The following is a 109,154-nucleotide window of genomic DNA, read 5'->3' as shown; positions in this document are numbered from 1 at the left end:
ATGTTGTGTCCACAACGCACAGACGATCATGCGGTGGCCGTCCTCGTTCCCGCGGGACCCGAGGTCACCTCACGAATGGCGGCTGCCGTACTAGCAACGGTCAACGCCCCCGTTTACCCCCCGAAAACCCCTGCCAAAGGTCGACTATCAGTGACAGGTACTGATTGGTTGACGGTTGCGCCTGTGCAGGTCAGCGATGAATTTCGACGATCAATGACAAGATCAGGACTGTGGCGTTTGGTAAGCGTAGGTCGACGGTTCGATTCCGTCAGGCGGCTCCATGAAATGCCCAGGTCAGCGACCTGGGCATTTTTCATTGGCGGCGACCGGCGGCCAGCGGCGCGAGGGCCGGCGACAGCAGGATCGACAGGATCAGCAGTACGCCGACGGCCAGCAGTCCCCGGCTCACGGTCACGTGGTCGCCGAGGAAACCGATCAGCGGCGGCCCGCCGAGGAACGCGACGTAGCCGATCGACGCGACCACGCTGACCCGGGGCGCGGCTTTGGCCGGGTCGTCGGCGGCCGCGCTCATCCCGACGGGGAAGCCGAGTGAGGCGCCGACGCCCCAGAGCAGTGCGCCGGTGAAGGCCACGGCCGGGTGGGAGCCGAACGAGAAGAGCAGCAGCCCGCCGAGACCGATCACGGCGAGGGCGCGGACGACCGGGACTCGGCCGTGCCGGTCGAGCAGGCCGGGGCCGTACCAGCGTCCGATGGTCATCGCGGCCAGGAAGACGGCGAAGGCGAGGGTGCCGAGCGACGCCGAGGTGCCGTAGTCGTCGATCAGCGCGATGTTGATCCAGTCGATGCCGGCGCCTTCGGTGAACGCGAAGGCCAGCACGAACACGCCGATCAGCAGGGTGCGTGGCTCCCGCCAGAAGCGGATGAAGCCGGGTTCGTCGTCAGAGGAAGCCTCGGTCTCGTCCGGGCCGAACTTCTGCACGGCAAAGGCGACGATCACCGCCGACGCCCCGATCATGATCACCATGTGCACGGTGACCGAGATCCCCACGGCTACCGCTCCGGCGCCGATCAGTGCCCCGGCCACGGTCCCCACGCTGTACCCGGCGTGGAACCGCGGCATGATCGCCCGTCCGAGCCGCTGTTCCACGACGGCACCCTGCACGTTCATCGCCACGTCCCAGGCGCCGGTCGCGAAGCCGTAGACGTAGAGGCCGACGACGACGGGCAGCACCCCGTACTGGTAGCCGATCCCGACCGCGCTCATCGCCGCCCCGAGGACCAGCGCCGTCACGGTGACCGTCCGCCGGGAGCCGAATCGTCCGACTATGTGCCCGGCCAGCGGCAGCGAGGTGATCGAGCCGACCGCCGTGGCCAGCAGGACCAGCCCCAGCTTCGACGGGCTGAGCCCGAGCGAGTCGCGGATCTGCGGGATCCGGGCGGCGAAGCTGGCCATGGCCACGCCCAGGAAGATGAAGGCGAGATAGACCGCACGGGTGGTAGCACGCAGGTCGCCGTCGGTACTGGTGATCACTGACAGGAGGCTACCGGGGGGCGTGTCTAGACTTCAGCCCGTGCTGGTGGAACCGGAGTGGGACGTCGCGGTGATCGGGGCGGGTCCCGCCGGGCTCGCGGCCGCGCATGCCGCCGCGTCGGAGGGCGCGCGGGTCGTGGTGCTGGAGCGGGCCGAGCATCCGCGCTACAAGACGTGCGGCGGTGGCCTGCTCGGCAGTTCGCTGCGCCTGAGTGCGGAACGCCTGGCCGCGGTGCCGGTGCGGGACACGATCACGAGCCTGACCTTCACGCTGGACGGGCGCCGGGAGTTCACCCGGAGCTCAGCGGAGCCGCTGCTGTCTCTGGTCCGGCGCGACGACTTCGACCACGCCTGGTGCGACGCGGCGGAGAAGGCCGGCGCCGTCGTGCGGCCGAACACGCAGGTCCGTGCGCTGTCGCAGGACGAGGACGGGGTCACGATCACGCCGGCGAGCGGTGCGACGGTGACCGCGAGGGTGGCGATCGGCGCGGACGGTTCGGCCGGCATCACCAGTCGCCACGTCGGCGTCGTCTTCGAGCAGCAGGACCTCGGCCTGGAGGTCGAGCTGGAGGCCACGCCGGGAGATCAGGAGCACTGGCGGGGGCGGGTGCTGCTGGACTGGGGACCGGTCCCGGGGTCGTACGGCTGGCTCTTCCCGAAGGACGACGAACTGACCGTCGGCGTGATCATGGAGAAGGGTCGCGGCGCCGACACCAAGCGTTACCTGCGCGATTTCGTCGAGCGCCTGGGCCTGTCCGATCGCACGGTGCTCCGCGACTCCGGGCATCTGACCCGCTGCCGCGCCGCCACGTCACCGGTGCGCAAGGGGCGGGTGCTGGTCGCCGGCGACGCCGCGGGCCTGCTGGAGCCGTGGACCCGTGAGGGCATCAGCTATGCGATCCGGTCCGGGTCGTGGGCGGGCGAGGTCGCGGCCAAGGATCAAGAGCTTGGCGCGTACGACGTGAAGATCGCCGCCGAGCTCCAGCCCGAGATGGTTGCCGGCCGTCACCTGCTCGGCGTTTTCGCCCGGCACCCGTCGATCGTGCACACCGCGATCTCCACCGGCCTGGGCTGGCGCGCGTTCAGCGGCTTCTGCCGGGGTGACTTCTCGATGGCCGGTGCACTGGGCCGCCCCACGGTGAAGGCGGCGCTGCGCCTGCTGGGTAACCGCCCGCCGCAGGTCCAGCCCGCGGCCGGTTGAGAATCGCCGCCGGCCGACCGCACATCCGGTCAGGCCGCGGGGCGAGAATCGGCAGCCGACCGGCACTGGGCCGGCCGGCTGCCGCCCGACCGACGGGTCAGGCTCGCACCTGCCAGGGACCCCACTGCACCGGGGCGGCGAATCCGCCCCGCCGTGCCTCGCGGGCCCCGGCCGGTGAGAGGGGGCCTTCCTGATCGGCCCGCACGTCGGCGCCGATCAGTCTGGCCTCGAACCACGACCCGTTCAGGCCCCGCCGCACCCGTTCCCACAGTCCGCCTTCGACGAGCGCGGACGTGTGGCAGCGCAGTTGCGCGGTGAGGTGTTCAGGCCTCGTGTCGCAGGTGTCGCACCCGCACAGCGGCAGGTTCTCCCTCCACCACCGGCCGAAGTGCAGTTGCAGGCCGGTGTCGGTGAAGCGGATCCCCAGCGGCGCGGCCGCGAGGGTGCGGGGGATGAGCCGGACGGTCCGCGCGAGCGCCTCGTCGAGCCCGGGCGGCTCTTTGCTTTCCCGGCGCTCCACCTGGTAGCGCCCGGTCAGCTCGTCCAGCAGGGTGTCGGCCGCCTCGTGCAGCTCGGTGAAGCGGTCCGTTTCGGTGGCGTGCTGGTTGCCGTCCACCAGAGCAGTATGCCGCGCTCGGCCCGCGGCTCCCAGGCGCTCCGGTGGTGCCGGTTTCACGCGTTGCTGAATTCGTCGGCCTTGACTCCGGTGAGGAAGGCTTCCCACGCGGCCCGGTCGAAGTTCAGCGGAGTGTCCGCGGGATTCTTGGAGTCCCGCATCAGGAACCACTCGCCGTTCCTCGCGACCTCGACGCACGCCCCGCTGGAGCACCGTTTGCTCCGCCGCCAGTTTGATTCGCCGGTCGTTTTGATCATGTCTGTGCACCTCCGTGACGGTTCGTTTTCTACCGTAAGTGATGGTGAACGACACGGAAGGTCACCGGCATGAGTGAAAAAGAAAGCACGCCGCTTATCTCACTAATTGTGAGCTATGCGACGTGGATTAGTATTGAAATATGTAATTTGTGAGTACTTTTGACGGACCCGCTCCAACCGGAGCGGGCCGCTCAGAAGTCTTCAGAAACGGAACTCGCCCGCGCTGACGCCCTCGACGAACGCATCCCATTCGGCCTTCGTGAAGGACAGGGCAGCGGCCTCGGGGTTCTTGGAGTCGCGGATCAGGTAGGTGTCGTCGATCTTCGCGACCTCGACGCAGGTCGACGTGCCGCAGCGGCTGCTCTTCCGCCATGCGGGCGCGTTCATGTTCTCCATCTGGGGACTCTCCACGGTATTCTCGCCGGGCCCGTCGGTGGGCCGGCTCAATGGTTGTCTATGGACCCGAGGCGGCCGGTTGTGGCTTCCGTGTTCTCGGGCCGCTAGCTGCTGCCGGATGAAGATCATGTCTTTTTCGTCAGCGGCTTCGTGCCAGACCGCATTGACACGCGCGCGATGTTTCGCGATGGCTTCTCGGTCTTGATTCATTCCGTCACCGAGACGGGTCTCCCGGCACAGCGTCGCCCTCTCGCCAGTGGCGGGAGGGCCGGAACGGGTTTTGCTGGTGACTGTCACGCCATGATTGGACGAGACGATTCGGATCTCCGTGACCGGGCCGCCGGCCAACGATGTGTCCCGGAACGACGTGTGAACGGCTCGGACTCGCGCTCCGCGGAACGCGAACCGGCCGCGACGACGCGCGACGGTGGGTGTGTCACCCTCAGTCATGAGACCTTCATCGTTGAAGTGGTCGAACCGAGTCTGCCGTGGAGCCTAGTCACTTTGCTACCTCGCTGAATGCGAGTTGGCAATCAGCGAGGTCGCGGACATCCTAGTACCGTCTTATCAGAACGAGACGTGGCGGGTGGGGTTTTGGTTCGATTCCCCGGTGTCACCCGTTAGGAAAATGCCATCCGTACAGGTCAGGCCGCAGCCAATCCGTAACCCCAAGGGGTACGGCGACCGTCCTCCATGGCTCGTCGCAACGCCCGGCCGACCTGGTTGAAGACGCGGACGTCGGCGGAGGAGTAGAGGACGACGGCGGAACCCTGGTACTGGGCGTGGAGTTCCCAGCGTCGTGGCTCGCGCCAGAAGTAGGCGAGGACCGGACCGGCGATGGTCAAAAAGGCGATCACGTAGAGTGTCGGATGGGCCAGCAGGGTCCACCCGGCGGCGACCGAGAGCAGCACTCCGGCAGCGAGATGGGGAGCGTAGGGACGAGTCCGCGCCGGTGTCTGCACCAGCCCGACGTGACGGAGCTCGGCGACGGCGAAGCTCACGGACTCCGGAGACGTGTGCCAGGTGAAGAGCGCTTCGGTGACCTCGGCGTCGGACCCGAGATAGTAGGTGCGTGGGCCGCGTGTGCTCATGGCGCACTCCTTCTCGCGTTGCCTTGCGAGGTGGAGAAGACCGGGTCCACCATTGGCCCAAGAGCCAACCCCGCCTCGCTCGTGCTGCACTGGGACGGTCGCTGATGGAACGTCTGGCAGTGCGAAGTGTTGGAGAGAGAGGCAACGGCACCCGTTTGCCGCCGGGTGCCGTTGTTTTGTCTCTCCCTCCAACTCCGCCCTTGTTGCTCTACGCTCAGTGAAGCACGCCACGTATCGGTCCGCCACAGGGCTAACTGCCATGTTGCAGATTACGGAGAACCCGGCGACGGATGATGCGTGTGGCGCTCGGCATCCTCGATGGAGTTTCATCACTCGAAGTACCGGGCAAGCCAACCGATGAAGCCGCGACAATCCTGCATTTCCGCAGGTAGGAAGGGCGAATCCGGATGGAGAGCCGATTGAGTGTCGCGGGGCAGACGGTGCAACCCGTGCTGATCATGTTCCCGCTGGGCCTGTTCGCGATGGCCGTTTTGTTCGATCTCGCCGATTTGCTCGGCGGTCCTAACATTCTTGGCGCGCTGGCCTACTGGAACATTGCCGCGGGTCTGGTCGTCGGCGTGCTGGTCGCCGTGGCCGGTGCGGTCGACGTGATGTTCCTGCGCCGTCCACAGGCCCGCCGGCTGGGGGCGTTGCGCACGCTGATCAACATCGGGGTGCTGGTCGCGTTCGCCGTGATCATGATGGTCCGGGTCCGGGCGGCCGACCGGGTCGCCGGCGGTGGCCTGTTCTTGATCGAGGTGCTCGCCCTCGGCCTGGCCGTCTTCGGGGCCTGGTTCGCCGGTCAGCTGGCCAACGGCCACACCCCGGCGTTCGCCCGCGCGGCGGCCGGAGCCCGCGAGTACTGACAGTGCCGGGCGCACCGACCAGCCCTGGAGCGACTGGCGGCGGGGATCGTCGGAGGCGACGGCTCAGCCGGCATTCTCCAGAACGCTGATCTGGTTGTCGATGAAGGCGAGCGTGGTCGCTTCGTCGGCCACCTCCTCCCACACCCGGGCATACCGCGCGCGGTGCTTGTCGGTGGCGTCCCGGTCCTCCAGCATCTCGTCGCCGAGCCCGGTCTCCCGGTAGAGGACCTCACCCTCGCCGAGGGTCAGTAGGTCGAAGCTGGCGTTGTTGGTGACCGCGGCGTCCAGCGAGAACGGCACCATGCGCACGGTGATCGTGCCCTTGGCGATCAACTCCCGCAGCTCGCGCAACTGGGCCGCGAAGATCGTCGGACCGCCGATGGTGCGCCGCAGCACCGACTCGTCCACCATCACGAAGATGCTCACCTCGCCGGACTCGGCCCGGCTGAGCAGCGCCTCGCGACGCAGTCTGCGGGCCTCGATGCGGCGGCTGATCTGGTCGGGGGTCAACTCCTCCTCGAACCGGGTCATCAGCGCTTTCGCATAGTCCGGGGTCTGCAGCGGGCCGGGAACGTAGTAGATCGCGTACGACTTGATGCGCGACGCCTCGTGCTCATACTCGACCAGTTTGCGGGTCGCGTCGGTCAGGTTCTCCCGGAACTCGGGCGTCTGGAACCAGGCCTGGCGCTGCCGGGTGCGGGCGATGCGCGCGTCCGCCACCAGGGCGGCCACGGCCGTCCTGTCCTTGATGCCGAGGTACGACAGGAGGCTCTTCAGATCGTTCGGCGAGATCGACACGTCGCCGTTCTCGATCCGGATGACCTTGGAGAGCGACCACTCCATCTCCTCGGCGACCTGCGCCTGGGTGAGATCGGCCTGCTCGCGCGCCACGCGGAGCGCGAGCCGGACGCGCCGGCGTGCGACGGTGGGTGAATCGCCCTCAGGCATGTGTCCTTCAACGTGGTGATCGGCGGGCGGCGCCCGCGGGGGTTCAACTCCTAATTACTGTCCTATCAGAACAGCTGGCGCAAGCGCACGGTAGTGACAACCGCACGCCGGGTGCGGTTTGCCGGCCGCACCCGGACTCGGCCCGACCGGAGAAGCTCCGGAAATGGAAGCGGCACCCGGTTGCCGCCGGGTGCCGAACTGCTCCCCACTACGCATCCGCCCGCGTAGCTCTGTGAAATAAGTCAAGCACGCCATCCGGCTGTTCGCCAGCAGACAGAGTGCCATGCTGCAGGTTGCGTGTCGGCTGATCCCGGGTCGAGGCGGCCACCTCCCCACAGATCCGGACGAAAGCCGCGACCGCGGGGGAGCGGCTCTCCTGCGGCCAGGCCACCATCAAGGTGCTCGGCGGCAGGTCACGCACCGGCCGGTAGGCGATCGTCGGCCGTTGATGCCGGCGTGCCACCGAGACCGGCGTGAACAGCACCATGCTGCCGATCTCGATCAAGTTGAAGATCTGCGCCAGGTCCAGCTGCCGCGCCGGAACGGTGTCCCCGGTGTCCGGGCGGTCGGCCGGTGCGCCGCTCGGCAGGGTCCTCCCGGCGAAGTCGGCCAGGCACAGCTCGGTGTGCGCGGCGAGCGGGTCGCCGGCCGGCAGCGCGGCCACCCGCGGCTCGGTCAGCAGCGGCTCGGTGTCCAGTCCACGGTCGTCGAACGGGGCCGGCATCAGCGCCACGTCGGCCCGCCCGTCGCGCAACGCGGCCACCTGGTCGCCACGGCCGCCGAGCAGCACCTCGGCCGGGAGCGCGGCCGGGTCCCGCCGGAACTCGTCGAGGATCCGGGGCAGCATGCCGGCGTCGTAGTCGGCCTTGAGGGCCACGCGCAGCGCCGGTTGAGGGCGGCCGAGGTTGCGGGCACGGCGAGCGGCGGCCTCGACGGCGTCGAGCGCGAAGCGGGCGTCGTGGAGCAAAGACTGGCCGGCCGGGGTGAGGGCGACCTGGCGGGTCGTGCGCTCCAGCAACGAGACGCCGAGCTGCCGCTCCAGCTCCTTGATCGCCCGGGAGAGCGGGGGCTGGGCCATGCCCAGGCGCGCGGCGGCCCGGCCGAAATGCAGCTCCTCGGCGACGGCGACGAAGTAGCGCAGCTGGCGGACCTCCACGTCACTCATACCGCCACGGTATCAATGGCGTCCGGATCGGTCCTTCACCGTCGTCGCGCTCAGCGGTTGACTGATCGGCAAGTCACCCGTACCGGGAAATTGGGGTTGATCGTCATGATTGTCGTCACTGCACCCACCAGCAACATCGGCTCCCAGCTCCTCGACCGCCTGGTCGACGCCGACGCCGAGGTACGCGTGATCGCCCGCGACCCGAGCCGGATCCGGCCCGAGGTGCGTGAACGCGTCGAGGTGGTGGTCGGCTCGCACGGCGACGCCGACGTGGTGGACGCCGCGTTCGACGGCGCGGAGGCGGTGTTCTGGCTGGCCCCGCCGAATGACCAGGCGGACGACCTGCGCAGCGTCTACCTGGACTTTCTGGAGCCGGCACTGGCCGCCTGGGACAAGCGTGGGGTGGCCCGGGTGGTCGGCGTCTCCGCCCTCGGGCGCGGCACGCCGATGGCGGCCCGTGCCGGGCACGTCACGTACTCGCTGGAGATGGACGACCGGATCGCGGCGAGCGGGGTGGCCTACCGCGCGCTGACCATGCCGTCCTTCATGGACAACCTGCTCGGTCAGGCGGGCGCGCTGCGCAACGGGATGTTCTTCTCGCCGCTGCCCGGTGACCTGAAGGTGCCGACGTGCGCCACCCGGGACATCGCCGCGGTGGCCGCGCGCGAACTGCTCGACGACGGCTGGACCGGGTTCGAGGAGGTGCCGGTGCTCGGGCCGGAGGATCTGTCCAACTTCGATCAGGCGCGCATTCTCACCGACGTGCTCGGGCGGCCGATCCGATTCCAGCATGTGCCGGCCGACGCGTTCCGGGAGAACTTGATCACGAACGCCGGGATGTCCGAGGCCGTCGCTCAAGGGATGGTCGACATGATGACGGCCAAGGGGGCCGGCCTGGACAACGCCGAGCCGCGGACGCCCCGGGCCACGACGCCGACGACGTTCCGCACGTGGTGCGAGGAAGTGCTGCGGCCGGCTCTGGGCTGAGCTCCTGCGAGAGGCGCCGGGCCCACCGTGGGCCCGGCGCCTCCTCGTCGCAGTACGACGTCAGCGGTGCCACGTGCGGGCCCAGTCGTATTCGGTGGCGAGGTTCCCGACGGGAACCCCATCGGCCCGCCACTCGCACCGGTTGCACGCCGGACCGGTCACTGGCCGATACGCCGAGCAGACTGCGCCGGGTCGGAAGGATTGCCCTATTCCTGATGATCAATCGAGTCGAGGGGCTTATCCGGCGGATGCCGCGCGGGCCTCGGCCGAGGCGGCCCACTCGGCGTCGGCGGCCTGCTTGAGGGCGAGCCCGTGCTCGCCGTCGTAGCGGACGAACTTGGGCAGCGCCGCGGCCAGCGCGAGACTGCCGGCCACGCAGAGCGCGCCGCCGACCCAGATCGACCCGCCGACGCCCAGCGACGTGCGGGCCATCAGACCCGATCGCAGCTGACCCAGCAGGGGACCGGTGGTGTAGGACAGCATCTCGATCCCGGCGAGGCGGCCACGCAGGTGGTCGGGGATCGTCTGGTTCCAGATGATCATGCGGAACAGGCCCGAGACCATGTCGGCCGCACCGGCGAAGGCCAGGCAGAACAGGGTCAGCCAGAGCATGTGGGACAGGCCGACGCCGACGATCCCGACGCCCCAGAACGCGGCCGCGATGATCACCATGAGGCCGTGCCGGTGCACCCGCTCGGTCCAGCCGGACCCGACCGTGGCCAGCATCGACCCGACCGCCGGGGCGGCGTAGAGCAGGCCCAGCACTTCGGGGCCGCCGAGCCGGTCGGCCAGGAACGGATAGAGCGCGGACGGCATGCCGAAGAACATCGCGTTGATGTCGACCAGGTACGTGCCGAGCAGCTCGGGACGGGACTTGGCGTACTTGAGGCCGGTGACCACGCTGCTCAGCGACGGACGGTCGGCCGCCGGGGGCGGTGGCACGGCCTTGACCAGCGTCAGCAGCAGCAGCGAGACCGCGAACGTGAGCAGGTCGAACGTGTAGACCCAGGCCAGGTCGACGGTGGCGATCAGGATGCCGGCCAGGGACGGGCCGATCAGCTGGGAGAACTGCATGCTCAGCGACTTGAGCGCCATCGCGGCCGGGAGTTCCTCGGGCTTCACCAGCCGGGGCAGCATCGCGCCCATCGCGGGTTGTTGCAGGCCGGCGAAGGTGGCGGTGAGGAACGCGCAGACGTAGAGCAGCCACAGGTGCGGCTCGGCGGAGAGCGAGTTGATCAGCAGCAGCCCGCAGATCAGTGCGAGTGCGGCCTCACTTCCCCGGACCAGCAGGCGCCGGTCCACGAAGTCGGCGAGCGCACCACCGACGAACGCCATGATCAGGATCGGGGCGAGCTCGCACACGCCGATCAGGCCGACCATCAGCGGGTCGTCGGTCAGCTTCGCCACCTGGTACGGAATGGTGACGTAACTGATGAACGACCCGAAACTGGTCACCGCGCCGCTGAGGAAGACGAGCCGGAAATCCCGGGAGGTGCGTAACGGGGTGAGATCCACGCTCAGTCGGCGTTTGCGGTCAGCCATGATGGGCCATCCTGCCGAACCGGCTTACTTCATCACCAGGCGATTAGTTGTGTTGAAGATCTCCAGGTCGGCCAGCGCCTCGTCGAGCACGAACGACTTCGGGCCGGGCAGCGCGTCCAGAGCGAACCAGCCGGCGTCCACGCTCTCGTCGGTCTGCCGGAGCAGCTCGCCCTCCCAGCTGTGCACCACGAACGACATCAGGACCTGCTGGTACGTGTGGCCGTAGTCGTTGGTGTAGGTGTAGGCGGTGTAGAACGCGTACGGCGTCAGCGAGGTCGCCTTCAGCCCGGTCTCCTCCCAGAGCTCGCGGACCGCGCACTCCTCCATGCTCTCGCCCAGCTCCATCGCCCCGGCCGGGATCGCCCAGCGGTGATTGTCCGAGCGCTGGATCAGCAGCAGCCGGCCCTGCTCGTCGAGCACCACGGTGCGCGCGCCGACGAAGAAGATCGTGTCGGTGTCGCCGACACTCGCGCGCACCTTGCCCAGGTACGACTCAGCCCACGTCAATGCCACTGAGACACCCCGCCGGGGAAAGCCCGAAGAAAACCCATGGAGGAAGACTAACTACGCGGACTTCTTCGCGGCCTTGGTCGCGCGTGGTGTGGCGGCCTTCGCGGCCTTTTTCGCGGGTGTGGCCTTCTTCACGGCCTTCTTGGCCGGTTTTGCCGCGGGTTTCTCCTCGGGCGCCTCGCCGCGTGCCTTCTTGGCCCGCTCGACCGACGCCTTCAGCGCCGCCATCAGGTCGATCGCGGCCGGTGCGGCCTCCTCGGCCTCCTCCGGCTGGACCACCTCGCGGCCCTCCACCTTGGCGTCGATCACCTCCTGCAGCGCCGCCCGGTAGTTGTCGGTGAACTCGTCCGGCTGGAAGTCGGCGGCCATCGAGTCGATCAGCGAGCTCGCCATCGCCAGCTCGGCCGGCCGGGTCTCGATGTCGTCGTCGAGGAAACCGAACTCCGGCGTGCGCACCTCGTCGGGCCAGAGCATGGTGTTGAGCACGAGCACGTCCTCACGGACGCGCAGGGTGGCGAGCTGTTCCCGCTGCCGGAGCGCGATCTTGACGATCGCCACCCGGTCGGCGTCCCGCAGGGCGTCACGGAGCAGCACGTACGGCTTGGCGGCCTGCCCGTCCGGCTCGAGGTAATACGCCTTGGCGAACAGGATCGGGTCGATCTGCTCGGCCGGAACGAATTCCAGCACGTCAATGGCGCGTGACGTGCTCAACGGAAGATCAGCGAAATCCTCGTCGGTCAGGATCACCATTTCCCCGCCGCCGATGTCGTAACCCTTGGCGATGTCGTCGAAACTGACCACCTCGCCGTCGACCGAGCAGGTCCGCTGGTATTTGATTCGGCCCCCGTCGGTGCGATGGACCTGGTGGAAGCGGATGTCCTTCTCCTCGGTCGCGGAGAACAGGCGTACCGCGATCGACACCAGACCGAACGAGACCGCGCCCTTCCAGATCGCTCGCATGATCAACTCCAAATCCCCGCTCTACGGCACTCGATCAGGATGGCATTACTGAGACGCCTGCGTAAGGTGAATGCTTTTGCCTATGGTGATCGGGTGACGGGATCGCCGCTGTCCCCGATGCTCGCGACCGCGGGCGACCTCCCCATGGGCGCGGACTGGAGTTACGAGTTCAAGTGGGACGGGGTTCGCGTTCTCGCACTGTTCAGCGGCGGTCCGCCGCAGTTGTTCGCCCGGTCCGGGGCGGTGGTGACCGCGGCGTACCCGGAGATCGCCGACCTACACCTGCCCGAGGGGACACTGCTCGACGGCGAGATGGTCTGCTTCGACGCGGCCGGGCGGCCCTCGTTCACCGCCCTGGCGGAACGCATGCACGTGCGGGACAAGAACCGCGCCGCCCGGCTCGCCGCGACCCTGCCGGCCACCTACCTGATCTTCGACCTGCTCTATCTCGACGGCATCGACTACACCGGCCTGCCCTACCTGGCCCGGCGTGAGCGCCTGGAGGAACTGGACCTGGCCGGGTCGCGCTGGATGGTGCCACCCTCGTTCGGGGACGGTGCGGCGACGGCGGCGGCCGCCCGGGAGAACCGTCTCGAGGGCGTGATGGCCAAGCGCTCCGACTCGGTCTACCTGCCCGGGCATCGCTCGCCCGACTGGGTCAAGGTCAAGTTCGACCGGACCGGTGACTACGTGATCGGCGGCTGGCGGCCCGGTGCCCGCAAACTGGGCGGCATGCTGATCGGCGTGCCGACTCCGGACGGTCTCGCCTTTCGCGGGCGGGTCGGCGGCGGCATCGGCGCGGCCGCCGAGAAGGAACTGCTCTCGCGCCTGGGCCCGCTCGCCGCCACGGATTCGCCATTTGCCCCCGGCGCGGTGCCCCGAGAGGATGCCAAAGGCGCCAATTGGGTACGACCTGAGCTCGTGGCCGAGATTCGATACGGCAACCAGACGCCCGACCGCCGGCTCCGCTTCCCGCGGTTCCTCCGGTTACGCGACGACAAGCTGCCGGAAGAGTGTTCCGACGATGCCTGACCGGATCGTGGTGCGCCTCGCCGACCGGGACCTGGAGCTGTCCAACCTGGACAAGGTGATGTTCCCGGCGGCCGGGTTCACCAAGGGCGAAGTGATCGACTACTACACCCGGATCTCCCCGGTCCTGCTGCCGCACCTGCGGAACCGGCCGGTGACCCGCATCCGCTACCCCAACGGCGTCGACGGCGTGCATTTCTTCGAGAAGAACAAACCAGCCGGTACGCCGGACTGGGTGCGTCTGGAGACCCTGCCGGTGCCGGGCTCCACGAAGAGCCGGGAGACGATCGACTTCGTCGTCGTGGACGAGTTGCCGACCCTGGTCTGGCTGGCCAACCTCGCCGCGATCGAACTGCACACCCCGCAGTGGCGGATCGGGGCCCACCCGGACATGCTCGTCGTCGACCTCGACCCGGGCGCGCCGGCCGGGTTGCGTGAGTGCGGAGCGGTGGCGGTGCTGATGCGGGATCGGCTCGCCGAGGACGGGATCGCGGCGTACCCGAAGACGTCGGGGAAGAAGGGGATGCAACTCTGCTGCCCGATCGCGGGTACGCAGGACGCGGTGGTGGTCTCCGGCTACGCCAAGCGGGTCGCCGAGGAACTGGCGAAACTCGTGCCCGGGTCGATCACCGCGAAGATGGCCAAGCAATTGCGCCCCGGCAAGATCTTCATCGACTGGAGTCAGAACAACGCGGCGAAGACGACGGTGACGCCGTATTCGCTGCGGGCCGGTGCGTCACCGACCGCGTCGACGCCGCTGACCTGGGAAGAGACCGAGGCGATGGCGACCGGGGAGACGGAGGCGCGGCAGTTCAGCGGGGCCGAGGCCCTGGAGCGCGCCGAGGAGTTCGGTGACCTCCTGGCCGACCTGCGCCATCCCGGTCCGGCCGTGCCGACTTCGTGATCGTCTTTTCACCCGCCGCGCATCGACAGCAACGGGTCGGGGCCGTATCGTCCTCACGTTGATCTTTCCCTGGGGGATGCGGCGTTGAAGAAGCTTCGCGCGACCGCGGTCGCGGCACTGTCCAGTTCCTTGATCCTGACCGCGGGTTCGCCGGCCCTCGCCGACACCCCGGCCGACACCACCGATCCGGTGATCGGCAGCATCGGCCTGACCGACGGCCAGGTCTACAACCGGACGACCTCGGCGTTCACGCCGACGGTGAGTGACGACACCGGCGTCGTCATGCTGGAGACATTGGTCGACGGCGCTCACAGCCGGAAGTTCTCGGTCGCGAAAACCGGCATGCGCGTCTCGGCGGACCTGGTGAGCGTGCCGGACGGCACGGAGGTGGAGATCACGCTCCGGGCCTACGACGCGGCCGGGAACGTCGCCGCGAAGACCGTCCGGGTGATCGCCGACCTGCACGCGCCGACCGCGACGATCTCTCCGGCGCCTCTCACGGTGATGCACAGCGGACCACTCACGATCACGGTGCGCGACCTGCCGGACGACATTGCCAAGGTCGCCCTGTACGACTCCGCGACCGGCAACGACCTGGACGTCCGCACCGCGGCGCCGTGGACCTTCGACGTCACGGCCGTGCCCGGGAGGAAGTTCATCAGCGTGCGGTTGACCGATCTCCGCGGCAACGTCGGATACGCCGGGGCCACCTACGACATCGACGACACGCCGCCGGTGATCTCCGACCTCGCCTACAGCCGGGAACGCGTCGTGAGCTGGGCTCCGATCAACGTCAAGGTCACCACGGCGGGCGCCACCATCGCTCCGGCCGGCACGCTGACGGTGTCGGTCACCGATCCGACGCTGCGCAAGACCGAGTGGTACGTGGACGGCGAGCTGAAATCGACCGGCTCCACGCTGAACTGGGACGACCGGGCGTCGACGCGGACGTCCGCGACCATCGAGATCCGAGCCACCGACGCGCTCGACCAGACCACCAGCAAGGTGTTCCCGGTGGCGATCGACCGGACCGGCCCGGTGGTCACCGCGCTCACCCCGGCACAGAACGCGCTGGTCCGCGGCTCGTACTTCGTCACCGACAGCGAGGTCAGGGACCCCTCCGAGTTGGTCGACGCGGAACTCGTCGGGCTGCCGAGCATCGCCAACGCGCCCGGCGGTCTCGCGATCTACCCGAAGAAGGACGGTCCCTTCACCTTCACCTGGCGTTACGTCGACAAGCTGGGCAACGAGACCTTCGCGTCGCGGACCGTGAACGTGGACAACACGCGGCCGGGGCTGAAGCTGACCAAGGCGCCGAAGAACCTGGCGAAGGTCAAGGGCAAGGTGGCCGTCACCGCCACGGCCGGCGACAAGAACGGCGTCGCCAAGGTTCAGCTGCTGATCAACGGCAAGCTCGTCGCCACCGACTACCGCGCCGGTTACGCCTTCTCGATCAATACCGCGAAGTACGGCAAGACCTTCAAGATGCAGCTTCGCGCGTACGACCGGGCGGGCAACTACGTCTCCACGACCAGCCGCACCTACCGTCGCGGCTGAACCGCTGAACCGCTGAACCGCTGAACCGCTGAACCGCTGAACCGCTGAACCGCTGAACCGCTGAACCGCCCCGGGCCGCGTGCCCGGGGCGGTTTGTTGCCGGGGCGCTCACCCGTCGTACGCCAATCGAATCTTGATTCTTCTTCTACCTTGCGTCGCAAGGTACTCTGTGAGGCATGGCAGAGGGAGCGCAGTTGGCCTCCGGGCTCCGTCGTGGAACGTTGGAGTTCTGCGTGCTCGCGATGGTGGAGTTCGAGGATCGGTATGGCACGGAGATTGTTCGGCGCCTCGCCGAGGAGCAGACACTCGCCGCGACCGAGGGCACGATCTATCCGCTGCTCTCGCGGTTGCGCCGCGGCGGCCTGCTGGACAGCAAATGGTCCGAGTCGCCCAGCGGTCCGCCCCGGCGCTACTACAGCCTCACCCCGTCCGGGCGGTCCGCGCTCACGCACTTCCGCACCGAGTGGGTGTCGTTCCGTCAGACCGTCGACCGTCTCGTGGGAACCGGTGAGATCGCATGAAACCCAACCAGACCGACCTGGTCGGTGAGTACCTGCACGAGGTTGACCTGCGGCTGAGCGGCCTGCCGCTGCTCCAGCGCCGGGAGTTGCTGGCCGATCTGGCCGCGCACATCGCGACCGAGCGCACCGATCGGAACGTTCAGAGCGAAGGGGAGCTGATCGAGATCTTGGAGCGGCTCGGCAGCCCCGAGGTGGTGGCCGCGGCGGCCTACGAGGAAGCGGGCACGCCGCGGACGGCCGCGAGCGCGTCGCCTCCGCCGTTCACGTCCGCGTCGCCTCCGCCGCCGTTCGTCTCCGCGCCGCCACAGTTCGCGCCCATTCCACCGGATGCTCCGAAGCGGCCGGGCCCGCCGAAGTGGATCTTCGCGGCGCTGGCGGTCGTGGGTGTGGTGATCGTGCTGTGCCTCGGGGCGGCCCTCGTGACGAACCGGAGCGGCGAGGGGCCCGCGGCGCCGGCCGAGGCGACGGTGGCACCGGCCGCGCCGACAACTCCGGCGACTCCGCCGACGCCGTGATCCGTCACCGTCGACTCCGGAAACTCGGGGCCGACGGTGACGGGCCGGTCAGTCGACCTGGGGGAGCGGCGGGCCGAGCACGTCGTCCGCGTCCACGATCTTGTAGGCGTAACCCTGCTCGGCCAGGAAGCGCTGGCGATGCGCCGCATACTCCGTGTCGATGGTGTCGCGGGACACCACCGTGTAGAAGTGCGCCTGCCGCCCGTCGCCCTTGGGTCGCAGCACCCGGCCGAGCCGCTGCGCCTCCTCCTGCCGGGAGCCGAACGTGCCCGAGACCTGGATCGCCACCGCCGCCTCGGGCAGGTCGATGGAGAAATTCCCGACCTTCGACAGTACGAGCGTGCGCAGCTCACCGGAACGGAACGCGTCGAACAGCCGCTCCCGCTCCTTGTTCGTCGTCGCCCCCTCGACGATCGGCGCGTCCAGATAATCCCCCAGCGTGTGCAACTGATCGAGGAAACCGCCGATGACCAGCACCTGCTCGTCGGGGTGCTTGTCGACGAGAGCCTTCACCACCGGCAGCTTGGTGCGGGCGGTGGCGGCCGCCTTGTAACGCTCCTCGGCGTCGGTCACCGCATACGCCATCCGCTCGGCCTCGGTCAGCGTGACCCGCACCTCGACACACTCGGCCGGGGCGATCCAGCCCTGCGCCTCGATGTCCTTCCACGGGGCGTCGTAGCGCTTCGGGCCGATCAGCGAGAAGACGTCGCCCTCACGGCCGTCCTCCCGGACCAGGGTCGCGGTCAGCCCCAGCCGGCGGCGGGCCTGCAGATCCGCGGTGAAACGGAAGATCGGCGCCGGCAGCAGGTGCACCTCGTCGTAGATGACCAGCCCCCAGTCCCGCGCGCCGAACAGGTCCAGGTGGGTGAACGCCCCGCCGCGGCGGGACGTCAGCACCTGGTACGTCGCGATGGTGACCGGGCGGATCTCCTTGCGCTCGCCGCTGTACTCCCCGATCTCGTCCTCGGTCAGCGACGTGCGCGCGATCAGCTCCCGCTTCCACTGCCGGCCGGCGACCGTGTTGGTCACCAGGATCAGCGTGGTCGCCTTCGCCGTGGCCATCGCGGCCGCGCCGACCAGGGTCTTGCCCGCGCCACAGGGCAGCACGACCACGCCGGAACCACCGGCCCAGAAGCCGTCGACGGCCTCCTGCTGATACGACCGGAGGGTCCACCCGTCCTGCGCCAGCTCGATCGCGTGCGCCTCGCCGTCGACATAACCGGCCAGGTCCTCGGCCGGCCAGCCGAGCTTGAGCAGCGCCTGCTTGAGCCGGCCGCGCTCGGAGCCGTGCACCGCGATCGTCTCGTCGTCGAGGCGCGCGCCGAGCATGCCGGCCAGCTTCTTCGACTTCGACACCTCGAGCAGGACGATCTTGTCGAGCCCGCGCAGGACGAGCCCGTGCACCGGGTCGTTGAGCAGTTGCAACCGCCCGTAGCGGTCCATCGTCTCGGCGACGTCGACCAGCAGCGCGTGCGGCACCGGGTAGCGCGAGAACTTGATCAGGGCGTCGACGACGCTTTCCGCATCGTGGCCGGCGGCCCGCGAATTCCACAGCCCCAGCGGGGTCAACCGGTACGTGTGGACGTGTTCCGGCGAGCGCTCCAGCTCGGCGAACGGGGCGATCGCCATCCGGCAGGCCTGCGCGTCCGGGTGGTCGACTTCGAGGAGCAGGGTCTTGTCCGACTGCACGATCAGTGGTCCGTTGGTCACGCGTCTGTCCTTCACCGAACGGAAAAGCCAACCATTCAGTGTGCCACGGAAACGGGGTGCAACATTTCCGCACGCCGGCGCGTGTACCGAAGTGTGGGGTGGATTCCGGCCGGCCTCGCACTCGGCCGGAATCCACGCCATGCCCGGCCGGGTCGTGGCGCGACGGGGGCGTTCACGGCCCGGCAGAATCCACCCGCATGAGCGTGCTGGACTCACTCGACGGCGCCCGCGTGCACGACATCATCGTGCCCGGCTATCTCGACACGGGCCGCGGGCATCCGCAGTTCGCGCAGCTCGGCGGGGCTGTCTACCTGGAGCTGGAACTCGATCGCCGCTTCCTGCTGATCGACGGGTCCCCGGCGCAGGGCTCTCTGACGCTGGAGATCGTCGACCGGATCGCCGCGACGCGGTGGCTCGACGACGAGGACGAGGAGTTCGCCACCGCGTACATCGGGGGCCTGTTCTTCGATCGCGGGAGCGCGCCGCGGATCACCCGGATCCGGTATGCGGTCAACGGCGAATCCGAGCTCGATCGGGGCGTGCTCCGGTGCGCCGAGTTCCGTCTCGGCTCCACCACCCACCTGTTCTTCGACCCGATGACCTTCGAACGGCTTCAGCTCGGCGTGAGCGGCGGCTACGAGGACTGGCAGCGGGAGTCCCGCGACCGCGAACGGACGATCTTCGGCTACACCGAGGAGCACGTCTGGGAGCCGGCCACGCCTCCGGGGGAGCGGCTCAGTCCTCGGTGACCGCGGCCGTTATGCGGTGCAGGGCGAACGTGTGCAGGTTCTCCCCGCGCTCGTCCTCGGCCCGCAGGTAACCGGCGCTCAGCGACACCGGCCGGACCAGCCGGGACAGCGTCGCGCCGTGCGAGTCCACATACCCCACCCAGACCCTCGCCCGATCGCGCACCGCCTGCTGCAGCACCGCCATCGCCTGGCTGTGCTGCTGCACCGCGGTCAGCCCGGGCACCGCCTGCCCCTGCGCGGCCCGCACGGTCACCGGCGCCCGCCGGGCCGCCCGGGTCGCGACGTCGCCCTTGCGGAGTTGCTCGACGACCCCGGCCAGGCGCGGCCCGACCAGGGTCGGCGGGCCGGTCGGCTCGACGACCCGCGGGCTGCGGGACGGCGCGCGACGGGCTTTCGGCCTGGTCAGCACCGCGGCGCCGCCCGCGTCCTCGGCGACCGGGGCGAAGCCGGCCTCGCGCAGCGCGCCGAGCAGCCGGGCCACCGGGCGCGGGCTGACCAGCACGGTCGGCGCGATCCGGCGCAGGTCGAGGCCGAACAGCTTCTTCTCGCTGAGCACCTCGGCGATCAGGGCCTCGTCGTCGCTGCGCAGGTAGGACCCGGCGGATCCGCTGCGCAGACCGCCGTGCTTACGGGCGGCGTCGTCGATCAGGTACTCCAGCGTCTGCGGCACCGGGGTTCGGGACCGCCGGCGGAACACCGCGTGCAGGTCGGTGGCGGTGTAACCGACGTCCAGCGCCCGGCGGACGCTGGCCGGGGTGACCCGGAAGACGCTGGCCCCGCCGACCGACTCGGGCTCGGCGATCACGTCCAGTTCGCCGGCCAGTTCCGGCTCGGGTGGGCCGGGCACGACCACGGTCAGGTCGGCCTGGACCAGCACGTGGTCGACCGGGGCGGGCAGGAGCACGTCCAACGCCCGTACGGCGTCGGCCGGGGTTTCCTCCGGGTGCACGCCGAGCGGATCGCTCTCGGTCACCTCCGGATCGGTGAGCAACAGCCGCGCGTACGACGTGACGGCCCCGAGCCCGGTGACCCCGAGAAGCGCGGCCCCCGTGTACCCGTCGCGGTGCCCGAGCTCGCGTCCCCGGGCCCGCCGCGGCGCCTGCCAGGCCAGCAGGGCCAGCAGGTCGTCGACCGCGGGCGCCGAGCCGGGTTCCAGGTCGGCGAGCGCGTCGAGCGCTTCGCGCCGGGCCTGCGGGGCGCCCGCTCGTTCGGCGTCGGGGGCGAGCGCGTTGATCGGCCGGTCCCGCTCGTCCCGCTTGCCGACCAGGCCGGGCTGGCGGGTCATGGTCAGCCAGGCGCGGGCCAGGACGGACCAGCGGTGGGCCATGCCGGTGGCGCGCCACAGGTCGTACGTCCCGGTGGGCAGGAAGATGTCCTGCACCGCGCCCGGGGCCCGGTGTACCGGGGTCTCCGACTCGCCGAGCAGCCCGGCCGCATACGTCACCTCGACCAGCAGCGCCGCGCCGGCTTCGTCGACACCGGCCGCCCGGGCCAGCCGTTTCAGGTCGCGCACGCCCAGCCCGCCGGTCTTGAGGATCGGGGCGGGCTCGGCGGCGAGCGCCTCCAGCACCGCCTCGGCGGCCCGGACCGCCTCCATGGTCTGCCCGGCCCCGGCCGAGTCGACCGCTTTCAGGTCGCGGACGGTCGCCTCCGGGATCGGCGGGAACGGCCGCAGCGCGCCCAGCGGCCCGGTGTCGCGCCGCAGCAGCAGCCCCACCTCGCGGGGCAGCTCGACCAACTCGCCGTCCGGGCGCGGCGCACGGCCGGCCTCCGAGATCGGGACCAGGACGTGCTGTTCCACCAGCCACTGAATGGGTTCGGCGACATCACCACGGCTGAGTGAGCCGACCGGCGGGCCGGCGGCGAGCCGGTCGAGCACGGCGCGGGCGCCCGGCGGCGCGGCCAGCACCGTGCGGCGCAGGCGGGCGCGGTCGGCGACCAGGGCGGCGGCGTGCGGGTCGAGGTAGTCGGCGGGGCGGCCCAGGCCGGCCGGGTACGGCGAGGTCACCTCGTCGACCGCGCTCACCACCTGCAACGCCTCCGGCGGGCCGTGCAGCAGGAAACGCGCCCGCAGGCGGTCGACCGCGACGCGTACGTCGTCCTCGGCCACCCCGGTGGCCAGTTCCAGAATGGCGTCCACGGAGGTCAGGGCGGTGTCGGCCGCGCGGGTGACCCGGGCGGCGTCGAGGATCGTGAGGGTGAACTCGTCCAGCCCGTCCAGACAGCGGGCGACCGATCCGCGCGACTGCGCGCGGACGGCCAGCGCCGAGATGTCGGCGGGCACCGGGACGACGAGGTCAGGGCGCAGCTGAAGGAGCGCGCCCAACGCCTCGTCGGGCAGCGACCGGAGTTGATCCGCAAATGTGGTGGCCATCGTCTTCAACGCTAACGTTCATGGGACGATGGTGACGGGTCCGGGCGTGGCCGGGCCCCGATCAGAGGAGGACCGAACGTGGCGTCGAAGGCCAAGAATCCCGAGAGCCCGGCTCTGAAGGGGCACCTTCAGGTTTCCGAGCTGGTCTCCGACCGGGCCGCCGCCCCGTCGCCGTTCGGCGACGACCAGACTTTCCCACTGCCGATCGAGCAGCTGCGGCGTCTGCCGGAGTCGCAGACCCATTGAGTCCCAGGTCGGAAACCGCCGGGGCGGAGCGGACCTCGCCGGTCCCGGCGGTCGGTTTCGATCTGGACATGACCTTGATCGACTCGCGGCCGGGCATCCGGGCGGCCTACCGGGCGCTGACCGAGCGGACCGGTGTCTTCGTCGACGCCGATCTGGCGGTGACGCGGCTCGGCCCACCGTTGCGGACCGAGTTGGGTCACTGGTTCCCGGCCGAGGCGGTCGAGGAGGCGGTCACCATCTACCGCGGGCTGTACCCGGAGTTCGCGATCACGCCGTCGGTCCCGACCGCGGGAGCCGTCGAGGCGCTCGCCGCGGTCCGTTCGGCCGGGCTGCGGGTCGTCGTGGTGACCTCGAAACTGGGCCGGCTGGCGCAGTTGCACCTCGATCATCTGGGTATGCGGTCCGACGAGCTCGCCGGTGACCTGTTCGCCGAGGGCAAGGCATCCGCGCTGGTGGAGCACGGGGTGCGGTGGTATGTCGGCGATCACGTGGCCGACATGGTCGCCGCTCGCACGGCCGGCGTGCCCGGGATCGGTGTAACGACCGGTCCGTGCTCGGCAACTGACCTCGAAAACGCGGGCGCCACGTACGTACTGTCCGACTTGACCGCATTCCCGGCCCTACTGGATGAGATTGCAGTTGGGTCCGGGCCTGGAGCTGGATAGGCTCCCCGTGAGCAGTTGTGTCCATTGAGTGAAGTTGAGGTCAGCGGTGCCCACGGGTCGAGTGAAGTGGTACGACGCGACGAAGGGATTCGGATTCGTCACCAGTGATGAGGGCGGCGACGTGTTCCTGCCCAAGGGTGCGCTGCCGGCGGGGGTCATCGACCTGAAAACGGGACAGCGGATCGAGTTCGGCGTGGTGGACAGCCGCAAGGGCGCCCAGGCGCTCGGCGTGAAACTCCTGGACGCACCGCCGTCGCTGGCAGCGCGGGATGCCGAGGCGCGCCGCCGTCCGGCTGAGGAGACGGCCAGCATGATCGAGGACATGATCAAGGTGCTGGAGACGTCCGTGCAGCCCACGCTGCAGCGCGGCCGTTATCCGGACAAGAAGGCCGCCGCGAAGATCGCGCAGCTGCTGCACGCGATCGCCGACGAGTTCGACCGGGCTGGTTGATCGGCTCCGCTTCGCTCCGCGGCGATTGCCTGCTGACCGGTGAGACGGCAGGCGTTTTCACCGTCGGCGAACCCCGCGGCCGCCGGAAGACCAGGTGCCATCTCACCGGCGGTGATCGCAGGTCTCGGACTTAGCGAAGTGGGGGCACGGCAGGCGTCAGACCCGCCGCCGCCGCACGCCCGAGCAGGGCGTCGGCGGCGGCGAGTCCGTCCTGGCCCAGGTTCAGCGTGAACTCGTTGACGTAGAGCCCGATGTGCTGCGTCACCACGGCCGGCTCCATCTCCTGCGCGTTGGTGAGAATGAAGTCCTGGCTGGCGGCCGGGTCGAGCCAGCCCTTGCGCAGCGACTCGCGGATCCACTCGGCGGCCTGCTCCGGGTCGACCGTGCCCTTCTTGGCCAGGATCGCGCCGAGCGGAATCGGCAGGCCGGTGTCCGCTTCCCACCACTCGCCGAGGTCGGCCAGCGCGGTCAGCCCGTAGCGCTGGTACGTGAAGCGGGCCTCGTGGATGACCAGGCCGGCGTCGAACGTCCCGTCGGCCACCCCGGGCATGATCTGGTGGAACGGCACCACTTCGATCTTCGCCGGCGGGTTCTTCGCCGACCAGAGGCGCATCAGCAGGTACGCCGTGGTCCGGTCCCCGGGCACCGCCACGGTCGCGCCGGACAGGTCGGTGCGCTGATCGCGGGTGAGCACCAGCGGACCGCAACCCCGGCCTAGGGCGCCGCCGCAGGGCAGCAGATCGTACTGGTCGAGCAGCCACGGCAGCGCCGCGTAACTGACCTTGACCAGGTCGAACTCGCCCCGCTCGGCGGCCGTGTTGGTCACGTCGACGTCCGCGAAGGTCAGGTCGACGGCGGGCGCGCCGGGGACCAGCCCGTGGATCAGAGCGTGGAAGACGAACGTGTCATTGGGGCATGGGGAGACCGCGAGGGAGAGCGCCACGTGACCACGCTATCCCCGCTGCGGCCGGGTGCTCGAAGGGGTCGCCCGTAAAAATATTCACATTCACCTCTGGTTTAACAGCGGTGTGATTTTCTACACTCCTTTTGTCGGATCATTTGATCTACCAAGGGGGTGCCTCGTGGGTCGTAAGCTGCTCGCGGTCGTCCTGGTGCTTGGCCTCGTCGGTGGGCTGTCCGCGCCCGCCGAAGCCGCCGAGACCTGGATGCCGGCCACCGGCCTGGAGGGCGCGTGCGTCACCCTCCAGGCGTACAACGGATCCACCTCGCTCGGTTACGTGTTCAAGGACTCCGTCGGCTACGGCTTCACCGGCACGGCGTCGAAGGCCGAACCGTTCCGCTTCGAGGCCACCCAGCTCGGCCGTTACCTGCTGCGCGACCACACCGGCGCCCCGCCGTACCAGAGCACGCTCGGCTGGGTGTGGGCCGGCGACTCCTACGGTGATCGCGCCGACTGGACCGTGAGCAGTGGATCCGCCGGCTCGTACAAGTTCGTCTCGACGTCGACCGGTCAGCAGCTGGGGTCGTACCTCGGTGGGCTCGGCGCCGGAAGCGCGACCATGAAGCTCACCGCAACCACCGGATGCGCGGCGATCCCGGACATCGCCACCGGCGTGAGCGGCACCCCCGCCCCGGCCGTCGACGCCAACGGCAAACTCGTCGGCTGGATCGACGCGCACGCGCACATCACCGCCGGCGAGGCGTTCGGCGGCTCGATGCACTGCGGCGACGCGTGGGCCTCCGGCGGCGCGCCGGTCGCGCTGGCCGGCTGCGCCTCGCACGCGACCCTGGGCTGGGGCGCGCTGCTCGAGGCGATCATCGCCGGCACCGACCCGATCAACTCGTCCGAGCAGGGGTGGCCGTCGTTCACCGACTGGCCGCAGACCGACACGATGCTGCACGAGGCGTCCTACTTCCGCAGCCTGGAACGGGCCTGGCAGTCCGGTCAGCGCGTGCTCAACGTGCTGCTGGTGGCGAACCGGGTGATCTGCGACCTGACCGTCCGGCACACCTCGTGCGACGAGATGGACCAGATCCGCGCGCAGTCCACCTACCTGCACAAGATGCAGGATTACATCGACGCTCGCAGCGGAGGTCCAGGTCGCGGGTGGTTCCGCTTGGCGACGACCCCTGCCGAGGTACGGGCGATAGCCGCCCAGGGCAAACTCGCCGTCACCATCGGTGTGGAGAACTCGGAGATCTTCGGCTGCCGCGAGATCAAGGACGTCGCGCAGTGCACGACCGCCGACATCGACAAAGGGCTCGACGAGCTGCAGGCCATGGGCGTCAGCGGCCTCTACCCGGTGCACAAGTTCGACAACGCGTTCGGCGGCACCCGCTTCGACGAGGGTGTCACCGGCGCCGCGATCAACGTCGGTCAGCTGCTCTCCAGTGGCCACTGGTGGCAGGCGACGAGCTGCACCGGCCCCTCCGACAACGAGCAGCCGATCGTCAGTGACGACTTCGCCAAACTGCTGTCGCTCGGCGTGGACCTGCCGGCCGGGACGATCCTGCCGGTCTACCCCAGCGGCAAGATCTGCAACGTCCGCGGGCTCACCACGCTCGGCACGTACCTGGTCCAGAAGATGATGGACCGGGGCATGATCGTCCACATCGACCACATGAGCGTGAAGACCGCCTCGGCGGTGCTCGACCTGGCCGAGCAGCGGCATTACGCCGGGGTCGCCTCGGTGCACACGTGGGCCGACCGGACCCTGGTCAACCGGGTGCTCGGGCTCGGTGGGTTCGTCGCCTCGTACGCCTTCGCCGCCACCGACGACGGCTCCGGCACGCCGACCTTCCTCGACGAGTGGCGGGCCAACCGGGCTCTCGCCAACGGCTCCAAGATCACCGGGTACGGCGTCGGCACCGACGTCAACGGGCTGGGCACGCAGGCCGAGCCCCGCCTGAACGCCGGGTCGAGCCCGCTCACCTACCCGTTCACGGCGCTGAACGGGACGACCGTCGCCAAGCAGGTCTGGGGGACCCGCACGTTCGACCTGAACACCGACGGGGTCGCCCAGTACGGCCTCTACGCCGACTGGATCACCGACCTCACGAACCAGGCCGGATCGGACAAGGCGCTGCTCACCCGGCAACTGATGAGCGGGGCCGAGGCGTACGTGACGATGTGGGAGAAAGCACGCTCATGACGGTGGTCGAGGCGCCGGTGCGTACGCGCTGGATGGCCGCCTACTCGCTGGCCATGATCGGGGTCGCGGCCGGCTGGTTCGGCCCGATCCAGATCCTGCTCCCGGAGCAGGCCGCGCGGCTGGCCGGCGCCGACGGCAAGGAGTCGCTGCTCGCCCTGGTCACCGCGATCGGGGCGGCGGCCTCCCTGGTGGCCAACCCGCTGTGGGGCGCGCTGTCGGACCGGCTCGGTTCGCGCCGGCCGATCTTCATCGCCGGAACCGTGATCGGCGTCGCCGGCCTGGTCGTCCTGTCGGCCGCCGACGCCCGCGCGCCGATGATCGGCGGCTGGGTGCTGGTCCAGATCGGACTGAACGGGCCGCTCGCCGCCCTCGCCGCCCTGATCGGGGACCGGGTGCCGGAACGCCAGCGCGGGACGGTCGGTTCGCTGTTCGGGGTGGCGCAGATCGTCGGAGTGGTGCTCGGCACCGCCCTGGCGGTCGCGGTGGGCCAGGGTGCGCCCGGGTACATCGCGGTGGCCGTGGCGGTGCCCGCGCTCGGGGCGGCGCTGCTCGTGATCCATCGGGAACCAGTCCGCATCTCCGAGAAGCCGGGCATCTCATTGCGCTGGCCGGGCTCGCAGTTCGCCTGGGCCTGGCTGATCCGGTTCCTGCTCAACCTGGTCAACGCGCTGGTCCTGGTCTACCTCTTCTACTACCTGTCGGACGAGGTCGGCGTCACCGACGCGGCGACCTGGGTGCTGGTGCTGACCGTGGTCAACGTGCTCTTCGCCGGGATCTTCGGCTTCGCCGGCGGGGTGCTCTCCGACCGCTGGGAACGTCGCAAGATCTTCGTCGCGGTCGCCGCGGTGGTGCTCGCCGCCGGGACCGCGCTGCTCGCCCTGGTACCCGTCGTGGCCGTTGCGATCGTGGCGTCGGTGCTGGTCGGGGCCGGTTGGGGAGCGTACGTCGCGGTCGACATGGCGGTGATCACGCAGGTGCTTCCGGACGCCGAGACCCGCGCCACCATGCTCGGCGTCGCCAACATCGCCGGCACGCTGCCGCAGCTGCTCGCCCCGGTGATCGCCGCGCCGATCGTCACCCGGCTCGGCGGTTACCCCGCGCTCTACCTGCTCACGGCAGCGTTCGCGATCCTCGCGCTCGTCTGCCTGCCCCGCCTCAAGGCACTGTCCTGAAAGGATTGCTCATGCGATTCCCACCCGGCTTCCGGTTCGGCATGGCGACGTCGGCCTACCAGATCGAGGGCGCCTGGGACGCCGACGGCAAGGGCCCGAGCATCTGGGACACGTTCACGGCCCGCCCCGGGACGGTCCGGCACGGCGAGGACGCCAAGGTCGCCATCGATCATTATCACCGGTACGCCGAGGACGTCACGCACATCGCCGAGGCCGGGGTGCGCGACTACCGGTTCTCGATCTCCTGGCCGCGGGCGCTGGCCTCGCTCGACTTCTACGACCGGCTGGTCGACGAGCTGCTCGCGAAAGGCGTCCGCCCGGTGCCCACGCTCTACCACTGGGACCTGCCGCAGGATCTGGAGGACAAGGGCGGCTGGCTGAACCGGGACACCGCGCACCGGCTCGCCGACTACGCCAGTGCGGTGGTGCTGCGTCTCGGCGACCGCGTCCGGGACTGGATCACCATGAACGAGATGAACGTCCAGACCCTTTACGGGTACGCGTTGACGGATCACGCCCCGGCCCGCGGTCTCGGGCTCGAGGCGCTGCCGGTCGCGCATCACCAGCTGCTCGCGCACGGACTCGCGGTGCAGGTGCTGCGCACGCACGACGCCGGCGCGATCGGCATCGCCAACCAGCACTTCCCGGTCTACCCGGCCAGTGAGGACCCGGCCGACGCGTTCGCCGCCGAGCTGTTCCGCGGGCTGACCAACTGGACGTTCTCCGACCCGATCCTGCTCGGCGACTACCCCGACGAGATGATCCGCGCCGGGGTCGGCACCTCCGGCGCGCAACTCGACCGGGATCTGGAGCTGATCGGGGCGCGGCTCGACTTCTACGGCGTCAACTTCTACGAACCGACCGCGGTCGAGGCGCCCCGCGAGGGCAAGGACTACTCCGGGGTGCTGGAGGTCGACATCCCCGACGGAATGCCGTTCTCCCCCGTGCCGGTCAAGAGCGACGAACGCACCGACTTCGGCTGGGCGATCGTGCCGTCGGCGCTCACCGAAATCCTCGTCACGCTGCACGAACGCTATCCGTCGCTGCCGCCCGTCATCGTCACCGAGAACGGCGCCTCGTTCCACGACACGGCCCCCGGCGAAGACGGTCACGTTCACGACCCGCGACGGATCGCCTATCTGGAGGCGCACCTGCGAGCAGTGCAGGAGGCAATCAATTCGGGGGTACGCGTCGACGGCTTCTACGTCTGGTCGGCGTTCGACAACTTCGAATGGGCGGCCGGTTACGACGAGCGCTTCGGTCTCGTCCACGTCGACAAGGAGACCCTCGCCCGTACGCGCAAGGATTCCTGGTTCTGGTACCGCGACCTGATCGCGGCTAACTCCTGAGCTGATCGACGAAGTTGCCGGCGAGGCGGGTCAGGCGTTCCGCCCGGCCCTCCTCGGCCCAGCCGTCCACCAAGCTCAGCAGGGAGCTGCCCTCGACCAGGATGATGAAGTCGTCGATCACCGCTTCGTCCGCCACGCCCGCGCGGAGCTCGTGCAACTCCCGGGCCTCCCGCAGGCACGTGCGCAGATGCACCCGGATCGCCCGGTGCGACTCCCGCCGCGACTCGGCCAGCAGCGGATGCGACAGCGCGGCCCCGGCAAAAGCCACGTTCACGTGCGCGTCCGCGGCCCGTTCCTCATCGATCGGCAGCACCGCGTCCAGCGCCGCCCGCAGCGCCGCCAGCCCGTAGAGGCTGCCGCCGATCCGGAAAGCCCGCTCCACGATCCGGTCGTAGACCGCCCTCTGCGCCGCGACCAGAATGTCGTCCTTACCGCCGAGAAAATGCGCGAGGACGCTCAGCGAACAGCCCGCCTCGTCCGCGATCGCCCTTGTGGTCGTCCCCTCGACACCGCGGGACCGGACCACCCGCCAGGTGGCCGCGAGGAGCTCCGCCCGTCGCGCGTCATGGTCGACCAGCCTGGGCACGTCCGAAGCCTATCCGGCGTGTTCTGCCCAGGCTTTTCCGGCCTTTTCCGAGCTTTCAGGTGGCGGGGCGCGGGGCGGGCTCGGCGACCGTCAGGTGGGTCAGGCGGCGAGCGATCGGGAGGGTGAGGATCACGCCGACAACCGGGATGAGGAACGCGATCCGTAGACCGATCGGGTCGGAAAGCGCCCCGAGCAGGACCGCGCCGAGCAGCGCGCCGCCGTAGTTGAAGAGGTTCACCCGGGCGATCACCTCGTCGCTGCTCTCCTGCGCGGCCGCACCGGCCGCGCTGAACGCCAGCGGAACCAGCACGCCGACACCGATGCCGGCGATCGCGAAACCGGTGATCGCGGCGGCCTCCGTCGGCAGCAGTACGACCAGGGCGCACCCGGCGCCGGAGACCACGAGCGAACCCAGAGCCATCGTGAGCCGCCCCGCGCGAGGCACCACATGGTCCGCGATCAGGCGGCTGACCAGCACCGTCGCCTGGTAGGCGGCGTAGCCCAGCGGGGCGACCGAGGCAGCCGCGTGCAGCGTGTCCTTCAGGTAGACCGAGCTCCACGTGCTGACCGCGGAGTCCACCAGGAACGCCGTGAAGATCAGCATGCCGCAGACCCAGATCACCCGGCGGACCGCGCGGCTGCCGGTCTCGTGCACCACGTGAGAGCGTTCCGTGCGGCCCGGCTCGAACCCGCGCCAGCCGGCCAGCCCGACCAGCACCGCGAAGGCGGCCGCCGTGCCGACCGCGATGGCAGCGCCGCCGCCGCTCGCCAGCGAACCCGACATGAGCAGGGCCGCGACGATCGCGGCAGCGGTGTAAGCGGCGAACAGCCGGCTCATCACGCTGCGGCCCAGGCGGGCCTGGACCAGCACGCCCTGCATGCTGAGTGAGGCGTCCACGGTGCCGAGGCCGATGCCGTAGAGCAGCAGAATCGTCACGAAGGCGACGTTCGGGGTGCCGACGGTCGTGCCGGCCAGACCGGCGCCGACCAGGAAGAGGCCCGCGGCCAGTGCGTACCGGCTGCCCCAGCGCGCGGCGACCTGGTCAGCGACGACCGAACCGCCGGCCGCGGCCACACACACCAGCAGCAGGATCGCGGAGACGAACGCGTCACTCAGGCCCTGACGTTCCTTGAACGCGGGCAGCGCGGTGACGACCGCGGCATACCCCAGCCCCTGGGCCGCGTAGCCGGCACCGATCAGGCGGGCCCGGGCCCCGGCGCTCATGTCCTTCATCGTGCCTCGCTCAGGGTCCCGGTGGCCGTCATCGGTTCACCTTCGCGGCTGTTCGGGCGGTGCCGCTCGGTCCGCGCCTGGTGATGCCTACAGCGACGAAAGTCACATGTTGTTCAGCGCAGCATGCCGGGCGCGATCATCAACAGCAACAGATTCCTGTAAAAGAATTCACCTTCTTGAGCGGCGTGGTGTTTCTCCGTCGTGAAGCCGTCCCGAGTGCGGTTCGCTGAAGGCGGGCAATCCGGAACAGCCACACCAATCGCCGCGGCAGCGCAGCCCCAGCCGCGTCGCCGCGCCGCCGTGCCGTGTCGCCGTGCCGTGCCGCCATGCCGTGCCCTGCCGCGATGCCGTGCCGCGATGCCGTGCCGCGTCGCCGTGCCGCGTCGGCGTGCCGTGCCGCCATGCCGTGCCCTGCCGCGTCGCCGTGCCGCGTCGCCGTGCCGCGTCGCCGTGCCGCGATGCCGTGCTTTCGAGCGGGCTCGGGGCGCTGAAGGAAGCGACTGCAGCGCGGGACGCGGCGGATCAGGGGAGCGACTGCAGTGCGGGGGCCGCGGCGCGCAGGGCGGCGAACGCGTCGGCCAGGCGCCAGGCGGCCCGATCGCGGGGCCCGATCGGATTGGAGATGCTGCGGAGTTCCGCGAACGGCACGCCGGCCCCGGCAGCGGCGATCGCCACGCCGTAGCCCTCCATCGCCTCGGCGACCGCGTCCGGGAAGCGGGTCGTCAGGCGGGCGGTCGTCCCGGCCGTGCCGGTGACCGTGCTCAAGGTCAGGATGTCACCGGTGATCGCGTGCGGAAGGGCCGCCTGAAGAGCCTTCAGCAGGGCGGCGTCGGTTTCCAGGACGCTGCTGCCGAAGCCCAGCTCCTCGATCGGCAGGAAGCCGTCGGGGGACTCGGCGCCCAGGTCGGCGGCGATCGTCCGGGTGGCGAGGGCGGTGCCGGCCACGTCGGCACGGCCGGGGAAGCCGCCGGCGATGCCGACGCTGACGACCGCTCGGTAGTCGGACCGCGCGAGCAGGCGGGCGGTGCCCGCGGCAGCGGCGGCCGGGCCGACACCGACCGCCTCGACGACGACCAGCGCCGGATCCAGCACCGGGCGCAGGGCGTCGGCCTCGGCGGCGACCGCGGTCACGGCCAGCACAGGATGCAGAGTCATTCGTCCTCCACGGGGTGCCTCGTCACGCGTAGCGGGGGTCGTGCGTCCTCCACAGGGTGCCTCGTCATGTGTTGCGGGGGTCGTGCGCTCTCCACGGGGTGCCTCGTCATGTGTTGCGGGGGTCGTGCGCCGGCGCCGATGGGCGGCATCACACGTCCTCGCCGGAGTCAGCGTCGCCGTTCCGCGTGGCGGACGTGGGGCGGTAGACGTGATAGCCGGGCGGGGCCGCCGAACGATCCGCCTCCGCCCGGGCGCGGGACGAGTCCCCCGACCCGTTGACGGCCGGGGCCTCGGTGCCGAACTGACGGGTGGGCGCGTCGGCGCTGCGCGTGGACGCGGCGGGCTTCCGGGCCTTGCGGCGGCCCCACCAGCCGCGACCGCTGGACTCGTCGACGAGGGTCGGATCGGTGTCGCGAGCACTCGAGTCGCCGGATCGTCGCTGGTGGGGCGGGTTGCTGCCGGGCCGATCGGGAACCGTCGGGGCATCCGGCCACGGGTCCGCCGCCTCGTACAACAGGTCCTCGTCGTCGGGACGTGAGGAACCCGAAGCCCGGGCGGAGTCCGGCGGGCCGGGATCGGGGTGGGCTGACGACGTACGGGAAGAGGCGTCGCGGCCGTGATCGGAATCGGCCGTGCCGGCATCGCCCACGTCTCCCGCGGATTCTCCCGGACGCCCGGCCAGCCGTTCGTTGCGCAGGCGTGCCGCCGACCAGCTCGCGCGCGCTGCGGCAAGCAACGCGAGCAGCGCGGTCAGTGCGACCCCGAGCCGCCCGGCCAGCGGGATCAGCCCGATGCCGCCGCCGGCGACCCAGGCCAGCATCAGCACCGTCTCCGAGTGGGCGAAAGCGGTCGCGCGGAGCCGCTCGGGGACACGTTCCTGGATACTGGCGTCGACGGCCAGTTTCGCGATGCCGCTGAAGATGGCGGTGAGCAGGGACAGCAGGGCGATCGTGGCCAGGTTGCAGAAGATCGTGGCGAAGACCGCCACCCCGGCGGTGATCACCAGGCCGCTGGACTGCAGCGCGAGCGGGCGGCGGATGCGCAGGCCGGTGCCGGCGGCGGTGGAGAGGAACGTGCCGAGCGCCAGCGCGCCGCCGACCAGGCCGACCGCGGTGCCCTTGCCGAGTTCCCAGCCGAGGATCGTGGTGTCGACGTCCCCCGCCATGATCGCGAAGGTCATGAACAGCAGCAGGAAGCCGTAGAGCAGGCGCAACGACGCGCTGCCGAAGAGCGTGGCCAGCACCAGCCGGCCGGAGAGCGGGCGGTCGGAGCCGCGGTTGAGGCCGAGCACGGTGCGCCAGGCGCGCGGCATGGCCTCGGGCGGGTCGGAGTCGGCGCGGGGCGGCAGGCGCAGCGAGACGACCATGCCGACGATGAAGATGATCGTTGCCACCCGCAGCGGCCACTGTGGCCCGAACTTGAAGGCGAGCAGGCCGATCGGGGCCACGACCGCGCCGGCGAACGTGCCGTAGACGCTGGCCCGCGCGCCCACCTGGGACAGTCCGACCCCGTCGGGCAGCAGGCGCGGCACGGCAGCCGAGCGGGCCACCCCGTAGGCCCGGGAGAGCGCGAGCACGCCGAACGCCGCCGGATAGAGGCCCCAGCCGAGCAGGTTGTCGGACATCACATAAGCCAGGAAGGCTCGGCCCAGCATGGTGACCGCCAGCGCGTAGCGCCGGCCGTGACGGAAGTGGTCGAGCAGCGGACCCACCACCGGGGCCAGCAGCGCGAACGGAACCATCGTGATCAGCAGGTAGAGCAGCACCTTGCTGCGGGCCTCGCCGAGCGGGACGCTGAAGATCGTGCCGGCCAGCCCGATCGCGATCAGCGCGTCGCCGGCGCAGGAGACCGCGTGCAGGTCGAAGAGCCTGATCATGCCGATCTCGTTGGCGGCGCCGCGGGCCCGGACGGTGCCGACGCGCCGGGTCGCCCAGGCGCCGCCGCGCACGGATCCACGCACCACCAGGCGCACGGCTTTGACGCCGGAGCCGACGGTGCGGCCGAGGGTGGGGAGCAGCGGCATGTCAACCATCCTGACTGATCGGGGCGACCGATGCGTGGCTCTCCATCCGGCCGCCCCACCTGCCACCCGGAAAACGGAATGAAAGCTTCTCCCCTTTGGTATCTGGGGAGTCGTTGCGAGCCGTGGGGTTCGGTAGGCAACAATGGGCGGGTGACCTCCAGGACCACCTCTCGCGCCGCCCGACTCGACCAGGTCTGTGCCGATGCCGTCGGGGTTGCCCGTGGCGCGATCACCGATGTGGACCCCGATGACATCGGTGAGCACCTGGAAGCGGTCGCCGAGGGCGACCGTGTCGTGACTCACTTCTTCGAGTCCCACCTGGCCGGTTATCGGGGCTGGCGCTGGGCCGTCACGGTGACCCGCGTCCCGCGCAGCCGGCACGTGACGATCTGCGAGACCGTCCTGCTGCCCGGCCCCGACGCGCTGCTCGCCCCCGGCTGGGTGCCGTGGAACGAGCGGGTGCAGCCCGGCGACCTGGGCGTCGGCGACCTGATGCCGACCGCGCCCGACGACGACCGGCTCACCCCGGGCTATGTGCTCAGTGATGACGCCGCGGTCGAGGAGGTCTCCTGGGAGCTGGGCCTCGGCCGGTCCCGGGTGATGTCCAAGGACGGGCGGATCGAGACCGCCCAGAGGTGGTATGACGGCGACGCCGGCCCGGAGGCGCCGATCTCGACCGCCGCGCCGCGCAACGCTCGCTGTGGCACCTGTGGTTTCTACCTGCCGCTGGCCGGTTCGCTGCGGCAGATGTTCGGCGTCTGCGGCAACCTCTACGCGCCCGACGACGGTCGTGCGGTGAGCGCCGACCACGGCTGCGGCGCGCACTCCGAGGCGCTGCTGGCCACGGTCGAGCCGCCGGTCGACGAGCTGCCCACGATCTACGACGACAGCGAGGTCGAGGCCATGGCGGTCAGCCGCGGTCACGGCTCGGTCGAGTCGAGCGAGCCGGCCGAGGATTACGGCCACAGCTAGGACGCTGTGAACTCCCCGTGGGAGAGTGCCCGGCGGCGCTTCCGGTTCCGGTCGTGCACGATCATCGTGATCAGGCCGGGGATGCCCACGAGGAATCCGCCCACGCTGGTGTCGAGCCAGTCGTCGGGTGCACCGGCCAGCCAGCAGACGAGTGCGGCCACGGCGAACGCGGCCAGGCCGGCGACCGCGAACGGGACCATCGGCGGGTCGAGCGGCTCGACACGCGGTTTGGTGCCGGTCACGACGGTCAAGCCGGTCGGGGTCGGGCCGGTCGGCGGATCGTCAGCCCGGGTCGCGGGAGACAGGTCACTCACTCCGACAGGGTAAGGCCATTACGGAACGTCTCGGCGCAGGACGTGAGAGTTGTAACATCACAGCGCTTTTGACGAGGTCATTGCGTCTGAAAGCATGCGCGCGTCGTTCAATGTGCCACCCGGAAGGGCCAGCATGTCAACAGCTACGGAGACCGCCGCGCCGCGGAATGGTTTCGACCGCTTCTTCGAGATAACCAAGCGCGGCTCAACGCTGAGCCGTGAGATCCGTGGCGGCTTCGTCACATTCTTCACGATGGCCTACATCGTCGTCCTCAACCCGCTGATCCTGGCCGGTGGCGCCGACCAGAAGGGCGCGCATCTGCCGCTGGCCGCCCTGGCCGCCGGTACGGCGCTGGTCGCCGGCGTGATGACCATCCTGATGGGCGTCGTGGCCCGCTTCCCCCTCGCGCTGGCCGCCGGCCTCGGCGTGAACGCGCTGGTCGCGTACGAGATCGCGCCGCAGATGACCTGGGCCGACGCGATGGGCCTGGTCGTGATCGAGGGCCTGCTGATCGGTCTGCTCGTGCTGACCGGTCTGCGTACCGCGGTCTTCAAGGCCGTCCCCACCCAGCTGAAGACCGCCATCGGTGTCGGCATCGGCCTGTTCCTGATGATCATCGGTCTGGTCGACTCGGGCTTCGTGCACCGCGTGCCGGACGCCTCCAACACCACCGTCCCGGTCGAGCTCGGCCTCGGCGGCAAGCTGCTGACCTGGCCGACTCTGGTCTTCGCGATCGGTCTGCTGTTCACGCTGGTGCTCTTCGTCCGCAAGGTCAAGGGCGCGATTCTGATCGGCATCCTGGGCACCACGGTGCTGGCCATCGTGGTGGAGGCGATCACCGGCGTCGGCTCGGTCGTCACCAACCCGCACGGCTGGTCGCTGAACGTGCCGAAGCTTCCGGAAAAGGTCGTCGACACCCCCGACCTGTCGCTGCTGGGCCACTTCAACGTGCTGGGCTCGTGGCAGCACGCCGGGTGGCTGGTCGCGCTGATGTTCGTCTTCACGCTGCTGGTGGCGGACTTCTTCGACACCATGGGCACGATGGTCGCGGTCGGCCAGGAGGGCGAGATGCTCGACGAGGAGGGCATGCCACCGCGTACGCGGGAAATTCTCTTGGTCGACTCCATTGCGGCGGCCGCGGGTGGTGCGGCGAGCGTCTCCAGCAACACCTCGTTCGTGGAGAGCGCCTCCGGCGTCGGTGAGGGCGCTCGCACCGGTGTCGCGAACCTGGTCACCGGCGGTCTGTTCCTGCTGGCGATGTTCTTCGCGCCGCTCGTGCAGGTGGTTCCGTTCGAGGCGGCGTCGACCGCGCTCGTGGTCGTCGGCTTCCTGATGATGACGTCGGTGCGGCAGATCGACTGGACCGACTGGACGCTCGCGGTGCCGGCGTTCCTGACGATCACGATCATGCCGTTCACCTACTCGATCTCGAACGGGATCGGGGCGGGGGTCGTCTCCTATGTCGTCCTGAAGGCCTCGACCGGCAAGGCGCGGGAGATTCACCCGATCCTGTACGGCGTCGCTGTCCTGTTCGTCCTCTACTTCGCCCGGGGTCCGCTCGAGTCCTGGCTGCTCTGATTCGGTAGCCGTCACCGGGTGCGCTAGCGTGCCCGGTGACGGCTGTTACACGGTCGAAAACATGTCGTTAGCCATGCTCATTAGCTAGGCTAAGTATCGTGACGGAGCGGGTGATGACGACGGAGCGCACAGCGGAATCGCTCGCCAAGACGCTGCGGGAAGCGATCATCCGGTTCAGCCGGCGGGTCCGGCAGGCACGGCCGGTCGGCGATCTGACGTTCAGTCAGCTCTCCGCGCTGACCAGCCTCCAGCTGCACGGCGCGCTGACTCCACGTGAGCTCGCCGATGTGGAACGGGTCCAGCCCCCGACGATGACCAAGATCGTCGGCAAGTTGGAGGAGCGCGGCCTCGTCGGCCGGACCCCGCACCCCACCGACGGGCGCCAGGTGATCCTGGCCGCCACCGATGAGGGGCGCGCGGTCTACGCGGTGCACGAGGACGCTCGCAATGAGTGGCTCGCCGTGCAACTCGACCAGCTCACCCCCGAGGAACGGGACACCCTGGCCCGCGCTGCGGAAATTCTGCAACGCGTCGCCCGCGCCTGACTCCTGCTGGTCGTTCCGCTTCGTCACGTGACTTTGACGCGTACGACCGAGGCGAGGAGGCACACCGCATGCGGGCAGTGCTGGACACGACATTCCGATCCCTGAGAGTCCGGAACTATCGCCTCTTCGCCGTCGGGCAGCTGATCAAGCTGATCGGCGTGTGGACGATGTTCACCGCCCAGGACTGGCTGGTCCTGGACCTGTCGCACAACTCACCCGGCGCGCTCGGGGTGGTCACCGCCCTGCAGTTCGTCCCGGTGATGCTGCTCACCCTCTACAGCGGGCGGCTGGCTGACCGTTACGACAAGCGCAAACTGCTCGTCATCGCCAACGCGGTCTTCGCCGTCACCGCCATCGCGTTCGCCATCGTCGTGGCGTCCGGGATCGTCCAGCTCTGGCACGTGTTCCTGTTCGCCCTGCTCTTCGGCATCGCCAACTCGGTCGAGACCCCGGTCCGGCAGGCGTTCGTCTCCGAGCTCGTCGAGCTGCCGCTGCTGCCGAACGCGCTGGCGCTCTCCGCGGCCACCTTCAACACCGCCCGGATCGGCGGCCCGGCGCTGGCCGGCGTGCTGCTCTCGGTGCTCTCCATCCGCGTGGTGTTCCTGATCGCGACCGTGCTGGCAATCGCGCCGATCTTCACTTACACCCGGATGAACGTCGTCGAGCTCTTCGGTCTCGCCCGCAAGGACCGCGGGAACGCCAAGGTCCTCGACGGCCTCAAGTATGTCGGCAAGCGCGCCGACCTGGTCCTCCCGATCACGCTGATGGCCGTGGTCGGCATGATCGGTTTCAACTTCCCGGTCACCCTGGCCGCCCTCGCGAAGATCAACTTTCACGCCGGCGCCTCCTCGTTCGGCCTGCTCACCACGGCCCTCGCCGTCGGTGCGCTCGGCGGTGCGCTGGCCGGCAGCGGACGGCGGTCGCGGCCCGGGGCGTACCGGGTGATCGGCGCCGCCCTCGCCTTCGGCGTCCTGGAATTCGCGGTCGGCTTCGCGCCGAACTTCATCGCCGCCATGGTGCTGCTGGTGCCGACCGGGTTCTTCTCGATCTACCTGGCGCAGGCCGCCAATCATCGGGTCCAGATGGGCGTCGACGCCGAGTACCGGGGGCGGGTGATGGCGCTCTACGTGCTGGTCTTCCTCGGGACGACGCCGATCGGGGCGTCGCTTGCCGGCTGGTGGGGGGAGCAGTTCGGGGTGCCGTCCAGCATCTGGGTCGCCGGGCTGGTGTCGTTCGTCGCCGCCGTTGCGACGCTGATCTGGCAGTTGCGGGTCAGCGGGGACCGGCTGCGGGTGCGGTTGCTGCCGCGCCCGGCACTCCACCTGATCAGCGCCGCCCCGGCCGCTGACCCGGCACCCGCCGCTGCGTCCGCCTCCGCGCCGGGCTCTGCACTCGCCTCCGGAGCTGTCTCGGCCCCCGTTCACGCCGAGCCCTCTGTGCCGGGCTCTGCACTCGCCTCCGGAGCTGTCTCGGCCCCCGTTCACGCCGAGCCCTCTGTCGGCCCGGCGCCCGCGTTGAGTGATGTCGCGTCCGAGGTCGCCGTCCGCGTCCGCCTCGAGCCCTCGGCCCGCGCCCCGGAGCCCGCCACCCGGCACTGATCCCGTAGACCCACGCCGCGTCCGACGCCGGCCCCGTAGATCCGTGTCACCCCTTCGTGAGTGGTGCGGATTTACGCATTTCGCCCACCAGGTCGGTAACAAGGCGTGGATCGTGCCCGCTGGCGCTCAGGAACGTGGCATTCAGGCAGTTGGCAGATGGGTCCGCCGAACGGGTGTTCCGGCCCACCGGCTCCCGGCATAACGTCAAGACGTGGCGATGGCACAACTGGTCGTGATGTCGGCGGCGTGGATAACGCTGCTGGTCCTGCCGTGTGCCCGGGTCCTGCTCCGCCGTCCGGCCCCGCGCCGGCCGGCCACCCCGGGCCACCTGCCCCAGCGAGGCACGACGTTTCGCCGGGTGCCTGCCCCGAGCCGCCAGCCCCGCAAAGGCTCGGCCCAGGCCGATCGGGCCCGCCGCCCCGGCCCGCCCAGTCGTGATCTCCGCCGGCTCGACCGTGACCTGGCCGGCCTCGACCTCGCGGCCCGGATGGAGGCGCTGCCCCCGGTCCCGATCGAGCAGCTGGCCTACGACCTGCGGCGCCTCGACCGGCAGCGTCGCAACGGGCCGCTGCGTTCCTCCGAGGTCTGCATGGCCGCGCTGCTGGAAGCCTACGACGCCCGGTTGCGGCTCGCCTGCCGGTGCCTCGGCGTCGCGGAACATCTGGAGCCGCTGACCGGCGTCGACCGCGAGATCGAACGCCTCCGCCTCGAAGCCCGCCTCGAGGCCGCCGGCCTGGCCCTCCGAGGCTGATCACTTACGGTCGCCGTAGCCCGTTCACCCGAAGATCAAATTCAAGATCCTCATGTCCCATCTCCGCTGTGGTCCTTCACCGCCGCTCCCGCGGGGACCCTTCCGGGCCGAGCAGGGCGCAGGGCGCCCAGAACGCTCAGCCCTCCAGGGCGACGTCCGTGGCCGGGCGCGGTCACCCCAGAACCCGACGTCCCCACTATCCCACCCGTCGACCTCACCCGCCCCGCCCGGCCCGTCCACCTCACTGCGACAGCTGCGACCGGCTCGCCGCGTCGTTTCAGCCGCACGATGCACCGCTGGTGCCAGCCGCGGCGGCTCGGACGGCGCTGAGAGGTGTTCGGGGTGGCTCGCCGCGCTACTGAGGTCCAGCCGAGGGTGATGGGCTGGGGGTGGGCGTTGTTCGGGGTGGCTCGCCACGCCGCCGAGGTCCAGCCGAGGGTGGTGGGCTGGGGGTGGGCGTTGTTCGGGGTGGCTCGCCACGCCGCTGAGGTCCCGCCGAGGACGGTGGGCTAGGTGTGGGCGCCGTTCCCGGTGGTGGGATGCACCGCTGGGGCCCGGCCGGGTCGGTGAGGTGACGGAGTGGGCTGAGGGAGGGACCACTCGTGAAGGGTGTGGTAGTTGCCGAGGAGGCTTTCCACCAGGGCGAAGCTCGTCACGGTCCACGGCGGGCCGGTGTAGGACTCCAGGGCGTCGAGCACCTCCGGCGCCATGCGGTAGGAGACCGTCAGGTGTGGGCGGAACGGGCGGGCGTCGATGGTGAAGCCGGCATTGTCCAGGGCGAGCCGGACCGACTCCCGCAACGAGGTCAGCGCTTGCCGGTTCCCGGCCAGCCCGGCCCACACGACCGATCCGAATCGGCCACCGCCGGACATCCGCAGCGAGAAGGCCGGAGGTGCGGGGACGTCGGCCAGGGCGGCCGCCACCTCGTCCGTACTGCGGGAAAGCTCTCCGAGGAAGGCCAGCGTGACATGCCATTTGGCGGGACGGGTCAACCGCGCCCTGGACGGCAGGCGGCACAGCAGATCCTCGCGGGCCGCCGCCGGAGGGCTGACGGCCACGAAGAATCGGCTCAGGAGGACTCCCGCGCGGCCGGGCCGCCGCCGAACAGCACGTCGTCCCAGCTGGGGAGGCGCTTACGGGGCTTGCTCTCCTCACCCTCGTTGCTGGCCTGCGCGTTCTGCCCGACCGTGCGCCGCGGGCGGAGGACGGCCAGCGACGGGACGGCCGGCACCTCCTTGGGCAGGTCGGAGTCGTCGTCGAAGGCCGAGCCGGAGCCACCGCCGAGCAGCGCCGCGGCGCCACCGGCGACCGGGCGGCGGCCGGCCGGGGAGACCGGCTCGAGGCTGCGGCCGGACTGGCCTTCGAGGGGCCGGTCGAGCGAGGCGAGCAGCGCGTCGCGGCCGGCCCGGATCGGGTCGCGGGTCGGACGGGCCGGCGAGTCGGACGCGGGCAGGCCGTGACCGCCGCGGGTCGGCTCGGAGCTGCGGGCCGGGCCGGGCAGGCCGTGGCCGCCACGCTCGGCGGCCGGCTCCTGGCCGAGGATCTGGGTGGGCCGCTCGGCGCACAGATACTGCGCCATGTCGTCGTGCGGGGAGACCACCTGGCGGCCCTTGTCCAGATCCCAGATCGCCTGGGCGGTGGCCTTGCCGGACGGCCAGGTCGCGACGATCCGCCAGGTGCCGTCGTCCTTGCGGAACGCGTCCCAGGAGATCTTGTCGGTGTCGATGCCGTGCTGTGCCAGGCGGCTGTCGACCACCTCGGCCAGCGGCTGACCGGAATCGGACGTCTTCAGCCGGGTGCGCCGGGCGTGCTGGGCCAGCATGGCCCGTTCCTGCAGGACCGGGCCGGCGTAGCGCAGGACCCGGTCGACGGGGACGCCGGCGATGCGCGCGACATCCTCCGCGGACTCGCCCTGGCGGATCCGGGCCTGGATGTCTCGCGGGGACAGGGAGGGCGGGGCGTCGGGCGCGGCGATGACCGCGACCGCGGTGCCCGGCGCCGCGGGACCCTCGGTGAGGACCCCCGCCACCCTGTCGTCCAGGGGAAGCGCGAGTAGCCGGCCCACCTCATCGGCGAGCACCAGGGCCTGTCCGTCCTCGGAGAGGGCGACGAAGCGTACCGGCCGCATGCGTTGCCTCCGTCTCGTCGCGTTGGCCTGTGCTCCCGAGAGTCAGCCACCCGGGCGCGTTTCGGAACACGGTACGCGCCCGGGTCACTCAATGGGGGTAAGCCACGCCGTGAAAGTGTCTGACCAGCGAAGATGATCTTCGGTCTCCGGCCGGCCCTTTTCTTTGGTACGGACTATGTCTTACCCACCGCAATGAGCCAGGTCACCAAGTCGTATCAGAGACGCTCGACGACATGGTCGATGCAGCTCGTCAGCGCCGCGACGTCGGTCGGGTCGACCGTCGGGTAGAGCGCCACCCGCAACTGGTTGCGTCCCAGCTTCCGGTACGGCTCGGTGTCCACGATGTCGTTGGCCCGGAGCACCTTGGCGATCGCCGCGGCGTCGATGCCCTCGGCGAAGTCGATGGTGGCCACGGCCGAGGACCGCAGGGCCGGGTCGGTCACGAACGGCTCGGCGAACGACGAGCGGTCGGCCCAGCCGTAGATCGCGGCGGCGCTCTCCGAGCTGCGCTTGACCGCCCAGGCGAGGCCGCCCTGCGCGTTCATCCAGTCGAGCTGCTCGGCCGCGAGGAAGACCGTGGCCAGCGCCGGCGTGTTGTACGTCTGCTCCAGCCGGGACTGCTCGATCGCGGTCACCAGGTCGAAGAACTGCGGGATGTAGCGCTTGGTCGCCTTGACCTCATACGCCCGCTCGATCGCGGCCGGGGACATCAGGGCCAGCCAGATCCCGCCGTCCGACCCGAGCGCCTTCTGCGGGGCGAGGTAGTAGACGTCGGTCTCGCTGATGTCGACGTCGAGGCTGCCGCCGCCCGAGGTCGCGTCGGTGAGCAGCAGGGCGCCCGGGTCGGCACCGGCCACCCGGCGCACCGGCACCGACACGCCGGTCGAGGTCTCGTTCTGCACCGAGGCGTAGACGTCGACACCGGCCTCGGCGGTCAGGAACGCGGCCTGCCCGGCCGGGGCCTTGTGCACGGTGGGCTGGGCCAGGAACGGCGCGTCGGTGACGGCCTGCACGAACTTGGCGCCGAACTCGCCGAACTCGGCGAACTGGGCCTTCTCCCGGATCAGGCCGAACGTGGCGACCTCCCAGAACGCGCTGGTGCCGCCGTTGGCCAGAATCACCTCGTACCCCTCGGGGATGGAGAAGAATTCGGCGAGACCCTTCCGAAGCCGGGCGACCTGCTCCTTCACCGTTTTCTGGCGGTGCGAGGTGCCCATGAAGGTACGGGAGACCGCGGACAACGCCTCGACGCCTTCCGGCCGGACCTTGCTCGGCCCGGAGCCGAAACGGCCGTCGACGGGTTTGATCGCGTCAGGGATCCGAATTTCACTCACGATTTTGCCTCGGTTTCCGCCGCGGGGTTGGCTCGGCCACGGTCACACATTATGCGTGAGCTGACCCCAGCCCTCGACGTCCGAGGGCTTGCGCGGGGGCGGACCCACGTACCGCAAGCTGGGGCGCAGGATCCGGTTCAGCCGTTTCTGCTCGAGGATGTGCGCGCTCCACCCGGCGACCCGGGCGCAGGTGAACATCGAGGTGAACATGTGGGCCGGCACCTCGGCGAAGTCGAGCACGACGGCAGCCCAGAAGTCCACGTTCGTCCACAGCTCGCCGTCGGGTTTGCGCTCCCGCAGCTCGGCCATCGCGGCTTTCTCCAGCGCCGCGGCCACCTCGAAGCGCGGGGCGCCCAGATCCTTGGCGATCCGGCGCAGCACGCGGGCCCGCGGATCCTCGGCGCGGTAGACCCGGTGACCGAAACCCATCAGCCGCTCGCCGCGGTCGAGCACGTCCTTCACGTAGCCCTCGGCGTCGCCGCTGCGCTCGACCGCCTCCAGCATGTGCAGCACCCGGGTGGGTGCGCCGCCGTGCAGCGGGCCGGACAGCGCGCCGATCCCGGAGGAGATGCAGGCGGCCACGTCGGCGCCGGTGGAGGCGACGATGCGGGTGGTGAAGGTGGACGCGTTCAGCCCGTGCTCGGCGGCCGAGATGAAGTACGCGTCGACGGCCTTGACGTGCCTCGGGTCGGGCTCACCGCGCCACCGGCGCATGAACCGTTCCACGATGGTCTCCGCCTTGTCGATGTCCTTCTGCGGGACGGCCGGCAGCCCCAGCCCGCGGGCCGCCTGGGCGACGAAGGAGAGCGCGGTCACCGAGACCCGGGCCAAGTCCTTGCGGGCCTGCTCGTCGGTGATGTCGAGGAGCTGGTCCAGCCCCCAGTACGGCGCGAGCATCGCGACCGCCGACTGCACGTCGACCCGGATGTCGCCGGAGTGCACCGGCACCGGGAACGGCTCGGCCGGTGGCAGCCCGGGCCCGAACTTCCCGTCGACCAGCAGGCCCCAGACGTTGCCGAAGGAGACCTGGCCGATCAGATCCTCGATGTCGACGCCCCGGTACCGCAACGCGCCACCGTCCCGGTCGGGCTCGGCGATCTCGGTCTCGAACGCGATGACGCCCTCGAGCCCCGGCTTGAAGTCGGACACGGCACTCCCTGGGAGACGTGAGCTGCGGTGAGTGATTCATCCTGCCTTCCGGGTAACTGTGCGGTCGACCCGTGGGCGTTGTGCTCTCGATGACACCCATCCTGGTTCACCTGACATCGGGCAGTTGCGGACTTAACGTGCTTGCAGCCGAAAGGAAGTACCCCCGATGTCATCCGATCTGCCGTCCCCCGCCGGGATGCGCCGTGACTACACCGAGCACGGGCCGCTGCTGGAGAGTTCGCTGGCGAAGGAGTGGACCGCCCAGTTCGCGGCGTGGTTCGCCGAGGCGACGGCGTTCGGTCTGCCCGAGCCGAACGCGATGATCGTGTCGACCGCGGGCGCCGACGGCCGCCCGTCGTCGCGGACAGTGCTGCTCAAGGGGTACGACCCGACGGGTTTCGTCTTTTTCACCAACTACGAGTCGCGCAAGGGGATCGAGGCGGCGGAGAACCCGTACGCAAGTCTGGTCTTTCCCTGGTTCCCGATGCAGCGCCAGGTGATCGTTTCCGGTCGGGTGGAACGCGTGTCCCGCGCCGAGACCGAGGAGTACTTCGCGTCGCGCCCGCGCGGGTCGCAGCTCGGCGCGTGGGCGAGCCCGCAGTCGCGGGTGCTGCCCGATCGGGACGCGGTGGAGGCCGGGCTGACGGCGGCGGTCGAGCGGTTCGGCGCCGGGCCGGTGCCGGCCCCGCCGCACTGGGGTGGCCTGCGGGTGGTCCCGGAGACGGTGGAGTTCTGGCAGGGCCGCAGCAACCGGCTGCACGACCGTTTGAGGTATCGCGGCGCCGACCGGGGCTGGATCGTGGAGAGGCTGGCCCCGTGAGCGTGGCCGACGAGAAAAACCGAAAATCCTGGATGATCGACACCGCCCCGTTGCGGGTGACCACTTTCCGCCGGATGTGGATCGGCAACGGCGCGTCGTTCTTCGGCTTCCAGTTCACCGCGGTGGCCGTCCCGGTGCAGATGTTCGCGATCACCCACTCGTCGTTCTGGGTCGGCCTGCTGGGCGTCGCCGGCCTGGTGCCGCTGCTGATCTTCGGGCTCTGGGGCGGCGCGGTCGCTGACGTCGTCGACCGGCGTCGTCTGCTGCTCACCAGCTCGGCGCTCACCTGGGTGGTCACTCTGGGCCTGCTGGCGCAGGCAATTGCGGGGGTACGAAGCCCGCACCTGCTCCTGGCACTGACCGCGGTCCAGTCGATCGGCTTCGCGATCAGCTCACCGGCGCGTCAGTCGATCATCCCGCGGATCGTGCCTACGGAGATGGTCCCGTCGGCGAACACGCTCAACTACACGACGACGACGGCCGGTGGCGTGCTCGGGCCACTCGTGGCCGGCCTGATCATGGGGATCTGGTCGACCGGGACGGGCGTCGCGGCGGCGTACGCGGTCGATGCCCTGCTTTTCACCGTGACCTTCTGGGCCACCTGGCGCTTGCCGGCGATCCCGCCGATCGAGCCGGACGACTCGGGCGAGAAGCCCACGGCAGGCCTGCGCGGGATCCTGGTCGGCCTGCGGTTCCTGGTCACCCAGCCGGTGCTGCTGCTCTCCTTCGTCGTCGACCTGATCGCGATGGTGTTCGCCATGCCGCGGGCACTGTTCCCGGCGGTCGCCGAGGACCGGTTCGGCGGCGTCTCGGCGGCCGGCTGGCTGTTCAGCGCGATCGCGATCGGCTCGGTGCTGGCCGGTTTCACCTCGGGCTGGATCGGCCGGGTGCGCCGGCAGGGTCTCGCGCTGACCGCCGCGGTGGTCGGCTGGGGTGTGGCGATCGCCCTCGCCGGCCTGGCCCACCAGCTCTGGCTGGCGGTGGTGCTGCTGGCCGTGGCCGGCGCGGCCGACCTGGTCAGCGCGGTCTACCGGCAGACGATCATGCAGACGTTCGCACCGGACCGGCTGCGCGGGCGGCTGCAGGGCGTGTTCACCGTGGTGGTGGCCGGTGGGCCCCGTCTGGGTGACCTGCGGGCCGGCGCGACCGCCCAGTTCACCGGCGTGACCACCTCGTGGGTGGCCGGCGGGGTGCTGGCCGCGGTGCTGGCGGTGGTCCTCGCGCTCGCTGTCCCGGCGCTGATCCGTTACCGGCCCGTCCCGGAACTTGCGGAGAGCGCCGAACGATAGTGTCGCGGGTATGACAGAGAGAGCCGCGAAATCCGGGGTCCAGTGGACGATCGAGGCGGAGGGCCGTCGCGCCGTCCTGGCCGAGGTCGGAGGCACGCTCCGCAGTTTCTCGTCCGGTGGCAACGAGCTGCTCGACGGCTTCGGCCCGGACGAGATCTCCCCGGGTTCCGCCGGCCAGATCCTGGCACCGTGGCCGAATCGGATCCGCGACGGGCGCTACACGTTCCAGGAGCAGACGTACCAGCTGGCGCTCTCCGAGCCGGCCCGGCACAACGCCATCCACGGCCTGGTCAACTGGTCCCGCTGGCACGCGACCGAGCAGACCGGGTCCTCGGTGACGCTGGAGTTCGACCTGCCGCCGCAGGTGGGCTACCCGTGGGGGCTGACCCTGCGGACCCACTGGTCGGTCTCGGCCGACGGGCTGCGCAGCGTGCAGGAGGTCGTGAACACCAGCGAGTCGGACGCGCCGTGGGGTTACTCGGTCCACCCTTACCTGCGTCTTCCCGGCGTCTCGGTGGACGACACCGTGCTCCGGGTGCCGGCCAAGACCCGGCTGCTGGCCGACAACCGGCTGCTCCCGCTCGGTGCGGTCAAGGTCGCCGGGTCGGAGTTCGACTACGCCGAGCCGCGCAGGATCGGCACCGCGGTGCTCGACACCACGTTCGGTGACATCGACTTCGGGCCGGACGGGATCACCGAGGTCGTCCTGGCCGACCCGGACTCGGACGCGAAGATCACCGTCTGGGCCGACGACAAGTTCAAGTACTGGCAGGTCTTCTCCGGCGACACCCTGCACGGCGAGCGGCACCGCCGGTCCGTCGCGGTCGAGCCGATGACCTGCCCGCCGGACGCGTTCCGTTCCGGCCGGGACCTGATCGTGCTGGCGCCGGGCGAGACCTGGACCACCTCGTGGGGGATCCGCGCCTGATGGAGTTCGACGAGGTGGTCCACCGTCGCCGGATGATTCGTGAGTACGACCCGGAGCGCCCGGTTCCGGCCGAGCTGATCGACAAGATCGTCCGGCACGGGCTGCGCGCGCCGTCGGCCGGCTTCTCCCAGGGCTGGAGCTTCCTGGTCCTCTCGGAGCCCGCGGACCGCGGACTCTACTGGTCGGTCACGGCCTCGCCCGAGTTCGAGGCGGGCGGGTGGCTGGAACGCATGCGGACCGCCCCGCTGCTCGTGGTCGCGCTCTCCAACAAGTCCGTCTACCTGGATCGCTACGCCGAGAAGGACAAGGGCTGGACGGATCGGGACGAGTCCCGGTGGCCGGTGCCGTACTGGGACGTCGACACCGGCTTCGCCGCGCTGCTGATGCACCTGACCGCGGTGAACGAGGGGCTCGGCTCGTGCTTCTTCGGCATCCCGCCGGTGCGGATCCCGGATTTCCGGGCCGCTTTCGGGGTACCGGCGGAGTTCAATCCGGTCGGCGTGCTGAGCGTGGGCTATCGGAGAGACGACAAGTTGTCTCCGTCACTCAAGCGCGGCCACCGTCCGGTGGACGAGGTGGTGCATCATGGCCGGTGGGCTGCGGCTGCGGAGGCTTGATTCGCATCGCGGCTAGGCTGGACATCTTACGAAGACGTTTGCAGGGAAAGGGGCAGCCGCCGTGATCTTCAAAGCGGTCCGGGACGGCGCCCCGTACCCTGATCACCACACCACGCTCAAGGCGTGGGCGGAGATCCCGCCGCGGCCGATCCGGCTGGCCGAGCTGATCACCACCAAGCGTGAGCTGGCGCTCGACAAGCTGCTCGCCGAGGATTCGACCTTCTACGGTGATCTTTTCCCGCACGTCGTGGAGTATCGGGGCGCCCTCTATCTCGAGGACGGTTTGCACCGTGCATTACGCGCCGCACTCCAGCAGCGCAATCAGATTCATGCCCGTGTATTGGTCGTAGAGGGCTGAAGTCTCCGTTAATTTGAAATGCATGGTTGTTCGACCGCTTGACCTGCTGGATCTTGACGACCTGCTGAGTGACGAGGAGCGCGCCGCGCGCGCTCTGGCCCGCCGGGTAGCGGGCGATCATATTCGCCCGGGCATCGCCGAGTGGTATGAGAACGGCAATCCACCAATTCGCGATCTTGCCCTGGAATTGGGCAAGGCCGGCCTGTTCGGCATGCATCTGACCGGGTACGGATGTGCCGGCGTCTCCACCGTTTCCTACGGCCTGGCCTGCATGGAACTGGAAGCCGCCGACTCCGGGATCCGATCACTGGTGTCGGTGCAGGGATCCCTGGTGATGTACGCGATCTGGCGCTACGGCTCCGACGAGCAGAAGGATCACTGGCTGCCCGCGCTGGCGGCCGGCCGATCGATCGGCTGCTTCGGCCTGGCCGAACCCGATCACGGCTCCGACCCGACCGGGATGTCCACCCGGGCCCGGCGCGACGGCGACGACTGGGTGCTGGACGGGGTGAAGACCTGGATCCTCAACGCACCGATCGCGGACGTAGCGGTGATCTGGGCGAAAGCCGAGAAGGGTGTGGTCGGGTTCGTCGTGCCGACCGGCACCCCCGGGCTCACCGCCCGTGAGTTCCGGCACACCATGTCGCTGCGCGCGTCCAGCGTCGGCGAACTGGTGCTGGACGGGCTGCGGCTGCCCGACAGCGCCCGGCTGCCCGCCGCGCGCAGCCTGATGGCGCCGCTCTCCTGCCTGACCGAGGCCCGGCTGAGCATCATCTTCGGGGTGCTCGGCGCGGCCCGGGACTGTCTGGACGTGACCCTCGACTACGCCGCCGGGCGGGAGCAGTTCGGGCAGCCGATCAGCGGCTTCCAGCTGACCCAGGCGAAACTCGCCGACATGTCGCTGGAGCTGCAGAAAGGATTCCTGCTCGCGCTGCACCTGTGCCGGCTGCGGGACTCCGTCGGGAAGCCGCTGCGGCCCGAGCAGGTCAGCGTGGGGAAGCTCAACAACGTACGGGAGTCGATAGAGATCGCTCGGCAGTGCCGGACCATCCTCGGCGGCAACGGGATCCGCGGGGAGCTCCCGGTGATGCGGCACGCCAGCAACCTGGAGAGTGTCCTGACCTACGAGGGCACCTCGGAGATCCACCAGCTGTCGATCGGGCAGAAGTTGACCGGATTGAACGCTTTTTCACGCTAGACGCGGGCGGTAGGGGTCTCGAAATGCGAACTGTCGTACCCCCTCCGTACCGTTGAGACATGGCCCACTCACCGGATGTCGAAGAGCCGACGGCGGAGTATTCGGCCGTGCCCGAGGAGGCCGAGCCGGTTGCTCCGGCCGCCCCGCCCGAGCACAAGCCGAGCTTCTTCGCGCGGTTGCTGATCTTCGTCGGCTTCGTCTTCGCCTTGATCGTCGCATCCTGTTTCGGGCTGCGCGCGATGAACGTGCTGCCCTCCTTCGACAACCCGTTCTCCGACCGGACCGTCGACCGCAGCCAGCCCGTGCTGCTGGAGTCGATGCGCGACCTGCATCGTTACGTGGCGGCCGACGGCACCTTCCAGGTGATCGTCGACCTCCAGTCGAACAAGGACAACATTCCGGACTTCCTGGTGAACCGACGGATCCTCTTCGTCGGGTCCGGCACCGTGGAGACCTACATCGACTTCAGCGCCCTCAGTGGCGATGCGCTCAAGGTCGACAACGAGAAGAAGACGGTCGAGCTGACCCTGCCGCCGCCGCAGCAGTCCCAGGCGGCGCTCGACATGACGAAAAGTTACGTCGTCGAGGAGGATCGCGGGCTGCTGACCAGCATCGGTGACGCGTTCCAGAGCGACACCGACAAACAGCAGCGGGTGTACGCGATGGCGCAGCAGAAGATCACCGAGGCGGCCAAGTCGAGTGGGCTTGATCAGCGGGCGCAGCAGAACACGCAGCTGATGCTGGAGAGCTTGTTCGCGCGGCTGGGCTACACCTCGGTAAAGGTGGCCTTTACGAATCCCTGACGGGCGTGAGTTGCCGCTGATCCGCTCCGGCGGTTCAGCGGTTGCCCTGCGGCGCGCGATGGTTGCTCCGCGGCGCGCGATGGTTGCCTTGCGGCGCGCGATGGTTGCCGCGCGGGCAAAACGGCTGCGGCTGGCCTGCGCGGACTTCTCCGGTGCGCCGACCGTGCTGGCTCAGTGGTGGCGGGTGAGCGCGGGGTCGGGGCAGGAGGCGGTCCGGCGGGCGAGCACGGGGTCGGGGCGCGAAGCGGGCGGCGGGCGTGTGCGGTCGGGGCGAAGCGGGCGGCGGGCGTGTGCGGCCGGGGCGCGAAGCGGCGGCGGGTGAGCGCGTGGCCGGCAAGGAGCGGGGCCGGCGTGTGATCGACGGGGAACCGGCCGGGAAGCGCGGGCCGGCGGCGCGGGTCCGGGGCTCGGCTGGACTGAGGACTGGTCGCCGAGATCAGAGACAGTCGGGAGCGCGGGCCGGGGAAAATGACGCCGCCGCCCTCGGGGGTCAGGGCGGCGGCGCCGGGAACCGCATCCCGGTGGTGGCCGGGTCGCGATTCACGTTCTTGTGGATCGGCGTGGGCCGATCATTTGGTCCCGGCCGGGATTGCCAGCCCGGCTTCCGCCCGGCCGGGAGTTCTCGGGCGGCCGCAGTGTCCGATGGGTCATTCGTCCTGCGGTCTGGTGCCGCTTATCGGATATGTACCCGAGCAGCCGGCAGTCTACTCATCACTATCGATGATGATCGCCGGTTGAGTCACTCGCTGGGCACCAGCGCCCAGAGGATCAGGTAGGCGATGAACTGCGGGCCGGGGAGCAGGCACGACAGGACGAAGGCCAAGCGGACCACGCCGGTGGAGAGACCGAAGCGACGGGCCAGGCCAGCGCAGACGCCACCGATCATGCGGTTGTGGCGCGGGCGAGTCAGCGTGTGGGTGAGGGGCCGGGTCACGTGAATCCACTCCTTCAGTGGTGGCCGGGGCGTTCTGCCCTGGACCACTTCGACGGTAGGTACGGGAGTGCGGCTGTCCCTCATTCCCGAGGTGGAGAGCGGCGACCGCGTTCCCGTAGGGGAAACCCGTACCCGAATGTCCGGTGTCGTTAACCCGAGTCCTGGCTGCCGCCGGACCATCGGAGCAAATGTCGCTTTTTGCTGGGAACGTGCACAGAACGCACCCCTAAGGCCGATCTCCGTAATCGATTGATCACTATCTGCGAATGGCACGTTCGCCCGATGGCAAAGCATCGAAGGCACTCGCAAAGTCATTACCCGATTGCCGACCGTCGTGGGATCGGAATCACAGTCGATCGGGGAGGTTGACGGTGTCCACCGTCGCGCTCAAGGACGTCACCAAGATTTGGCCGGACGGCACGCTCGCCGTCGATCATGTGTCGCTCGACGTCCAGGACGGCGAGTTCATGGTCCTGCTCGGCCCCTCGGGCTGCGGGAAGTCGACCGTGCTCCGCATGATCGCCGGCCTGGAGGACCCCAGCGGCGGGGACATCCTGCTGAACGGCGAGCCGGTGCTCGACGTGCCCCCACGCGACCGCAGCATCGCCATGGTGTTTCAGGACTTTGCGCTCTATCCGCACATGACCGTCGCCGACAACATCGGGTTCCCGCTGAAGCTCTCCGGCGTCGAGCCGGGCCCGCGATCGGACCGGATCGGCACGGTGGCCGGCGCGCTGGGCATCGGCGAGGTGCTCGGCCGCCGCCCCAGCCAGCTCTCCGGCGGGCAGCGCCAGCGCGTCGCGATGGGCCGGGCGATGGTCCGCCGTCCCGGCATCTTCCTGATGGACGAGCCGCTCTCCAACCTCGACAGCGGGCTGCGCGCCGAACTGCGTGCGGAAATCAGCAGCATGACCCGTGAGCTGGGCGTGACCACGATGTACGTGACGCACGACCAGGCCGAGGCGCTGACCATGGCCGACCGGGTGGCGATCATGCGCCGGGGGGTGCTGCAGGATCTGGGCACGCCGACCGAGGTGTACCGGCGCCCGGCCACCCTCTACGTCGCGGCGTTCCTGGGCTCGCCGCGGATGAACCTGCTGGAGGCCCAGGTCTACGTCCACCTGGACCGGTACGTCGCGCTGAACTTCGGTGAGCAGAACCTCTACCTGGCCTGGTCCGACCCGCGGTCCCGGGCGGTGGCGCGCTATCACGGGGAGCGGATCGTGGTCGGGGTGCGGGCCGAGGCGCTGACCCCGGTCACGCCCGACACGCCCGGGACCGTTCTGCACGGCCGGATCCGCTACCTGGAGCACCACGGGCACGAATCGCTGGCCTACCTGGACGTCGGCGCGACCGCGATCGTGGTCGACGAGATCGGCGGCACCCCTCCCGGGCGGGTCTCCTCCGGGGGCGCGCTGAAGCGGCTCGGCGGGGCGTTGCAGCGGCTCACCAAGAGTGGCCCGGCCGGGGTGCCGGAGAGCAACGGCGCGCCGGTCAGCGTGCTGAACGACCCCGGCCGTCACCACCGGAAACCGGCCGAGCTGTCGGTGCGGCTGGCGCCGTACCCGGCGGTCAACCCGGGGCACCCGCTGACCGTGTCGGTGCAGATGGACGCGGTGCACTTCTTCGACGAACGCGGGGACCGCATCGACGTGGGGTGGCGGTGACCGGCGGGTGCGGAGCTTGACGGGCGGGCGCTGACGAAGGCGTACGGGAAAATCGGGGTGGGGAAAACGAGGATGCGAGAGAGATCCGTGAATGGGGAACGCCACTTCCGGGCAGGATCGCGGATGCCTCCTGCCACCGGGCGGCCACAGCGCGTAGGCTGCACGACGGTGGAGGACAGGATCGGCCAGACCGTGCGTTCGGCTCCCGACGGTGAGCCGAGGATCGATGCCGCCCGGCCCCGCCCGGCCTCCCCGGTGCTGATGGATCGCGCCTTCTCCGACGGTGACATCACTGTTCTGCGGCACGAGGTCACGCGTCTGCTGCCGACCGTCGGGGTGACCGGTGACCGTCTCGCCGGCTATGTGCTGGCGGTCAACGAGGTGATCACCAACGTGGTCCTGCACGCCGGCGGTCACGGCCGGATCGTGCTGCGGGTCGAGTCGGGCGCGGTCTGGTGCGTGGTGACCGACTCCGGTCCGGGCATCCCGGAGGGGTGTCCGGACGGCGATCTGCTCCCCGGCACTGACGAGATCGGGGGACGTGGGCTGTGGCTGGCGCACCAGTTGTGCGACGAGGTGACCACCGCAACCGGCCCGATCGGTACGTCGATCGGGTTGAGAATGGATCTTGCAGCGTCGGGCTGAGAGCTGAAACCGCAGCTTGACCGACTTATGAAACACCCGTGAAATGTGAAGGAGCCCTTCGCCTCTCGTCCCTGAGCCGGTGCGACTACATTGGGCGCGTGCTCGGACTTCCTTCCCAGGTGACCGCTTGCCTTTTCGATCTTGACGGGGTGCTGACGGACACCGCCCTTGTGCACAGTGCCGCGTGGAAACAAACGTTCGACATGTTTCTCCAGTCGTGGGCTGAGCGGCATGATCAACCGTTCGTGCCGTTCGATTCCGGAGTCGACTATCACCGATATGTCGACGGCCGTCAGCGGGCCGACGGTGTCCGCACGTTCCTCGCCTCCCGGGGCATCACCCTGCCCGAGGGCACTCCCGACGACGATCCCGACCAGGACACCGTCAACGGTGTCGGCAACCGCAAGAACATCCTCGTGCTCCAGAAGATCAAGGAAGGCGCCGTCCAGGTCTACCCCGGCTCGGTGGAGTACCTGAAGGCCGCCAAGGCCGCGGGCCTCCGCCGCGCGGTCGTGTCGGCCAGCGCCAACTGCAAGGACGTGCTCGAGGCGGCCGGCATCGCCGACCTCCTGGAGGCCCGGGTGGACGGGCTTGTCGCCCGCGAGCTGGGCCTGCCCGGCAAGCCCAAGCCGGACACGTTCCTGCACGGGGCGAAACTGCTCGGCCTCCCGCCGGAGAGCTGCGCGGTCTTCGAGGACGCCCAGGCGGGCGTGGCGGCCGGCCGGGCCGGCGGTTTTGGCATCGTGATCGGCGTGGACCGGGTCGGTCAGGCCGACGCCTTGCGTGAGAACGGCGCCGACGTCGTAGTCACCGATCTTTCCGAACTGCTCTGAATTTCACTCCTAGAAGAGGCACGACCGTGATCCGTGAACGGGCCTACCCCGTCGACCCCTGGCACATCCGGGAGACCCGGCTGGACCTGGACCTGCTGGCCCAGTCCGAGTCGGTGTTCGCGCTCTCGAACGGCCACATCGGGATACGGGGAAACCTGGACGAGGGCGAGCCGCACGGCCTGCCGGGGACGTACCTGAACTCGTTCTACGAGCTGCGGCCGCTGCCGCACGCCGAGGGTGGTTACGGCTTCCCCGAGTCCGGCCAGACCATGGTCAACGTGACCAACGCCAAGCTGATGCGGCTGCTGGTCGACGACGAGCCGTTCGACGTGCGCTACGGCGAGCTCCGCTCCCACGAGCGTGTCCTGGACATGCGGGCCGGCACCCTGGAACGGACCGTGGAGTGGGTCTCCCCGTCCGGCAAGGGCATCCGGGTGAAGACCACCCGGCTGGTCTCCTTCACCCAGCGCGCCGTGGTCGCCTTCCTCTACGAGGTGGAGCCGCTCGACGAGACCGCCCGGCTGATCCTGCAGTCCGAGCTGGTGGCGAACGAGCAGCTGCCGCCGAGCAGCAAGGACCCGCGGGTGGCGGCCGTCCTGGAGAAGCCGCTGCAGGCCGAGGAGATGCTGGAGCAGCGCTCCGGCGGCCTGCTGGTGCACCGGACCAAGGCCAGTGACCTGCGGATGGCCGCAGCCATGGAGCACCTGGTGGAGACGCCGGGGCGGCACGCGATCACCACCGAGGGGCACGGCGACTGGTTGCGTACGACCGTGGCCTGCCGCCTGGAGCCGGGGCAGAAACTGCGTGTGGTGAAGCTGGCGGCGTACGGCTGGTCGAGCGTCCGTTCCCTGCCGGCCCTGCGCGACCAGGTCGGCGCGGCCCTGGCCAGTGCCCGCCTGGACGGCTGGGAGGGTCTGGTCCAGCAGCAGCGCGAGTACCTGGACGCGTTCTGGGACCACTCCGACGTGCGCGTCGAGGGCGACCCGGAGGTGCAGCAGGCGGTCCGCTTCGGGCTGTTCCACACGCTGCAGGCCGGCGCCCGCGCCGAGCAGCGCCCGATCGGCTCGAAGGGCCTGACCGGCCCGGGTTACGACGGCCACACGTTCTGGGACTCCGAGACGTTCGTGCTGCCGGCGCTCACCTACACCCAGCCCTCGGCCGCGGCGGACGTGCTGCGCTGGCGGCACTCGACGCTGGACCTGGCCCGGGAGCGGGCGCAGACGCTCGGCCTGCAGGGCGCCGCGTTCCCGTGGCGGACCATCCGCGGCCAGGAATGCTCCGGGTACTGGCCGGCCGGCACCGCGGGCTTCCACATCGGCGCGGACATCGCCGACGCGGTCCGGCGCTACGTGCAGGCCACCGGCGACTACGACTTCGAGCGTGAGGTCGGTCTGGAGCTGCTGGTCGAGACCGCGCGGCTGTGGCGTTCGCTGGGTCACCACGACCGGCACGGGCGGTTCCACATCGACGGTGTGACCGGGCCGGACGAGTACACGGCCGTGGTGAACGACAACATCTACACGAACCTGATGGCGCAGCAGAACCTGATGACCGCGGTGGAGGCCTGCAAGCGCCACCCCGATCTGGCCCGCCGCTTCGGGGTCGACGACGAGGAGGCCGCCTCCTGGCGGGACGCGGCGGCCGCCGTGCACATCCCGTACGACAAGGAGCTCGGCGTCCACCAGCAGTGCGAGGGCTTCACCCGGCTGGAGGAGTGGGACTTCGAGAACACTCCGCCGGAGGGTTACCCGCTGCTGCTGAACTACCCGTACTTCGACCTCTACCGCAAGCAGGTCGTCAAGCAGGCCGACATGGTGATGGCCATGTACATCCGGGGCGACGCGTTCACCCCGGAGGAGAAGACCCGCAACTTCGCGTACTACGACGCGCGGACCGTCCGGGACTCCTCGCTGTCGGCGTGCATCCAGGCGGTGATGGCGGCCGAGACCGGTCACCTGGAGCTGGCCCACGACTATCTGGGCGAGGCCGCCCTGATGGACCTGCACGACCTGCACCAGAACGCGCGGGACGGCGTGCACGTGGCGTCGCTGGCCGGTTCGTGGATCGCGCTGGTCGCGGGCCTGGGCGGCATGCGTGACTTCAACGGTCAGCTGGCGTTCGCGCCGCGGCTGCCCAGCCGGATCAACAACCTGGACTTCTCGCTGCTCTGGCGGGGCCTGCGCCTGCGGGTCAACGTCACCGCCGACGAGGTCACCTACTCCCTGCGCAACGGCGGTGGCTCGGCTCGCCTGACGCTGCTGCACCACGGCAAGGAGATCGAGGTGACCCAGGTGCGCCCGGTGACCATGCCGATCCCGTCGGCCGGGCCGGTCGGTCCCGCGCCGACGCAGCCCGCGGGCCGCGCTCCGGTTCGCCGGGCCACCCCGCATCCCTGATCCACGGTCACGATCAAGAGCCCGATTTCCCCGTACGAACGAGAAAGCCCCCGGTCCGCGAAGGACCGGGGGCTTTTCCGTGCGGCGGGGAGCGCTACAACAACGACACGTGCACGTGGTCGGTGTGGTCGCTCGGGCCGTGATAGGCATGCCAGTTGTTCGTCGCCGGGAACCAGATCTGCTTGTACCAGATCACGTAGTAGATCCCGAGCTTGTCGGCATTACGCACCAGGAACGCGGTGAGGTCGTTCCCGTACCTCATCATGTCGTCGTTGTGCGCGACCGAGAAGCCACTGTTCTGCAGTGACCAGTCGCAGGCCCGGCCTTTCGGATGCTCGAACGGACCGCCGTCACGATGGCATCCGACGAAGCGGTTGAAGCCGGCCTTCTTCACCTCCTGATAGAGGTGCAGCGTCCGCTTGGTGATGCAGCCGTCGGTCGTCGGGTCGTCCTGGTTGCAGGACTCCGGCGAGAAACCGCCGTCGGAGTTGCGCGGTGCCGGGGCGGCAACCTTGGAGGTCGCGTCGACGAAACCGTTGGTGATCGTCTTGTTGATGCCGGTGCCACCGCCGAGCAGCTCGAGCTGGTCCTCCGCCGAGTCGTGCTGCTTCTGCTGGATGGTCAGCTGCGTCTTCTGGTTCTTCACCTCGGCAGCGATCTTGGTGACGCTGTCGGTGATCGTCGCCAACGCGCTGTTCAGCTCGTTCAGCTTCGCGTCGTGGAGCTTGTTGATCTCCTCGAGCGAGACGGCCTTCTTGATGAAGTCGGACGAGTCGTCGGCCTGCAGCAGGAAGCTCAGCGTGCTGAGGTTGCCGTACTCATACTGCTGGCGGGCGATCGCGTTGACCTCGGGGATCAGCGCGTCGCGGCGCTTCTCGGCGTCCGCCTTCTGAGTGTTGAGCGTCTTCAGGTTCTTGGCCGAGGTCTCGTAGGCCGCCTTGGCGTTCACGAACCGTCGGTTGGTCGCTTCGAGTTGTGCGGAGAGATCGTCGTCATCGTCACCCTCCGCGGGGGTCGACGAGCCGCCGCTGGGCGCGGCGAGTGCCGGCGTGACGGGTGCCACAAATATCGTGGTCGCCACGAGCGGCGCCAGGGCAAGCATCAGCCACCGGCGGGGACGTGCGGTCATCAACAATCCTTCCTAGTCACCGCCGACCGAGTTAGCTGACGGGTTCGGGACGGAAGCTATCCCTACCGCGCAAAGCGGATTCACCCCAACTACCTGGTTCCCCGGCTCGCCTTTCGGCGATTGGGCGGCGGCCTGCCGGCAACTCGGGGGCGGTGCCGTCCTGGCAGGACCGGCGGCCAGTTTACCTGAGATATCACTCGGCATCAGGGTCAGAGAAACCGTCAAAGCCGTTACCTTGCAACGACTTTCTGTAATGGGCGTCACCCCTCGTGACCGAGGCATAGCAATAAGTACGAGAACTGTCGATTCCTCGATCGAGTGGGTATGGTCGGTCCCGGTTCCCGCCCGGGAACCGCCGCCTAATCGCAACAACGAGCGAGCCGGGGATCCACATTTCTTCCGGGGTGAATCCGCGCCAGCGGTAGGGATTTCCTTCGTCCCGAACCCGTCAGCTAACCCGACCGGCGGCCGACGGAAGGAAACAGCCAGTGCAGCATGTGACTGTGCGGCGACGATGGGTGGCCGTTCTCGCGCTGCTGGTCGCCGCATGCGGGATAGCCGGTGCCGGCACACCGGCGCTCGCGGCCCCCCGGCCCCTCGCCGCGCCCGGGGAGTCCGGCGACGACGGTGAGGGCGGCTCCAAGTCCCTGCTCGACAAGCTCGACGAGGCCTCCAAGGGCTACGTCACCGCCAAGACCAAGTTGCAGACGTCCAAGACGCAGCAGACGAAGCTGGCCACCACGCTCAAGGAGCTGGACGCCCAGATCGCCCCCCAGCAGGCGTCGCTGGACAAGTACGCCGCGCAGGCGTACACGATGGGCCGGCTCGGCCCGTTGAGCGCGCTGCTCAGCGCGGACACGTCCGACGGCTTCCTGGACCGCGCCCAGTTGCTGACCACCGTGGCCGAGCGGCAGAACCAGGCGATCTCCGACCTGCGGACCACCCGGGACAACCAGGTCAAGGCGAAGGCGGCGATCGACGCGACCGTCCTCGACCAGCAGCGCCAGCTCAACGTGATGGCCAAGAAGAAGACCCAGGCGGAGCAGGCGCTCAAGGAAGCCAACCAGGGCGGCGACACCGGTGACGACGACTCGGGCAGCTCCGGTGGCAGCGGCTCGGACGCCGACAAACCGTCCGGCAGCCTCGCCGGTGGCTGCACCGTGGACGATCCGACCACCACGGGCTGCATCACCCCGCGGTTGCTCTACGCGATGAAGCAGGCGCAGAAAGCCGGCTTCACCCGCTACGTCGCCTGCTTCCGGCACCAGAACAGCGGGGAGCATCCGAAGGGCCGGGCCTGCGACTTCGCCGCCGACAAGGACGGGTTCGGCGGGGTGGCGACGGGCGCCAGCAAGACGTACGGCACGAACCTGGCCAACTACTTCATCCACAACTCGGACACGCTCGGTGTGCTCTACGTGATCTGGTTCAAACGGATCTGGCTGCCGAGCAGCGGGTGGAAGTCGTACAGCGGTGCCGGCGGCACACCGTCGACCGACCATACGAACCACGTGCATCTCTCGGTCACCTGACCACGAAAGAAGCGCCCGGGCCGACGGCCCGGGCGCTTCTTTCGTGCAACGGCTACTTCTTCATGTAGCTCTCGTACTCCTTGAGCACGGCCTCGGTCTCGCCGTCGGCCCGGATCTCGCCGGACTCCAGCCAGATCACCCGCTCGCAGGTGTCCCGGATCGACTGCTCACTGTGGCTGACCAGGAACACCGTGCCGGCGTCCTTGCGCAGCTCGCGGACCCGGGCCTCGCTGCGGCGGCGGAACTTCGCGTCACCGGTGGCCAGCGCCTCGTCGATCAGCAGCACGTCGTGCTTCTTGGCCGCGGCGATCGAGAAGCGCAACCGGGCGCCCATGCCGGACGAGTACGTCCGCATCGGCAGCGAGGCGAAGTCACCGCGCTCGTTGATCCCGGAGAAGTCGATGATCGACTGCTTCTTCTCCTTCACCTCTTCCGGCGTCATGCCCATGGCCAGGCAGCCCAGCTCGACGTTGCGCTCACCGGAGAGGTCGTTCATCAGGGCGGCGTTGACGCCCAGCAGCGACGGCTGACCGGCCGCGTAGATCGCACCCTTGGCCACCGGCAGCAGGCCGGCGACCGCGCGCAGCAGGGTCGACTTGCCCGAGCCGTTGCTGCCGATCAGGCCGATCGCCTCGCCCTTGTAGGCCACGAAGCTGACGCCCTTGACCGCGTGCACCTCGCGCACGTTGGTCGAGTTGGTCTTGGTGACGATCCGCTTGAGGGCGGAGAGCGGGCTGGTCTGGTTCGCCCCGATCGCACCGACGATCCGGTAGACGATGTGTGCGTCGTCGGCGACGACGGTGGGGATCTTCTCGCTGTCAGCCACGACCGTAGCCCTTCTCTCCGCGCCAGAAGTAGAGGAAGCCGCCGACGCTCGCGAACAGGGACCAGATCACCGCTTCGGTCCAGAGCAGTCGCGGGCTGCCGGCCAGCGTCACGTTCTCCATCAGCGAATGCCGGTAGAGCTCGATGAAGACCAGCATCGGGTTCGCCTCGATCAGGTGCAGCTTCCACCCGTGCAGGTGCTCGGTGAACCGGGTGACCGGGTAGAGCACGGCCGACGCGTACATCCAGAAACGCATGATGAACGGGATGAGCTGCTTGATGTCGCGCAACTTGGAACCGAGCCGGGCGAAGAAGAGCACCAGGCCGGTGTTGAACAGCGACTGGAGCAGCAGCGCCGGGACGATCAGCAGCCACTCGAGGTTGGGTCGCTCACCGGTGAACAGCACGATGATGACCAGCACACCGAGCGCGGTGATGAAGTTGCGGATCTCCACCAGGACGGTCGACAGGGGGAGGCTGCCGCGGGGGAAGTGCAGCGCCCGGATCAGGCCCAGGTTCCCGGTGATCGCGTTGGCGCCCTGGCCCACCACCGTCTGGGAGAACCCGAAGACGAAGACCCCGATACACAGGTACGCGATGAAGTTCGTGCTGTTCGCCCCGGTGCCGATGATGACGCCGAAGATGATGTAGTACACGAACGCGTTCAACGCGGGGGTCAGGACCTGCCACAGCGTCCCGAGGTGCGTGGTGCCCAGCGCGGAGACGGTTTTCGCCTTGGCGTGGGCGGTGATGAAATGCCGGTAACCCCAGAGCTGGCTGAGGTACTCGAACGGTCCGACCAGCCGTCCGGAAGAGCTGAGGCCGTGCCGCCGCGCGAGTTCCTTGAGGGGAACCGCGGGAGCGGTATCGGCAACCGCTGTCTCTGGCATGGAGTGGTGCTCCGATCTCGTCTGCCGGTACGAGGCGGCGGACTCCGGTGTTTCGCCTACAGGCACAGCTAGAAGCATGACAGGCGTCCGCCGACGCCGATGGTACGGGTTCGTATCGACGTCGAGGGAACGGTATCCGAGGACGCGGCGGAACGCAACCGTTACGTCGTAGCGCTATAGTTACCCGGTGGCGACAGTGAAGCGCGCACCGGCCGGAGCGGCGGTGCTCCGAAATGACATCACCGTGGCGATTCGTAACGCGGTCATGAGCGAGTTGGCAGAGGTCGGCTACGGCCGTCTCTCCATCGAAGCCGTGGCCCGCCGAGCCGGCGTCGGCAAGACCGCGATCTACCGACGCTGGAGCAACAAGCTTGAAATGGTACTGGAGATCATCACGGATGTCGCCGGGAGAAAGGTGCCAGTCCCCGACACCGGCAGCTTCGCCAGTGACCTCGATCTCCTGATGATGATCGTCAGCCGCGCGCTGCAGCATCGGGTCGCCTCGCAGATCATCCCCGACCTGATGGCCGAGGCCGCGCGGAACCCGCAGATCGCCGAGACCCTCCAGCGGGTGCTCCGCATCCACCAGCAGTCGGTGGGGGAGAAGCTGGTCGGGCAGGCCATCGCCCGCGGTGAGCTGCCTGAGGGCACCGACCCGGACATCGCGGTCGACCTGATCCTCGGCCCGCTCTACTGGCGGCTCGCGGTCTCCCGGCAGCCGGTCAGCGACGACTACCTGGAGAAGATGGCGGCCGCCGTGCTCGGCTCGCTCAAGGGCGGCGGGGCAACCTAGAAACAACTCAGGGATCTCTGCCGGTGGCCGACGTGCGGGCCGAACGAGAGGGTCATGCACTCCAACTCCCCGCACGTCGACACCCCGATCCTGGACGCCGCCGCGATGCTGGCCATCGCCATGGGCCGCACCACCGAGGACGGCCTCGGCGTGGTCCCGGAACGCCCCCGGGTGATCACCGGGGCCGCGGTGGTCGGCGCGTGGCGCAGCTTTGACGGGACCGTCAAACTGCAGATCAAGACCGATGGGACGTACGCCGGGGAAGTCGCCGGCCGGCGCAGCCGCCCCCACGGCACGTACCGGATCGACGGTGACGCGGTCGTGCTGCAGGACGACACGTCCGGGCTGAACACGCCGGTCACGCTGATCCACGACGGCGAACTGGAGATGGCCGGGCACCGCCTGCTCCCCGAATAGTCACCGCCTCGGCGATGCTGTCCCCGTGATCGATTGGTTGAACAGCACCGCACTGACCGCCTTCGGGGTGGCCACGACCTGGGCCGAGGTGCTCGGCTTCGGCACCGGCCTGCTCAACGTCGGGCTGCTGGTCCGGCAACACATCCTGAACTGGCCGCTCGGCATCCTCAACGTCCTGCTGCTGATGGTGGTGTTCGGCGCGGCCGGGCTCTACGCCGACATGGGACTGCAGGTCGTCTACGTGATCCTCGGGTGCTACGGCTGGTGGGCCTGGCTGCACGGAGGTGCGGACCGGGCGAGCCTCGCGGTGCGGGCCACCACCGGTGCCGAATGGCTCGCGCTGGCGGCGGCCGGGGTGCTGCTGACCGGTGGACTGTGGCTGTTCCTGGACCGGCTGACCGGGTCGACCGTGCCGCTGGCGGACGCGCTGACGACCGCACTCTCGCTGCTGGCGACGTACGGGCAGACGCGGAAACTGCTGGAGAACTGGTGGCTGCGGATCGCCGCTGATGTGATCTACATCCCGCTGTACGGTTACAAGGGTCTCTGGCTGACCGCGATTTTGTATGTGGCCTTCCTCACTCTGTGCGTGCTGGGGCTCCGGGCGTGGCGCCGGGCGGTGCTCGCGTGACGTTCCGTCATGGTCTGATCGTCGGCAAGTTCTACCCGCCGCACGCCGGTCACCACGCCCTCATCGACGCCGCCGCGCGGGCTTGCGAGCGGGTGACCGTGGTGGTCGCGCCCTCGTCCCGGGAGAGCATCCCGCTGGAACTGCGCCTGGAGTGGCTGCGCGAGGCCCACGAGCCGCACGTCCGGTTCGCCGGGGTCCACGACGACCACCCGATCGACTACGCCGACCCGGCCGTCTGGGACCTGCACATGGCGGTCTTCCGGGACGCGGCCGGGCCGGAGCCGGTGGACGCGGTGTTCTCCTCCGAGGCGTACGGCGCGGAGCTGGCCCGCCGGTTCGGCGCCGAGCCCGTCCTGGTCGACCTCGGACGCGAGCGGATTCCGGTCTCCGGCACCGCGATCCGGGCCGACCCGATCGCCCACTGGCGGCATCTCGGCCCGGGCGTCCGGGCCTGGCTGACCCGCCGGGTGATCGTGGTCGGCGCCGAGTCGACCGGCACCACGACCATGGCCCGGGCGCTGGCCCGGCACTACCGGACCCGGGGCGGAGTGTGGTCGTCGACCGGTTGGGTGCCGGAGTTCGGCCGTGAACTGACCGAACGCAAACTCGCCGAACTACGCCGCGCCCGGCCCGGCGCGACCGTTTTCGACGTCACCTGGGACCGCGACGACTTCGTGACGGTCGCCGTCGAACAGGCCGCGGCCGAGGACGTCCTGGCCCGGGCCGGTTCACCGGTGCTGTTCGGCGACACCGACGCGTTCGCCACCACGATCTGGGAGGAGCGTTACCTGGGCAGCACCTCGGCCAAGGTCCGCGAACTGGTCCGTGACCCTGGCCTGTACCTGCTCACCGGCGACGCCGGGGTGCCGTTCGAGGACGACGGGCTGCGCGACGGCGAACACCTGCGGCAGTGGATGACCGGGCGCTTCCGGGCCGAACTGGCGACCCGCGGGGTGCCGTGGATCGAGTTGACCGGCGGTTACCGGGAGCGGCTGACCGGGGCGATCCGGGCGGTCGACCGGTTGCTGGCCGACGGGTGGCGGTTCACCCCACCGCTAAGTCATCGTGGGTGATCCGCCGAACCGTTAGGTGTGCGGCACCTCAGAATGTTGATCGCAGTGGCGGCGCTCGGACTGGTGACCGCCGGGTGTGGCGGCGGCAAGCAGGTGAGCACCGCGGCGACACCCACCCCGGGGAGCACCTGGCAGCTGCTCGTCACGGGCAGCGCGGTGCCCACCCCGACCCCGTCACCGTTCGGCTCCCGGCCGCGGATGGGCGTCGCCACGCTCTCCGGGTCGCCCGACCCGAGCTGCTCCAAGACGTTCACGCGAACCGAGGACGTGCTGATCCCGGTCGAGGTGACGCCGATCTCGGGCGGCTTCAAGGTCGAATGGCCCCGGCAGTACGACTCGAACTACCGGGTCACCGCCGTGTCGCAGAAACTGGTCAGCGGCCCGCAGCCGGAGCCGACCTGGACGAACGTCCCGGCCGGCACCGGCTGCACGGTCAGCGCGACGATCACCGGGCTGACCTCGGGCGCGGCCTACATCGTCTGGCTGGACGCGCCCAACACCGGGTACGAGGCGGACGGCACCCGGCACCTTTACAGCGGGCGGTCAGGCGTCGTCTACCCCAAGTGATCGTCTTCCGGCTTGCCCTGGCGGGGCATCAGGAACGTCAGCCCGAACGCGGCGAGCAGGAGCAGCAGCGACACGCCCGAGGTGCGGATCGTGGTGTCCTCGAACCCGGCCCGGACCTGCTCACTGACGTAACCGGACAGGTCGGGGCCACCGCTCGGCAGCCCCTGGCAGGACGGCGGGGTCACGTCCGGGTTCTCCTCGGCCACCCGGTCGGTCAGGCAGGCGCGCAGCCCGGCGACCGCGGCCGGAGGCATCCCCTGCAGCTGGCCGGCCGACGTGTCCACGTGATGCCCGACCGCGCCCGGCAGCAGCGCGAAGAAGATCGTCCCGAGCACGGCGATGCCGAACGCCCCACCGAGTTGCTGCACCGAGGTGATCGCGCCGGAGGCCGACCCGCTCTCCTCGTCGTCGACGCCGGCCAGCACGATGCCGAAGAACGGCGCCATCGCCAGGCCCATGCCGATGCCGAGCAGCAGCAGCGCCGGGATCAGGTGCCACGGCGTGATGCCGGCCCCGGCCAGGTGCACGGTGGCGGCGAAAGCCACCGTCCCGAGGACCATCACCAGCGTGCCGATCTGGAGCAGCTTGCGGCCCAGTTTCTCGGCCAGGCCGGCGCCGGCCACGATGAAGCCGGCCACCATGCCCAGCGCCTGCGGCAGCGTGGTCAGACCGGCCTTGAGCGGCGTGTACCCGAGGCCGATCTGCAGGTAGAACGTGAAGATCAGACCGGTGCCGATCAGTGACGCGAAGAACATCAGGCCCAGCGCCAGACCACCGGTGAACGCCCGCTTGCGGAACAGGCTCGGGGTGACCAGCGGGTCGAGCCCGCGCTTGTCACGACCGGCCTCATACGCCCCGAACAGGCCGAACGCGACCACGCCGAGGGCCAGCATGGCGAACGTCCACACCGGCCAGTCCAACTCCCGGCCCTGCACCAGCGGGTAGAGCAGCAGGAAAGCGCCACCAGCGGCGAAGAGCACGCCGAGCCAGTCCAGCCGGGGTGCCCGCTCCAAGCGGGACTCGGGCAGGAACTTCAGCGCGCCGATCACCGCGAAGACCCCCAGCGGCAGGTTGATGAAGAAGATCATCCGCCAGCCGGCGCCGAAGTAGTCCGCGTCGACCAGCCAGCCGGCCAGGATCGGGCCGCCGACCGAGGAGAGGCCCATCACCGGGCCGAACGCGCCGAACGCCTTGGCCCGCTCGGCCGGGGCGAACATCTCGCGCAACATGCCCAGGCCCTGCGGCAGCATCAGCGCGCCGAACAGGCCCTGCACCGCCCGCGCGCCGACCAGGAAGCCGGGCGCCGGGGCCAGTGCGCAGGCCAGCGACGCGAGGCTGAAGCCGGCCGCACCGATCAGGAACATCCGGCGGCGACCGTAGATGTCACCCAGCCGGCCGCCGGTGAGCAGGCCGATCGCCATGGCCAGCGTGTAGGCCGCGCCGAGCCACTGGATCAAGCTGTAGGACCCGCCGAGCTCGGCCCGGATCACCGGACCGGCGATCGTGGTGACCAGCGAGTCGAGCAGGTCCATCACCTCGACCGCGAGGATCACGAAGAGCGCGACCCACCGATAGCGATACGGCTCCGTCGTGAGCCGCTCTGTTTGAACACTGTTCGTTGTCACGAACACTGTTTTAGTGGCGAACACTGTTCACGTCAACTAATTTAGAGAGCGATGAAGACCTCCCCCTGGCAGCCGCTCCCCGAACGGCGGCCCACCCGCGTGCAGCTCGACCGTGAGCAGATCATCGACGCCGCGCTGCGCATCTCCGACGCGGAGGGCATCGACGCGGTCAGCACCCGCCGCGTCGCCGCCGAGTTCGGCACCGGGCCGTCCAGCCTCTACGCGCACGTGTCCAACAAGGACGAGCTGCTCCGGCTGATGTTCGACCGCGTCTGCGGCGAGATCGAACTGCCGCCGCACGAGCCGGACCGCTGGCAGGCGCAGGTCAAACAGTTGATGCTGCACACCCACGAGATCCTGCAGGCGCACAACGACCTGGCCCGGGTGGCACTCGCCATGATCCCCAACGGGCCGAACGCGCTACGCGCCTCGGAGTGGATGCTCGCGCTGGTGATCAAGGGTGGCCTGCCGCCGCACTACGGCTCCTGGGCGATCGAGCGGATCTTCCTGTACGTCACCGCGGACGCCTACGAGAACTCGATCTGGCGTGCGCAGATGCGAAACCTGAAGCAGACCCAGGAAGAGGCGGAACGACAGGTCAAAGTGGAGCTGAAGGCATACTTCGCGGGGCTTCCGGAGGACCGTTTCCCGTACCTGCGGGCGCACCCCGACGCGATGACGTCGGGGACGGTGCAGGAGCGCTTCGAGTGGGGCCTCGACCTGCTGATCAACGGCCTGACCAGCTACGTCGTGAAGGCTTGACCAGCCGCATCGTGAGGACGCCACCCGTTGTCGCGTGACGAACGGCCGAAAGCCTGACGCCGGCACAAGAGCACGCCGTCATGCGGGGCGCGACCGGCGTTCCGGGGCCGGACGGCAGTCGCCGGCGGGGCTCGGAGCTGAACGGCTTCTCTGCCCCGGGCTTGTTCGCGTGCGGGCGGAACTCCCGGTCACGGCGGGGTTGTGGGCTGACCGTGCCCACCCACGGACGTCGCCCTTTCGGGCTGAGCGTTCAGGGGCGCCCCGCGCCCCTGCTCGGCCCGGAAGGGTCCCCGCGGGAGCGACGATCGGCGACCACAGCGGAGATGGGCAATGAAGAATTTGATCTTCAGTTTGTGGTGGGGAGTCCGGCCTCTTTCCAGGCGCGGAATCCGCCGTCGAGGTCGGTGGCGCGGTGCAGTCCGAGGTCCTGCAGGGCGGCGGCGGCCAGGCTGCTGGTGTAGCCCTCCTGACAGGTGATGATCACGGCGAGGTCGTAGCTGTTCGCGAACGGCAGGCGGGCGTCGCTGCGGGGGTCGAGGCGCCACTCCAGGACGTTGCGTTCGATGATCAGCGCGCCGGGGATCCGGCCGTGCTCGGCGCGCTGGGCGGCCGGGCGGATGTCGATCAGGATCGCGCCGTCGCGGATGGCGGCGTCGGTGGCGAGCGGGCCGAGCCGGTCGAGCCGGGTGCGGGCCTCGTCGAGGATCTCGGCGATGCTCTTCGAGCCGGCCGGGGGAGCGAGGGTCACCACTGGGAGCCGGCCTTGTCGACGGCGAGAACGTGCAGGCCGGCCGGGCCGAGGCGGTACTTCGTCATCGTGGTCAGCGCGGGGCCGTAGACGTGGATGCTGATCGCCGGGTCGGTGCCGCGGTTGACGATGCGGTGCACGTGGTGGGTGCCGAAGCGGCGGCCGGCGCCCTCGCCCAGGTCGCGGGTGACGACGCGGGGGGACTCGGCCGGCCCGCCGACGGTGTCCTCGGTGAGAGTGCCGCTGAAGACGTGGAACGCGCCGGCCGAGCCGCCGTGGTCGTGCAGTTCGGTCTGCTGCCCGGGCAGCCACGTGAGCAGCCACACCTCGTGGTCGTCGGCGGCCGCCAGCCGGTGGTACCACCGCTCGACCGGGTCGAACCGGGGCGGAACCACCCACCCCTCGGGCGCGTTGGCGAATTGCCGCGCGATGGCGAGGTGATCCAGTCGGAGGGCGGTGGCAGACATGCGTTCTCCTCGGTGAGGGCATACATAACCTATCGGCAAGATAGGTTTTACCACAGATGTTGATCGCGTGGGGCGGTTTCCCGGATCCGGCGTGTCACTCGAAAGAGGCTTAAACGAGTTTGCCTCTTTCCTGCCGTGATGCGAAAAACTGCTGTGCGCAATGGTGCGGACACCCTGCGTCGAGCAAAGTGACCGGTCTGTCACCGGAAAGGCCTACAGCCTCAGCCGTTACGGCAGAGTTGCTGGTCAGGACGTCCCTGGGCAATTGAGAAAGCTATATGGTGAGGCCCGCCGCGAAGTCCATGCGGCATCCCCCCGATGCACGAGGACGGACACGTGTTGAAGTCACGCCGCGGTCTGCTCGCCGCCGGCCTCGCCGTCGCGGTGATCGGCGCGATCGGAGTCGTCTCCACTCTCAACGCGGGGGCCGAACAGATCCCGGGCGCATCCGCGGCGGCCACCACCGCTGCCCCGGTCGCGGCCGCGCCGGCGTTGAAGCCGCCGTCCAAACTGCCCTGGGGAACCCGGCCGCAACAGGTCAAGCGAGGCCGGAACGGGGCGAGCAGCAAGGCGCTCAAGACCGCCGGGCTCAGTGTGGCCGGGCCGGCCGGCAGGGAGACCGGCGCGCCCGACGAGGAGTTCGCGCCCAAGGGCCGCAGCAACCGGTCGACCTACCTGCGGACCGCCAGGACCAACGTGGTTCCGCCGGAGCCGTCGGCCGCCCCGTCCGCGTCGTCGAGCAGTGACGACGAGACGGTCAGCTTCCTCTACAACGTGGGGTCGCAGGCGGCCGTCTCGGACGGTGCCTACGTCAACCTCACGATCAACAAGCCGAAGCTCGACAAGCGGGACTATCACACGCTCGCCGAGCTGGCCGTGCAGTCCGCCGACGGCAATCAGATCGTCGAGGTCGGGTGGAACGTCGACCGCGTCGTGAACGGTGACGACGACCCGCACCTGTTCGTCTACCACTGGGTCAACCGGGAGACGTCCTGCTACAACGGCTGCGGTTTCGTGCAGTACAGCAAGACCGTGATCGCCGGGGACACGCTCGCGGTCGACCAGCAGAAGCGGTTCGGCATCCAGTTCTACAACGACGCCTGGTGGGTGGCGTACGACACCGAGTGGGTCGGCTACTTCCCGGTCAAGCTCTGGGGTGACGTCTCGTTCACCAAGACCGGTCTGGTCCAGGTGTTCGGCGAGGTGGCCGCCTCCTCCGACAGCCCGTGCACCGAGATGGGCAACGGCAAGACGTCGGACGACAGCACCTCCGCCCGGATCGGCAGCGTGGCCTACCTCAACGGTCCCGACCCGAGCGTGATCGTGCGCAGCACCAGCAAGTACTACTTGGTCGCGCAGCTGAGCCCACGGACGTTCCGCTACGGCGGTCCTGGCGCCTGCGCCACCGCCAGTACCTCGGCCAGTCCGACACCCAGCTCCTGATCCACTGATCGTCACCGCGATGCCCGGTTCCTCGTAAGGGGCCGGGCATCGACGTTTTCCGGTTTTCTGCCCCCACCGTGAACCGGATCGCATGCCACGATGTACATCCGGGTGGCCGGGCGGAACCCGAGGGGAGCTGGCGCCGATGAAGCGACGGGTGAGCCCCGACGAGCAACTGATGACCGCGCTCTACACAGAGCACTACGCAGTTCTGATCAACTTCGTCTCGAGATACGTCTCCGATCGGCACAAGGCCGAGGACCTGGTCCAGGAGACGTTGCTACGGGCGTGGAAGCACATCGACCACCTCGATCCGGAACCGGGACGAACCAGGTCGTACCTGCTCACCATCGCTCGTAACGTGGTGACCAACGCATGGCGGGCGGAACAGCGCCGGCCACGCCTGGTCTCCGACGAGACCGCGGTCAACTCCGTGCCGTCGGCAGACAATGTGGATCAAATGGTGGAGGGCTGGCTGGTCGCGGAAGCGCTGGAACGGCTTTCCCCGGAACATCGGGCGGTGATACAGGCCATGTATTACGAGGGGCAGAGCGTGGCCGACGCGGCACGCCGGCTCTCGGTGCCGGAAGGCACGGTGAAATCGCGGGCCTATTACGCGGTTCGTGCCCTCCGCGCCGTCTTCGAGGAGATGGGCATGCTCCGGAGCGGGGGTGTGGCATGAGTTCGGCTTGTTCGGCGATTTGTGCCGCACCGGGAGCGGGGGTGTGGCATGAGTTCGGCTTGTTCGGCGATTTGTGCCGCACCGGGAGCGGAGGTGCGGCATGAGTGATCTTGACGAGCACGACAGCCTGCACCGTCTACTGGGTGGCTACCTTCTGGGTGGCCTCGACGAGACCGACACCGACCGGCTCGACGCGCACCTGCACGACTGCGCCGAGTGCCGGGCCGAACTCGACAGGCTCGCGCCTGTCCCGGAAATGCTGCAACACCTGCCGGACGCCCGGCACATGGGTGGTGATCTTCCGCCGCTCACGGTCGCTCCGGCCGCGCGGCCGAGTCCGCAGAACATCGAGGAACTGCTCAGCCGCATGCGCGCCGAGAAAACCCGGGAAACCCGGGTCAGCCGGACGCGATGGCTGGTCGCCGCGTCGGTGGCGGTGATCGCGGCCGGCGCGATCGGCTACGGCGTGATCGTCAACACCGGCGACGGTGGTGGCACGACACAGAGCCCGCCCGTCGCGGTGCAGCCGATCACCGCGAACTTCCAGGCCGCGGCCGGGAGCACAATGACCGGCCAGGCAACCCTGGTCAAGAAGGCGTGGGGCGTTCAGGTCTCGCTCAACATGACCGGGATGTCGGGCAAGGCGCCCTTCGTCTGCATCGTCAAACGCGCCGACGGCACCCAGGAACAGGCGGCCGTCTGGGGTGAGACGCCCGAGCACACCGCCAAGGTCGACGGGTCCAGCTCGTTCACGGCGACCGACGTGAAAGAGATCCTGATCAACGACTCCGACGGAAAAACGCTCGGCACGGCCACCGTCACCTGACCAGAATCGGGGGCATGTCTCCGCACATGCCCCCGAAACTGTGTCCCGGCGACCGGGTTGCGGTGCTGTCCCCGTCCTTCGCCGCGCCAGCACTCTTCCCGGAGCGGCATGAGCGGGCGCTCCAGCGGATCCGCGACGAACTACGGCTGGAACCGGTCGAGTTCCCGACCACCCGGCGGCTCGACGCACCCCCGGCCGACCGCGCTCGTGACCTCACCGCGGCCTGGTCCGACCCGGCGATCCGGGCCGTCTTCGCCACTATCGGCGGCGACGACCAGCTCACCGTGCTGCGGCACCTCGACCCGGCGGTGTTCCGGGCCGACCCGAAACCGTTCTTCGGCTTCTCCGACAACACGAACCTGCTCAACTGGCTCTGGGGCCACGGCCTCGCCGCCTTCCACGGCGGGTCGACGATGATGCACCTGGCGCGCCCCGAAGGCATCCAGCCGGTGCACGTGGCGACCCTCCGGGCAGCCCTCTTCGACGGCGGCGACCTGGACATCGAGCCGGTCGACACGTTCAGCGAGGAAGAAGTCGACTGGAACGAGAGCCGAGCGCTCACCGCATCGGCACCCCAGGTGCCCAGCCCCGGCCGGATCTGGCACCGGCCGGAAACGGTCGTGACCGCGCCGACCTGGGGTGGCTGCCTCGACATCCTCCACTGGAATCTGGCGGCCGGTCGGTGGATCCGTCCGGTCGGTGACTACGCCGGGTGCGTGCTGCTGCTGGAGACGTCCGAGGAGATGCCGCCGGCCGAAGACGTGTTCCACATGCTGCGCAACTTCGGGGAACGCGGGCTGCTGCAACAGTTCCCGGCGGTCCTCGTCGGCACCGCCAAGGCGACGCACTTCATGAACCCGCGGCCGGTTGCGGATCGGCAGAAATATCGCGATGACCAGCGTGCGGCCATTCTTCGGGCGTTCGGTACATACAATCCGTCCGCGATGATCGTGTTCGGTGTCGATTTCGGCCACACGGAACCGCAGCACGTCCTGCCCTACGGCGGCCGGATCACTGTTGACGGCCCGCGCCGCAGGATCACAGCACACTTCTGAAGATCTTCATGTCCTATCTCCGCCGTGGTCCGGGCCGTCGCTCCCGCGGGGGCCCTTACGGGCTGAGCAGGGCGCGGGGCGCCCAGAACGCTCAGCCCTCCAGGGCGGCGTCCGTGGGTGGGCGCGGTCAAACCCGTCCACCTAGGACCTCCGTGACTACCGCGAGCACGCCCCAGCCGCGCCTCCCGCCCCGGGCTGGGCGCTGAGAACGGTCTTCCTGGGCCCTGCTGCCGCCCCGAGCGCTGGGTTCTGTCCCGCGGTGGGCTGGGTCCGGCCACGGGTGAGCCGGAGCGCGGGTGAACGGGCCCGGTGTGCGGTATGTCCGAGACTGCCCGGCCGCGTCTCCGCGGCAAGGCCGCCGCCCGGCCCGGGAGCCGCGGCCCTGACGGTGCCGGTGGCGGCTATTGCGTTGTGGCGGGGCGGGGGTGGACCGGCGGGGAGGCGGGGTCGCAGAAGGAACGCTTCGCGGAAGGCTTGGCCGGGAGGCGGACCGGGATGACGAGGAACGCGGTGACCGCGCCCACCGCCATCAAGACGGCGCAGATCAGCATCGCGTTCCGGTAGACGGGGTGCAGCTCGGCGGACTCGGTCAGCGACCCGGACCCGAGCCCCGCGGCCAGCGGCAGGACCGCGACCGAGAGCAGGCCGGCGGCCCTGGCGACCGCGTTGTTGACGCCGGAGGCGATGCCGGCGTGCGCGTCGTCGAGGGCGCCGAGCGCGGTGGCGGTGAGCGGGGCGACGAGCAGGGCCAGCCCCAGTCCGAACAGCACGACCGCGGGCAGGACGCGAGTCAGGTAGGGCGCGTCGGCGCCGATCATCGACATCAGGACCAGGGCCGCACCGCAGAGCAGCGGGCCGGCGGTCATCGGGATGCGCGGCCCGATCCGCTGGCCGAGCGCCCCACCCCGGGCCGAGAGCAGCAGCATGATCACTGTGACCGGGAGCATGGCCAGGCCCGCGCCGAGCGCCGGGTAGCCCGCGACCACCTGCAGGTTGACCACGACCAGGAAGAACACGCCACCGTTGGCCGCGTAGACCAGGAACGTCACCAGGTTCGCCCCGGTGAACGCGCGGTGGTGGAAGATCTCCGGCGGCACCATCGGGTGCGACGAGCGGATCTCGGCGACGACGAACGCCACCATCGCGAGCACGCCGACGACCAGCGGGATCAGCACGACGGGCGAGCCCGCGCCGTGCGCCGGCCAGGCGGTGAACCCATAGGTCAGACCGCCGAGCCCGGCCGCGCCGAGCAGCAGCCCGGCCACGTCGAAGCGGCGGGCGGCGCCCGGGTCGCGGGACTCCGGGACGTGCCGGGCGGCGACCCAGAGGACGAGCGCGGCGACCGGCACGTTGATCAGGAACAGGTAGCGCCAGCTGCCGATCTCCAGCAGCCAGCCGCCGAGGAACGGCCCGAGCGCGCCGCCGATGCCGCCGAGCCCGGACCAGGCGCCGATGGCCTTGGCCCGATCTTCCGGGGCGAAGGACGCCTCCAGGATGGCGAGCGCACCGGGGGTGAGCAGCGCGCCGCCGATGCCTTGCAGGACCCGGGCCGCGATCAGCAGCTCGATGTTCGGCGCGAGGCCGCAGAGCAGCGACGCGAGCGCGAACCAGGCGACGCCGGCCATGAAGATTCGTTTGCGGCCGAACCGGTCACCGAGTGACCCGCCGACCAGGATCAGCGAGGCGAGCGAGAGGGCGTATCCGTTGATCGTCCACTGCAGGCCGGCGGCGGACGCGCCGAGACTCCGGCCCAGCTCGGGGAGAGCCAGGTTGACCACGGTGGCGTCGACGAACGCCAGGCTGGAGCCGAGCACGGTGGCCAGCAACACCAGGCGTCCGGCGGGGGTGCCGTACCGAACCGGATTCATGCGGCGACCCTACGCCGCACCAGGTGTCGGTCAGGTGTCAGGCCGAATGGCGGATCCGGACGTCCTCGCATCGGGTGATCGGTGCCGGTGTGGTGACGTGCCGGGCGGCGGCCAGGGCGGCGCGGGAGGCGATCGCCGAGCGGATCGTCCCGGTGCCGGGCCGGCGCAGCAGATCGCCGAGCCGGGCCACCAACTCGTCCCGGGCGAACGGTTTGCACAGGTAGTCGTCGGCGCCGGCGTGCAGCGCGTCGGTGATCCGGTCGCGGTGCACGTCCGCGCTGACCACCATGATCGGTAACGATTCCACGGCGGGATCGCTGCGGATCCGGCGGCACAGCTCGAGGCCGGAAATGCCGGGCATGCGCACGTCGATCAGGGCGGCGTCCACCCCACCCTGGGCCAGTACCTCCAGCGCGCCGCCGGCGTCCTCGGCGGTGACGATCCGGTAGCCGAAACGCCGCAGCGCGAGCGAGAGAAGATCACGGTGGTCGACCTCGTCGTCGGCGATCAGAACGGTGAACACGCGGACCTCCAGAGGTCGGGCAGCGACGTGCCTACTCCTGTTCGGCAACGGGGTGGAACCACTGAGGCCCGATGAGGTCGAATGAGCCGGGAGGGCCAATGATCAGACCGGCACGTGAGGCAGACATTCCGGCAATGCAGCGGATCGAGGTCGACGCCGGGCAGATGTTCCTGGTCCTGAGCATGGACGCGGTCGCCGGTGACGAGCCGTTCTCCGCCGACGAGCTCCGGGAGTACGTGACCGCCGGCCGTGCCTGGGTCGCCGACGACGAGGAGGGGCGGCCCATCGCGTACGCGCTGGTGAAGTGGGCCGATCGCACAGCACACCTGGAGCAGGTCTCGGTCGATCCGGTCGCCGCCGGTCGAAGGCTCGGCGCGGCTCTGGTCGAGCGGGCCGTGACCTGGGCCCGGGACCACGGTTCACCGGCGCTGACCCTCACCACGTTCGCCGATGTCCCGTGGAACGCGCCCTACTACGAACGTCTCGGCTTCCGCCGGCTCGCCGACGCCGAGGTCACGCCGGAGTTGCGGGCGATCCGGGCCGAGGAGGCCGCGCACGGGCTGGACGTCTGGCCCCGTCTCGCCATGCGCCGCGACCTCTGACCCGGCATAGGGTGGGGTGATGCGTGCTGCCGTCTTCTCCGAGCCCGGTCCCGCCTCCGACGTTCTCGAGATCGTCGACCGTGACCTGCCGCTGGCCGGCGCGGACGAGGTCCGGGTGCGGATCGTGCTCTCGGGGGTGAACCCGACCGACACCGGTACGCGCGCCGGTCGTGGCGTGCCCGACGGCGTCGCCCCGCCTCGCGTGCCGAATCAGGACGGTTCCGGGGTCGTCGACGCGCTCGGTGAGGGGGTGAACGATCTGGAGCCGGGCGACCGGGTCTGGGTGTGGGACGCCGCTTACGCCCGGGCTGACGGCACCGCCCAGGAATATGTCGTGCTGCCCCGCCGCCAGGTGGTCCGGATGAACGACGACATCCCGTTCGAGGTGGGCGCGGCCCTGGGCATTCCGGCGCTGACCGCGCACCGCTGCCTGACCGTGGCCAGCGACGGCCCGGCGCGGCTGGGGCCGGGTGCGCTCGCGGGCCGGACGGTGCTGGTCGCCGGTGGTGCGGGTGCGGTCGGTAACGCGGCGATCCAGCTCGCCAAGTGGGCCGGCGCGACCGTCCTGACGACGGTCAGCAGCAAGGAGAAGGCGGAACTGGCGAGCGCGGCCGGCGCCGACGTGGTGATCGATTACCGCGAGGAGGATGTGGCGGCGCGGATCCGCGAGGTCAGCAAGACCGGCCCGCACCTGATCGCCGAGGTCGACACCGGGAATCTCGAGCTCGACCTGGAAGTGCTCGCGCCCGCCGGCAACATCGCGATCTACGTGGCCGGCGAGGTGCGGGTGCCGTTCTTCACGGCGAATCTGAAGAACGCCAGCCTGGATTTCGTGCTGACGTACACGACGACGCCGGAAGAGAAGGAGAACGCGGTGGCCGCCGTCGCCGAGGCGGTGAACGCGGGTGCCTTCCGGGTCGGCGAGGAGCACGGCCTGCCGATTGTCCGTTTTCCGCTGGACGGGGTGGCGCGGGCACACGAGGCCGTCGAGAATCACGCCGTCGGCAAGGTGGTCATCGACGTGACCGCACCCTGGTAGTCGGGTTAACCCTACTGCCGGGTGGGCGGTCCGCAGGATCGGTTCGGAGGGCTCCGATGCCTAGCGTGGAGGACATGACAATCTCGTACGCCGGTGCTCCGGCCACCTCCTCCGCCGCCCCGGCCCGGCGTTACCTGCGTCAGCTGGGTGTCGACACGCAGTATGTGCTGCTCGGCTTCCCGCTCGGATTGATCACCCTGGTCCTGTGCATCACCGGTCTCCTGACCGGCATCGGCACCGCGATCATCTGGATCGGTCTGCCGCTGCTGGCCGGCTCGCTCGCCATGTCCCGCGGGTTCGCCTACCTGGAGCGGCTGCGGATCGGCCCGGTGCTGCGCCGGCGCATCCCGCATCCGCATTACCGGGCGTCGAAGTCGCAGAGTTGGATCGGCAAGATGTTCAGCCCGCTCGCCGACGGTCAGTCCTGGCTGGACCTGGTGCACGGCATCTTCCGTTTCATCCCGAGCACGATTTCCTTCTCGTTCGTCTTCGTCTGGTGGACCGGAGTGCTGAGCGGCCTCACCTACGCCGCGTGGGACTGGGCCCTGCCGCACACGCCGGACAACCAGGAGCTGCCCGAGCTGCTCGGCTTCCAGGACACCGCGTTCGTCCGGATCTCGTTCTACCTGATCATGGGCCTGTTCTTCGCGATCACGCTGATCCCGGTGGTCCGCGGCGCGGCGCTGCTCGAGGCGCAGTTCGCCCGGGGTCTGCTCAGCGGGGTGGACGAGCTGCGCCAGCAGGTGGCCGACGCGAACGCCGCCCGGGACACCGCGCTGGGTCAGAAGGCGGCCGCCGTCTCGGCCGAGGCGACCGCGCTGCGCAAACTGGAGCGCGACATCCACGACGGTCCGCAGCAGCGGCTGGTCCGGCTCGCGATGGATCTGGGCCGCGCCGAGCAGCAGTTCGCCACCGATCCTGAGCTGGCCCGGGCCACGGTCGCCGAGGCGATCAGCCAGACCCGGGAGACGCTGGACGAGCTGCGCGCCCTGTCTCGGGGGATCGCCCCGCCGATCCTGGTCGACCGTGGTCTGCAGGCGGCGCTGACCGCGCTGGCCGGCCGCTGCACCGTCCCGGTGGACCTGGACGCCCCGGTCTTCGAGCGGCTGAACCCGGCGGTCGAGTCGACGGCGTACTTCGTGGTCGCCGAGGCCCTGACGAACGTCGCCAAGCACAGCCACGCCAGTGAGGTGCAGGTCAGCGTGCAGCGGATCGCCACCGGCCTGCTGGTCACCGTCGCCGACGACGGGGTGGGCGGCGCGAGCCTGGCCAAGGGGCACGGCCTGGCCGGCCTCGACGACCGGGTCAAGGCGGCCGGCGGGGTGCTGGCCGTCGAGAGTGCGGAGGGTGAGGGAACCCGCCTGACAGCAGCACTGCCGCTCTGACAGAGTGGCCGCATGCGGGTGGTGATTGCCGACGATGCGGTGCTGTTGCGAGAGGGCCTGGTTCGCCTGGTCGAGGAGAACGGGCATACCGTTGTCGCGGCCGTGGGGGACGGGCCCTCCCTGGTGGAAGCGATCAAGGAGCATCGTCCGGACGTCTCCATCGTGGACGTCCGGATGCCGCCGTCCCACACCGACGAGGGCCTGCGGGCCGCGGTCGAGGCCCGGGGTGCCGTCCCGGGCACGCCGATCCTGGTGCTCTCCCAATATGTCGAGGTCTCCTACGCGGACGACTTGCTGGCCGATCGCCGTGGGGCGGTCGGCTATCTGTTGAAGGACCGGGTTGCGCTGGTCGCCGACTTCCTGGACGGTCTGCGCCGGGTCGCCGAGGGCGGCACGGTGCTCGACCCCGAGGTGGTCGGCCAGCTGCTGGTCCGGCGCCGGCGTGACGATCCGCTGCGCAGTCTGACCCCGCGTGAGCGCGAGGTGCTGGGCCTGATGGCCGAGGGCATGTCGAACACCGCGGTGGCCCGCAAGATGGTGGTGACCGAGGGCGCGGTGGAGAAGCACGTCCGGAACATCTTCACCAAGCTCGGCCTCCACCAGGACGAGGAGCAGCACCGACGCGTCCTGGCAGTGCTGGCCTACCTCCAGACGTAGGGTTATCCCCACCCCGATTCGGGGGCTCGCCTGATTCAACCAAGTCACTGCGATCCATAGCGTTCTCAGGCATGGAGCACAGGGGGAAAGTCAAGGGAATCGCGCCTCGCGTCGCGATCTGGAGCGCCCGCCACCGGGCACTCGCGATCCTGGGTTGGATCGCTTTCGTGGCCGCCGCCACCGTTCTCAGTGGTGTGCTGGGCAGCCTTGCCGCGACCAACGCCGAGCAGGGCAACGGTGACTCCGGCCGGGCCGAGAGGATCGTCGAGGGGGCGGGCTTCCCGGTGCGGCCGGCGGGCGAGATGGTGCTGATCCAGGACCGGTCCGGCGCCGATCGGGCCGCCGCGAGCACCGAGATCACGACGGCGCTGTCCGGGCTGGGCGACGTCACCGGGGTGCAGGAGCCGATCCAGTCGCCGGACAACCGGTCGACCCTGATCACCTTCGACCTCAAGGGTGACCCGGAGACCGCGAAGGACCGGGTCGGCCCGGCACTCGACGCGGTGGCCGAGGTGCGGGCCACGCACCCTGAGCTGTTCATCGCCGAGGGCGGTGACGCCAGCGGCGACAAGCTGATCGGGGACGAGCTCGACGAAGGGCTCGCCCGGCTGTCGATGCTCTCGATCCCGGTCACGCTCGGCATCCTGCTGGTGGCGTTCGGCGCGGTGGTGGCCGCGCTGCTCCCGGTCGGCCTGGCCGTGACCGCGGTGATCGCGGCGATCGGCCTGATGGCCGCGTTCAGCCGCCTGGCGCCGACGGTCGACGCCACCTCGCACGTGATGCTGCTGGTCGGGCTTGCCGTCGGCGTCGACTACTGCCTGTTCTACATTCGCCGCGAGCGGGACGAGCGCCGCAACGGCGCCGATCCGGAGCGGGCGCTGATGATCGCCGCGCAGACCTCCGGCCGGTCGATCTGGGTTTCCGGCCTCACCGTGATCGTGGCGATGGCCGGCATGTTCCTCACGCACGACACCACGTTCGTCAGCTTCGGGCTGGGCACCATCCTGGTGGTCACCACCGCGGTGCTGGGTTCCCTGACGGTGCTCCCGGCCCTGTTGTCGGCTCTCGGCGACCGGGTCGACGCCATCAAGATCCCGGGGCTCTACCGGCGTCGCAGCGACGGCCGGTTCTGGGGCGGGCTGCTCCGGGTCGTGCTGGCCCGGCCGCTGATCTCGGTGCTGGTCGCGGTGGCGGCACTGGGCGCGCTGGCGGCCCCGGCACTGGACCTGAAGACCAAGGCCGAAGGCATCGACGACCTGCCGCACGACGCGCCGATCGTCCAGGCGTACAAGGCGATCGGTGAGGCGTTCCCGAGCAAGACCACGCCGGCCCGGGTGGTCGTGCAGAGTGGCACGGTCAAGAGCGCGGAGTTCCAGCAGGCGCTGACGAAGTTCCGCGCCGAGGCGAAGGCCGGCGGACAGCTCGTCGAGCCGATCGACGTCGAGATCAACCCCGGCGGTACGGTCGCGGTCGTCTCGGTCGGCCTTCCAGGCAAGGGCGACGACAGTACGGCGATGGCCGCCCTCGACACGCTCCGCGGCCGCATCGTCCCCGCCACGTTCGGCGCGCTGCCCGGCACGACCGCCCTGGTCTCCGGCGAGACGGCGTCGAACGCCGACTTCAACGAGCAGCTCGACGAGAGCCTGCCCTGGGTGTTCGGCTTCGTGCTGGGCCTGGCGTTCCTGCTCCTGCTGGTGTCGTTCCGCTCGGTCGTGGTCGCGATCACCGGGGTCGTGCTCAATCTGCTCTCGGTCGCCGCCGCCTACGGCATGCTCGTCTACGTCTTCCAGTACGGGCACTTCGAGAAGCAGCTCGACTTCGTCTCCAGCGGCGGGATCACCAACTGGATGCCGCTGTTCCTGTTCGTGATCCTGTTCGGCCTGTCCATGGATTACCACGTCTTCGTGCTCAGCCGGATCCGGGAGGGCTACGACCGGGGTCTGAGCACCCGGGAGGCGGTTCGTGAGGGCATCGGCCGGACGGCCGGCGTGATCACCAGCGCGGCCGTGGTGATGGTCGCGGTGTTCTCGCTCTTCGCGACGCTCCCGCTGAACTCGACGAAGCAGCTGGGCGTCGGGCTGGCGGCGGCGGTGCTGCTGGACGCCACGATCGTCCGGGCGGTGCTGCTGCCGGCCGTGATGGCGATGCTGGGCCGGGCGAACTGGTGGCTCCCGAGCTGGCTGCGGTGGCTGCCGGAGATCGCTCACGACGTGGAGCCGGTCGTCGAGCCGGTGGAGGCGCGACGTCCGCTGATCCCGGTCGGCTGAGGTCAGCGGCCCGGTCCGGGTGCGATGCGCACCCGGACTGCACGGCTTTCGGCGTACGCACATCGGGGGTTGATCTTCATGCGGTCGCCAGGGCCCGGGTTTCCACCGCGCAAGATCGTCGCCTACAGTGGACTCTGAAACCGCTCAGGCACAGGTCAACGGGCATTTACATCGCCTGTTTCAGGTCGTTTCATGCGATTGGTGGATCTGTCCCAAGCGCCCGGAACCGGCCGGGGAGGACGCCGCCACGTCCCCCCGGCCGCCCGCGCGATAGCGTGACCGCACATGGATCTCGACGTGGACCGCCGCGGCGTGGCCGCCGTCGCTGCCGGTGGGGTGCTCGGCGCGCTGGCCCGCTACGGCGTCGGTGTCGCCTGGCCGCACGCGCCGGCGGAGTTTCCGTGGGCGACGTGGTCGATCAACGTCTCCGGGTGTTTCCTGATCGGCGTGCTCTACACCGCGCTCGCCCAATTCCGCCCCGAGAGCAGGCTGACCAGGCTTTTCCTCGGTACGGGCGTGCTCGGCGGGTACACGACGTTCTCGACCGCGGAGGTCGACCTGCAGCGCGGGGCGCCGGTGATCTACCTGGCGGCGACGATCGTGGGCGCGTTGCTCGCGGTCTGGGCCGGTAGCGCCCTCGTCTCGGTGGGAGCAAAAACGGGGGAGAAAACGGGGGAGCGAGCGTGACCGTGCTGATGGTGGCTCTCGGTGCGGCGATCGGCGCACCCCTGCGCTACCTCACCGACCGTTACGTCCAGACGCGCTACGGCACCGGCTTCCCGTGGGGCACCCTCGCGGTCAACGTCGTGGGGTCGTTCGTGCTCGGCCTGTTGCTCGGCCTGCGACTCTCCCCGGCGCTGACCGCGCTGCTCGGGACCGGTTTCTGTGGGGCGTTGACGACGTATTCGACGTTCTCCTGGGAGACGCTGACCTTCGCCCGTCGCGGGGAGCAGGCCAAGGCTTTCGCCTATGCGCTGGTCAGCGTCCTGGCCGGCCTCGGCGCGGCCACCCTGGGTGCGATCCTGGCCGACCCGGGCTGGTTCTCCGGGGTGCCTCGACACGGTTGAAGCACCCCGGCGAACCAGCCCGGACCGGGACCGGTCAGCCCTCCGAGGCCGGCGAGGCACCAGGCGCGGGAGACACCTCGGATGCGGGCGACGCGGCGGAGACGGGCGAGGCGACGGACGCGGAGGACGCGACGGGCGTGGACGACGCGACGGACGTGGATGCTCCGATGGACGTGGATGCTCCGACGGACGTGCGCGAGGCGTCGGACGCGGGTGACGCGAGGGGCGAAGTTGTCGACGACAGCAGGTCGTCCATCGCGGCCGTGGTCAGCGGCTCCGCGAAGTAGTACCCCTGCCCCAGCTCGCAGTTGCCGTCGGCGAGTTCGCTGAGCTGCGCGACATGTTCGATCCCCTCGGCGATCGTGGAGAGCTGCAGCGCCTGCCCGAGCTGGATGATCCCGAGGGTGAGCGCCGCCGCGGCCGGCATGTCGCCGATGTCGTCGACGAACGACTTGTCGATCTTGATGATGTCGACGGGGAAGTTCCGGAGGTACGCCAGCGAGGAGTACCCGGTCCCGAAGTCGTCGATGGCCAGCCGCACCCCGAGCGCCTTGACCTCGTGCAGCCGTCGTAGCGTCTCCGGCCGGTGGTCCACCAGCAGCGACTCGGTCAGCTCGATGATCAGGCACTTCGCCGGCAGCCCGCTGTCCTCCAGCGCCGACGCGACGAGCACCGGCAGGTCGGCGCGTTCCAGCTGGACCGCGGAGAGGTTCACGCTCACGGTGAGCGGCGTGTCGGCGTCACGGTCCGCGTTCCACCGGGCGGCCTGGCGGCAGGCCTCGCGCAGGACCCATTCGCCGATCGGCACGATCATCCCGGTTTCCTCGGCCAGCGGGATGAACTCCATCGGCGGGATCATGCCGCGTTCCGGGTGCTGCCAGCGCACGAGCGCCTCCAGCCCGGAGATCTCCTGGGTGCGCAGCCGCACGATCGGCTGGAACCGCAGCTCGAACTCGTGCCGCAGCACCGCTCGGCGCAGGTCGGCCTCCATTTCGAGGTGCTTCTGGAAGGAGGCGCGCATCTCCGGCTCGAAGACGGCCAGCTGGTCCTTGCCCTGCTTCTTCGCCTCGAAGACGGCCAGGTCGGCCCGGACGAGCAGGTCGTCGGCGTCGGTGCTGCCGGCTTCGGCGTACGCGACGCCGACGCTGCAGCTCGCGTAGACCTCCCGCCCGTCCAGCTCGAACGGCTCCCGTAGCGCGGCCACGATCCGCCGCGCGACCGGGACGGCCATCTCCAGGCCGGCGACGTTCGGCAGCAGGACGGCGAATTCGTCCCCGCCGAGCCGGGCCGCGGTGTCTCCGCCGCGCAGGCATTCGCGCAGTCGTTCGGCCACCGCGGTCAGCAGCCGGTCACCGATCGCGTGCCCGAGCGAGTCGTTGACCACCTTGAAGCGGTCCAGGTCGACCAGAAGCGCGGCGACTCCGCTGGATCCGGTGGTGGCCAGCGCGTTCTCCATCCGGGTGGTGAAGAGCGAGCGGTTGGCCAGGCCGGTCAGCGAGTCGTGGAACGCGTGGTTCATCTCGCCCAGCGTGCGGGCGTCGGTGATGGCCAGGCTGACGTGTTCGGCGAACGCCTGCAGGACTTCCTGCGACTGGCGGTCCCATTCCCGTAAGGCCTGGAACGTTCCCACGAACAGTGCCCCGACCACGACGCCGTCCTCGTGCACCGGCACCGCCATGACGCTGCGCAGCTGCGCACGGACGATCTCCGGCACCGCGATCGGCGAGTTCGCGTAGTCGTCGACGGCGACCAGTTCGTTGCCCATCATCGCGAGCCCGGCCACACCGAGCGAGGCGACCGGCATCGACTGCATGCGCTGGATGCCTTCGTCGGTGACGCCCCGGCTGGCGAACAGGCTGGTCCGGCTCGGGTCGTCGACGTCGAGCACGGTGAGCCCGGCCAGTTCGACACCGAGCAGTTCGGACGCGCCCGCGGTGATCTGGTCGAGGATCCGGCGCAGCGGTTCGCGCCGGGCGATCGCCCGCTGCACCGCGCTGAGCTCGTCGAAGAGCCGCTGACGACGCTGCAGCGAGTTGATCAGGGTCTCGTTCTCGGCGGCTTGGCGGCGTTCCATCTCGATCAGGTGCAGTGCTTGCAGGCTCAGTTCGAGCACGCGGGCCATGCCGCGCAGCAGGCACACCTCTTCCAGGGTGAACGGCGTCTCCCGGCCGAGCAGCAGCACACCCGGCGCGACCCCGCCCAGGGGGGCCAGGGTCACCGCGTAGCTGCGGGCGTCGATCTGGACGGTGGTGCGGTGGCCGGCGGCGATCTCGGTCAGGGCGTACACCGGGATCCGCTCGACCGGCAGCCCGACCGCCGCCACCACGCCGCCGTCGACCATCAGGACCGCTAGGTCGGCGTCGAGCGCGCGTACCGCGCATTCGACGGCAGCGTGCTGGGCGGCAGCCTCATCGGGCCGATCGGCTACGACGGCGAGGAACTCCGTCAGTTGCTGGGTGGCGAGCACAACGTTGCTGTCGGCTACCGCCGAGCCCAGTTGAGGAATTGCAACCTGGTAGCGGGAGGGGTGTGCCAATCTGGTCACGACCAGTCATTGTATCGTCACGCATGGTTGTCAAAGTCCGCTTCGGTGCGCCTGAATAGAGTCCGTGGCCACCCCTGAGGAACCTCCACATACGGCGCCGGCCGGGCTTGCTCGCGGTCGCCTCGGCGCCGGCAACGTGGCGTTCATCGGCGTGGCCGCCGCGGTCCCGGCTGCCACGGTGGTCCTGGTGATCCCGCCGGTTCTGGCCGCCGGGGCCGGACCGCTGGCCGCACTCTCCGTCGTCGCCGTCGCGGTGGTGCTGTTCCTTTTCGGTACGCCGTACGCCGCCATGATCCGTCGCACCCCGAGCGCCGGAGCGGCCTATCCACAGGTGGCTCGCGGCCTCGGACGCCCCGCCGCGCTGATCGCCGCCTGGCTCGCGCTCGCCGGTTACCACGCCATCCAGTTCGGCCTCTACGCACTCGCCGGTCAGGCCGCGGCACCTCTGTTGCACAGTTTTTTCGGGGTGACCGCGCCGTGGTGGGCAGTGGCGGCCGGCTGCTGGGCGGTGGTCGCGCTCGGCGGCCTGCTGCGGGCCGAGTTCGCCGCCGCGGCGATCGCGGTCCTGGCCGTCGTCGAGGCCGCGGTGCTCGCGGGTCTGGCCGGTGCGTTCGTGGTGCGACCGGCCGGGGGACGGATCACGACCAGTACGTTCCTGCCCACCGAGTTGTCCGCGATTGATCGTCCGCTGCTCGGCCTGCTGCTGGCCGTGGCGGTGCTGGCGTTCGCCGGCTTCGAGACCACCGCCGCCTACTCCGAGGAGGCCCGGGATCCGCACCGCACCGCCGGTCGCGGGGCCCGGGTGACGATCGTGCTGCTCACCCTCCTGCTCGCCGGGGTCACCTGGAGCATGATCGTGGCCGCTGGTCCACGCGGGGTCGCCGGCCGGGCCGCCGCGCGGGGCCCGGAGCTGCTCTTCACCCTGGCCGACGAGAGGCTCGCCCCGTGGGCCGTCACGACCGGCCGGTTGGCGCTGCTCACCGGCCTGCTCGGGGGGATCCTGGCGGTGCACCAGGCGGTGGCCCGCTGCCTGTTCGCGCTCGGACGGGAACGGGTCCTTCCGGCCGTACTGGGGAATGTGTCGGAGCGGACCCGCGCGCCGCGCGCCGCCTCCCTGACCCAGACGCTCGTCGCGGGGGCCGCGCTGCTCGGAGCGGCCCTGGCCGGGGCGGGATCGTCGGCCCGGACCGCTCGCTGGCTGACCGTGGGCGGCAGCCTCGCCGTTCTGGTGTTGTTGCTGCTCACCGCGGTGGCCGCGCTCCTGCACCTGAACCGGGTCCCGGGGCGGGAGGGGGTGTGGAGCCGGTTCGCCGCGCCGGTGCTGTCCGCGGTGGCTCTGGGGGTGCTGCTCTACCTGGCCTGCCTCAACCTGCCGGAGCTGCTGGGTGTGCCGTCCGGGTCGCCGTGGCCGGCGGTGGTCTTCGGCGGACTCGCCGGATGCCTGGTGACCGGTTCGGTTCATGCGCTGGCGCTGCGGTCGGTGCGGCCGGTGCGGTACGCGGGCATCGGCCTGGGCGGCACCGCGGTGGTGATCACGCCGGTGAGCCCTCCGCCGCGGCCGGTTCCCGAGGAGGCCGACCCGGTCGAGGCGGTCAAGGTTCCGCGGCAACGCGTGCCCGGTGCCCACCGCCCCGAGCGCGTACACCCGGAAGGCTGAACCGGATCAGTCCGGCTCGGCCGCCAGCGGGACGGCGCTGCCGCGGACCAGCCCGAGCTGCACCGGCTGACGCGACAGCATCCCGTCCAGCACCCAGTCGGCCGCCACCCGGATCCGGTTCCCGGGCATCGACATCAGGTGGTAACCCCGGGTCACCGCCTTGGCCGCGGCCCCGCCGAGCGGGACCCCGAACGGATCCGCCGCCGCCGACCAGCCACCGAGGTCCACCACGAAGCCGAGATCGCGATGCCGGTAGGGCCGCCGCCGCCCGTGCCCGTAGGACGCCGCGACGTTGCCGGCGACCAGCCGCCCCTGCCGCACCGCGTGCTGCGCCGTCATCCCGGTCAGCGCCCCCGGGTGCAGCACGTCGGGCACGGCCGCGGCGTCCCCGCACGCGAAGACGTCCGGCCGGCCGGGCACGTTGAGGAACTCGTCCACGATCAGCCGCCCGTCCCGGGTGGCCAGGCCCAGGCCGGCCACCAGCGGCTCCGGACGCACCCCGACGCACCAGACCAGGGTCTTCGTGGGCACGCGCTCGCCGTTGGAGAGCCGCACCGCGTCCGGGCCCGCGTTCGACACGCCGGTGCCGGTCAGCACGCGCACGCCGCGATGGCGGAGAACTTCCGCGGCCGTACGGGAAAGCCGGGGGTCAAGCGTCGGAAGCAGTCGATCCGCGGTGTCCAGGATCAGCCACCGTGGCGACAGCGACTTCCCGGCGGTCAGCGCCGCGGTGAACAGCGAACCCTGCGCGGCGACCTCGGTCCCGGTGTATCCGGCGCCCGCCACGACGAACGTGCACCGGGCCTGACGTTCCACCGGATCGTCGGACTGGGCGGCCAGCTCGATCTGCCGGGTCAGGTGGTCGCGGAGGTAGAGCGCCTCGGCGATGCCCCGGAAGCCGTGAGCATATTCGGTCACGCCCGGCACCGGCAGCAGCTTGTTGACGCTGCCCAGGGCGAGCACCAGCCGGTGATATCCGACGACGCCGCGCTTGCCCTCCGGGTCGGCCCATTCGACGGTACGGGCGTCCAGGTCGAACGAGCCGGCATGCCCCAGCAGCACCCGCACCCCGGGCAGTGCCAGCGGCACCGAGATCCGCCGCGGTTCCAGCAGGCCGGTCGCGACCTCGGGCAGCAGCGGCAGGTACAGGAAGTAGTCGGTCGGATTCAGCAGGACGATCTCGGCCCGGCCCCGGGCGATACGTGCCAAGCGCCGGGCCGCGGTGTATCCCGCGAAGCCGGCCCCGACGATGACGATCCGTGGACGTGGCATGCGAAACAGCCTGCCACCGGCGCAAACGTGCATGGCGAAGTTGCCGGAAGTGGCACGATCGGAGGTGATGACCGCGACCGGCGCTCCGGCGACGGCCACGCCGGCGACCGGCCCACCGCGACGGTGGCGTCGGGGACCGCTGGTGGCCGCCGTGATGACAGTTGTGCTCGGCGCTGAGCTGATCCTCGGCTGGCCCGCCCTGCGGGAAGCGTTCGCGCAGCTCCGGGCCCCGCACTGGGGCTGGGTGGGCGCGGCGCTGGCGGCCGAGATCGTGTCGATGGGCACCTACGCGCGGATGCAACGGGCCCTGCTGCGCGGCGCCGGGACCAAGGTCAGCGTGCGCCGCCACGTCGCCATGGCCTACGCCGCGCATTCACTGAGCGTGACGCTGCCGGGCGGGCCGGTCTTCTCCACGAGTTTCAACTTCCGGCAGATGCGACGGTACGGCGTTTCTCCCGCCGAAGCCTCCTGGTGCATCGCCCTGAGCGGGGTTCTCTCCACGGGCGCCCTGATCCTGGTCGGTTCCGTCGGCGGGCTGCTGGCCCGCAACACCGGCAGCTGGCGCTCGCTGGCCGGATACGCGGCCGGGGCGATCGCGGTGACGGCCGCCGTCCGTCTCCTCGCCGGGCATCCGCTGTGGCTGGAGCGGCCGGTCCGGGCCCTGCTCGGCAGCGTCAACCGGGTCCGCCGGCGCCCGCCGGAACACGGTGCCGACCGGCTGTTCGGTTTCGTCACCCAGTTGCGGGCGATCCGGGTGCATCCCGTGCACTTCGCCGTGGCGGTGCTGCTGGCCTGCGCCAACTGGCTGTTCGACGCGCTGTGCCTGTGGGTGTGCTGCGTGGCCGTGGGTGCGGATCGGATCACTCCGGTGCACCTGCTGATCGCGTACTGCGCCGGGATGGCCGCCGCGAGCGTGCCGGTGGTTCCCGGCGGCCTCGGTGTCGTCGACGCGGCCCTCGTGCTCGGCCTGATCGCGGGTGGTCTGACCAGTGCCGGGGCGGTTGCGGCGGTGGTCCTCTACCGGGTGATCAGCTTCGGGTTCATCATCGGCGCGGGCTGGCTGGTGTGGCTGTTGCTGAGGCGCCGGGCCCGGAAGATCCCGGAACCGCGGGCGTGAGGGGGCCCAGAGCCCTTCCCGTCGGCGCCGGGTGGCAAGATCGTCCACCGTGATCGTTGATGCCGATTTATCCGATACGCAGAGCGTGGCGGGGATGCCGGTGAGTAATCCGGATCTCGTGGAGGTACACCGGTGAGGGCGGTCATCGTCGCGGCAGCGGTCGCATTCATCGTCTCGCTGCTCACCACCCCGGTGGCGATCCGGGTCTTCAGCGCGCTCAAGGCCGGGCAGCCGATCCGATCCCTCGGACTCGCCTCGAACGAGGGCAAGAAGGGCACCCCGCCGATGGGTGGCGTGGCGTTCATCCTGGCGACCCTCGTCGCCTACGTCGCCGGGCACTTCGCGCTGACGACGTTGCCCGACCGGCAGATCGCCCAGGAGAAGCCGACCATGACCGCCCTGGTCCTGCTCGGCCTGTTCGTCTTCTGCGGCGCCGTCGGCTTCGTCGACGACCTGCTCAAGGTCCGCAAGCGCAACTCCGACGGCCTGTCGGCCAGGGGCAAACTGCTCGGCCAGGCGATCATCAGCGCCGGGCTCGGCGTCGTCGCGCTCTACGCGACCAGCACCAACGGCCAGACCGTGATCAGCGAGCACATCTCGTTCATCCGGGACGTCAGCTGGCTGGATGTCGGCAAGGTCGGCGCGGTGATGGCGTTCGTCTTCGTGATCACTGCGATGTCGAACGGCGTGAACCTGACCGACGGCCTTGACGGCCTGGCCACCGGCGCGTCGACCCTGGTGCTCGGCGCGTACGCGCTGATCGGGTACTGGCAGTACCGGCACTGGTGCGCCGACGAGACGTACGCTCGCGGGGCTGCGTACTGCTACGAGGTCCGTGATCCCCTGGAGATCGCCATGATCGCCGCGGCGGCCGCCGCGGCCTGCGTGGGCTTCCTGTGGTGGAACACCTCCCCAGCGCGGATCTTCATGGGCGACGTGGGCGCGCTCGGGCTGGGCGCCCTGATCGGCGGCCTTGCGGTGGCCACCCACACCACGCTGCTGTCGATCCTGATCGGCGGGCTCTTCGTCATCATCACGGTGACCTGGGTGATCCAGATCGTCTCGTACCGGACCACGGGTAAACGGGTCTTCCGGATGGTGCCGCTGCATCACCACTTCGAGCTGGCCGGGTGGAGTGAGGTCAACATCGTGGTCCGGTTCTGGACCATCGCCGGGGTCTGTGTGGCGGTCGGCCTGGGCGTGTTCTACTCGGACTTCTTGACTGCCGTCGGATAGGGCGCCGGTCAGGTGCGCTCCTCGGGGCGCACCGGCGCCTCGTTCCCCTTGCGCCCGAACAGCTTCCACCCGCGCTTCTTCTTCTCCACCACGGGCACCGCGACCCCGTTGAGGATGTCCAGGCGCTGCCGGGCCACCGGGTTGTTCGGCTCCAGCCGCAGGGACGTCGTCAACGCCTGCCGGGCCTGGTCGACGTGGCCGAGCGCGGCCAGCGCCACCCCGTGCGTGAAGTAGTAGTGGGCCTCGTTCGGATCCAGGCCGATCGCCGTACGCGCGGCCTGTTCCGCGTCCGCGAGCTGGCGGTCGGCGGCGAGCAGCGCCCACGCCACCCGGTCGTGCCAGAGCGGATTCTTCGGTTCGACGATGACGGCGCGGTAGGCCATCGACATCGCCTCGTCGTGCTTGCTCTGCAGGGTGAGGGCCCGGCTGGCGATCGCGAGCGGCCGCGGGTCCTCGGGGGCCAGCTCGATCGCCCTGTGCGCGGCGGCCAGTGCCGGTTCCACCTGGTCCAAGGCAAGCCGGACGCGGGCCATCAGGATCCAGCCGGCCGGGGTCTGCGGGTTGCCGGCCAGGACCGGTTCCAGCATGCCGGCGGCCTCGGCCGGCTGCATGTTCTCGAAGAGCGCGGCGGCCCGGGCGATCGCCATGTCGGTCGGATCGGCGAAGGCGCGCTCGGCCACGCCCGGGTAGGGGTTGGGCGCGACGGCCGCGGGCGGGGGAAATGCGGCGTTGGGGACCAGGTCAGTCATCGGGCCGCTCCGGGTAACCAGGGGACAGGGCTCACAAGGGTCACTTCGGCACCCGACGGTGATTTATTAGCTGAAGCGCTTCTAGGTCCGGGGGACCATCGACGTCAGCAGCCGGACCGCGAACCCGGCCAGACTCGCCACCCCGAGCAGGACCGGCAGCCATCCGGCCGGCGCCACGGTCGCGAAGAGCAGCAGGGCGAGGGTCAAGGCCGCGGCCGAACTCGCGGCCCGCTGCCGGCCGACCACCTCCTTGAGGTACGACCGCAGCACCCGATCGAGCCGGGCGAGAAAGTAACCGGCGTACCCCACAGGAGCCAGGGCGGCCGTCGCGGCCAGCGCCCGGGCCCACCCGGCCGAGTCGTCCGAGACCCGCCAGCCCAGGTAGGCGAAGACCACCATGATGATCGCGGTGTAGACCAGGAACTGCCGCAGCGCCGCGTCGAGCAGGTGACGGCTCGCCTCCTGCCGTGGGTCCGCCCGCAGCGCCGCGACCAGCCCGGTCACGCCGCGGGCGAGCCGGCTCAGCGCGAACGGATTGCGGTGCACCACGTCGAAGGCGGCCAGCTCGTGCCGGGCGACCGCGTTGTCCGGGGCGAGTCGCAGCGCGTCCCGCAGTGCCTGCTGCGCCCGGTCGGGCAGGTTGAGCTGCTTCATCACCATCGCGTAGGTGATCCGGAAGTCGGCCTCGTCCGGGTCGAGCCGCACCGCCTCGCGGGCCGCGTGCTCCGCCTCGACCGAGCGTTGCCCCTGCTCCAGCAGAGCCCAGGCGAGCCGGTTGTGCCGGTACGGGTTGTCGGCCTGCCGGGCCACCGCGGCCTGCGCCATGGCGATCGCCTCGTCGTGCCGGCCGAGCGCGGTCAGCGTCCGGCTGAGCGCGGTGAGCGCCTCGGCCGACCCGGGCGCGTGCTGCACGGCCCGCGCCGCCACCTCGTGCGCCAGCTCGGGCTTCTCCAGCGCGAGCTGCGCGTGGGTCATCAGGACGAGCGCGGTGACGTGGTCCGGCTCGGCGGCCAGCACCGGGCCGAGCAGGTCGGCGGCCGCGCCGGCCTCGCCGCGCTGCAGCTGGATGCGGGCCAGAGCGATCGGCTGGCTCACGCGTGCCCGCCCGGCTGCCACCCGGCCGAGTGCGCCCGGTCGTGCGGCTCCTCGGCGGGGACGGTGGCGTAGGCGCGGACCGGGAAGCTGCCGAACCCGGCGATCCGCGGCGGCACGGCGGTGAACCGGGCGCCGTGCACCGGCAGCACGGCCAGGTTGGTGAGGTGCTCGACGATCGGGATCCCGGCCGCCAGCAGCAGGCTGTGCGCCGGCCGCTCGCCCCGGGCCGGCGCCGCGATGTCGTCGATGTTCACCGCGTCGATGCCGACCACGGCCGCGCCCCGGTCGACCAGGTCCTGCGCGCCCTCCCGGGTGAGGTAGGGCGCGTCGGTCACGTACTCCTTCGTGGCCCAGTGCCGGTCACCGCCGGTGTGCAGCAGCACCGCCCGGCCGGCCACGTCGACCCCGGCCAGCGTCTCGGCGGTCACCCCGCGGGGGCCGCCGATCGCGTGGACCACCACGGCCGGGACCTCGGCGAGCCGTTCCAGCGGCAGGCCGGCCAGGTCGGTGCCGTCGGGGTAACGGTGGAACGGGCTGTCCACGTACGTCCCGGTGTTGCCGACCATGGTGATCCGGTCGATGACGAACTCCGTGCCGGGCGCGTACCGGTCGCGCGACTCGGAGCGGGTCAGGTGCTGACGCAGCTGCGGGGCGGGCAGGCCCGGACAGGTGGTCAACCCGTCCCGGATGACGTGGCTGAGCTCGACGAAACGCGTACGGGAGATCGGTCTTTGATGGGGAACGTGCGGCTCACCGAAGACCCGCACGCCGCTCAGCCGCGCCCGCTCGACCGGGCGCGGCGCGAGCAGATCGACGAGACGCGCGGTGATCTCCGCCTCGGTGACGTCGGCGTGCGGGACATCCACCTGGAACCGCCGTGCGTTCAGGTCACCCCCGTCGGCGAAGGTGACCTCGGCGTCGAACTCGGCCCGGTACCGCAACACAGCGCCACCTCTTCCAGGAGCCGCAAGGATCAGGACAGGCCGATCACGCCCTCGACGATCAGCCAGATGCCGAAGATAGCGAACAACGCCGCCGCGCCCCACTTGATGATGTGCTCGGGCAGGTGACGTCCGAGCAACCGGCCGACGACGATGGCGAGCGCGTCGGCGGCGACCATGCCGAGCGTCGAGCCGATCCAGACACCGAACCAGCCGTGCTGGGTGGCCAGCGTGATCGTCGCCAGCATGGTCTTGTCACCCAGCTCGGCCAGGAAGAACGCCCCGCCGACGGCGAGCATCGCGGAACCGGTGGAGCGTTCCGCCTTGCTCTTCTCGTCGTCGGTCAGCTTGTCGCCGCGCAGGGTCCAGGCACCGAAGACGAGGAACGCGACACCGGCGATCAGCGAGATCCAGTCGGTGGGGATGGCGGCGCCCAGGCCGTACCCGATGCCGACCGAGACCAGGTGGACCAGGGCGGTGGCGGCGGTGATGCCGAGCAGGGTCGGCACGAGCTTGAAGCGCGTGGCGAACGTCATCGCCATGAGCTGGGACTTGTCGCCGAGCTCGGCGACGAAGATGACCGCGAAGCTGATGCCCAGCGCGGCGAGGGTAGCTGACACGAAATTACTCCCGGTTGACGACGACCGGGGGTTGGGCGCAGGGCGACCTCGACCCGGCCGTCACGAATGAACAGCCTGGTCGAAGGTCTCGCTCGCCTCCGGAATCGAGGCCGCGCGGCCGGACACCCCGAGAGGCGTCAGTATGTCGACCGCGACATTGGGAGCTACTCCCCTTCGCGTGAAAGAGCATAGCCGACCTGCGGCCCGGCCCGGTGGAGAGCTTCGCCACCGAGCCGGATCCTCAGCGGAATCAGCGGCCGATCAGCCGCTGCAGCCGCAACCGGTCGAGCAGCTCACCCGAGCGCCTCAGCAGCGGCTGCCCCGGGCTCGGCTGCGCCAGCGGCTTGCACTGCTTGTCGGAGTGGATCCCGGCGACCCGCGGCGGCAGCGCCCCGGTGGCCAGGTAATTCGCGATCGTGTCGTCGACACAGGCGTTGCCGAAGAGCGATCCGGCGTGCGTGGTGCCGCCGACGCCCTCGACCAGCACCGAGCGGGGGAAGAGCTTACGAACCTCAAGACTTCCGCTGTACGGCGTAGCCGCGTCCAGTGTCTCGCTGAGCAGCAGCACCGGCGGAACCTTGGCCCCGTTCACCCGGATCGGTTGTCCGGCCGGTGCGGCCCAGCTCCGGCACGGCGCGTTGTACCAGGCGTTGCCCCACGTCTCGAACGGCGCCAGGTGGTACACCTTCCAGTTCTGCTGCGACCAGGTCGCCCACTCCTTCGGCCAGGGCGCGTCGGTGCACTGCACGGCCAGGTAGACCGCGTAGTTGTTGTCCGATCCCGGAGTCTGCGGATTGTTCTCGTCGTAGAGTGACTTGAGCCCGGCCGGGTCCTTCTTGGTGACCCAGCTGGAGAACGCGCGGGCGACCTTCTCCCAGCCGAAGACGTAGTACCCGGGCTGCAGGAAGACATCGGTCAGCTCGGCCGGGCCGATCACGCCGCCGGCCGGCTTCGCGGTCAGCGCGCTGAGCTGCTGGTAGTAGAGCTTCTCGACGGCCGGGCCGGTCCGGCCGAGGTGGTAGACGGCGTCGTGCTCGGCGATCCACGCGAAGTAGATCTTGATGTTGCGGTCGAACGCGATGTCCTGATCCAGGTTCGACTGGTACCAGATGTGGGTCGGGTTGACGTTGCCGTCCAGGACCATCCGCCGCACCCGCTCCGGGAAGAGCGTGGCGTAGACCTGGCCCAGGTACGTGCCGTACGAGAAGCCGTAGAAGTTGATCTGCTCGACGCCGAGCGCCTTGCGGATGCTCTCGATGTCCCGGACCGAGTCCTCGGTGCGCATGTGCCGGAGCAGCGGGCCGCCGGCCTTGGCGCAGTCCGCCGCGTACCGCCTGGTCCGGGCGTGCCAGGCGGCCTCGAGGGCTGGGGTGCTGGGCACGTAGACCGGCCGGTTGTACCCGGTGTAGTCGGCGTCGCAGGTCAGCTTCGGCTTGCTGGCGCCGACCCCGCGCGGGTCGAACCCGATCCAGTCGTAGGCATCCCCGGCGTCCTTGGGCACCTTCGTCCCGAGCGCCGCCATGCCGCGCCCGGCGCCGCCCGGGCCGCCCGGGTTGACCAGTACCACGCCCTGGTAACGGGCGTCCGGGACGGTGTGCCGGACCCGGGCGAGGGCCAGCTGGATCTTGGTGCCGTCCGGTTTCGTGTAGTCCATCGGCACCGCGACCGAGCCGCACTCCGCGCCCTGGGCTTTCAGGGACACCTCGGCGCAGGGGGTCCACGCGATGGCCGCCGGCGCCCGGCTCGGCGTGCCCGGCGGAGGAGCGGCCGCTGCGGGGGTGATCGCGGTGCCGATCGCACCGAGCGCGACCACGGTGGCGGCCGCCCAGATTCTCTTCATGCCTCGCCCTTCGGTGTCCGATTCGCCCCATATGGTGAGGCTTTCTCGGGCGCTTTCCACCCCTCCACGCCGAGGCGGTCACCGAACGGGGTGGAATCAGACGGAACGGGGGGTGCGCTGGGCGACCAGGGCCACCAGGCCCAGGGCGGAGACGATTCCGGCGTACCAGAGGGCGACCGTGTGCAGGCCCAGGTGGTTGGCGGCCTGACCGGCGATCACGGCGGGGATGCTGAAGGCCGCGTACGAGATGGTCAGCGCCACCGCCAGCAACTCGCCCCGCTCGTGCGGCTCGGCGATCCGGGCCAGCGTGCTGAACGAGGCCAGCGCCGCCGCCCCGAAGCCGACCCCGGAGACGATCGAGCCGATCGTGGCCGCCGCCAGGCTCTTGGCGATCAGCCCGGTCACGCCGAGCGCGCCGCCGGCGAGCAGGCCGGCCCCGGCGACGGTCAGCACCCGCGGCGTCGCGACCTTGCGCAGCAGGAACGAGGTGATCGCACCGGCGCCGCAGACCAGCGCCACCACCAGGCCGCCGGCCAGGTGATCGGTGATGCCGAAGGTGGCCGCCGCGACGGACGGGCCGAGGGACATGTAGAGGCCACCCAGCGCCCAGCTCGCCGCGATGATCGGGATCAGCGCGAACAGGTCGCCGCGCAGCCGGGCCGGCACGCCGAGCCGCCACTTCAGCGAGGCGGTCGCGCCCGGACGGCGTTGCGAGGTCTCCGGCATCCGGGCCACGGCCAGGCCGGCGATCACCATGCCGACCAGCAGCAACGCGTAGACCAGGTGGGTCGGGAACGGCGCCCACTCCACCAGCGCGCCGCAGCCGAACGCGCCGAGACCCAGCCCGGCGACCGGGGCGATGCCGCTTATCAGGCCGGCCCGGCCGGGCGCGTGCGCCGGGTTCAGGTCGATCAGGGCGGCGCCCAGCGTGCTCAGCGCGGCGCCGGTCGCGACGCCCTGCACGATCCGGGCGATCAGCAGCGCGGTCACGTTGCCGGCGCTCAGGAAGAGCGTGAGCGCGACCGCCTCCAGCAGGATCGCGCCGGCCAGCACCGGGCGGCGGCCGACGTAGTCGGAGAGGGCGCCCAGGGTGAGCAGGGTGGCGATCAGCGCGACCACGTAGACCGCGAAGACCACCGTCAGCATCGCCGGGGAGAAGCCCCAGAGGTGCTGGTAGACGACGTAGAGCGGGCTCGGGACGGCAGAGGCCGCGGCGAACGTCACCAGGATGGCGGCGATCGCGGTGAAGGCCGCGTTCCGGCTCAGGCGGGCCGGCGCGGCGGCTTCTACGAGGACTGTCATGTGGGTTCCCCCAGTGATTGAACAGACAGGTCTGTCTGGTCGCTGGCTCTGACACTAGACAGACCTGTCTGTTAACGTCAAACCCATGTCCGTCACGTCACCCCGCAAATCGGCCCGCGAGCGCCTCCTGGCCGCCGCGGACGAGCTCTTCTACGCCGAGGGCGTGCACACCGTCGGCATCGACCGGGTGATCGAGCACGCCGGGGTCGCCAAGGCCTCGCTCTACTCGTGCTTCGGCAACAAGGACGGGCTGGTCCGGGCATATCTGCAGGGCCGGCACGACCAGCGCCGCAAGCGCATCCTGGGTCGGATCGAGCAGCACGACGACCCGCGCGACCGCCTGCTCGCCGTTTTCGACTCGCTCGCCGACTCGGTGGCCAAGCCGGAGTTCCGGGGCTGCGCCTTCTACAACGCCAGCGCCGAGTCCGAGCCGGACAGCGCCGCCGCCGAGGAGTCGGCGGCCAGCCGCGCCTGGACGCGTAGCCTGCTGACCGACCTCGCCCGTGACGCCGGCGCCCCCGACCCGGCCGGCCTCGCCGCCCAGCTGGTCCTCCTCTACGACGGCGCGATGGTCGGAGCCCGCCAGGACCGGGACCCGTCCACCGGTCGCACCGCCCGTGCGGTCGCCGCCGTCCTGCTGACCGCCGCCCTTCAGGATCAACCCCGTTCCGCCGTACGCCCGTGAACCGCACCCCCAAGCCCTGACATCCGTCCGAGCGGGAGTTGTGGCTGTTCAGGACACGGGACGGACGCCATGGCCGTACCGGAAACGGGGTCGGAACGCGAAACGGCGCGACCTTTGTGGGTCGCGCCGTTTCGCGTCGAGGGTCAGTCCCGGGCCGGCGACTCGTCGAGGGGTTCGGGGACGCGGGTGGCGGCGAGCAGCGGCTGCGCCTCGGCGAGTTCGGCGCTCAGTTGCGCCTCGTGAGCGACCAGGTCAGCCGAGGCCGCGCCGGCCGGACCGGCGGCGGTGATCTCCGAGGCCTCCGGGGAAGCCGCGGCGAGGGAGGGCTTGGCGCGGATCAGGGAGGCGGCGGCGCCGAGGATCGCCATGCCGATCGCCATCCAGAAGACGATCACCAGGCCGTCGTGGAACGGGTCGGCGATCAGCCGCGGGAAGAACTCCAGGCCGGTCAGGTTGTGGGCATTCTCGGCCGGCAGCGCCCCGAGCACCTGCGGCCCGAGCAGCTCCTGGATCGGGTTGTAGCCGAGGAACGCGGCGAACAGCGTCCCGACCGGCGGCAGCTGCGCGGCCTGCGCGGCGACGCCGGCCGGTACGCCCTGCGCCGTCAGCCCGGCGTTGAGGCTGGCCGGCAGCGAGTCGGCGAGCCCGGCCACCATCAGCGAGAAGAACACGCCGATGGAGAGCACCTGCCCGGCGTTCATGAAGGTGGCCCGCATGCCGGACGCGGCGCCGCGCATGTCGGCCGGGACGGTCGACATCAGCAGGGAGGTGTTCGGCGCGGAGAACAAGCCGCCGCCCAGCCCGTTGATGAAGATCAGGATCGCGAAGACCGGGTAGCTGAAGTCGCCGGGCACGAGCAGCAGCCCGGCGAAGGAGACCGCCATGACCAGCAGGCCGCCGGCCGCGAACGGGCGGGCGCCGAACCGGTCGGAGAGGAACCCGGAGAGCGGCCCGGCGGCCAGGAAGCCGACGGTCAGCGGGACGAGGTAGATGCCGGCCCAGAGCGGCGTCCGCTCGTAGTCGTAGCCGTGCAGCGGCAGCCAGATCCCCTGCAGCCAGATGATCAGCATGAACTGCAGGCCGCCGCGGGCCACGCTGGCCAGCAGGTTCGCCACGTTGCCGCCGGTGAACGCGGCGTTGCGGAACAGCTTGAGCGGGAACATCGGCTCGGCCACCCGGGTCTCGATGATCCCGAAGATCACCAGGACGGCCGCGCCGCCGATCAGCCCGGTCAGCACCCACGGGTTGGTCCAGCCCTGGGTGTGCCCGCCGTAGGGCTGGATGCCGTAGGTGATGCCGACCAGCACCGCGGTGAGCCCGACCGCGAACGTCAGGTTGCCCCACCAGTCGATCTTCGCCTGGCGGCGGACGCCGGTGTCGTGCAGCGACCGGTACGCCCAGACCGCGCCGACGATGCCGAGCGGGATGTTGACCCAGAAGACCGAGCGCCAGTCCCACTCGGCGAGCACCCCACCGGCGACCAGGCCGATGAACGAGCCGGCCAGCGCGGAGACGATGTTGACGCCGAGCGCCATGCCGCGCTGCTCGGGCGGGAACGCGTCGGTGATGATCGCGGCCGAGTTCGCCATCAGCATCGCGCCGCCGATGGCCTGCGCGACGCGCCAGCCGATCAGCCAGATCGCGCCGCCGCTGCCGGTGAACGGGTCCACGGACAGGATGATCGAGACGAGCGCGAAGATCGCGAAGCCGGCGTTGTAGATCTTGACGCGGCCGTACATGTCGCCGAGCCGGCCGAGCGTCACCACCAGCACCGCGGTGACCAGCATGTAGCCCATCAGCATCCAGAGCAGGTAGCTGACGTTGCCCGGAGCCAGCGGGTTGATCTCGATGCCCTTGAAGATGGCGGGCAGCGAGATCAGCACGATCGATGAGTTGATCGTCGCCAGCAGGTTGCCGAGCGTGGTGTTGGAGAGCGCGACCCACTTGTAGCGCGGATGGTCTACGGCAAGCATGCGATCAGTCCTTCGTGAGCAGGTGATTCAGCCGGTCCAGAGCCGGCAGGGCGGCCGTGATCGCCGCCCGGTCGTCCGCCGGCAACTGGCGCAGCACCTCCGAGAGCGCCTCGGCGCGACCCGCCCGGCGCCGGGCGACGGCCTCGCGCCCGGTGCCGGTGATGCCGACGACCACCGCCCGGCCGTCGGCCGGGTCACTGCTGCGGGTCGCGAGCCCGTCCCGTTCCAGGCGGGTGACCAGTTGGGTCATCGCCGGCTGGGTCACCCCCTCGGGGGCGTGCAGCTCGCAGAGCCGGTACGGTCCCGATCGTTCGAGGCGGGCCAGCGTGGAAGCCGCCGTGAGGCTGAGCTCGCCGCGGGGTGTGATGCGCCGCAGACCTGCATAGAGATGTTCGAAAGCGGTCGCGATGGCCGCGTCCTCGTCGGGGATCCGCACAGCCAATTTATATCATCACCTTATACAAGGTGGTTATGGAGCGCGGCCGACTTCCACTCCGACGCGCGACCCCCGAATTCCCGCGGGACGCCGGGAAGCCTGGGACCATGCGACACATGGACGAGTTCTGGCTCCACCCGCGGCTGGGGACGGCAACTCGGGGCGGCCGGGCGCCGCGGCACTACCTGATCGCGCTCCAGCACGCCGTGCACACCCTCGACGCGGACCCACGCTGGCAGCAGTGGTGGACCCGGACCGGGTACCGGGGGTGCCAGCTCGGCATCGTCACCGAGGGGGTCGACCACCTGCGGCCCAGCGCCGACATCCGGCACGCCGGCGACCAGCTGCGCGCCAACTTCACCTGCGCGCTCCCGTCGGACTGCTCGGACCAGGAGCTGATGCGCCGCGCGGTGACCGAGGTGCGGACCATGTTCGAGGTGATCCGGGAAGCGATGGCGCTGCCCGCCCTGCCGCCCGACCCGGAGCCGGCACCCCCGCCGAGCTGCGCCGACGACATGACGGTGACCGAACGGGCGCTCACCTCGGTGCCGCGCGAGCTGGAGCAGCAGGGCTACCTGACCCTCACCCAGGTGCAGAACTTCTTCGGCTGAGGCTGCCGTGCTGCCGCCCCCGCCCGTGCCCGCCTTCGTCGCCCGGTACGACTTCAACGCCCCGTCCGCGACCCAGGACGACTCCGGATTCGGGCACACCCTGCGGGTCGTCGCGGGTCACGGCGGCCGGATCCGCCCGGTGGTCCACGGCGCCGGTGCCGCGGTCGCGTTCCCGCCCCGCTGCGATCGGATCATCTGCCCGCACGTGGCGTTGCAGAGCGCCCGCAGCGCGGATCTCAACCCGGGGCGGCGCGACCTCGCGTACGGCGCGGACGTGCTGCTCGCCCCGAACCAGACCAGCAAGGGCCAGAACGTCGTGCAGAAGGGTTACTCGAAGACCAGCAGCCAGTACAAGCTGCAGATCGACGGCCTCGACGGGCAGCCGAGTTGCGTACTGGTGGACGAGCGCCGGCCCGGCATCCGGATGGTCCGCAGCTCGGTGACCGCCGCCGACGGGCGCTGGCACGCGGTGCGCTGCCAGCGGTCGGGCCCGAGCTTCGAGATCTACGTCGACGGCGTGCTGCGCGGGCGCACCCGGATCCCGGCGGACCTGTCGGTGGCCAACAACTGGCCGCTGAGCATCGGCGGTAAGGGCGCCTACTTCGACAATGACCAGTTCAACGGCGCTTTGGACAACGTCTGGATCCGCATCGGCTGACGGGCTGTGATCGGCTGACTCCCCAAAGACTGCCAAGGGGTTTCTTCGATGCTCCGCAGGCCTGCCGGACCGGCGAATATTTCCCCAGTTGATCGCCGGCCACCACCTGGGGGATTCCGAAAATGTTCACTCGCACCGTCGTCATCGCCGCCGCCGCTACCGCCCTCTTCGCCCTGACCGCCTGCGACAAGGCGTCCAGCGACACCACCGCCGCCGCTCCGGCCACCACCAAGGCCGGCACCGCGCCGAGCGCCCCGGCGGCGACCAAGCCGGCCACCACCAAGCCGGCCACCGAGTCGACCACCACGAAGCCGGTCGCCACCAAGCCTAAATCCGGCTGCCCGGTCACCGCCGCCACGCTGCAGGGCGTGGCCGACTTCCCGGCCGGCTGGAAGGTCGACGCGGCCAGCCTGAAGTGCAAGGACAACTGGGCCGTGGCCGGGATGATCGCCCCGACCCCCGAGCAGCAGGGCGACGGCCAGGTCTTCTTCGCCTACGACGCCAAGTCCGGCAAGTGGTCGAAGAAGGGCGAGGGCAGCAGCGTCGACTGCGGTTCCGGCAGCAGCATGAACGTCCCGGCCAGCACCGGCTTCTGCGGCTGAGGACTCAACTGGCCAGCGCGGTGATCAGCTTGCCGTCGGGGGTGTCGCCGGACAACTCCCAGGCGAAGACACCGCCCAGGGACTGGCTCCTCGCGTAGATCACCTTCCCGCGGATGGTGTCCGGGGTGTCGTACGACCACCACTGGGCACCACATCGGGCGATCGCCGTCCCGCCCACCGTCCCGGTCGGCGGGCAGCGCCCGGCCAGAACCTTGTAGTCCTCCAGGCCCTTCTCGTACTTCCCGGGCGCCGGCCCGGTCGCCGTCGCGCCCGGGGTCGCACTGCGCACCCCGGTCCACCCGCGGCCGTAGAACCCGACCCCGAACAGCAGCTTCGCCGACGGAACGCCCTGCCTCAGCAACTGGCTGACGGTCGCCTCGGTGGTCGCCCCGGGCCGCGGGATCCCCGGGTACGCGCTCAACGGCGAATGCGGCGCGGTCTTCGCGTCGGCGTTCCCCGCCCCGAAGTAGTCGTAGGTCATCGCCCCGAGCCAGTCGACCTGGGCGGCCGCGGCGGAGAGGTCGACCGCCTCGAGCTTCTTCACGTCGCCGGGCACAGCCGCGGTGACCAGCGCGTCCTTCCCGAACGCGGTCCGCAGCGCCGCGAGCACCTTGGCCAGCCCCTCCCGCCCGCTGCGATCGCACTGCTGGCCGCAGGCGTTCGGGTACTCCCAGTCGACGTCGATACCGTCGAACAGCCCGGCCCAGCGCGGATCCTTCAGCAGGTCGTGGCAGGACTTGGCGAACGCGGCCGGGTCCTTGGCGGCGGCGGTGAACCCGGCCGAGCCGTTCCAGCCGCCGAACGACCAGAGGATCTTCAGCTTCGGGTGGGCGCCCTTGAGCTTCCAGAGCTGCCCGAAGTTGCCACGCAGGGGAGTGGTGGTGGTGTCCGCTACGCCGTCGATGCTCTCCGCTGCGGCCACCGGCTTCTGGTACGCCGACCACGCGTCCCCGACCGCACAGCGACCCCCGTCGACCTTGCCGAAGGCGTACAGCAGATGGGTCAGCCTGTTCGCGGTGCCGCTGGTGGCCAGGTTCTTCACGCGGTAGGCGCGACCGTAGGAGCCCCACTCGGTGAAGTAACCGGCCAGCACCCGCTCGTGTGGAGGAGCCGGCTCCGGCTGCGAGGGCGAGGAGGACTGGCAGGCCGACAGGAACAGGACGAGCAGGGCGAAAGCCGCCGTACGGACACGCACCGGCACGAAGGTAGCGTGTAAAACCGCTGATCGCCCGCCATTCCCCCGTTCGGGTGCGACTGCATGTCCCACGACCGGCTGTGCCATTGTCGGATCGTGGCCCTAAGCCCTGAGGTGCGTGCCCTGCTCGCCTGGCGGCGTGTCCTGGGGCGACTGCGGGCTGTCCTGCGCAGCGCGATCACCACGTTCGTGGTGGTCACCCTGACGTTGTGGCTGATGCCCGGCGTGGCCGGCGCCGACATCCTCGACACGCTCAACCTGGTCGTCCTGGTCGCGGTGACCGGCGCGGTCCTGCGCCCGCTGCTGCTGCTCGGGATCACCGCCCTCGGCGGCTGGGGCGCCATGCTCTTCGGCGTGATCACGCAGGTCGCGGTCATGGTCATCGCCCTGCGGCTGGACCCGGCGAACCGGATTCGCGGCCTTCCGACGCTCGTCGTCGCCGCGATTCTCGCCGTGATCTTCGCCGCACTGCTGGACTGGGCGGCCGACGCCGGCAGCGACGACACGTTCGTGCGCGAGGCCCGGCGGCTGATGCGCGGGGTGCGCCGGCGGAGCACGCGCCGGGCCGGTGGCCCGTTCCTCACCCTGCGCCGCCCGCGCCCCGGCACCGAACCCGGCCTACTGGTGATCCAGCTCGACGGGGTCGCCGAGCCGGTGCTGCGCTGGGCCATCCGGGCCGGGAACCTGCCGATCCTCGGGCACTGGCTGCGTTCCGGCAGCCACAGCCTGCGCGGCTGGCACACCGGCCTGCCGTCGACCACCCCGGCGTCGCAGGCCGGCATCCTGCACGGCGCGTCCCGGCAGATCCCGGCGTTCCGCTGGTTCGAGAAGGAGACCGGCAAGATGATGGTCGCCAACCGGCCGCGCGACGCCGCGGTGATCGAGCGCCGACTCAGCGACGGCCAGGGCCTGCTTCGCGACGGCGGTGTGAGCATCGGTAACGCCTTCGGTGGTGACGCTGTCACCAACCTGCTCACGGTCAGCCACGCGGCTCTGCCCGGCCGGTCGGCGCGCGGCTGGGCGGCGTTCATGGCCTCGCCCTACGGGTTCACCCGCGCCCTCGTCCTCGGCGCGGCCGAGGTGATCACCGAGCTGCACGAGGCCCGCCTCCAGCGCCGCCGCAACGTGCAGCCGCGAGTCAGCCGCTCGGGGGCGTACCTGGCGCTGCGCCCGGCCGCCATGCTGCTGCGCGACGTGAACGTCTCGCTGATCGCCGAGCAGATGGCCCGCGGTGTCCCGGTCGTCTACTGCGACCTGGTCGACTACGACGAGGTGGCGCACCACGCCGGCCCGGCCCGCCCGGAGTCGATGCGCCAGCTGGAGAGCCTGGACCGGATGCTCGGCGTACTGGAACGCCTCTCACCCGAGGCGGCCCGGCGCTACCACCTCGTGGTGCTCTCCGACCACGGGCAGAGCCAGGGCGCCACGTTCCGCCAGCGCTACGGCGAGACGCTGGACCAGGTGGTCGAGCGCCTTACCGCCGACCCCGCCACCTGCCCCCGGGAACCGGCCGAGGAGCAGGGCAAACGCGAGCCCGATCCGGTTCCGGAGGCAGCCCCGCTGATGGTGCTCTCCTCCGGGAACCTGTCGCTGATCTACCTGACCCGGTTCACGCACCGGGTGCTGCGCGACGAGATCGAGGAGACGTACCCGCGCCTGATCGCCGGTCTGGCCGCCCATCCCGGCGTCGGACTGGTCGTCGCCGGCTCCCCCGAGGGACCGATCGCTTTCGGTCCCGGCGGGTCGCATCAGCTCCGCGACGGCGTGGTTTCAGGGCAGGACCCCCTCCTCCCGTACGGCGTGGAAGCCCGCGAGGACCTGCTGCGTCACCAGGAAGCCGCCCACCTCGGCGACCTCGTCGTGATCAGTGCCGTCGACCCGCAGACCCACGAGGTCGCCGCGTTCGAGGAACTCGTCGGCTCGCACGGCGGGTTGGGCGGCTGGCAGACCGACGCGATGCTCGTGCATCCGGCCGCGTGGCCCGTCACCGCCGAACTGAACGGCCCCGACGCCGTGCACCTTCAGCTGATCGAGTGGCTGACCATGCTCGGTCTGCGCGAGGAGCAGGCCCAGCCGTCGATCACCGCGAGCGAGCCGGTCTACGCCTCGTCACTGGAAGCGACGGGCGACGCGCTGGCTGATCGCCCAGTAGCCGGCGGGTAACACCCGGGCCAGCAGGTCGGCGGCCCGCGCCTCCCTGGTGATGACCAGGCGCGGGCGGCGCGACTGGACCGCCGCGACGATCTGCCGGGCTGCTTCCTCGGGCGGGAGCGTCAGCGCGGTCTCGTGGAACTTCCGGTTCTCGGCGGCCTGCGCGCCGTCCGCATCCGGCCCGCTGAGCCGGGCGTTCAACGCGATCCCGGTGCGCACCCCGCCCGGATGCACCACGGTCACGCCGACGCCGCGCGGCTCCAACTCGTGCCGCAGCGCCTCGGTGAACCCGCGCACCGCGTACTTGCTCGTCGCGTAGGCGACCTGACCCGGCGGGGCGATCAGGCCGAACAGGCTGGAGATGTTCACCAGGTGTGAGCCGGGCCGGGCCAGCAGCTGCGGCAGGAACGCCTTCGTCATCCGGATCACCGCGTGCAGGTTGATCTCCAGCAGCCAGTCGACGTCCTCCGGGCGATTCTGCTCGAACGTCCCCGAGAGCGTCACGCCCGCGTTGTTGACCAGCAGATCCGCGCCGCCCAGCCGGGACGAGACCTCGGCCGCGAGATCACCCCGGTCCTTTCCGTCAGCAAGATCGATCACGTACGTCGAGACGTCCGCCCCGCCCAGCTCACGAGCCAGCCCGGCGACCCGTTCCAGCCCCTCGGCGTCCCGGTCGACGAGCACCAGCGCTGCCCGCCGCCGGGCCAGCTCCAGCGTCAGGGCCGCACCGATCCCGCCGGCCGCCCCGGTGATCACGCAGGTCCGCCCCGCGAACGTGAACCGTCGCATGCGCCAAGTATCTGATAAGCGCGGCATACCGGTCACACAGGACCCGCATAGGGACGGTGGCCAGTCTCTTCGCAGCGAAGCAACCAATCGAGGAGCAAACGATGACCGCGTACGACCCCTCCGACCGCTCCGCCCGGCCTCATCCGCTCCACACCCAGGGGCCCCCGGCCGACCGGCTGCCCTCGGCCCACTCCCGCCGGCACGACCCGCACGAGTCGTTCGCCGATCTCCGGGGCCCGGCCGGTGACCCGCGCGACCCGTACGCCGGCCTGCGCGCCCCCGCCACCGACCCGCGCGACGCCCTCATCGACCTGCCCGGCGCCGACCCCCGGGATTCCCCGGGCTCCTACGGCGGGCACCGGGCCGCCGAGCACGACGTCCCCACCGCACAGTGGCAGTCCCCGGCGGGTACGCCAGGTGGCGCGCAGGCCGCCTGGCCCGATTCCCCGTCCGGGCCGGACGGCGCGCACGCTTCCTGGGACCGCCGGCCCGCTGCCGAGGACCCGGACAACAGTTGGGGTGGGGACCCCGGACGCCCCGCGGGGGAGTGGAGCAGCGGGCGCATCCCGGACTCGGTTCCGCCGTCGTGGAACGAGGCTTTCGTGTCACCCGCTCGTGCATCCGCCGCGCCGAGCCACAGCGGCACCATGGCCGGACACAGCGGCCCCGTCAGTGGACACAACAGCGCGGCCAACGGAGACAGCGGCCCCGTCGGCGGACACAACAGCGCGGCCAACGGAGACAGCGGCCCCGTCGGCGGACACAACAGCGCAGCCAACGGACACCACAGCGGCCCCCTAGGCGGACACAACGGCACCGTCGGCGGACACAGTGGTCACGGCGGCGCGGCGCCCGGGGGCTACGGCCTGGACGGGCCGACCGAGCGGGGCCGGGGCGCGCACGCCGACAGCGCACCGGCCGGCTGGGACCGAGAGGCGGAAACCGGTGACGGCCGGACCTCGTGGAACGGGCACACCAGCGTGAACGGCGCCACCGGGCTGGACGACAACACCGCCTGGGCGCAGAGCGGCGGCCGCGCGGTCGTCGACCCCGGCAACGGCTGGCCGCGCGAGAGCCCGCAGCAGGCCTGGGCCTCGGCCGCGGTGCCGCCCGCGCCGTCCGCGCCGCCCGGCGCGGTGCCGCCCGCGCCGTCCGCGCCGTCCGTCGCACCGGCGGCCCAGCCAGGTCTCCCGCTTCTCGGCGCACCGGCGGCCCAGCCAGGTCTCCCGCCTCTCGGCGCGTCGGCGGCCCAGCCGGGTACCGCGACGCCGACGGCCCCGAAGGACAGCCCGGCGCCGTGGACTCCGCCCGGCGCCGGGAACGGTGACAGCCCCGGTGGCGGCGCTCCGGGACGCAAGAGTCCGAAGATGGCCATGGTCGCGGCATTGATCGCGGCGGCTCTGGCCGGTGCGGGCGTCGGTGCCGGGGTCACCGCGGCGTTCTCGAGTGACAGCAGCACGTCCACGCCGGCAGGCATTCAGGGGCAGCCGAACGGCGGCCCGGGACAGAACGGCGCCCCGAATGGTCAGGCGCCCGACGGGCAACCCTCCGCGGCGGCGAGCGCCGGTTCTTGACCGCACCCGCGTCGGCTGGGCGACGCGAATCGAGCATTACTCGGGGGAAATAAGCAGAGATGGTCCCTGCTGTGGGCGGCAGGGACCATCTCTGTGCTTTCAGCGAGGTCGCTCCCGTGCCCACGCACGTGCAGCCGAAAAGGCGTACTGAGGAATGAAGTTGATCTGCGCCGTCAGGCGGGGTTTTCCTCGGCCGGAGTGCTGGCGGCGGCGCGGGCGCGGCGGCGGCGGATGTGCCGGACGTGCAGCGTGACGTAGAGGCCGACGGCGACCACGACGGCCCCGATCGCGAACCACTTGTAGCGGTGGGCGTGCTCCATCACCTTCACGAGGTTCGAGCCCAGCAGGTACGACACGGTGGTCCACCAGCCGACCCAGAGCGCGGCGCCGATCGCGTTGTAGAGCGTGAACTGTTTCCAGGGCATCTTGGTGATGCCCGCGATCACGCCGTTGAGCTGTCGCAACCCGTCGATGAAGCGGGCCACCACGACGATCCGGTTGCCGCGCCGGGCGAAGAACTGCTCGGCCTTCTCCAGACGCTCCGGGGTGATGAAGATGTACTTCCCCCAGCGGTGCACCGCTTTCCGGCCGCCGCGCAGGCCGATCCAGTAGCCGATGTTGTCGCCGACCACCGCGGTGATGAAACTGACCAGCGCGACCACGTAGATGTTCATCCGGCCGGTGCTGGAGTAGATCGAGGCGGCCACCATGATCGTCTGGCCGGGGGCGGGCACCCCGAAACTCTCCACGACCATCACCGCGGCGAGGGCCAAGTATCCCCAGCGGTCCAGGATCGGGGCGACGCTGTGGAGGAACCCGGGGAGCTCGGCTGAAGGTGGCATCGGCTACACGGTAGCCGCCATTGGTGACGACGGCCTCATGGACCTGTGCGGCCGAGCCGGTCGGACCTTTGCCACGAACACGGAAACGGCCCCGGCCGATTACCGACCGGGGCCGTTCGCGGAGACAGAATCAGAGGGTCTCGGAGGCGAGCTGGTTGCGCAGCTTCACCAGCGCCTTCGTCAGCAGGCGGGAGACGTGCATCTGGGAGATGCCGATCTGGTCGGCGATCTGCGACTGGGTCAGGTTGCCGTAGAAGCGCAGCGTCAGGATCCGCTGCTCCCGCTCGTCGAGCGTGGCCAGCGCCGGCCCGAGGGCGACGCGCGTCTCGGCCAGCTCGAACTCGTGGTCCTCACCGCCGAGGGTGTCACCCAGCTCGGTCGAACCGTCCGCGCTGATCGGCGTCGACAGCGACGTCGCGTTGTAGGCGCGGGCGCCCTCCAGGCCCTCCAGCACCTCTTCCTCAGTGATGCCGAGGTGGCCGGCGATGTCCGTGACCGTCGGCGACCGGCCCAGGCTGTGGGTCAGCGTGCTGTTCGCCTCGGTGATCGCGAGCCGCAGCTCCTGCAGGCGACGCGGGACCCGCACCGACCAGGTGCGGTCGCGGAAGTGCCGCTTGATCTCGCCGATGATCGTGGGGATCGCGTAGCCCGCGAAGTCGACACCACGCTCGGGGTCGAACTTGTCGACGGCCTTGATCAGACCCACCGTGGCGGTCTGGATCAGGTCGTCGGTCGGCTCGCCGCGACCCGAGTAACGGTTGGCGAGGTGACGGGCCAGCGGCAACCAGGCCTCGATGGCCCGGTCGCGCAGCGCAGCCCGGGACGGGTGCCCGGCAGGCATCGCAGCCATCGCGTTCAGCAGTTCTGCCGCGCTGTCCACAGGGCTTTCGGCACTTTTTTCCGTCGCCGGTGCGACGGTCGTCGAAGTCTCCATGACGGTCATGCGTGGTCCTCCCTGGCACCTTTCCGGAGAGCCGGTCCAATGAGTACTTGGACCCGGTCGGTCGGGCGTCCTTACCCAATAGACGGCACGGTGTAGCCACCGACCGCCGTCCGCACGTGCTTACCCGTTCGGTTGTGCTCACCTTAACCGGTTGTCCGACGAAAGACTAGCCGAAAGTATGAGTGACACTCGGCTGAGTGGTGTGAGCTGCGTCGATCTCCCTGGATTCGGCCGGGCCACCGCGTTTCTCTTGACAGCTCAGCAAGATGGACGCATGACCCCGGTGCTGGTGCGGCAGTGGACGATCGACGACGTCCACGACCTGCGGGTGCTGCGCGCCGAGCTGGGGGAGGAGATCGCGGACGCCGATCTCTTCGACCGCATCGCGGTGGTCGCCACCGAGCTGGCCACCAACGCGATGCGGCACGGCACCCCGCCGGCGACCGTCCGGCTCCTCGCCGAGCCGGGCCGGCTGATCGTCGACGTGTCGGATCGCGATCCGGTCGGCGAGCCGCAGTTCGGCCTCGAGCCCCGGCCGATGGGCGAGGGCGGATTCGGGCTCCTTCTCGTTCGCACGTTCGCCACCGACAGCGGCTGGCACCGGACCGAGCACGGGAAGCGCACCTGGGCGAGCTTCTCAGCGCTGGGATGACCAAGAGGTCCGCTCTCCGGCGCCGGCTGCTTCCTACTCTTTCTTCACCCACGCTTGGGTACGTCGTGAGCCCGCCATTCTTTTACTTTCCGAATGCGGGCGATCACAGCGTGAACAATTTCCGCATCCACCCCAGCGGTCACACCTCGCGGGCCAGCACGTTCGCCTCACCGTTCCCGGGTGGCTCGCCGACAACAGCAGTGTCGGAGTCGGGGGGTCGATTTGGCGCCGTGGGGACGGCCGGGTAATGTTCTCCGAGCCGGCAGGGAAACGGGCGAGCGGAGAGATCCGAAGCGGTCGTCCTGCCAAACCCCCAAGATCGAGCACGACGCTTCGTCGTGTAAGGTTCCGGGGGCTCGAGCGAGAAACGGTTTCACACAAATCCTCGGATTTGGCGAAACGGAATCGCGAGGGTAAAGTTGAACGAGTGCCCCGGAGGGCGGGCCGCAGGAATGCGGTTTCGGACGCGGTGTGCGGTTGTTCTTTGAGAACTCAACAGGGTGCTTTAAAAGCCAGTGCCAATTATGGCAATACCCCGGCTGATCGCTTTGGTG

The 109,154-nt window shown here is 70.1% G+C and carries 104 protein-coding genes and 2 riboswitches; of the genes, 59 read left to right on the top strand and 45 right to left on the bottom strand.

Annotated features, from left to right (window positions below):
- Positions 1-313: 313 nt before the first annotated feature.
- Complete coding sequence (locus ACH442_RS41825; RefSeq protein WP_396343696.1) at positions 314-1,492, bottom strand: MFS transporter; 1,179 nt, start codon at positions 1,490-1,492, stop codon at positions 314-316.
- Between the two features lie 40 nt (positions 1,493-1,532).
- Here ACH442_RS41825 and ACH442_RS41820 point away from each other — a divergent pair, with 40 nt between their 5' ends.
- Positions 1,533-2,693, top strand: coding sequence for a geranylgeranyl reductase family protein (locus tag ACH442_RS41820; RefSeq protein WP_396343695.1), 1,161 nt, complete (start codon positions 1,533-1,535; stop codon positions 2,691-2,693).
- 97 nt (positions 2,694-2,790) lie between these two features.
- Here the strand turns inward: ACH442_RS41820 and ACH442_RS41815 are convergent, their stop codons facing one another.
- From ACH442_RS41815 to ACH442_RS41800, 4 genes are all read right to left on the bottom strand, one after another.
- A complete protein-coding gene (locus ACH442_RS41815) occupies positions 2,791-3,309 on the bottom strand; it encodes a DUF6226 family protein (protein ID WP_396343694.1) in 519 nt (172 codons plus the stop codon).
- Between the two features lie 56 nt (positions 3,310-3,365).
- Positions 3,366-3,566: a DUF397 domain-containing protein gene (locus ACH442_RS41810; protein ID WP_396343693.1), complete on the bottom strand. Its 201-nt coding sequence runs from the start codon at positions 3,564-3,566 to the stop codon at positions 3,366-3,368.
- 201 nt (positions 3,567-3,767) lie between these two features.
- Entirely contained in the window at positions 3,768-4,259 is a 492-nt protein-coding gene (locus ACH442_RS41805; protein ID WP_396343692.1) for a DUF397 domain-containing protein, read from the bottom strand.
- Positions 4,260-4,606: 347 nt separating this feature from the next.
- Positions 4,607-5,053: a DUF6232 family protein gene (locus ACH442_RS41800; protein WP_396343691.1), complete on the bottom strand. Its 447-nt coding sequence runs from the start codon at positions 5,051-5,053 to the stop codon at positions 4,607-4,609.
- 407 nt (positions 5,054-5,460) lie between these two features.
- Between ACH442_RS41800 and ACH442_RS41795 the strand changes: the two genes are divergently transcribed.
- Positions 5,461-5,919 (top strand): DUF2231 domain-containing protein, encoded by a 459-nt coding sequence (locus tag ACH442_RS41795; protein ID WP_396343690.1) that lies wholly within the window; start codon positions 5,461-5,463, stop codon positions 5,917-5,919.
- 63 nt (positions 5,920-5,982) lie between these two features.
- Here ACH442_RS41795 and ACH442_RS41790 read toward each other — a convergent pair whose 3' ends face one another.
- Both ACH442_RS41790 and ACH442_RS41785 read right to left on the bottom strand, forming a co-directional pair.
- Positions 5,983-6,867: a helix-turn-helix domain-containing protein gene (locus ACH442_RS41790; RefSeq protein WP_396343689.1), complete on the bottom strand. Its 885-nt coding sequence runs from the start codon at positions 6,865-6,867 to the stop codon at positions 5,983-5,985.
- 208 nt (positions 6,868-7,075) lie between these two features.
- On the bottom strand, positions 7,076-8,032 hold the full coding sequence (locus ACH442_RS41785; protein WP_396343688.1) for a LysR family transcriptional regulator: 957 nt from the start codon (positions 8,030-8,032) through the stop codon (positions 7,076-7,078).
- Between the two features lie 105 nt (positions 8,033-8,137).
- Between ACH442_RS41785 and ACH442_RS41780 the strand changes: the two genes are divergently transcribed.
- On the top strand, positions 8,138-9,019 hold the full coding sequence (locus ACH442_RS41780; RefSeq protein ID WP_396343687.1) for an NAD(P)H-binding protein: 882 nt from the start codon (positions 8,138-8,140) through the stop codon (positions 9,017-9,019).
- Between the two features lie 237 nt (positions 9,020-9,256).
- Here ACH442_RS41780 and ACH442_RS41775 read toward each other — a convergent pair whose 3' ends face one another.
- The 3 genes from ACH442_RS41775 to ACH442_RS41765 are packed head-to-tail and all read right to left on the bottom strand — an operon-like array spanning position 9,257 to position 12,031.
- Positions 9,257-10,561: an MFS transporter gene (locus ACH442_RS41775; RefSeq protein ID WP_396343686.1), complete on the bottom strand. Its 1,305-nt coding sequence runs from the start codon at positions 10,559-10,561 to the stop codon at positions 9,257-9,259.
- Positions 10,562-10,585: 24 nt separating this feature from the next.
- A complete protein-coding gene (locus ACH442_RS41770; RefSeq protein WP_396343685.1) occupies positions 10,586-11,074 on the bottom strand; it encodes an NUDIX domain-containing protein in 489 nt (162 codons plus the stop codon).
- A gap of 51 nt (positions 11,075-11,125) precedes the next feature.
- Positions 11,126-12,031, bottom strand: coding sequence for a Ku protein (locus ACH442_RS41765; protein WP_396343684.1), 906 nt, complete (start codon positions 12,029-12,031; stop codon positions 11,126-11,128).
- A 93-nt stretch (positions 12,032-12,124) separates the two neighbouring features.
- Here ACH442_RS41765 and ligD (ACH442_RS41760) point away from each other — a divergent pair, with 93 nt between their 5' ends.
- The 5 genes from ligD (ACH442_RS41760) to ACH442_RS41740 all read left to right on the top strand — a co-directional run bounded on the left by ligD (ACH442_RS41760) (position 12,125) and on the right by ACH442_RS41740 (position 16,557).
- On the top strand, positions 12,125-13,063 hold the full coding sequence (gene ligD / locus ACH442_RS41760) for a non-homologous end-joining DNA ligase (protein ID WP_396343683.1): 939 nt from the start codon (positions 12,125-12,127) through the stop codon (positions 13,061-13,063).
- Positions 13,056-13,964 carry a non-homologous end-joining DNA ligase gene (gene ligD, locus ACH442_RS41755; protein WP_396343682.1) on the top strand — a complete coding sequence of 303 codons (909 nt, stop codon included), beginning with the start codon at positions 13,056-13,058 and terminating at the stop codon, positions 13,962-13,964. Before ligD (ACH442_RS41760) ends, ligD (ACH442_RS41755) begins: the two co-directional genes overlap by 8 nt.
- Positions 13,965-14,048: 84 nt before the next feature.
- On the top strand, positions 14,049-15,521 hold the full coding sequence (locus tag ACH442_RS41750) for an Ig-like domain-containing protein (protein ID WP_396343681.1): 1,473 nt from the start codon (positions 14,049-14,051) through the stop codon (positions 15,519-15,521).
- Between the two features lie 176 nt (positions 15,522-15,697).
- The gene (locus ACH442_RS41745) at positions 15,698-16,042 is read left to right on the top strand and encodes a PadR family transcriptional regulator (protein WP_396343680.1); all 345 of its coding nucleotides are present in this window, start codon (positions 15,698-15,700) and stop codon (positions 16,040-16,042) included.
- A complete protein-coding gene (locus ACH442_RS41740) occupies positions 16,039-16,557 on the top strand; it encodes an HAAS signaling domain-containing protein (protein WP_396343679.1) in 519 nt (172 codons plus the stop codon). The genes ACH442_RS41745 and ACH442_RS41740 overlap by 4 nt, the downstream gene beginning before the upstream one ends.
- 48 nt (positions 16,558-16,605) lie before the next feature.
- Here the strand turns inward: ACH442_RS41740 and ACH442_RS41735 are convergent, their stop codons facing one another.
- Positions 16,606-18,267 carry a DNA repair helicase XPB gene (locus tag ACH442_RS41735; RefSeq protein WP_396343678.1) on the bottom strand — a complete coding sequence of 554 codons (1,662 nt, stop codon included), beginning with the start codon at positions 18,265-18,267 and terminating at the stop codon, positions 16,606-16,608.
- A 197-nt stretch (positions 18,268-18,464) separates the two neighbouring features.
- Here ACH442_RS41735 and ACH442_RS41730 point away from each other — a divergent pair, with 197 nt between their 5' ends.
- Entirely contained in the window at positions 18,465-19,016 is a 552-nt protein-coding gene (locus ACH442_RS41730; protein ID WP_396343677.1) for a hypothetical protein, read from the top strand.
- Here ACH442_RS41730 and ACH442_RS41725 read toward each other — a convergent pair.
- Positions 19,003-21,390 carry a helicase-associated domain-containing protein gene (locus ACH442_RS41725; RefSeq protein ID WP_396343676.1) on the bottom strand — a complete coding sequence of 796 codons (2,388 nt, stop codon included), beginning with the start codon at positions 21,388-21,390 and terminating at the stop codon, positions 19,003-19,005. The genes ACH442_RS41730 and ACH442_RS41725 overlap by 14 nt on opposite strands.
- Positions 21,391-21,468: 78 nt before the next feature.
- Between ACH442_RS41725 and ACH442_RS41720 the strand changes: the two genes are divergently transcribed.
- Genes ACH442_RS41720 through ACH442_RS41710 form a run of 3 tightly spaced genes read left to right on the top strand, consistent with a single transcriptional unit; the run spans position 21,469 to position 22,752 of the window.
- Entirely contained in the window at positions 21,469-21,636 is a 168-nt protein-coding gene (locus ACH442_RS41720; protein ID WP_396343675.1) for a hypothetical protein, read from the top strand.
- On the top strand, positions 21,633-22,301 hold the full coding sequence (locus ACH442_RS41715) for an HAD family hydrolase (RefSeq protein ID WP_396343674.1): 669 nt from the start codon (positions 21,633-21,635) through the stop codon (positions 22,299-22,301). The genes ACH442_RS41720 and ACH442_RS41715 overlap by 4 nt, the downstream gene beginning before the upstream one ends.
- A 46-nt stretch (positions 22,302-22,347) precedes the next feature.
- Entirely contained in the window at positions 22,348-22,752 is a 405-nt protein-coding gene (locus ACH442_RS41710; RefSeq protein ID WP_396343673.1) for a cold-shock protein, read from the top strand.
- Between the two features lie 130 nt (positions 22,753-22,882).
- Here ACH442_RS41710 and ACH442_RS41705 read toward each other — a convergent pair whose 3' ends face one another.
- Entirely contained in the window at positions 22,883-23,695 is an 813-nt protein-coding gene (locus tag ACH442_RS41705) for a 1,4-dihydroxy-6-naphthoate synthase (protein ID WP_396343672.1), read from the bottom strand.
- A gap of 139 nt (positions 23,696-23,834) precedes the next feature.
- Between ACH442_RS41705 and ACH442_RS41700 the strand changes: the two genes are divergently transcribed.
- From ACH442_RS41700 to ACH442_RS41690, 3 genes are read left to right on the top strand one after another with little or no spacing between them, the layout of a single operon-like run.
- Positions 23,835-25,865, top strand: coding sequence for a hypothetical protein (locus ACH442_RS41700; RefSeq protein WP_396343671.1), 2,031 nt, complete (start codon positions 23,835-23,837; stop codon positions 25,863-25,865).
- The gene (locus ACH442_RS41695; RefSeq protein ID WP_396343670.1) at positions 25,862-27,037 is read left to right on the top strand and encodes an MFS transporter; all 1,176 of its coding nucleotides are present in this window, start codon (positions 25,862-25,864) and stop codon (positions 27,035-27,037) included. Before ACH442_RS41700 ends, ACH442_RS41695 begins: the two co-directional genes overlap by 4 nt.
- An 11-nt stretch (positions 27,038-27,048) precedes the next feature.
- Positions 27,049-28,386, top strand: coding sequence for a GH1 family beta-glucosidase (locus ACH442_RS41690; RefSeq protein WP_396343669.1), 1,338 nt, complete (start codon positions 27,049-27,051; stop codon positions 28,384-28,386).
- Here the strand turns inward: ACH442_RS41690 and ACH442_RS41685 are convergent.
- From ACH442_RS41685 to ACH442_RS41670, 4 genes are all read right to left on the bottom strand, one after another.
- Positions 28,376-28,972: a TetR/AcrR family transcriptional regulator gene (locus ACH442_RS41685; RefSeq protein WP_396343668.1), complete on the bottom strand. Its 597-nt coding sequence runs from the start codon at positions 28,970-28,972 to the stop codon at positions 28,376-28,378. The genes ACH442_RS41690 and ACH442_RS41685 overlap by 11 nt on opposite strands.
- A 55-nt stretch (positions 28,973-29,027) precedes the next feature.
- Entirely contained in the window at positions 29,028-30,197 is a 1,170-nt protein-coding gene (locus tag ACH442_RS41680) for an MFS transporter (RefSeq protein ID WP_396343667.1), read from the bottom strand.
- A gap of 531 nt (positions 30,198-30,728) precedes the next feature.
- A complete protein-coding gene (locus ACH442_RS41675; protein WP_396343666.1) occupies positions 30,729-31,361 on the bottom strand; it encodes a futalosine hydrolase in 633 nt (210 codons plus the stop codon).
- Positions 31,362-31,509: 148 nt separating this feature from the next.
- On the bottom strand, positions 31,510-33,384 hold the full coding sequence (locus tag ACH442_RS41670) for an MFS transporter (RefSeq protein ID WP_396343665.1): 1,875 nt from the start codon (positions 33,382-33,384) through the stop codon (positions 31,510-31,512).
- A 78-nt stretch (positions 33,385-33,462) separates the two neighbouring features.
- On the opposite strand from ACH442_RS41670, the gene ACH442_RS41665 reads away from it, so the two are divergent.
- Positions 33,463-34,356 carry a DUF3027 domain-containing protein gene (locus ACH442_RS41665; protein ID WP_396343664.1) on the top strand — a complete coding sequence of 298 codons (894 nt, stop codon included), beginning with the start codon at positions 33,463-33,465 and terminating at the stop codon, positions 34,354-34,356.
- Here the strand turns inward: ACH442_RS41665 and ACH442_RS41660 are convergent.
- A complete protein-coding gene (locus ACH442_RS41660) occupies positions 34,353-34,670 on the bottom strand; it encodes a DUF2530 domain-containing protein (RefSeq protein ID WP_396343663.1) in 318 nt (105 codons plus the stop codon). The genes ACH442_RS41665 and ACH442_RS41660 overlap by 4 nt on opposite strands.
- Positions 34,671-34,803: 133 nt before the next feature.
- Between ACH442_RS41660 and ACH442_RS41655 the strand changes: the two genes are divergently transcribed.
- The 4 genes from ACH442_RS41655 (at position 34,804) to ACH442_RS41640 (ending at position 39,143) form a co-directional block, all read left to right on the top strand.
- A complete protein-coding gene (locus ACH442_RS41655; RefSeq protein WP_396343662.1) occupies positions 34,804-36,249 on the top strand; it encodes an NCS2 family permease in 1,446 nt (481 codons plus the stop codon).
- A gap of 98 nt (positions 36,250-36,347) precedes the next feature.
- The gene (locus ACH442_RS41650; protein WP_396343661.1) at positions 36,348-36,794 is read left to right on the top strand and encodes a MarR family winged helix-turn-helix transcriptional regulator; all 447 of its coding nucleotides are present in this window, start codon (positions 36,348-36,350) and stop codon (positions 36,792-36,794) included.
- A 68-nt stretch (positions 36,795-36,862) separates the two neighbouring features.
- Positions 36,863-38,392, top strand: coding sequence for an MFS transporter (locus ACH442_RS41645; protein ID WP_396343660.1), 1,530 nt, complete (start codon positions 36,863-36,865; stop codon positions 38,390-38,392).
- A gap of 217 nt (positions 38,393-38,609) precedes the next feature.
- Positions 38,610-39,143, top strand: coding sequence for a hypothetical protein (locus ACH442_RS41640; protein WP_396343699.1), 534 nt, complete (start codon positions 38,610-38,612; stop codon positions 39,141-39,143).
- A 509-nt stretch (positions 39,144-39,652) separates the two neighbouring features.
- Here ACH442_RS41640 and thpR read toward each other — a convergent pair.
- The 4 genes from thpR to ACH442_RS41620 all read right to left on the bottom strand — a co-directional run bounded on the left by thpR (position 39,653) and on the right by ACH442_RS41620 (position 43,754).
- Complete coding sequence (gene thpR, locus ACH442_RS41635) at positions 39,653-40,201, bottom strand: RNA 2',3'-cyclic phosphodiesterase (protein WP_396343659.1); 549 nt, start codon at positions 40,199-40,201, stop codon at positions 39,653-39,655.
- Positions 40,202-40,212: 11 nt separating this feature from the next.
- Positions 40,213-41,271, bottom strand: a complete 1,059-nt coding sequence (gene sepH / locus ACH442_RS41630; RefSeq protein ID WP_396343658.1) for a septation protein SepH — start codon at positions 41,269-41,271, stop codon at positions 40,213-40,215.
- Between the two features lie 215 nt (positions 41,272-41,486).
- Complete coding sequence (gene serC / locus ACH442_RS41625; RefSeq protein ID WP_396343698.1) at positions 41,487-42,608, bottom strand: phosphoserine transaminase; 1,122 nt, start codon at positions 42,606-42,608, stop codon at positions 41,487-41,489.
- Between the two features lie 39 nt (positions 42,609-42,647).
- Complete coding sequence (locus ACH442_RS41620) at positions 42,648-43,754, bottom strand: citrate synthase 2 (protein ID WP_396343657.1); 1,107 nt, start codon at positions 43,752-43,754, stop codon at positions 42,648-42,650.
- A 166-nt stretch (positions 43,755-43,920) separates the two neighbouring features.
- On the opposite strand from ACH442_RS41620, the gene pdxH reads away from it, so the two are divergent.
- The 7 genes from pdxH to ACH442_RS41585 all read left to right on the top strand — a co-directional run bounded on the left by pdxH (position 43,921) and on the right by ACH442_RS41585 (position 49,767).
- Complete coding sequence (pdxH, locus tag ACH442_RS41615) at positions 43,921-44,574, top strand: pyridoxamine 5'-phosphate oxidase (RefSeq protein WP_396343656.1); 654 nt, start codon at positions 43,921-43,923, stop codon at positions 44,572-44,574.
- Positions 44,575-44,606: 32 nt separating this feature from the next.
- Positions 44,607-45,863: an MFS transporter gene (locus ACH442_RS41610; protein ID WP_396343655.1), complete on the top strand. Its 1,257-nt coding sequence runs from the start codon at positions 44,607-44,609 to the stop codon at positions 45,861-45,863.
- Positions 45,864-45,873: 10 nt separating this feature from the next.
- Entirely contained in the window at positions 45,874-46,791 is a 918-nt protein-coding gene (locus tag ACH442_RS41605; RefSeq protein ID WP_396343654.1) for an aldose 1-epimerase family protein, read from the top strand.
- Complete coding sequence (locus ACH442_RS41600) at positions 46,791-47,408, top strand: nitroreductase family protein (RefSeq protein ID WP_396343653.1); 618 nt, start codon at positions 46,791-46,793, stop codon at positions 47,406-47,408. Before ACH442_RS41605 ends, ACH442_RS41600 begins: the two co-directional genes overlap by 1 nt.
- 61 nt (positions 47,409-47,469) lie before the next feature.
- On the top strand, positions 47,470-47,766 hold the full coding sequence (locus ACH442_RS41595; protein ID WP_203748159.1) for a type II toxin-antitoxin system VapB family antitoxin: 297 nt from the start codon (positions 47,470-47,472) through the stop codon (positions 47,764-47,766).
- A gap of 22 nt (positions 47,767-47,788) precedes the next feature.
- Positions 47,789-48,964, top strand: a complete 1,176-nt coding sequence (locus ACH442_RS41590) for an acyl-CoA dehydrogenase family protein (protein WP_396343652.1) — start codon at positions 47,789-47,791, stop codon at positions 48,962-48,964.
- Between the two features lie 59 nt (positions 48,965-49,023).
- Positions 49,024-49,767 carry a DUF4230 domain-containing protein gene (locus ACH442_RS41585; RefSeq protein WP_396343651.1) on the top strand — a complete coding sequence of 248 codons (744 nt, stop codon included), beginning with the start codon at positions 49,024-49,026 and terminating at the stop codon, positions 49,765-49,767.
- Between the two features lie 739 nt (positions 49,768-50,506).
- Here ACH442_RS41585 and ACH442_RS41580 read toward each other — a convergent pair.
- The gene (locus ACH442_RS41580) at positions 50,507-50,701 is read right to left on the bottom strand and encodes a PspC domain-containing protein (RefSeq protein ID WP_396343650.1); all 195 of its coding nucleotides are present in this window, start codon (positions 50,699-50,701) and stop codon (positions 50,507-50,509) included.
- Between the two features lie 371 nt (positions 50,702-51,072).
- Here ACH442_RS41580 and ACH442_RS41575 point away from each other — a divergent pair, with 371 nt between their 5' ends.
- From ACH442_RS41575 to ACH442_RS41560, 4 genes are all read left to right on the top strand, one after another.
- Positions 51,073-52,368: an ABC transporter ATP-binding protein gene (locus tag ACH442_RS41575; RefSeq protein WP_396343649.1), complete on the top strand. Its 1,296-nt coding sequence runs from the start codon at positions 51,073-51,075 to the stop codon at positions 52,366-52,368.
- A gap of 168 nt (positions 52,369-52,536) precedes the next feature.
- Entirely contained in the window at positions 52,537-53,013 is a 477-nt protein-coding gene (locus ACH442_RS41570; RefSeq protein WP_396343648.1) for an ATP-binding protein, read from the top strand.
- Positions 53,014-53,111: 98 nt separating this feature from the next.
- Positions 53,112-53,846 carry a beta-phosphoglucomutase family hydrolase gene (locus ACH442_RS41565; protein ID WP_396343647.1) on the top strand — a complete coding sequence of 245 codons (735 nt, stop codon included), beginning with the start codon at positions 53,112-53,114 and terminating at the stop codon, positions 53,844-53,846.
- 26 nt (positions 53,847-53,872) lie between these two features.
- On the top strand, positions 53,873-56,242 hold the full coding sequence (locus ACH442_RS41560; protein WP_396343646.1) for a glycoside hydrolase family 65 protein: 2,370 nt from the start codon (positions 53,873-53,875) through the stop codon (positions 56,240-56,242).
- Positions 56,243-56,336: 94 nt separating this feature from the next.
- On the opposite strand, the gene ACH442_RS41555 is transcribed toward ACH442_RS41560, so the two are convergent.
- Positions 56,337-57,371 carry a coiled-coil domain-containing protein gene (locus ACH442_RS41555; RefSeq protein ID WP_396343645.1) on the bottom strand — a complete coding sequence of 345 codons (1,035 nt, stop codon included), beginning with the start codon at positions 57,369-57,371 and terminating at the stop codon, positions 56,337-56,339.
- A gap of 3 nt (positions 57,372-57,374) precedes the next feature.
- Positions 57,375-57,508: riboswitch (cyclic di-AMP (ydaO/yuaA leader) on the bottom strand.
- Between the two features lie 209 nt (positions 57,509-57,717).
- Positions 57,718-57,854: riboswitch (cyclic di-AMP (ydaO/yuaA leader) on the top strand.
- Between the two features lie 20 nt (positions 57,855-57,874).
- On the opposite strand from ACH442_RS41555, the gene ACH442_RS41550 reads away from it, so the two are divergent.
- Entirely contained in the window at positions 57,875-58,903 is a 1,029-nt protein-coding gene (locus tag ACH442_RS41550) for a coiled-coil domain-containing protein (protein WP_396343644.1), read from the top strand.
- 52 nt (positions 58,904-58,955) lie between these two features.
- On the opposite strand, the gene ACH442_RS41545 is transcribed toward ACH442_RS41550, so the two are convergent.
- The gene (locus ACH442_RS41545; protein WP_396343643.1) at positions 58,956-59,729 is read right to left on the bottom strand and encodes an ABC transporter ATP-binding protein; all 774 of its coding nucleotides are present in this window, start codon (positions 59,727-59,729) and stop codon (positions 58,956-58,958) included.
- Positions 59,722-60,618: an ABC transporter permease gene (locus ACH442_RS41540; protein WP_396343642.1), complete on the bottom strand. Its 897-nt coding sequence runs from the start codon at positions 60,616-60,618 to the stop codon at positions 59,722-59,724. The genes ACH442_RS41545 and ACH442_RS41540 overlap by 8 nt, the downstream gene beginning before the upstream one ends.
- A 187-nt stretch (positions 60,619-60,805) precedes the next feature.
- Here ACH442_RS41540 and ACH442_RS41535 point away from each other — a divergent pair, with 187 nt between their 5' ends.
- The 5 genes from ACH442_RS41535 to ACH442_RS41515 are packed head-to-tail and all read left to right on the top strand — an operon-like array spanning position 60,806 to position 64,099.
- Entirely contained in the window at positions 60,806-61,411 is a 606-nt protein-coding gene (locus ACH442_RS41535) for a TetR/AcrR family transcriptional regulator (protein ID WP_396343641.1), read from the top strand.
- 54 nt (positions 61,412-61,465) lie between these two features.
- Positions 61,466-61,828 (top strand): Atu4866 domain-containing protein, encoded by a 363-nt coding sequence (locus tag ACH442_RS41530; RefSeq protein ID WP_396343640.1) that lies wholly within the window; start codon positions 61,466-61,468, stop codon positions 61,826-61,828.
- A gap of 25 nt (positions 61,829-61,853) precedes the next feature.
- A complete protein-coding gene (pnuC, locus tag ACH442_RS41525; protein ID WP_396343639.1) occupies positions 61,854-62,459 on the top strand; it encodes a nicotinamide riboside transporter PnuC in 606 nt (201 codons plus the stop codon).
- Positions 62,456-63,532 (top strand): AAA family ATPase, encoded by a 1,077-nt coding sequence (locus ACH442_RS41520; RefSeq protein WP_396343638.1) that lies wholly within the window; start codon positions 62,456-62,458, stop codon positions 63,530-63,532. Before pnuC ends, ACH442_RS41520 begins: the two co-directional genes overlap by 4 nt.
- Before the next feature lie 33 nt (positions 63,533-63,565).
- Positions 63,566-64,099 (top strand): hypothetical protein, encoded by a 534-nt coding sequence (locus ACH442_RS41515; RefSeq protein WP_396343637.1) that lies wholly within the window; start codon positions 63,566-63,568, stop codon positions 64,097-64,099.
- On the opposite strand, the gene ACH442_RS41510 is transcribed toward ACH442_RS41515, so the two are convergent.
- Positions 64,087-65,724 (bottom strand): MFS transporter, encoded by a 1,638-nt coding sequence (locus ACH442_RS41510; protein WP_396343636.1) that lies wholly within the window; start codon positions 65,722-65,724, stop codon positions 64,087-64,089. The two genes, ACH442_RS41515 and ACH442_RS41510, sit on opposite strands and share 13 nt — an antisense overlap.
- A gap of 51 nt (positions 65,725-65,775) precedes the next feature.
- On the opposite strand from ACH442_RS41510, the gene ACH442_RS41505 reads away from it, so the two are divergent.
- Positions 65,776-66,486 (top strand): TetR/AcrR family transcriptional regulator, encoded by a 711-nt coding sequence (locus ACH442_RS41505; RefSeq protein ID WP_396343635.1) that lies wholly within the window; start codon positions 65,776-65,778, stop codon positions 66,484-66,486.
- 346 nt (positions 66,487-66,832) lie between these two features.
- On the opposite strand, the gene ACH442_RS41500 is transcribed toward ACH442_RS41505, so the two are convergent.
- Both ACH442_RS41500 and ACH442_RS41495 read right to left on the bottom strand, forming a co-directional pair.
- On the bottom strand, positions 66,833-67,234 hold the full coding sequence (locus ACH442_RS41500; RefSeq protein ID WP_396343634.1) for a rhodanese-like domain-containing protein: 402 nt from the start codon (positions 67,232-67,234) through the stop codon (positions 66,833-66,835).
- Positions 67,231-67,701, bottom strand: a complete 471-nt coding sequence (locus ACH442_RS41495; RefSeq protein WP_396343633.1) for a cysteine dioxygenase — start codon at positions 67,699-67,701, stop codon at positions 67,231-67,233. The genes ACH442_RS41500 and ACH442_RS41495 overlap by 4 nt, the downstream gene beginning before the upstream one ends.
- A 336-nt stretch (positions 67,702-68,037) precedes the next feature.
- On the opposite strand from ACH442_RS41495, the gene ACH442_RS41490 reads away from it, so the two are divergent.
- From ACH442_RS41490 to ACH442_RS41475, 4 genes are all read left to right on the top strand, one after another.
- Entirely contained in the window at positions 68,038-69,144 is a 1,107-nt protein-coding gene (locus tag ACH442_RS41490) for a neprosin family prolyl endopeptidase (protein ID WP_396343632.1), read from the top strand.
- Between the two features lie 145 nt (positions 69,145-69,289).
- Positions 69,290-69,826, top strand: coding sequence for a sigma-70 family RNA polymerase sigma factor (locus ACH442_RS41485; RefSeq protein WP_203680058.1), 537 nt, complete (start codon positions 69,290-69,292; stop codon positions 69,824-69,826).
- 100 nt (positions 69,827-69,926) lie between these two features.
- Positions 69,927-70,652 (top strand): zf-HC2 domain-containing protein, encoded by a 726-nt coding sequence (locus ACH442_RS41480; RefSeq protein WP_396343631.1) that lies wholly within the window; start codon positions 69,927-69,929, stop codon positions 70,650-70,652.
- Positions 70,653-70,666: 14 nt separating this feature from the next.
- Positions 70,667-71,707, top strand: a complete 1,041-nt coding sequence (locus tag ACH442_RS41475; protein WP_396343630.1) for a S66 peptidase family protein — start codon at positions 70,667-70,669, stop codon at positions 71,705-71,707.
- Between the two features lie 401 nt (positions 71,708-72,108).
- On the opposite strand, the gene ACH442_RS41470 is transcribed toward ACH442_RS41475, so the two are convergent.
- Together ACH442_RS41470 and ACH442_RS41465 are read right to left on the bottom strand one after the other, a co-directional pair.
- Entirely contained in the window at positions 72,109-73,575 is a 1,467-nt protein-coding gene (locus ACH442_RS41470) for a DHA2 family efflux MFS transporter permease subunit (RefSeq protein WP_396343629.1), read from the bottom strand.
- A gap of 37 nt (positions 73,576-73,612) precedes the next feature.
- Complete coding sequence (locus ACH442_RS41465) at positions 73,613-74,098, bottom strand: response regulator transcription factor (protein WP_396343628.1); 486 nt, start codon at positions 74,096-74,098, stop codon at positions 73,613-73,615.
- A gap of 134 nt (positions 74,099-74,232) precedes the next feature.
- Between ACH442_RS41465 and ACH442_RS41460 the strand changes: the two genes are divergently transcribed.
- From ACH442_RS41460 to crcB, 7 genes are all read left to right on the top strand, one after another.
- Entirely contained in the window at positions 74,233-74,700 is a 468-nt protein-coding gene (locus tag ACH442_RS41460; RefSeq protein ID WP_396343627.1) for a GNAT family N-acetyltransferase, read from the top strand.
- A gap of 19 nt (positions 74,701-74,719) precedes the next feature.
- Positions 74,720-75,739, top strand: coding sequence for an NADPH:quinone reductase (locus tag ACH442_RS41455; RefSeq protein WP_396343626.1), 1,020 nt, complete (start codon positions 74,720-74,722; stop codon positions 75,737-75,739).
- Positions 75,740-75,813: 74 nt separating this feature from the next.
- Entirely contained in the window at positions 75,814-77,124 is a 1,311-nt protein-coding gene (locus ACH442_RS41450) for a sensor histidine kinase (protein ID WP_396343625.1), read from the top strand.
- 12 nt (positions 77,125-77,136) lie between these two features.
- Complete coding sequence (locus ACH442_RS41445) at positions 77,137-77,781, top strand: response regulator (RefSeq protein WP_396343624.1); 645 nt, start codon at positions 77,137-77,139, stop codon at positions 77,779-77,781.
- Positions 77,782-77,852: 71 nt separating this feature from the next.
- Complete coding sequence (locus tag ACH442_RS41440) at positions 77,853-80,048, top strand: MMPL family transporter (protein WP_396343623.1); 2,196 nt, start codon at positions 77,853-77,855, stop codon at positions 80,046-80,048.
- 285 nt (positions 80,049-80,333) lie between these two features.
- Positions 80,334-80,735 (top strand): fluoride efflux transporter FluC, encoded by a 402-nt coding sequence (locus ACH442_RS41435; RefSeq protein WP_396343622.1) that lies wholly within the window; start codon positions 80,334-80,336, stop codon positions 80,733-80,735.
- Entirely contained in the window at positions 80,732-81,115 is a 384-nt protein-coding gene (gene crcB / locus ACH442_RS41430; RefSeq protein ID WP_396343621.1) for a fluoride efflux transporter CrcB, read from the top strand. The genes ACH442_RS41435 and crcB overlap by 4 nt, the downstream gene beginning before the upstream one ends.
- A gap of 34 nt (positions 81,116-81,149) precedes the next feature.
- Here crcB and ACH442_RS41425 read toward each other — a convergent pair whose 3' ends face one another.
- Positions 81,150-83,660 (bottom strand): putative bifunctional diguanylate cyclase/phosphodiesterase, encoded by a 2,511-nt coding sequence (locus tag ACH442_RS41425; RefSeq protein WP_396343620.1) that lies wholly within the window; start codon positions 83,658-83,660, stop codon positions 81,150-81,152.
- A 64-nt stretch (positions 83,661-83,724) separates the two neighbouring features.
- Here ACH442_RS41425 and ACH442_RS41420 point away from each other — a divergent pair, with 64 nt between their 5' ends.
- A complete protein-coding gene (locus ACH442_RS41420; protein ID WP_396343619.1) occupies positions 83,725-85,317 on the top strand; it encodes an amino acid permease in 1,593 nt (530 codons plus the stop codon).
- Positions 85,318-85,323: 6 nt separating this feature from the next.
- On the opposite strand, the gene ACH442_RS41415 is transcribed toward ACH442_RS41420, so the two are convergent.
- Positions 85,324-86,589 carry an NAD(P)/FAD-dependent oxidoreductase gene (locus tag ACH442_RS41415; protein WP_396343618.1) on the bottom strand — a complete coding sequence of 422 codons (1,266 nt, stop codon included), beginning with the start codon at positions 86,587-86,589 and terminating at the stop codon, positions 85,324-85,326.
- Between the two features lie 154 nt (positions 86,590-86,743).
- Here ACH442_RS41415 and ACH442_RS41410 point away from each other — a divergent pair, with 154 nt between their 5' ends.
- Positions 86,744-87,706: a YbhN family protein gene (locus tag ACH442_RS41410; RefSeq protein ID WP_396343697.1), complete on the top strand. Its 963-nt coding sequence runs from the start codon at positions 86,744-86,746 to the stop codon at positions 87,704-87,706.
- A 132-nt stretch (positions 87,707-87,838) separates the two neighbouring features.
- Complete coding sequence (gene mraY, locus ACH442_RS41405; RefSeq protein WP_396343617.1) at positions 87,839-88,942, top strand: phospho-N-acetylmuramoyl-pentapeptide-transferase; 1,104 nt, start codon at positions 87,839-87,841, stop codon at positions 88,940-88,942.
- An 8-nt stretch (positions 88,943-88,950) separates the two neighbouring features.
- On the opposite strand, the gene ACH442_RS41400 is transcribed toward mraY, so the two are convergent.
- The 6 genes from ACH442_RS41400 to ACH442_RS41375 form a co-directional block, all read right to left on the bottom strand.
- Positions 88,951-89,691 (bottom strand): tetratricopeptide repeat protein, encoded by a 741-nt coding sequence (locus ACH442_RS41400; protein ID WP_396343616.1) that lies wholly within the window; start codon positions 89,689-89,691, stop codon positions 88,951-88,953.
- Positions 89,692-89,772: 81 nt separating this feature from the next.
- Positions 89,773-90,786: a tetratricopeptide repeat protein gene (locus tag ACH442_RS41395; RefSeq protein ID WP_396343615.1), complete on the bottom strand. Its 1,014-nt coding sequence runs from the start codon at positions 90,784-90,786 to the stop codon at positions 89,773-89,775.
- The gene (locus tag ACH442_RS41390) at positions 90,783-91,730 is read right to left on the bottom strand and encodes a cyclase family protein (protein ID WP_396343614.1); all 948 of its coding nucleotides are present in this window, start codon (positions 91,728-91,730) and stop codon (positions 90,783-90,785) included. The genes ACH442_RS41395 and ACH442_RS41390 overlap by 4 nt, the downstream gene beginning before the upstream one ends.
- Positions 91,731-91,759: 29 nt before the next feature.
- Entirely contained in the window at positions 91,760-92,347 is a 588-nt protein-coding gene (locus tag ACH442_RS41385) for a TMEM165/GDT1 family protein (RefSeq protein WP_396343613.1), read from the bottom strand.
- Positions 92,348-92,597: 250 nt separating this feature from the next.
- Positions 92,598-94,187 (bottom strand): alpha/beta hydrolase, encoded by a 1,590-nt coding sequence (locus tag ACH442_RS41380; RefSeq protein ID WP_396343612.1) that lies wholly within the window; start codon positions 94,185-94,187, stop codon positions 92,598-92,600.
- Positions 94,188-94,283: 96 nt separating this feature from the next.
- Positions 94,284-95,489 (bottom strand): MFS transporter, encoded by a 1,206-nt coding sequence (locus ACH442_RS41375; protein WP_396343611.1) that lies wholly within the window; start codon positions 95,487-95,489, stop codon positions 94,284-94,286.
- An 85-nt stretch (positions 95,490-95,574) separates the two neighbouring features.
- Here ACH442_RS41375 and ACH442_RS41370 point away from each other — a divergent pair, with 85 nt between their 5' ends.
- On the top strand, positions 95,575-96,174 hold the full coding sequence (locus ACH442_RS41370) for a TetR/AcrR family transcriptional regulator (RefSeq protein ID WP_396343610.1): 600 nt from the start codon (positions 95,575-95,577) through the stop codon (positions 96,172-96,174).
- Positions 96,175-96,317: 143 nt separating this feature from the next.
- On the opposite strand, the gene ACH442_RS41365 is transcribed toward ACH442_RS41370, so the two are convergent.
- Both ACH442_RS41365 and ACH442_RS41360 read right to left on the bottom strand, forming a co-directional pair.
- Positions 96,318-98,147 carry an MFS transporter gene (locus tag ACH442_RS41365; RefSeq protein ID WP_396343609.1) on the bottom strand — a complete coding sequence of 610 codons (1,830 nt, stop codon included), beginning with the start codon at positions 98,145-98,147 and terminating at the stop codon, positions 96,318-96,320.
- Positions 98,148-98,151: 4 nt separating this feature from the next.
- Positions 98,152-98,583 (bottom strand): MarR family winged helix-turn-helix transcriptional regulator, encoded by a 432-nt coding sequence (locus ACH442_RS41360; RefSeq protein WP_396343608.1) that lies wholly within the window; start codon positions 98,581-98,583, stop codon positions 98,152-98,154.
- A gap of 116 nt (positions 98,584-98,699) precedes the next feature.
- On the opposite strand from ACH442_RS41360, the gene ACH442_RS41355 reads away from it, so the two are divergent.
- The 3 genes from ACH442_RS41355 to ACH442_RS41345 all read left to right on the top strand — a co-directional run bounded on the left by ACH442_RS41355 (position 98,700) and on the right by ACH442_RS41345 (position 100,454).
- Positions 98,700-99,194 carry a hypothetical protein gene (locus ACH442_RS41355; protein WP_396343607.1) on the top strand — a complete coding sequence of 165 codons (495 nt, stop codon included), beginning with the start codon at positions 98,700-98,702 and terminating at the stop codon, positions 99,192-99,194.
- A 7-nt stretch (positions 99,195-99,201) separates the two neighbouring features.
- Positions 99,202-99,852 (top strand): LamG-like jellyroll fold domain-containing protein, encoded by a 651-nt coding sequence (locus tag ACH442_RS41350; protein WP_396343606.1) that lies wholly within the window; start codon positions 99,202-99,204, stop codon positions 99,850-99,852.
- A gap of 122 nt (positions 99,853-99,974) precedes the next feature.
- On the top strand, positions 99,975-100,454 hold the full coding sequence (locus ACH442_RS41345; protein ID WP_396343605.1) for a hypothetical protein: 480 nt from the start codon (positions 99,975-99,977) through the stop codon (positions 100,452-100,454).
- Positions 100,455-100,458: 4 nt separating this feature from the next.
- Here the strand turns inward: ACH442_RS41345 and ACH442_RS41340 are convergent, their stop codons facing one another.
- Complete coding sequence (locus tag ACH442_RS41340) at positions 100,459-101,649, bottom strand: glycoside hydrolase family 18 protein (RefSeq protein ID WP_396343604.1); 1,191 nt, start codon at positions 101,647-101,649, stop codon at positions 100,459-100,461.
- Positions 101,650-101,745: 96 nt separating this feature from the next.
- Between ACH442_RS41340 and ACH442_RS41335 the strand changes: the two genes are divergently transcribed.
- Positions 101,746-103,812 carry an alkaline phosphatase family protein gene (locus tag ACH442_RS41335; RefSeq protein ID WP_396343603.1) on the top strand — a complete coding sequence of 689 codons (2,067 nt, stop codon included), beginning with the start codon at positions 101,746-101,748 and terminating at the stop codon, positions 103,810-103,812.
- Here ACH442_RS41335 and ACH442_RS41330 read toward each other — a convergent pair.
- Positions 103,759-104,589, bottom strand: coding sequence for an SDR family NAD(P)-dependent oxidoreductase (locus ACH442_RS41330; protein WP_396343602.1), 831 nt, complete (start codon positions 104,587-104,589; stop codon positions 103,759-103,761). The genes ACH442_RS41335 and ACH442_RS41330 overlap by 54 nt on opposite strands.
- Positions 104,590-104,690: 101 nt before the next feature.
- Between ACH442_RS41330 and ACH442_RS41325 the strand changes: the two genes are divergently transcribed.
- Positions 104,691-106,163 carry a hypothetical protein gene (locus ACH442_RS41325; RefSeq protein WP_396343601.1) on the top strand — a complete coding sequence of 491 codons (1,473 nt, stop codon included), beginning with the start codon at positions 104,691-104,693 and terminating at the stop codon, positions 106,161-106,163.
- A gap of 173 nt (positions 106,164-106,336) precedes the next feature.
- Here the strand turns inward: ACH442_RS41325 and ACH442_RS41320 are convergent, their stop codons facing one another.
- Both ACH442_RS41320 and ACH442_RS41315 read right to left on the bottom strand, forming a co-directional pair.
- Positions 106,337-107,005 carry a DedA family protein gene (locus tag ACH442_RS41320; protein WP_396343600.1) on the bottom strand — a complete coding sequence of 223 codons (669 nt, stop codon included), beginning with the start codon at positions 107,003-107,005 and terminating at the stop codon, positions 106,337-106,339.
- Positions 107,006-107,135: 130 nt separating this feature from the next.
- Entirely contained in the window at positions 107,136-107,948 is an 813-nt protein-coding gene (locus ACH442_RS41315; RefSeq protein ID WP_396343599.1) for an RNA polymerase sigma factor SigF, read from the bottom strand.
- Between the two features lie 274 nt (positions 107,949-108,222).
- Between ACH442_RS41315 and ACH442_RS41310 the strand changes: the two genes are divergently transcribed.
- On the top strand, positions 108,223-108,600 hold the full coding sequence (locus ACH442_RS41310; RefSeq protein WP_396343598.1) for an ATP-binding protein: 378 nt from the start codon (positions 108,223-108,225) through the stop codon (positions 108,598-108,600).
- Positions 108,601-109,154: the final 554 nt, after the last annotated feature.

Origin of the sequence: Actinoplanes sp. NPDC020271, assembly GCF_044388125.1 — a bacterium.
Taxonomy (GTDB): Bacteria; Actinomycetota; Actinomycetes; order Mycobacteriales; family Micromonosporaceae; genus Actinoplanes.
Note: the sequence above shows the minus strand (reverse complement) of the source record. Positions and strands in the feature narration are given on the sequence as shown.

What these genes read in the sequence shown, in the direction of transcription:
- ACH442_RS41330 (WP_396343602.1), bottom strand. Translation starts at nt 104,589, where the DNA reads ATGCGACGGTTCACGTTCGCGGGGCGGACCTGCGTGATCACCGGGGCG.
- ACH442_RS41555 (WP_396343645.1), bottom strand. Translation starts at nt 57,371, where the DNA reads ATGACCGCACGTCCCCGCCGGTGGCTGATGCTTGCCCTGGCGCCGCTC.
- ACH442_RS41605 (WP_396343654.1), top strand. Translation starts at nt 45,874, where the DNA reads ATGACAGAGAGAGCCGCGAAATCCGGGGTCCAGTGGACGATCGAGGCG.
- ACH442_RS41480 (WP_396343631.1), top strand. Translation starts at nt 69,927, where the DNA reads ATGAGTGATCTTGACGAGCACGACAGCCTGCACCGTCTACTGGGTGGC.
- ACH442_RS41400 (WP_396343616.1), bottom strand. Translation starts at nt 89,691, where the DNA reads ATGACTGACCTGGTCCCCAACGCCGCATTTCCCCCGCCCGCGGCCGTC.
- ACH442_RS41320 (WP_396343600.1), bottom strand. Translation starts at nt 107,005, where the DNA reads ATGCCACCTTCAGCCGAGCTCCCCGGGTTCCTCCACAGCGTCGCCCCG.
- ACH442_RS41775 (WP_396343686.1), bottom strand. Translation starts at nt 10,561, where the DNA reads ATGGCTGACCGCAAACGCCGACTGAGCGTGGATCTCACCCCGTTACGC.
- sepH (WP_396343658.1), bottom strand. Translation starts at nt 41,271, where the DNA reads ATGCGGCCGGTACGCTTCGTCGCCCTCTCCGAGGACGGACAGGCCCTG.
- ACH442_RS41585 (WP_396343651.1), top strand. Translation starts at nt 49,024, where the DNA reads ATGGCCCACTCACCGGATGTCGAAGAGCCGACGGCGGAGTATTCGGCC.
- ACH442_RS41440 (WP_396343623.1), top strand. Translation starts at nt 77,853, where the DNA reads ATGGAGCACAGGGGGAAAGTCAAGGGAATCGCGCCTCGCGTCGCGATC.
- ACH442_RS41450 (WP_396343625.1), top strand. Translation starts at nt 75,814, where the DNA reads ATGACAATCTCGTACGCCGGTGCTCCGGCCACCTCCTCCGCCGCCCCG.
- ACH442_RS41690 (WP_396343669.1), top strand. Translation starts at nt 27,049, where the DNA reads ATGCGATTCCCACCCGGCTTCCGGTTCGGCATGGCGACGTCGGCCTAC.
- ACH442_RS41645 (WP_396343660.1), top strand. Translation starts at nt 36,863, where the DNA reads ATGCGGGCAGTGCTGGACACGACATTCCGATCCCTGAGAGTCCGGAAC.
- ACH442_RS41600 (WP_396343653.1), top strand. Translation starts at nt 46,791, where the DNA reads ATGGAGTTCGACGAGGTGGTCCACCGTCGCCGGATGATTCGTGAGTAC.
- ACH442_RS41665 (WP_396343664.1), top strand. Translation starts at nt 33,463, where the DNA reads ATGAAAGCTTCTCCCCTTTGGTATCTGGGGAGTCGTTGCGAGCCGTGG.
- ACH442_RS41380 (WP_396343612.1), bottom strand. Translation starts at nt 94,187, where the DNA reads ATGAAGAGAATCTGGGCGGCCGCCACCGTGGTCGCGCTCGGTGCGATC.
- ACH442_RS41355 (WP_396343607.1), top strand. Translation starts at nt 98,700, where the DNA reads ATGGACGAGTTCTGGCTCCACCCGCGGCTGGGGACGGCAACTCGGGGC.
- ACH442_RS41745 (WP_396343680.1), top strand. Translation starts at nt 15,698, where the DNA reads ATGGCAGAGGGAGCGCAGTTGGCCTCCGGGCTCCGTCGTGGAACGTTG.
- ACH442_RS41410 (WP_396343697.1), top strand. Translation starts at nt 86,744, where the DNA reads ATGACAGTTGTGCTCGGCGCTGAGCTGATCCTCGGCTGGCCCGCCCTG.
- ACH442_RS41435 (WP_396343622.1), top strand. Translation starts at nt 80,334, where the DNA reads ATGGATCTCGACGTGGACCGCCGCGGCGTGGCCGCCGTCGCTGCCGGT.
- ACH442_RS41730 (WP_396343677.1), top strand. Translation starts at nt 18,465, where the DNA reads ATGAGCGTGCTGGACTCACTCGACGGCGCCCGCGTGCACGACATCATC.
- ACH442_RS41445 (WP_396343624.1), top strand. Translation starts at nt 77,137, where the DNA reads ATGCGGGTGGTGATTGCCGACGATGCGGTGCTGTTGCGAGAGGGCCTG.
- ACH442_RS41670 (WP_396343665.1), bottom strand. Translation starts at nt 33,384, where the DNA reads ATGCCGCTGCTCCCCACCCTCGGCCGCACCGTCGGCTCCGGCGTCAAA.
- ACH442_RS41530 (WP_396343640.1), top strand. Translation starts at nt 61,466, where the DNA reads ATGCACTCCAACTCCCCGCACGTCGACACCCCGATCCTGGACGCCGCC.
- ACH442_RS41365 (WP_396343609.1), bottom strand. Translation starts at nt 98,147, where the DNA reads ATGCTTGCCGTAGACCATCCGCGCTACAAGTGGGTCGCGCTCTCCAAC.
- pdxH (WP_396343656.1), top strand. Translation starts at nt 43,921, where the DNA reads ATGTCATCCGATCTGCCGTCCCCCGCCGGGATGCGCCGTGACTACACC.
- ACH442_RS41540 (WP_396343642.1), bottom strand. Translation starts at nt 60,618, where the DNA reads ATGCCAGAGACAGCGGTTGCCGATACCGCTCCCGCGGTTCCCCTCAAG.
- ACH442_RS41460 (WP_396343627.1), top strand. Translation starts at nt 74,233, where the DNA reads ATGCAGCGGATCGAGGTCGACGCCGGGCAGATGTTCCTGGTCCTGAGC.
- ACH442_RS41590 (WP_396343652.1), top strand. Translation starts at nt 47,789, where the DNA reads ATGGTTGTTCGACCGCTTGACCTGCTGGATCTTGACGACCTGCTGAGT.
- ACH442_RS41800 (WP_396343691.1), bottom strand. Translation starts at nt 5,053, where the DNA reads ATGAGCACACGCGGCCCACGCACCTACTATCTCGGGTCCGACGCCGAG.
- ACH442_RS41695 (WP_396343670.1), top strand. Translation starts at nt 25,862, where the DNA reads ATGACGGTGGTCGAGGCGCCGGTGCGTACGCGCTGGATGGCCGCCTAC.
- ACH442_RS41675 (WP_396343666.1), bottom strand. Translation starts at nt 31,361, where the DNA reads ATGACTCTGCATCCTGTGCTGGCCGTGACCGCGGTCGCCGCCGAGGCC.
- ACH442_RS41640 (WP_396343699.1), top strand. Translation starts at nt 38,610, where the DNA reads ATGGCACAACTGGTCGTGATGTCGGCGGCGTGGATAACGCTGCTGGTC.
- ACH442_RS41790 (WP_396343689.1), bottom strand. Translation starts at nt 6,867, where the DNA reads ATGCCTGAGGGCGATTCACCCACCGTCGCACGCCGGCGCGTCCGGCTC.
- ACH442_RS41485 (WP_203680058.1), top strand. Translation starts at nt 69,290, where the DNA reads ATGAAGCGACGGGTGAGCCCCGACGAGCAACTGATGACCGCGCTCTAC.
- ACH442_RS41810 (WP_396343693.1), bottom strand. Translation starts at nt 3,566, where the DNA reads ATGATCAAAACGACCGGCGAATCAAACTGGCGGCGGAGCAAACGGTGC.
- ACH442_RS41325 (WP_396343601.1), top strand. Translation starts at nt 104,691, where the DNA reads ATGACCGCGTACGACCCCTCCGACCGCTCCGCCCGGCCTCATCCGCTC.
- ACH442_RS41310 (WP_396343598.1), top strand. Translation starts at nt 108,223, where the DNA reads ATGACCCCGGTGCTGGTGCGGCAGTGGACGATCGACGACGTCCACGAC.
- ACH442_RS41505 (WP_396343635.1), top strand. Translation starts at nt 65,776, where the DNA reads ATGAAGACCTCCCCCTGGCAGCCGCTCCCCGAACGGCGGCCCACCCGC.
- ACH442_RS41610 (WP_396343655.1), top strand. Translation starts at nt 44,607, where the DNA reads ATGATCGACACCGCCCCGTTGCGGGTGACCACTTTCCGCCGGATGTGG.
- ACH442_RS41765 (WP_396343684.1), bottom strand. Translation starts at nt 12,031, where the DNA reads ATGCGAGCGATCTGGAAGGGCGCGGTCTCGTTCGGTCTGGTGTCGATC.
- ACH442_RS41680 (WP_396343667.1), bottom strand. Translation starts at nt 30,197, where the DNA reads ATGAGCGCCGGGGCCCGGGCCCGCCTGATCGGTGCCGGCTACGCGGCC.
- ACH442_RS41375 (WP_396343611.1), bottom strand. Translation starts at nt 95,489, where the DNA reads ATGACAGTCCTCGTAGAAGCCGCCGCGCCGGCCCGCCTGAGCCGGAAC.
- ligD (WP_396343682.1), top strand. Translation starts at nt 13,056, where the DNA reads ATGCCTGACCGGATCGTGGTGCGCCTCGCCGACCGGGACCTGGAGCTG.
- ACH442_RS41415 (WP_396343618.1), bottom strand. Translation starts at nt 86,589, where the DNA reads ATGCCACGTCCACGGATCGTCATCGTCGGGGCCGGCTTCGCGGGATAC.
- ACH442_RS41780 (WP_396343687.1), top strand. Translation starts at nt 8,138, where the DNA reads ATGATTGTCGTCACTGCACCCACCAGCAACATCGGCTCCCAGCTCCTC.
- ACH442_RS41345 (WP_396343605.1), top strand. Translation starts at nt 99,975, where the DNA reads ATGTTCACTCGCACCGTCGTCATCGCCGCCGCCGCTACCGCCCTCTTC.
- ACH442_RS41470 (WP_396343629.1), bottom strand. Translation starts at nt 73,575, where the DNA reads ATGAATCCGGTTCGGTACGGCACCCCCGCCGGACGCCTGGTGTTGCTG.
- ACH442_RS41785 (WP_396343688.1), bottom strand. Translation starts at nt 8,032, where the DNA reads ATGAGTGACGTGGAGGTCCGCCAGCTGCGCTACTTCGTCGCCGTCGCC.
- ACH442_RS41315 (WP_396343599.1), bottom strand. Translation starts at nt 107,948, where the DNA reads ATGACCGTCATGGAGACTTCGACGACCGTCGCACCGGCGACGGAAAAA.
- ACH442_RS41475 (WP_396343630.1), top strand. Translation starts at nt 70,667, where the DNA reads ATGTCTCCGCACATGCCCCCGAAACTGTGTCCCGGCGACCGGGTTGCG.
- ACH442_RS41370 (WP_396343610.1), top strand. Translation starts at nt 95,575, where the DNA reads ATGTCCGTCACGTCACCCCGCAAATCGGCCCGCGAGCGCCTCCTGGCC.
- ACH442_RS41455 (WP_396343626.1), top strand. Translation starts at nt 74,720, where the DNA reads ATGCGTGCTGCCGTCTTCTCCGAGCCCGGTCCCGCCTCCGACGTTCTC.
- ACH442_RS41725 (WP_396343676.1), bottom strand. Translation starts at nt 21,390, where the DNA reads ATGGCCACCACATTTGCGGATCAACTCCGGTCGCTGCCCGACGAGGCG.
- ACH442_RS41515 (WP_396343637.1), top strand. Translation starts at nt 63,566, where the DNA reads ATGTTGATCGCAGTGGCGGCGCTCGGACTGGTGACCGCCGGGTGTGGC.
- ACH442_RS41740 (WP_396343679.1), top strand. Translation starts at nt 16,039, where the DNA reads ATGAAACCCAACCAGACCGACCTGGTCGGTGAGTACCTGCACGAGGTT.
- ACH442_RS41655 (WP_396343662.1), top strand. Translation starts at nt 34,804, where the DNA reads ATGTCAACAGCTACGGAGACCGCCGCGCCGCGGAATGGTTTCGACCGC.
- ACH442_RS41495 (WP_396343633.1), bottom strand. Translation starts at nt 67,701, where the DNA reads ATGTCTGCCACCGCCCTCCGACTGGATCACCTCGCCATCGCGCGGCAA.
- ACH442_RS41795 (WP_396343690.1), top strand. Translation starts at nt 5,461, where the DNA reads ATGGAGAGCCGATTGAGTGTCGCGGGGCAGACGGTGCAACCCGTGCTG.